Source organism: Streptomyces sp. NBC_01320, from assembly GCF_035974375.1.
Classification (GTDB): domain Bacteria; phylum Actinomycetota; class Actinomycetes; order Streptomycetales; family Streptomycetaceae; genus Streptomyces; species Streptomyces yanii.
Genome location: NZ_CP108390.1, coordinates 10,139,313 through 10,254,655, shown reverse-complemented (window position 1 = coordinate 10,254,655; position 115,343 = coordinate 10,139,313). Strand labels below are relative to the sequence as shown.

The window sequence follows — 115,343 nt, the reverse complement described above, 5'->3', positions numbered from 1 at the left end:
TGCCGCCGGCCTTGAAGGTCTGCCCCTCGGCGCCGGTGATCTGGCCCGACTGCAGGGCGATGGCGGTGCGGGCGGCGAGCTCACCGAGCTTGTTCGGGTCCCACAGCTCGAAGGCGTCGACGGTGCCGTTCTTGACGTAGGCACGCATGTCGTTGGGGGTGCCCAGGCCGGTCAGCTTGACCTTCCCCTTGTACTTGGAGCCGGACAGGTACTGAGCGGCGGCCTTGATGCCAACGGTGGTCGGGGAGATGATCCCCTTCAGGTCGGGGTACTCCTGAAGCAGGCCCTGGGTCTGCTGGAAGGACTTCTGGGCGTCGTCGTCGCCGTAGGCGACCTTGACGAGCTTGATGTCCTTGTACTCGGGCTTCTTCAGTTCCTCCTTCATGAAGTCGATCCAGGTGTTCTGGTTGGTGGCGGTCTGGGCGGCGGACAGGATCGCGATCTCGCCCTTGCCCCCGATCTGCTTCGCCATCTGCTGGACCTGGGTACGGCCGAGGTCCTCCGCGGAGGCCTGGGAGACGAAGACCTGGCGGCAGTCGGTCTTGGTGTCGGAGTCGTAGGTGACGACGCTGACGCCGTTCTTCATCGCCTGCTTCAGCGCGGTGCACAGGGCACCGGGGTCCTGGGCGGACACCGCGATGGCGTTCACCTGCTGCTGGGTCAGGGTGTTGACGTAGGAGACCTGACCGGAGGTGTCGGTGCCGCTGCTGGTGCCGACCTCCTGGTAGGTCGAACCGAGCTCCTCGACGGCCTTCTTGCCGGCCGTGTCGGCGATGGTGAAGTACGGGTTGTTGACCTGCTTGGGCAGGAAGGCGATCTTCAGGCCCTTCTTGGTTTCCGCGTTGGCGTCGGCCTTTCCGGTCACGGCGGAACCGGACTTCTTGTCCGTGTCGTTCTTGGTGGTGCCGCCGCAGGCGGTGGCGCCCAGGGCGAGAACGGTGGCGGTGGCGACGGCGAGGGTGAGTCGACGGGTTCTGACGGTGGCGAGAGACATGAGGGTCCTATCGTTGCGAAGTACGGATTTGTACGGGGTGTTGCCTGGTTCGGGGCGCGGCGGACGGTGCCGCTCCGCCTCCCCGCAGGGGCTGCGGACGGTGTCGGCGTCCCTTCAGGAGGTGGCGGCCGGCGGTCTCAGGGGAACCGCGGTCGCCTTTCTGCGAGCCCTGCTCTGGGCGATCTGCCGGCCGACGCGCGGGGCGAGGACGGAGACCACCAGCAGGACACCGGTGACGACGATCTGGGACTGGGCGGAGACGTTGAGCAGGCTCATCACGTTCTGCAGGGTGCCGAGCAGGAACACACCGGCGATCGCGCCGCCGAGGGTGCCCTTGCCGCCGTCGAAGTCGATGCCGCCGAGCAGGACCGCGGCGATGACGGAGAGTTCGAGGCCGGTGGCGTTGTCGTAGCGGGCGCTGGCGTAGTGCAGGGCCCAGAAGACACCGGTGAGCGCGGAGAGCAGACCGGTGGTGACGAACATGGACAGTTTCAGGCGCTTGACGCGGATGCCGGCGAACCGGGCCGCCTCCTCGGAGGCGCCGATCGCGAACAGCGAACGCCCGACGGGGGTGGCGTGCAGGACGACCACCGCGATGGCCAGCAGCACCAGGAACGGCAGTGCGGCGTACGGGATGAAGGTGTCGCCGATGCGGCCCGCGCCGAAGTCCAGGTACTGGGTGGGGAAGTCGGTGACCGAGTCGGAGCCGAGGATGATCTGGGCGATGCCCCGGTAGGCGGCCATGGTGCCGATGGTGACGGCGAGGGAGGGCAGGCCGAGGCGGGTGACGAGCAGTCCGTTGATCAGACCGCAGACCACACCGAGCAGCAGGCACAGCGGGATGATCGTCTCGATGCTCATGCCCTCGTTCCACAGAGCACCCATCACCGCTCCCGACAGGCCTGCCGTGGAGCCCACCGAAAGGTCGACCTCACCGGAGACCACCAGCAGCGTCATGGGCAGCGCGATCAGGGCGATCGGCAGGGTGTTGCCGATCAGGAACGAGACGTTGAGCGCGTTGCCGAAGTTGTCGACGAACGAGAAGGAGCACAGCAGCAGCACGACGAACAGGGCGCCCACCGCGGTGTCCCAGCGCACCGCGCCGCCGAGGCCGCGCCGGGCCGTAGCCTTCGTAATGGTGTCAGTCATGGCGGGCACTCCTCATCTGTGCGGCCTTCTTGCGCAGCACTGCGGCGACCCGCAGGGCCAGGATCCGGTCGACGGCGATGGCGAGCAGCAGCAGGATGCCGTTGATCGCGGTGACCCAGACCGAGCTGACGCCGATCGCGGGGAGCACGCTGTTGATGGAGGTGAGCAGGACGGCCCCGAGCGCCGCTCCGTAGACGCTTCCGGAGCCGCCGGTGAAGGCGACGCCGCCGACCACGACGGCGCTGACGACGGTGAGTTCGTAGCCGTTGCCGGTGGCGGAGTCGACGTTGCCGAAGCGGGCGAGGTAGAGAGCGCCGGCGAGTCCGGCGAGGGCGCCGCACAGGACGTACGCGGTCATGATGCGGCCCCGGACCGGGACACCCGCGAGACGGGCCGCCTCGGGGCTGGAGCCCAGGGCGTACAGGTCGCGTCCGCTGCGGTAGCTGCGCAGGTAGTAGCCGACCGCGAGGAGTACGACGAGGGCGAGCAGGGCGAGGTAGGGAACCGCCCAGATGCCGTCGTGGCCGAAGCCGACGAAGCCTTCGGGCAGCGCGTCCGCGGTGATCTGACGGGAGCCGACCCAGATGGAGTCGATGCCGCGGATGATGTAGAGGGTGCCGAGGGTGACGACGAGGGCGGGCACCTTGCCGAGGCTGACCAGGGCGCCGTTGAGAAGCCCGAAGAGCGCTCCGAGCGCGACTGCGAGCAGTGCCGCGAGCAGCGGGCTGCCCCCGCCGTTCAGGTAGTTGCCGGCGGCGAAGGCGGAGATGCCGAGCACCGAGCCGACCGACAGGTCGACGTTCCGGGTGATCACCACGACGGCCTGGCCGGTGGCGACGAGGGCCAGGATGGTCGCGTTGAGCAGCAGGTCCTTGATGCCCTGCTCGGACAGGAACTCGCCGTTGTAGATCTGGGTGGCGCCGAGCATCACCACGAGCACGGCGAGGACTGCCAGTTCGCGCGCCTTGAACATCTTGTCGATGAGGGTGCGCGCGCCGGCGGCCCGGGATGCGGGTGCGCTCCGCACCGGTTCGGCGGTCGTGGTCATGCCGCGTCCCTTCCTCGGGCTGCGCGGCCGGTGGCCGCCGCCATCACGGTCTCCTCGGTCGCCTCCGCGCGCGGTATCTCCGCGGCGAGGCGGCCCTCGTGCATCACCAGGACCCGGTCGGCCATGCCGAGGATCTCCGGCAGGTCGGAGGAGATCATCAGCACCGCGACGCCCTCGGCGGCGAGCGAGGACAGCAGCCGGTGCACCTCGGCCTTGGTGCCGACGTCGATGCCGCGGGTCGGCTCGTCCACGATCAGCACCTGGGGCGCGGTCGCCAGCCACTTGGCCAGGACGACCTTCTGCTGGTTGCCGCCCGACAAGGTGCCGACGACGTCGGCCAGTCGGGCGTACTTCACCTGGAGCTTCACGGCCCAGTCGACGGCGCGGTCGCGCTCGGCCCGGCGGTTCATCAGGCCGGCGCGGGTGGTTTCGGCGAAGCCCGTGAGCCCGATGTTGCGTTCGATGGACATGTCCATCACCAGGCCTTGGGCGCGGCGGTCCTCCGGGACGAGGGCGAGGCCCGCGGCCATGGCCAGGCTCGGAGCACCCGGCTTGAGCTTCCGGCCGAGCACCTCGACCTCGCCGCCGTCCCAGCGGTCGACGCCGAACACGGCCCGCGCCACCTCGCTGCGGCCCGCCCCCACCAGTCCGGCCAGGCCCACGATCTCGCCGCGCCGCACCTCGAAGGACACATCGGTGAAGACGCCCTCACGGGTGAGCCGGCGCACCGTGAGCGCCGGCTCGCCGGTCTCGGTCTCCTGCTTGGGGTACAGCTCGTCGAGGTCGCGGCCGACCATGCGGCGCACCAGGTCGTCCTCGGTGAGTCCGGCCAGCGGCTCGCTGCTGATCCAGGTGCCGTCGCGCAGGGTGGTCACCCGCTGGCACAGCTCGAAGATCTCCTCCAGGCGGTGCGAGATGAACAGCACGGCGGCGCCCTGCTCGCGCAACGTCCTGACGACGCCGAAGAGGCGGGACACCTCGCTGCCGGTGAGGGCGGCGGTCGGCTCGTCCATGATCAGCACGCGGGCGTCGAAGGAGAGCGCCTTGGCGATCTCGACGAGCTGCTGGTCGGCGATGGACAGTCCGCGGGCGGGCTGTTCCGGGTCGAGGTCGACTCCGAGGCGGGCGAAGAGGTCGGCGGCGGCCTGCTTCACCGCGCGGTGGTCGACCCGGCCGAAGGAGCGGGTCGGCTGGCGGCCCACGAAGATGTTTTCGGCGACCGAGAGGTCGGGGAAGAGCGTCGGCTCCTGGTAGATCACGGCGACGCCCGCGTCACGGGCGTCGGCCGGGCCGTGGAACTCCACCGGTGATCCGTCGAGCAGCACCGTACCGGTGTCGGGCCGGTGCACACCGGCCAGGGCCTTGATCAGGGTCGACTTGCCCGCACCGTTCTCGCCGGCGAGGGCGTGGGCCTCTCCGGCGTACAGCCGCAGGGAGACTCCGCGCAGGGCCCGGACGGCACCGAAGGACTTGCTCACCTCCTCCAGCGCGAGGACCGGAGTGGCATCCGGTTCGGGTTGCGTCATGTGTCTCTCCATGGGGGTCAGGGTCGGCCAGGGGATCTGTGCACGCCGAACCGTGCCGATGCGATCACCCGGCATGAAATGTTTCAGTGAGGTTGCCCGGAAGCTAGCCCTGCCCGCCCCTCAGGTCAAGAGGTCGACTTCGACGCAACGGGGCGAAACAGGAGAAGGGCAAGCAAGTCCACCGGTCAATCCCCCATGACCTGTACGGAATAAAGCCTGCCTGCGGGCCGCGGAAGACCAATAACACGATTACGTAACGCGGCCGCCTTCAGCGGAGACCCTTGACGCCCACGAAACTCGGGGCTAACTTTCCCGTGTAATGAATCGATTCACACATTTGTGTGTCTGCCGGCCCAGTTCCGGGCTGTCGCGCTTCCCGAGGTGAACATGACTGACATCGCTGCCGTGAAGGCCGCACTCGCCGGACAGCGGATCGAGACGCCGTCCTGGGGCTACGGCAACTCCGGTACCCGCTTCAAGGTTTTCGCCCAGGCAGGAGTGCCACGCACCCCGTGGGAGAAGCTGGACGACGCGGCGAAGGTCCACGAGTTCACCGGGGCCGCGCCGGCCGTCGCGCTGCACATCCCCTGGGACAGAGTCGACGACTACGCGGCACTCGCCTCGTACGCCAAGGAGCGCGGCCTGAAGCTGGGCACCATCAACTCCAACACCTTCCAGGACGACGACTACAAGCTGGGCAGTGTCTGCCATCCGGACGCCACCGTCCGCCGCAAGGCCCTGGACCACCTCCTCGAATGCGTCGACATCATGGATGCGACCGGTTCGAAGGACCTCAAGCTGTGGTTCGCCGATGGCACCAACTATCCCGGCCAGGACGACGTCCGCGAGCGCCAGGACCGGCTCGCCGAGGGCCTGGCGAAGGTGTATGAGCGACTCGGCGACGACCAGCGGCTGCTGCTGGAGTACAAGTTCTTCGAGCCCGCCTTCTACACGACCGACGTGCCGGACTGGGGCACGGCCTACGCCCACTGCCTCAAGCTGGGCGACAGGGCTCAGGTCGTCGTCGACACCGGGCACCACGCCCCGGGCACCAACATCGAGTTCATCGTCGCCACCCTGCTGCGTGAGGGGAAGCTCGGCGCCTTCGACTTCAACTCCCGCTTCTACGCGGACGACGACCTGATGGCCGGCGCCGCCGACCCCTTCCAGCTGTTCCGGATCATGTACGAGGTGATCCGCGGCGGCGGCTTCACCCCGGACGTCGCCTTCATGCTCGACCAGTGCCACAACATCGAGGCCAAGATCCCGGCGATCATCCGTTCGGTGATGAACGTCCAGGAGGCTACGGCCAAGGCGCTACTCGTCGACCGTGCGGCGCTGACGGCCGCCCAGCGCTCGGGCGACGTGCTCACCGCGAACGCCGTGCTGATGGACGCCTACAACACGGACGTACGTCCGCTGCTGGGCGAGGTGCGCGAGGAGCTGGGCCTGGACGCGGACCCGGTCGCCGCGTACCACCGTTCCGGGTGGGCGGCGAAGATCGCCGAGGAGCGGGTCGGCGGGCAGCAGGCCGGCTGGGGCGCGTGAGCGCCGCGGCGGATTCGGCCGGGCCGCCACGGGACCGCGAGCGTGCGGCGGTCCCGCCGAAACGGCACGGATTCGCCGCACGGCCGCCCGCCAAGGCGGCACGGTTCCCCGCGCCCCGACGGAGCCGCACGGCCGGCGCCGCGGTTCCCCGCGCCCTTCGGGGCTTCCGAGCACAAGCAGACACTCTCTCTTAAGGACTAGGAACATGGCTCCCCATCCCGAAGCCGCGGCCCTGCTGGCCCGGTCCCGCCGGCTCGGCGCCGACCCCCGCAACACCAACTACGCGGGCGGCAACACCTCCGCGAAGGGCACCGAGACCGACCCGGTGACCGGCGGCGACGTCGAACTCATGTGGGTCAAGGGGTCGGGCGGCGACCTCGGCACCCTGACCGAGGCCGGTCTGGCCGTGCTGCGCCTGGACCGGCTGCGCGCCCTCACCGACGTCTACCCCGGTGTGGAGCGCGAGGACGAGATGGTCGCCGCGTTCGACTACTGCGCGCACGGCAAGGGCGGCGCCGTCCCTTCCATCGACACCGCGATGCACGGCCTGGTGGACGCGCCCCACGTCGACCACCTGCACCCCGACTCCGGTATCGCACTGGCCTGCGCCGCCGACGGCGAGAAGCTGACCGCCGAGTGCTTCGGCGACCGTGTGGTGTGGGTGCCCTGGCGCCGCCCCGGTTTCCAGCTCGGCCTGGACATCGCGGCGGTCAAGGAGGCCAACCCGCAGGCGATCGGCTGCATCCTGGGCGGCCACGGCATCACCGCCTGGGGTGCCACGGCCGAGGAATGCGAGCGCAACTCGCTGCACATCATCCGCACCGCCGAAACCTTCCTCTCCGAGCACGGCAGGGCCGAGCCGTTCGGGCCGGTCGTCGAGGGATACGAGGCCCTGTCCGAGACGGACCGCCGGGAAAGGGCCGCGGCCCTGGCACCGTACATCCGGGCTCTCGCATCTCAGGACCGCCCGCAGGTCGGCCATTTCACCGACTCCGACGTCGTCCTCGACTTCCTCGCCCGCACCGAGCACCCCCGGCTCGCGGCGCTGGGCACCTCCTGCCCGGACCACTTCCTGCGTACGAAGGTCCGCCCGCTCGTCCTCGACCTGCCACCGGCGACGCCCCTGGACGAGGCGGCCGCCCGTCTGAAGGAACTGCACGCCGCCTACCGCGAGGAGTACGCCGCCTACTACCAGCGCCACGCGGAGCCCGACTCCCCCGCGATGCGCGGCGCCGACCCGGCGATCGTGCTCGTCCCCGGCGTCGGCATGTTCTCCTTCGGCAAGGACAAGCAGACCGCGCGCGTGGCCGGCGAGTTCTACGTCAACGCGATCAATGTGATGCGCGGAGCCGAGGCCGTCTCCACGTACGCGCCGATCGAGGAATCGGAGAAGTTCCGCATCGAGTACTGGGCCCTGGAGGAGGCCAAACTCCAGCGGATGCCGAAGCCCAAGCCGCTCGCCACACGTGTCGCGCTGGTGACAGGCGCGGGCAGCGGCATCGGCAGGGCGATCGCCCGCCGACTGGCCGCCGAGGGCGCCTGCGTCGTGATCGCGGACCTCGACGCGACGAACGCGCAGGCGGTCGCGGACGAGCTGGGCGGCCCCGACAGGGCCGTCGCGGTCACCGTCGACGTCACCTCCGAGGAACAGATCACCGACGCGTTCAAGGCAGCCGTACTGGCCTTCGGCGGCGTCGACCTGGTGGTCAACAACGCGGGCATCTCCATCTCCAAGCCCCTGCTGGACACCACCGCGAAGGACTGGGACCTCCAGCACGACATCATGGCCCGCGGCTCCTTCCTCGTCTCCCGCGAGGCGGCCCGCGTGATGATCCAGCAGGAACTGGGTGGCGACATCGTCTACATCGCCTCCAAGAACGCGGTCTTCGCCGGCCCCAACAACATCGCCTACTCCGCCACCAAGGCCGACCAGGCCCACCAGGTACGGCTCCTGGCGGCCGAGTTGGGCGAGCACGGCATCCGCGTCAACGGCGTCAACCCGGACGGCGTGGTCCGCGGCTCCGGGATCTTCGCCGGCGGCTGGGGCGCGCAGCGCGCGGCGACCTACGGCATCGAGGAGGAGAAGCTCGGCGAGTTCTACGCCCAGCGCACCCTGCTCAAGCGCGAGGTGCTCCCCGAGCACGTTGCGAACGCGGTGTTCGCGCTGACCGGCGGGGACCTCACACACACCACCGGCCTCCACGTCCCGGTCGACGCCGGCGTCGCCGCCGCCTTCCTGCGATAACGCAACCGCTGTCACCGGGCCGGGCACACCGCGCCCGGCCCGGTGACAGCCCGCCGACCCCGCCGGCGCCGGCCCCGCACCGTCGGCCCCGGCTTCCCCCGCCCGGGGAACGTCCGGACGGTTCACCACCGCACAGGCCGTCCGGACGTCCCCGCGCGCCCACGCCCACGGGTCCGAGGACAGCAAGGGCCCCACGCGCCCGGTTCCCCGCCGGTGCGGCCAGGCCACGTCACGCCGCTCCGGCCCCCGCCCTCCCCCATCGACACCACCGCACGCCCCGCGGAGGAGCCACCTCATGACCACCACCCCATCCCCCTCCGCGTCACCCGCCCTGTTCGCCGCGGCCGACCTGGGGGCCACCAGTGGACGAGTCGTCCTCGGCGAGGTCGCGCCGGACCGCCTCGTCCTCACCGAGCTGCACCGGTTCGCCAACACACCGGTGCGGGTGTCCGACGGGCTGCACTGGGACGTACTCGCCCTCTTCCAGGGGGTCCTCGACGGGCTGCGCCAGGCCGCCCGCAGTACCGACGGTCGGATCGCCTCCGTCGGGGTGGACAGCTGGGCGGTGGACTACGGGCTGCTGGACCGTGACGGCGCGCTGCTCGGGCACCCCTTCCACTACCGCGACAGCCGCACCGACGGTGCCGCCGACACCGTGTTCTCCCGGATCGACGCCCAGGAGCTGTACCGGATCACGGGCCTTCAGCACCTGTCCTTCAACACCGTCTTCCAGCTCGCCTCCGCGGCCGGCACCGCCCAGATGGACGCCGCCCGCACCCTGCTGCTCGTCCCCGACCTGTTCATCCACTGGCTGACCGGAACCGTCGGCGCCGAGGAGACCAACGCCTCCACCACCGCACTCTTCGACGCCCGCACCGGCACCTGGCGCCCCGACCTCCTCGACCGGCTCTCCCTCGCCCCCGGCCTGCTGCCGCCGCTGCGCGCACCCGGTGACTCCGCGGGCACCCTGCTGCCGCACGTCGCCGCGTACACCGGGCTCGGCACCAGCACCCCGGTGACCACGGTCGCCTCCCACGACACCGCCTCCGCCGTCGTCGCGGTACCGGCCGCCGACCCCCGTTTCGCATACATCTCTTGCGGCACCTGGTCCTTGGCGGGACTGGAGCTGAACGCCCCCATCCTGAGCGAGGAGTCCCGGAAGGCCGGCTTCACCAACGAGCGCGGCGTCGACGGCACCATCCGCTACCTGCGCAACATCATGGGCATGTGGCTCCTGGAGGAGTGCCGCCGCACCTGGGCGGCGCAGGGTTTGCCGAACGGGCTGCCCGAGCTGCTCGCCGAGGCCGACCGGGCCCGGCCGTTCGTCTCGGTGGTCGACCCGGACGCGCCGGAGTTCCTCGCCCCCGGTGACATGCCGGAGCAGATCCGCGCCTACTGCCGCCGCACCGGGCAGCCTGTCCCCGACAGCCAGGGCGCCCTGGTGCGCTGCATCGTGGAGAGCCTGGCGCTGGCCCACCGCCGGGTCCTGCGGCAGGCCGCGCGGCTCGCCGACCACGACATCACCCAGGTCCATCTGGTGGGCGGCGGCTCGCGCAACGAGCTGCTGTGCAGGCTGACCGCCGACGCCTGCGGGCTGCCGGTGGTGGCGGGCCCCGCCGAAGCCACCGCGCTCGGCAACGTGCTCGTCCAGGCCAGGGCCGCCGGTCTGGTCGGCGACCTCTCTTCGATGCGCCGACTGGTCGCGGACACCCAGCAGTTGCGCCACTACCCGCCCGGCGGCGACCCTGCCACCTGGGACGCGGCCGAGGCCCGTCTCGCGCCGGCCGGAGAGGACCTGTGATACGTGTCGCCTCTTCGCCACCTGTGTGAACGACGCCGTCTCCCGGCCACGGTCGTCGCCACCGTGAAGCTCCTCGAAACCGGCCGGAGTGCGGTCGATCGCCGCACCGCCCACCGCCGTCACAGGGCCGTCCTCCGGCCGGACGGCAGCAGACAGGAGTCCGGCGGACCGTGGGAGCGTCGAAGCCGGCCGGCAGACCGCTGAGCGTGGCCGGCGAGTTGCGGGTCAACGTGGTCCGGAAGATGGTCACGCCCCCCGTTTGACCCGGACCTAGCCAATCGCCGGGTGGGCGAAGAAGCGCCCCATCAAGCTGCTGAGCCGATGCAGCCCTATTTCGATTGCACATCCGAGTCGGGCCCCGGAGCATGGGTCGACTCCAAGCGATTTCGCTATCGATAGGCATATATAAGTGACTCTGCACGACGAGCAACGCCAGACCCTCACCGGCCCCGATGGGCTGCCGGTTCTGACCTACATCCAAGGCACTCGCGACGGTCATCCCTGGGCCGACCTCGCCGAGGTGGTTGGCCCCGATCCTGTGCCGTCCATCCTCACCAGCATGTCCGGGTGGGCCGTGTCAGGATCCGTGGAACTCGGCGAACAGCTGATGCAGCACGGCGCACGCGTCATGCGACACGCCCACAGCATGCACTTTGACTTGATCTCCGGCCCTTCCCCGTCTGAGTGGTCGACCATCAACCTGCCCGACGGACTCCACATCGCTCCCTGCGACCGCCCGGCCCGTGACCTGTTCCCGGCGTGGCGGGCTGCCTTCTCTCCCGAACATCCGGATCACTCGCACGGAAGCGACGAGCAAGCCCTGGGCACACAGCTGGCCCCGCTGCTGACCGGCGAAGTACTGGGCCCGGTCATGCCCTGCAGCACACTGGCGATAGATGAAGCAGACCGCGTGATCGCCGGAGTCATCATTACGGACCGTGACGGCCTTCCGTGGATCGCGACCGTCTTCCGCCGGCCAGATCCCCGCTATGCCGGTCTTGGCTCCGTGCTTCTGCGCCGGATGCTGGCAGACGCCGCGTCCTGCGGTCTCACAGAGATGGCGCTGGTGGTGAGTGACGGCAATCGCGCCCGTCATCTTTACGAGAAGCTCGGATTCGAGCTCACCAGCACTTCCCTGACCGTCCTCGTCCCCTGACCCTGAGGTCTGGGCTCCACGTCGCGTTCAGGATGTCACCACCAGAGGAGGGGCCTGGCGTTGGTGCGGACGAGGCCGGCCATTGCTCGGCAGTCGCGCGGGTCAGGGCGGGATGGACGAGAAACTTGGCTGCGTCCAGGATCGGGGTGTCCACGTCGAGGCGCTTGGCGAGGTCGAGCTGCGACCGATCGCGGTGCGGCCGCCGTCGGTCACGGCGTGGACCTGCTTCGAGTGTGAGTAGTTGAGGTACAGAAAGTAGCGCCGAGATTGATCACCGGAACTACACAGCCGGCTGTCCCGGTGGGGAGCTTCAGGGAAAGGCCGTTGAGCGGGGCCGCCGTGACGGCCCCGCTCGCGGGCAAACACCTCGCCCTCCTGGAGCTCCTCGCGGAATGTCAGCGGTCACGTAATTGAACTGCTCAGCCAAAGGCCGCCCTCGCGTAAGGCGGCTGCCAGAACGGGTGATCAAGTACGAGGAATCGTTCGACCTCCGAGATTAAAGATCAAGTTAGTATGGCGGAAGCCGATGTACAGGGCACCGGGTACCCGCCGCGCGTACCACCGCCCCGAACGGGCCCCCGCCCACAGGCGCCCCCATGCCGGAAACCCCGGCCCGATTCCGACGGGCCGGGGTTTCCATGTCATGCAGACCCTGCTCTACCACCTGTGGAGGTGGTCCCTCACCACTCCTTGTCGAAGTGGTCCCGGACCACCCGGAAACTGCCCACGACACCGTTCTTGACGAACACGCCGCCACGGATGTGCTGACGGGTGAAGACACCGTTGCTGGTGCTCCAGGGACCGACCGTCGCAACCGGGGAACCGTTGTCGCAGGTCGCCCCACGGAAGAACTCAACGGTCCGACGGCTGTCGTTACGGACGTTGAAGCTCCGGGCACCCAGACCGCTCACCACCGTGATGCAGCCATCCTCACCACGAGCCGAGTACGACCGCTCGTTGATGAAGATCCGGCCCTCCTCCTTGTGGCGGAAACCACCACGCTCGTTGCCGCCGCCGTAGCCGCCGCCGCCGTAGCCGCCCTCGTTCCCCTTGCCCTCGTTCCCCTTCCCGCTCCCGTTCCCGTAACCGTTCCCGTTCCCGTAACCGTTCCCGTTCTCGTTTCCGTTCCTGTTCCCGTTCCCGTTTCCGTTTCCGTTCCTGTTCCCGTTCCCGTTTCCGTTCCCGTTTCCGTTCCCGTTCCCGTTCCCGTTCCCGTTTCCGTTCCCGTTTCCGCCGTCAGCCAGCGGAGCAGCCTGCTGAACTGCCGGGGCGGACCCGGTAGCCGAGGCATACGTAATGCCGGTAGTAGCCAGAACCGCTGCGCCTACTACGGCAGCGGTTACAGCGACTGTACGCGTGGTCATGTCACTTCTTCCTGTCTCAGAGACGCCGGCTGGGCAGCCGACCTGAGACGAACGTACTTATCGCTTCATTACCTGTCATATCGGGACAGATCCACGGCGTGACACCACAGGGCCGACCGGGTGTACGCACCCCACCCACCACACACTCCACGACTACCTGACGGACCATCAAATAATAAGCAGGTAAGCCCTCCTGGCACAGGATTAGCCCTTCCGGGCGACACGCACCCACCCCCTCACCCTCTCGGCAGCACCCCACCCCAACCCACCACCCCCCATCAGCACCCAAAGACCACACCCCACCACCACCCTGAACAACCATCACCCAGCGCCCCATCGCCCCACCCATCACCATCCCCGCCACAGCCAACACACCCTCACCACCCCAGCCCGGCCGCACCCGCACCCGCACCCGCACCCGGACCCGCACCCGCACCAACCGACACCACAGCGGCGTACGCCCCCACCCCCTCGGTGTCCAGCCACACGGCCATATCCGCCATAGCGGCGTCCGCCAACAGCTCCCGAAGGGGTGGCCGAGACTCCGGGGGAAGTCGCCGTCGCCTCCCCATTCCCGCCATGCGCCACTTGGGCCGTCCTCTCCCACGCAGCGGTCAACGAAGTTTCAGCACCTCCGGCCACCCATGCATAAGCGGCGCTCACGCAATCAAGCGGCGGCGGCCTTGCCGACTGCCACTGGGAGGCGAGTTGTCCGTTGATGGGCCGTGGGCATGTCGCCGCGGATTGTGCCGGACGGGCCGCGGGAGTGGACCGAGCCGCTGCTCCGGAAGCGGAGCACAGGTTTCGCCACCCGGACCGGTCTGGGACTTCGGGCCGCCGAGGCCGTGCCACCGCAGAAGCCCGTGAGAAGATCCCTTCACAGTGTGCGCTGATACCGACCGCGGAAGGTGACGATGTACGCGATATCCCTGGGCGACGACGGCGCCGAGGTGCGCCCGCTCGAGCCGTGGCGGGCCGAGGAGTTCCTGGCCCACATCGGCCGAGGACGGGAGTTCATCGGGCAGCACAACGCGCTGCCCGACGTCGTCACTGACCTGGAGTCGAGCCGGGTGTTCCTCCAGGCGTACGCAGACAAGACCGCGGCCGACGCCGGCCGGCTCTACGGCATCTGGACGGACGACAAACTGGTCGGCGCGGTCCTCTTCCGGACCATGGACGTCAAGCAGGGCACGGCCGAGGCAGGCTGCTGGCTGGAGCCGTCGGCGGTAGGCAAGGGCCTGGTGACCCGGGCCGCGCGCGTGATCATCGATTGGGCGATCGAGGAACGGGGCATCCACCGCGTGGACTGGTGGGTCTCGGCAGCGAATGAGGCCAGCATCGCTGTGGCCAGGCGGCTCGGGATGACCAAAGACGGTGTACTGCGGGAGAGCTACCTTCACCGGGGCAAGCGGCACGACGAGGAGGTCTGGTCGGTCCTTGCGCCGGAATGGCAGGCCGGCAAGCAGGCGTCTTGAGCTCCTAAGCATTGTGGGACGCAGGCGTTGCAGGCCGATGGTCGCACAACCTGGGGTGAGGAAGGCCTGATTGGATGTCGGCACCGGCCGCCCAGCAGATACGAAGGCCGCGGACCCGGTGCACGGAGTCGACCAAGCTGGGAAGCGACAAGCCCCCGTCGATCGTGACAGCATCCGAAGAGTGAGGCCCTCCCCTCCGGATTCATTCACAGATCCGGGATGAGCCCGGAGGCGATCTTGCTGCCCCTCCACACGAAGGTTGCTGGTCCGGTCATGCCGGCCAAGCACGTCGCGCCGATGACGCCGAGGACAGGGTCGCTTGTCGTGCGCCCCGGGGTAACCGCCCTGCAGCCGGATCCCGGTTTCCTCGCAGCTGCGGCAACCAACAACTCGGGGAACTCGGTCGCCCGGTCACCTACAGTGGAACTCGCACCGCTGCGCTGAACGCCATCTCACCCGGCACCATCGACACCGGCGCGTGGGCCGGGCCGAAGGGCTCCTTCCTGGCCACCGCGCAGACCGCCGTCTTCGCCATGACCAGCACCTTCACGACCAGCATGGATCCGGCGGTCGACGGCGGACAACCTCCGATCCTGCCGTTCCGGACGTCGCACATCCCCTCGGCTCAACTCCGGACACGGAATGAGCTCGAACGGCTACTCCTCGCGTTCGTACTCAGCCTGCGCCCGCTTCTTGTCGAGTTCATCCTGGGCGGCGCGGTAAATGTCGCTGACGACCTTGCGGACAGCCTGCGCATCGGCCCCAGGCGAGGCGTCCCGGATGCGGTCGGCCCACTCGTCTACGCCATGCAGATTTTCCGATTTCTCACTCATATGACATTTGTACCCTTTTGAGGCTTCACTTGTCTCCTCTACCGCTAGGAGCGTGTCCCGGTAACGGGCAATCGGCTGGTGATCGTGACGGTGAGATCGGTGGTTGCTCGCTGGGTGCCTGCTGAGGCGGGTGGCCTGGTTATGTCGGCTTGGGGATCGGCCTGAAGGGGGCCGTTGACCGGGCTGGTCAGCTGATCGCCGCGGCGAGTCCTGCGGTTCCGGCGTGTCGGAAGATCTTGCGGAGGTTGTGGCAGGCGGCCAACAGTCGCCACTCGCCGCGGGCTCCGTCCTCACCGCGCAGGAGGAGTTGGCGGCCGTTCTGGCAGGTCATGATCTGGCCGAAGACGGGTTCGACGATGGCTTTGCGGCGGCTGTAGGCGGCCTTGCCGGGCTTGGTCCGCAGTTTGCGGGCCATGCGCTCCTTGAGGGTGGCGCTGGCAGGGATGCGTCCGCGGGGCGCGGGCGGGACCTGTTCGTCGTGGCCGAGTCGGCCGGTGGCCATGAACGTGTCGGTGCCGCAGGCGAGTTGGCGCTCTTGGGCGGCTTCCAGGTTGGTTTCGGAGCAGTAGCCGGCGTCGACGAGGGCCTGCTTGGGGTGGACGCCGGTGTTCTGCGCGGACTGGTCGAGCATCGGGGTGTAGTTCAGCGCGTCCGAGGCGTTGGTAGTGATGTCGGCGGCCGTGATGACCTGGTGCTTTTCATCGACGACAGCTTGGGCGTTGTAGGCCTGGATGTAGGCGCCGTCGCTGTTCTTCATGATCCGCGAGTCGGGGTCGGTGAAGTTGGCCTGGGCCTTGGGCTTGGGCCGGACCTTCGCGGCGGCCTTCTGCCCGGCGTCGGTGACGGCCCGTTCGTCGCTGGTCCCGGCGCGCTCCTGACGGCGGCGTTCCTTGTCCTCGGCGTGGCGGCGGGCCTTGTCGGCAGCCTCGGCCTCGATCTGCGCGCGGGCGGCCTGCAGCCTGGCCAGGCGCTTCTCACGCCGGTCCAGCTCGGCAGGCAGGTCGGCCTCTTTGCCGTCCACGCCGAACCGGGCATCTTCGGTGGTATCGACTGCTTCGGCGTCGTCCAGCAGGGACCGGGCCGCGGCCTCCAGGGCGGCGATCTCGGCTTCGATCTGCTCTTCCTTGCCGATCAGGCGGCCGTAGCTCATCGCCTTGTGTTTGGAGGCGCTGGCCTCCAGCTTGGTGCCGTCCAGCGCGACGCGGCCCATCTTGACCATGTCCAGCTTCCGCGCCAGGTGCAGCGACTGCAGGAACAGGCCGGCGAGCGCGTCCAGGTGGCGGCGGCGGAACCGGGCGATCGAGCGGAAGTCCGGAGTCTGGTCGGCGGCCAGGAACCGGAACGCGACGTCATCGACACACTTACGCGTGATCGCCCGCGAGGAGCGCACCCCGGTGGTGTAGCCGTAGATCAGCAGCCGCACCATCAGCCGCGGGTCGTAGGGCGGGTAGCCGCGCTTTTCGGTGTAGTCGGCCAGGATCGGCGACAGGTCGAGCACCTCGTCGACCAGGTCGGCGACGAACCGGGCCAGGTGGTCCTCCGGCAGCCAGTCCTCCAGCGACGGCGGCAGCAGCAGGACCTGGTGCGGGTCGAACGCCCGGAACGTCTTGTCCACCGCCGCGGGACGACCCTGCGGCTGCTTCTTCTCACCCGGCTCGATCTCGAACAGCCCATCCCGATCACGCATACCGTGATCATCCCGCACGAATGATCACGAACCGCAGGCGGGGTGCGGGTTACTGGGACACGCTCCTAGGTGAAGCGGCAGTGGAGACCGCCTACAGACCGCGGCGGCGTAGGTGACAGCGGCCTGGCGGGCAATCGCGCTGGAACAGCTGCGGCGGATGCGAGCCGGGCCGGAACAGCACCAGCCCGCCCCGATCGGTGTCGCCTGTGGTGATCGGGGCTGCGGCTGTTCGTCCGGCCGGCCCAGGCACCTCCGCCCCGATATCGGCATGTCACAGGCGGTCGCGGCCCGAGCCCGCAGAGTCCCCAGGACCTGTTCAGCCGGCCGCAGAGTCCTCTTTTGCTCGTGCCGGGCGCTGGTTTTGCTCGTGCCGGGCGCTGGCTAACGACCTGATCCACTCTCTATCGTGCGACCAGGTCGCAAGCGGCAGGAATCGCTGCCACCGCCTCGATCAGCCCGCTCCGGAGCTTCGTGGGAAGCGTGTAGCCGCCCCGGTAGCCCTTCATCGTCCTGACTCAACTTCCGTCATCGCGTTGCTGTGAGTGATATGCGTCAGGAGACCGGCGGGACCGAGGACAAATATCAGATGTAGACGATGGGGCAGCCACGCCGGATCGAATGCTGGGCAGCGCGCAGGAACAGTGCGACGTAGAAGGCTGTGTCCAGGTCATCGCCCCACGGTCCCCGTCGAACGGCGGCCAGTTCCTTCGCTGCTCCGTCCATGAACCACGTGGTCAGGTCGAGGTTGTCGCACATCGCCGGGGTCTCGGCTGGCAGGTCGACAGCCGCCGCCAACTTCTCCGCGATTGCCAGCGCCTGAGGAGCACCGACGACCATGGTCGAATCGGTGTAACCGGAGTTGATGGGCAACCAGATCTCCTCGTCGAGGGACAGGGGCACGAGCACCGTCCAGCCGCAGGCGGTCTCCACTTCCTCCCGTGACAGGTGCGCCTGACACAGAGCGGCCGGCCGGAACCGTCACAGTCCAGCGCCCGGTGTCCGACGCCATGTCACGATGACTACGACGCGACGCTGCCGTCTGCCGGCACCATGCGTGTTGTGGGCGTAGGTGTGGCTGTGCGGTTCCGGGGGTGCGCCGAGGGATACCCCCGCATGCCGGAAACCCCGGCCCGATTCCGACGGGCCGGGGTTTCCATGTCATGCAGACCCTGCTCTACCACCGGTCGTAGTGGTCTCCTACCACTCCCTGTCGTAGTGGTCCCGGACGACCCGGAAGCTGCCCACGACACCGTTCTTGACGAACACGCCGCCACGGATGTGGTGACGGGTGAAGACACCGTTGCTGGTGCTCCAGGGACCGACCGTCGCAACCGGGGAACCGTTGTCGCAGGTTGCCCCACGGAAGAACTCAACGGTGCGGCGGCTGTCGTTACGGACGTTGAAGCTCCGGGCGCCCAGACCGCTGACCACCGTGATGCAGCCGTCCTCACCGCGAGCCGAGTAGGAGCGCTCGTTGATGAAGATCCGGCCCTCCTCCTTGTGGCGGAAACCACCACGCTCGTTGCCGCCACGCTCGTTGCCGCCACGGTTGCCGCCACCGTAGCCGCCCTCGTTCCCCTTGCCACCGTTGCCCCCGTTGCCACCGCCTTCACCACCGAGCGGAGCCGCGTCGGGGGCGACCTGCTGAGCAGCCGGGGCGGCTTGCTGGACGGACGGGGCAGCGGCCGGGGTGGATCCGGCGGCCGAAGCATAGGTGATGCCGGTAGTGGCGATGACCGCGGCGCCCACTGCGGCGGCGGTCACGGCGACGGTACGCGTCTTCATGTCACTTCTCCCTTGTCTCTGAGGGTCGGCCGGGCAACCGGCCTGTGACGAACGTACTTATGGCGCCTTTAACTGGCATCTCGGACGTATCACCAGAGGGCCGACCGGGTGTACGCACGCCCCGCGCCGCGCATCGATCAGCACATGACATACCGTCAATACATATGAAAGTAAGCTTATTTGGCACACGATTAGGCCTTCTGGGCGACTTGATGACGCCCGATCACCCTGTCGGCAGCATGTCGCCCGGCCCCGCACACCGAAAAACCTCACCCCACCGCCCTGAACAGCCGTCACCGGCACCCACCCCACCACCTCGACCGACCACAACGACCGACCACACCGTTCCTGGGCAGTGAGCAGGAGTGAGTCCTGGCTCACCGGCACGCCCCGAACGGTCTTGGGCGCACTGGTCCTCCGCTTTCGCGTCCCGGGCGGCGACGCATATCCCGTATGCGCTCCGTTCCAGGTGGGCGGAATCCCTACGACCTGGCCATATGGGTGTGGCCAGAGGCGACGGGGAGGCCCCGAACCATCTCGCTGGTGACACGGGGGCCCCGACTGCTGACACCACACCCGGCGTCCCAGATCGCACCGAGAACGTTACGCACACCCCGCCGGGCATACCCGCAGCTCATCGCGCCGTTCACCCAATCGTGTCCATGTTCGCCAAAACGATGTGCCGGCCCAACAGTTGTGAACCCCTCTCGCGGACCAAGACGGCGTCGGCATGCCATGGACGTCCTGCGATCGCCACCATGGCCCAGGCCATCGATCGAAAGTCACTGGCCCGGAATGAAGGCGCAGCTCAGCCGGGCCATCGGCCAAGCGCGTGACGGATCCATCGCTCGTAAGAGGTCACGTCGCTTCGAGCGCGCGTGTCCCTTACATCCCCTCTGCTGCAATGTGCTAGATAACTGCAGTAATCCGGTGCCCCACGCCGGACCCGCGGGACGGCCCTGATACCACGCCGATGGTGTCAGGGCCGTCGACGTTCGGTGAGGTCCCGACAAGGTGGCGTGGTCGAACCGGATGACGGCGCTGCTTGAACGCAACGGATGGACTTCGCCACGGAAGCCGGACAGCCTCGCGACGGACAAGACCTACAGCAACGGAACCCTGCCGCGAGTACCTGCGACGCCGTGGCATCCGGCACACCATCCCCGAGAAGACCGACAGCCAGGCCGCCCGTCTGCGCAAGGGATCGCATGGCGGACGCCCACGGGGCTCCGACAAGGCGCGGTACAAGAAGCGCCACACCGTCGAGCGCGCGATGAACAAGGTGAAGCATTCGAGGGCAGCCCCTCGCGCTGGGCTCCGTGCGCTGTTTCGTGCTATCCGCCGGTCCGTTGCACGTTGATGACGAGCAGGGCGATGTCGTCGTTGCGGGGTGCGCACTGCGTGGCGTAGTGGACGAGATTGTCGGCGAGGGTCTCCGCCGTCTCACCCGGGGCTCGTGCGAGACGCTCGGCGAGGCCGGCGATGGCGTCCTCGATGTCCATGCCGGGGGCTTCGACGAGTCCGTCGGTATAGAGAGCAAGCACGGTGCCCGGAGGCAAGGCGATCTCGGTGGTCGTGTAGTCGGCGGTCGGATCGATGCCGAGCACGAGACCGGGCGGCAGGTCGAGGACTTCGGTGTATCCGTCGGGGTGACGCAGGAGCGGTGGAGGGTGGCCGGCGGTGGCCAGGCGGGCACGGTGGTGTGCCAGGTCGAGGTGGATGTAGAGGCAGCTGGTGAAGAGGCCCGGGTCGAGGTCGATGAGCAGGTGGTTGGTGCGGGCGAGGACTTCGCCGGGGGATACGCCGGCGGTGGCGTGGACTGCGGTTCGGACCTGGCCCATGAGGGCGGCGGCATTGACGTTGTGGCCTTGGACGTCGCCGATGGCGGCGGCGGCGTTCGTGTCGTCGAGGCGGATGAGGTCGTAGAAGTCGCCGCCGATGTCCACGCCGTGGGTGGTCGGGAGATAGCGGGCGGCCAGCTCAAGACCGGGAATCTGGGGCAGGGCGTGGGGCAGCAGCGCGGCCTGCAGACTGTGGGCGAGTTGGTATTGGGCGTCGTAGAGGCGGGCGCGTTCCAGGGCTTGGGCGATCAGCCCGGCAATCGAGGTGAGGATGGCACGTTCTTCTGTGGCGAAGGGGTGGGGCCGGTCGTAGGCGAGCACCATCGAGCCGACCGTGCGGCCGGAGGCAGTAAGGGGCAGGAACGCCCAGGCCGCCATGTCGTCCTGGAGGACGGCGGGGGGATAGGCGCGTTTCAGGTCCGCGAAGGTGGCGAAGAAGGCAGGAACGCCGGTGGCCAGGACGCGCGCGGCGGGGGTGTGTGAGGTCAGGGGGGCGGCGTCGAAGCGGTCCATGAGTTCGGTGGTGTAGCCGCGATGGCTGACGATCCGCAGGCGGCCTTCCTCCGCGGTCATCAGGGCGAGGGCCTGGATACCGAAGGCGGGCATGATCTGGCGGGGGACCCGGTCGACCACGTCCTGCACGCCGACGGCTTCGGTGAGCGTGGCGGCCAGGTGCAGCAGGTGGTAGGCCTCCCCTGCCCGGCTTGGCGTGGTCGGCGACGTGGCGGGCTGCGCCTCTGGAGTGTCCTCGGCATGGGCCGTGGGGGCGGGAGTGATACGGACACTGATACCGGAGGCATCCGGATGGAGCTGGAAGGACAACCAGCGATCCGGCGGGCGCCGGGCGGTGAAGGACGTGGTTTGGCGGCTGACCACCGCAGATCGGTAACAGTCTTCGAAGACTGGGTCATCCAGCCAGGGCAGCGCTTCCGAGAGGAGCGCGCCCAGCAGGTCGGGAATGTCCGCTCCGACCAGTTCTGCAGCGGCAGTGGTGATGAAGGAGATCCGGCCTTCCAGGTCCAGCGCGCAGCAGCCCCCGGGCAGGCGCTCGGCAAAGTCGACCGCGGCCATTGCCTCGCCCGGACACGGAGTGTAGGAGCGGTACGCCGACAGCACCCGCGGCTCGGATCCGGGCAGCACCGGGTGGTCGCTGTCGGCGGCCTGCTGCAGGAGCAGCCCGGTGTGGCGGCAGAAGACGTCGATCGCATGACGCTCGTGCTCGGACAGCTGCGGCGGATGCGAACCGGGCCAGAGCAGCACCAGCCCGCCCCGATCGGTGTCGCCTGTGGTGATCGGGGCTGCAGCTGCCGCAAAGTGGTAGGGCACCACGAGCGCGGGCCTCGGGTAGCGGCGTGCCATCTCTTCACGGCTACCGACCCACACCACGCGTCGCTCGCGTACGGCCTCGGCCACCGGAATCGGGGCTGCCAGCGCCACCTGTGCCCATGGTGCGACGATCTGCGGCGGAACCCCCGTCAGCAATGCCATCCGCAGTACCGTCTCGCCCGACGGCAGCAGGTACATCACGCCCACAGACGCACCGGTCTCATGCACGACCCGGATCAGAGCGGGGTCCAGCAACTCCAGGCCTGAACCCGCTGCGGGGGTGAACGCCGCCTCCCGCACGCTCTCACCCTCCCTCGGCGACACCGGACCGGGGTCCCCTCACGCGCCCGAAGCGATTCCGGGCGGCTTCAGCTCTGATGCCGAGGCCGGCGGCGCTCCTTGACCGGCCGACCCCGGCCCGCCCGTCGGCCTGCACTGCCCCGCGTACCAGGAGCCCGGTCGGTCCAGGTATCACCGGCACAGTGGCGCAGTGGCAGTCTCCCGCTGGGGGAAGGTCACTCGCCTGCTGCGCAGGGGCCTGTACCCGTTCCAGCTGCTCTGCACCGACGAGCAGCATCGCCTGCCGAGCCCCTGCGCTCTCCCTCCGACGGCGCCGGGCCCGCCAGGCCACCTGCCGATGTACCGGATGGCAAGAACGCCGGCCACGACCTGCCGGTGCCGGCGATGGCATGTGGCACCAGCCGAACCGAACGTCGCGCATATATGGACAATACGCCCGCCGTGTCGTAGGGGCATTCGATGTCGGCACATCACGGACGGTCGTAGCCCGAGCACGCAGGCCCCCAGGATCTGCTCAGCCGTCCGCAGAGGGCTCTCCTGCCGCACCTGCCGACACCCCACCCCATGGCAGCCCTACGACACCACCCGACAAAGCCCTGCCAAGGGCTGTCCCGCAGCCCCTGGCAGAACAGCGCTCGGCGCCGGATGCGGTACATCGCAAGGCGGAGGGGCGTCCGCATACGAGATGTATTCGGACGTTCCGACAACGCGGCGAGGTGCCGTAGCTGTCGTCGCGCGCCCGTCAGGGACTACGGGACGGCCCGCAGGTGCCGGCCATGCTCGTCATGCGTGGAGGCGACAACGGAGTGCCACGTTCGGATATGACAACCACGACTCGACCTCGGCAGGATTCTATGAGCGAGTCGACTCGTAGTCGGGAAGTACGGCCGGGGTGGTCCGGGTTGCCGGGCGCATGGTCAGGATCAGTACGGCCAGCCCGGCGAAGATGACCGCCGCGACGACGCCCGTCACGTGCAGGCCGACGGTGAACGCCTCCCGCGCGGTGTGCAGCAGTTCCGTGCCCTGACCGGCGGGAAGGCGCTCGCCGGCGGCGACCGCGCCGGCCAGCGAGTCGGATGTGCCGTCCATCCGGCTGCGGTAGACCACCGCGGCCACCACACCGAGCAGCGCGAAGCCGAGAGAACCGCCGAAGTAGTTGCCGGTCTCCGACATCGACGCCGCCGAGCCGGCGCGCTCCGGCGGTACGGACCCGACGACCAGCCCGGTGCCCAGCGCGAACAGCGGGCCGGTGCCCAGCGCCAGTACGGCGATGCCGATCATCACCAGCGGCAGGGCGCTCGCACCGCCGACACCGACGCCGACCAGCAGCAGGCTGCCCAGCGCCGACCCCACCAGCCCGCCGGCGATCGCGGTCGTCTGCTTCATCCGCCGGCCCAGCGCCGGCGCGGCCATGGTGCCGACCGCCACGCCCAGGCCCATGGGGGCGAACAGCACCGCCGACGCGAACGGCGAGTGGCCCAGCACGCTCTGCAGGTACTGGGTCACCAGCAGGCCCGTACCGGCCATGGCGACGCCAGCAAAGACCAGCGCGACGAGTACGGCCGTGAACGGGCGGTTGCGGAGCAGTCGCAGGTCAAGCAGCGGCGTCTCCAGCCGCAGTTGTCGGCGTACGAACAGGAATCCGATGGCTGCGCCGACGACGAGGGCCACCGCCGAACGGGCCGGCTCGCTCTCGACGGTCAACTGCTTGATGCCGTAGACCATCAAAAGTACTGCCACGAGCGACAGACCGACGCCGGCCAGGTCCAGCCGGCCGGCCCGGTCGCTGCGGTACTCCGGCAGTAGGACCGGCCCGGCGAGCAGCAACAACGCCATCGCCGGCACAGCGACCAGGAACACCGACCCCCACCAGAAGTGCTGGAGCAGGAATCCGGCGAGTACGGGTCCGAGCGCGCCGCCGGTGAACTGGCAGGTCGCCCAGATCGCGATGGCCTGCCCGCGCTGCCGTTCGTCGCGGAACATGTTGGTGATCAAGGCAAGTGTGGACGGCGCCAGGGTCGCGCCGGCGACGCCCAGCAGCGCTCGGGCGACAATCAGTGTGAGCGGGTCGGCCGCGAAGGCGGCCACGACCGACAGCACCGCGAACGCCGCTCCGCCGATCATCAGCAGCCGTCGACGGCCGATCCGGTCGCCGAGCGTACCCATCGTGATGACCATGCCGGCCACCATGAATCCGTAGCTGTCACTGATCCACAGCTGCTGGACGTTGGTGGCCCCCAGGTCGGCGCTCAGCCGTGGGAGCGCGAGGAGCAAAGCCGTCATGTCCATCGCGACGAGCAATGTCGGCAGCATGAGGACGACCAGTCCCAGCCACGCCCGGTTGACTCGCATATCCGAACTCCCTGTTCTCTCGACGTTTCGCCGGTTGGTCGGAGCGGTCGAGAGCTTCTTGACATCAGTACGGACGGAAATCTCTCGCGTCTGCCACGGTGGGGCGTCACCGGAATTGACGACCTCGCGGTCCGGGCGATGCGACGGCGAAAAACTCATGCGAACGTTCGGGCGCGGGATGTCAAGACGACGGCGGCGGCTCCGACCAACCGGTCGAAGGGCCCAGCCGGGGCCCGCGAACCACGAGGAGTACAAGATGAAGTTCCTGATCAGCCTGCATATCAACCCGGCCGTACTGGAAGCGCTGACCGACGAGGAGAAGGCGGCGATCGGCAACGGCCACGGCAGGTTCATCGAGGCGGTGAAGAAGTCCGGCGAGCTGATCACCACGCAGGCGCTGGTCGATCCGTCACAGGCCGCTGTGGTGTCCGTACGCAACGGCCAGCCGGTGGTGACCGACGGACCTTTCCTGGAGTCCAAGGAGTATCTGGGCGGCTTCTACCTGATCGACTGCGAGAACAAGGAGCGGGCGATCGAACTGGCATCGCAGATCCCGGACACCACGATCGAGGGTCTCGGGGTCGAGGTGCGGCAGGTGATGTTCGCTGACGGACAATTGGAGGCATGACAGCACGAGCCATCGAGGACCTGCTGCGTGAGTTCACGCCGCAGGTCCTTGGCGCATTGGTACGTCGGCACGGCCAGTTCGAAGGCTGCGAGGACGCCGTACAGGAAGCCGTCCTCGCCGCCGCCGTGCAGTGGCCGGCCGAGGGAGTGCCGAACAACCCGCGCGGCTGGCTGGTGACTGTCGCGTCCCGGCGGCTCATCGACCAGATGCGCAGTGACCACGCGCGCCGCGAGCGGGAGTCGGCGACGGCCACCGAGGTGGTGCCCGAGGACGTACCGGACACCGACGACACGCTCGTCCTGCTGCTCCTGTGCTGCCATCCGACGCTGACCGCGGCCTCCCAGACCGCCCTGACGCTACGGGCGGTCGGCGGCCTGACCACTGCCGAGATCGCCCGCGCATTCCTGGTGCCGGAGGCCACGATGGCGGCCAGGATCAGCCGGGCCAAGCAGCGCATCAAGGCCGCCGGGAGCTCGTTCAGCCTGCCGGACGGCGCGGAGCGCGAGGAGCGGCTACGGGTCGTCCTGCATGTGCTCTACCTGATCTTCAACGAGGGCTACACCGCCTCCTCGGGCAGCGAGCTGCACCGCGCCGACCTCGCGCACGAGGCGATCCGGCTGGCCAGGATGGTGCACACGCAGCTGCCCGAGGACGGCGAGGTGACCGGGCTGCTCGCGCTGATGCTGCTGACCCACGCCCGCCGGGAGGCACGTACGACCGCGGCCGGCGACCTGGTGCCGCTGGACGAACAGGACCGTACGCAGTGGGACCGCGGGCTGATCGACGAGGGCACCGAGCTGGTCAAGACGTCGCTGGCCGGCCCGGCGCTGGGTCCTTACCAACTGCAGGCCGCCATCGCCGCCACGCACGCCGACGCGGCCACGGCCGAGGAGACCAACTGGCCGCAGGTGCACACCCTTTACTTGATCCTGGAACGGATCGCGCCCAACCCGATGGTCACCCTCAACCGGGCGATCGCGCTCGCCGAGACCGAGGGCCCGCCGGCCGGGCTGGCCCTGCTGTCCACATTGGACAGGGACGAGCGGATGGCCGGGCACCACCGGCTGCTGTCCGTGCGGGCGCATCTGCTGGAAAAGTCCGGCGACACGGCCGGGGCGTACGAGCACTACCGGCGGGCCGCGAAGTCCACCGCCAGCATCGCCGAGCAACGCTACCTGGAGTCCCGGGCCAGCCGGGTAAGAGCATAGATTCTGCCCCCGTCCCTCCCGGACAGTCATCGCCTCAGCTCTGGCGCGCCTGTCTGATACCTGGCGGCCGCCGGCTGTCCTCCTCAGCTTCCGGCTTGGTTACCCGGACAGCTTGCGTTGCCGCCGACGACAACGCTTACTGCATCGCCAGAAACCTGACACCGCATTTCCGCTGGAGAGTCCGGTTCGACCGGCGGGACCGGGCGTCACGGCACATCGCCGCGTACAGATCGACCTCGGCCACGGGTGAAGCCATCGCAGGAACAGCCCGGCGATGGCAGGCACCTCCGGTCAGAGCCTTGAGAACGGCCGGGGTCGCTGCTCGCCTCACTTGCTTGGTCCTTGAAGTGTGTGGGGAGGGTGGGAAACGGAGAGCGATCCTTGATCACCTCCGGGTAGGTTTCGGCCATGACTGGTGAATGGCGTACGGATCGGATCGGGGCTGCTCTTCGTGGCGAGAACCCGACAGTACTGCGGCGGCTGGAGTCGGGTTTCGGAGTGATCGGTGATGTTCAGTTCCTGCCGGGTTACTCGGTCCTCCTTGTGGATGAACCGAACGTTCAACGGCTGTCCGACCTGCCGAAGGCCAAGCGGTTGTCATTCTTGTCCGACATGGACCAACTGGGCGAAGCGGTTGAACGGGCATGCCGACGGCTGGACCCGGCCTTCCGGCGGGTCAATCTGGAGATCCTGGGAAACACGGACCCCTTCTTGCATGCACATGTCTGGCCACGGTTCGAGTGGGAACCGGCCGATCTGGTGGGTGCGCCGGTGTGGCTCTATCCGCGTGACCGGTGGCACGACGAGCAGTTCAGGCTCGGTCCGCAGCACGCTCTGTTGCGGGATGCGATCGGCAGCGAGCTTGACCGGTTGCGCTCGACGGCCTGAAGGTGTGGGCGGTCCGGCCATCAGGGCGGCGAACCCGGTGATCGGCGAGGGGCAGCCTATGCCCATGGGAGTCGCCTCAGCGCGGTGATGTCGGTGACGCGGTTGGTGATCGTGGGGTGGGCGGCTTCCTGTGTCGCAAGGAGAGCGACGAGCGTCACCGGCTGATCGCAGTACGGGCGGTTCCGTACAACCGTCGATGCCGGCAGATCGATGCCGTCAGGAGGCCCTCCATCGCGGTCCGACGCCCCGGCAACACCCCCTACGGACGACGGCCCCGAATCCGGGCTCGGATCTGCCGGTGTCGGCCGGTAGGTGGACGATGGACACACTGAAAGCTATGCACGGGAGCCAGGGCGGCGAGGCGGTTCGCGCGGGCGGTGTGACGGACCTCTGAGGGGAAGGAGGGTCCGGCCGTGACTGAGGCCGACGGCCTGCTGGGCGACGCTGCGCCGGGGGCGGCCGATCCTTCGGCCGCTCCGGGCGGGCTGCTCGATGTGCTGGGTGTGGCCGCGGTGGTCCTGAACGCCGAGGGCCGGATCGCTCTGTGGAGCCCCCAGGCCGAGGAACTGTTCGGCTACACCGCCGGGGAGGCACTGGGCCGCAGCGCGATCTACCTGCTCATCGAGGAACAGCATCGGGAGCAGGTGATGTCCCTGTTCGCGCAGGTGATGGCGGGCTGCGGGGCCTGGGCCGGGGTATTCCCGGTGCGCCACAAGGACGGCAGCACCCGACTGGCCGAATTCCGCAACATGCGTCTCGAGGACGAGCACGGCCACCTCTACGCGCTGGGCATCGCTTCCGACCACGCCACGCTGCAACGGGTGGAGCGTGATCTGGCCTTGTCCATGCGATTGGTGTCGCAATCCCCGATGGGCCTTGCGGTCATGGACACCGACCTGCGGTACGTGCTGGTCAACCCGGCGCTGGAGCGCATCAACGGCCTGCCCGCCGAGCAGCACCTGGGCCGACGCGTCGGCGAGGTGCTGTCGTTCCTGGACGCCGACGCCACCGAATCGGCGATGCGGCGCGTGCTTGCGGACGGCGTGCCTCGGCTGAACCAGTTCACCACCGGCCGCACCGCGGCCGACCCTGACACGGAGCACGCCTGGCGTGTGTCGTTCTACCGGCTGGAGGACGCGTCCGGGCAGGTGATCGGACTGGCCACCTCGGTCGTGGACGTCACCGAGCAGCTGCAGGCAGCTGCCGCCGCCGTCCGGACCCGGCGGCGCCTGGCCCTGATCGCCGACGCGTCCGCGCGGATCGGCACCTCCTTCGACCTCGAGGTCACCGCCCGGGAGCTGGCCGACATCGTCGTGCCGGAGTTCGCCGACATAGTCGCCGTCGACGTCCTCGACTCCGTACTGGGGGGCACGCAACCCCACGACGACGGCGACACGGCGTCGTTCCGTGCGCTCGCGGTGAAGACCGCCTACCCCACGCCGGCAGTCCGTGCCGCCGACCCGGTCGGCGAGCTGGCGAGTTACGACGCCACGCGGCTGGTCACCCAGAGCGCGAGATCCGCCCGCCCCGTCCTGGTGTCCCGCGTGCGGGAGAGCGACCTTGCCCGCATCGCCCGCGACGCGAAGGCCGCCACCCTGCTGAAGGAGGCGGGACTGCACTCCTACCTCGCGGTGCCGCTGATCGCCCGCGGTGAGGTCCTCGGCGTGCTGGACCTCAAACGCGCCCGCAATCAGCAGCCCTTCGACCACGACGACCAGGTCCTCGCTGTCGAACTCGCCGCCCGCGCGGCGGTATCCATCGACAACGCCCGCTGGTACCAGCGTCAACGCCGCGCGGTGCTCACCCTGCAGCGCCACCTGCTGCCCTCCGAGCCCGCCCCCAGGCCCGGGCTGGAGATCGCCTACCGGTACCAACCCGCTGCGGCGGCCGACGAGGCCGGCGGGGACTGGTTCGACGTCATCCCACTGCCCGGTGAGCAGACCGCGCTGGTGGTCGGCGATGTGATGGGCAGCGGCATCAACGCGGCCGCGACCATGGGCCAGCTGCGCATCGCCGCTCGCACCCTCGCCGCACTCGGGCTGGAACCCGATGCTGTCCTCACTCAACTCGACGACATCGCCGTGGGTCTGGACGGCGCCATGGCCACCTGCGTCTTCGCCGTCTACGACCCGCACCTCCTGCGTTGCCGCATGGCGACTGCCGGCCATCTGCCTCCCGTGCTGACCCGGTCGGGTCAGGTACCGGAATTGCTCGGCCTGCCCACCGGAGCCCCTCTGGGTGTCGGCGGCGTTCCCTTCGAGACGATCGAGTTCCATCTGGGTATCAGCGACGAACTGGTCCTCTACACCGACGGGCTGGTCGAGACCCGCGACCAGGACATCGATGCCCGCCTCCAGGCGCTCACCGACCTGCTCAGCAACCCCCGCCGTCCTCTGGAAGAGACCTGCGACCTCCTGCTGGGCGCGCTGCGCCACCGGGACGACCACGACGACGTAGCCCTGCTCATCGCCCGGACCCGGCATATGCAGTCCGGACACGAGCGATGAAGCCACGGCGCGGCGTCCTGACGGAACCGTACGGCGACAGGTGGCCGACGCGGGAGCCGTGCCAGCCTCCGATGTCGAGGGTCATCAGGCCGGCGTCGGGGGGCAGGATCGGTCTCGCTCGGTCGGGTCATCAAGGCATCATGGAGGTCATGAGGGCTTCCCCTTCGGACGCGGCGAGTGCGGTCTGAGGCCCCACTCGGTCTCCGCGCTCACGGTCAGATGGCGTTGCTTCGAAGCTTCAGCGCAGGGCCGCGTTGACAGCGGTTGGCAGTCGACGTATCCCGGAATCTGAGGGTGAAAGGCACGTTCGAGGCCGAAACCGGCCGGTGCGGTTGCCGACCGCGATTCGCCGGGCCCGGACGCCGCGCCCCAGGTGCCGCGGAGCAGCCCCGACACCTGCCCGGCGGAGAGCATGGAGAAGGAGCGGGATCATGGCACGCTCGATCGGTATCGACCTCGGTACGACGAACTCTGTCGTCAGCGTTCTGGAGGGCGGTGAACCGGCTGTGATCCCGAACGCCGAGGGCGCCCGGACAACCCCGTCCGTTGTGGCATTCGCCAAGGGCGGCAACGTGCTGGTCGGCGAGGTCGCCAAGAGGCAGGCGGTGACCAATGTGGAGCGCACCGCCCGGTCGGTGAAGCGGCACATGGGTGAGGCGGCCTGGCGGTTCCCGGACTCCGGCAGCGTGGACGGGAAGCGCTACACCGCGCAGGAGATCTCCGCGCGGGTCCTGCAGAAGCTCAAGCGCGATGCGGAGGCCTATCTGGGTGAGGACGTGAGCGACGCCGTGGTCACGGTGCCCGCGTACTTCAACGACTCGCAGCGCACCGCCACGAAGGAGGCCGGGGAGATCGCCGGTCTGACGGTACTGCGGATCGTGAACGAACCGACCGCTGCGGCCCTGGCGTACGGCCTGGACAAGGAGAGCGAACAGACGATCCTCGTCTTCGACCTCGGCGGTGGCACGTTCGACGTGTCCCTCCTGGACATCGGCGAGGGCGTCGTAGAGGTGAAGTCCACCAACGGCGACACCCACCTGGGCGGCGACGACTGGGACCAGAGGATCGTCGACCACCTGGTGAAACAGTTTAAGAACAACTACGGGGTCGACCTCGCCAAGGACAAAATGGCCGTTCAGAGGCTGCGCGAGGCCTCGGAGAAGGCGAAGATAGAACTGTCCGCGGCAACCGAGACGACCATTAATCTTCCCTACATCAGCGCCTCCGCCGAGGGCCCGCTGCACCTCGACGAGAAGCTCACGCGTGCCCAGTTCCAGCAGCTCACCGCGGACCTCCTGGAGCGCTGCAAGAACCCGTTCCATCAGGCCGTGAAGGACGCGGGGATCAAGGTCTCCGGCATCGACCACGTCATTCTGGTCGGCGGCTCCACCCGGATGCCCGCCGTCACGGGACTGGTGGAGGAGCTGACGGGCAAGGACCCGCACAAGGGTGTGAACCCGGACGAGGTCGTCGCGATCGGCGCAGCCCTGCAAGCCGGTGTCCTGAAGGGCGAGGTCAAGGACGTCCTGCTGCTGGACGTCACCCCGCTGTCCCTGGGTATCGAGACCAAGGGCGGCATCATGACCAAACTGATCGAACGCAACACCACGATCCCGACCAAACGCTCGGAGATCTTCACCACGGCCGAGGACAACCAGCCGTCCGTCCAGATCCAGGCCTACCAGGGCGAACGCGAGATCGCGGCCTACAACAAGAAGCTCGGCGTGTTCGACCTGACCGGCCTGCCCCCGGCCCCGCGCGGCCTCCCACAGATCGAGGTCACCTTCGACATCGATGCCAACGGCATCATGCACGTCGGCGCGAAGGACCTCGGCACCGGCAGGGAACAGAAGATGACCATCACCGGTGGTTCCGCGCTGCCCAAGGACGACATCGAGCGGATGATGCGCGATGCCGAGGCCCACGCGGAGGAGGACCGCCGCCAGAAGGAGGCCGCCGACACCCGTAACAGCGCCGAACACCTCGTGTACACCACCGAGAAGCTCCTGGCCGAGAACACTGACAAGATCCCCGCGGACGTCAAGACGGACGTCGAGAACGCGCTGGCCGACGTCAAGGAGAAACTCAAGGGCGACGACACCGCCGCCCTTCGCTCCGCCGTGGAACGAGCAGCCACCGCTACTCAGAAGATCGGCACCGCCCTCTACTCGCAGGCCCGGACGGATCAGCCCCCCGGTCCTGCTGCCGACGCCGGACAGGGCGGCGAGGAGGACGTCGTGGACGCGGAGATCGTGGACGACGACACCGCGAAGGGAGGCACGTGATGAAGCAGCCGGCCCAGCCCCCGCGTCCGGATCTCCCACCCCCCGTGGTCATCCGCGACCGCAGGAGCATCGATCCCATCGCTCTCCGGCCCCGCCGACCTGAAGGTCAGGAGGCCACACCGTCGGCGCACACGGCGGCGACGGCCGGCCCGCCGACTGCCGGCAGCCGTGCCGCCCACAGTCCGTCCGGCCCCGAGCAACGCATCCGGCAACTGGAGGCGGACCTGGCCGAGCGCACCGAGGACCTGCAGCGAGTCAAGGCGGAGTACGACAACTACCGCAAACGTGTACGGAGGGACCGCCTCGCGATCCGGGAGGCGGCCGTCGCCAATGTCCTTGCCGGGCTGCTGCCCGTCCTGGACGCCATCCACCGGGCCCGCGCACAGGGCCACGTCACCGGTGGCTTCCACCAAGTCGCCGGGATTCTGGAGTCCCACCTCGCCGCGCTGGGCCTGCACAGCGTGGGCGAGGCAGGCGAACCATTCGACCCCCACATCCACGAAGCCCTCACCTCCACCACCGCCTCCGGCACCACCGGCGCGACCCGCATCGAGGTGCTGCGCCCCGGCTACCGGGTCGGCGCCCACCTGATGCGCGCGGCACAGGTGGCCGTAGCCGAGCGGCCGGCCCCGAGCCCGCCCCCGCCCCGCTGACCTACGGCGGGGCACAAGCGGCCGCACCGCGGCACGTGACCGGCCTACCGGTGGCGAGCCGACGGCTGCCGCTGTCGGCGGAAAGGAACACTCACCGGCTGCCGAACTGTCCGACCCCTGTCATAGCTCCCACTCCGCGTCGACGTAGCCCATCGTCCGGTTCATGGCGATGGCATTCGCTCGGGAACGCCGGGCTGCATGTCGGGCTCTGCCGAGCGGTCGGCGCGGAGGCGGGCAAGCGGGGCTGCCACCTCCCGGATGACCCCCCGGTCGGAGGGCCGGTGGGGGCAGGACATAGCGTGTGCGGTGGAGAGTACTAAGCCAAGCCTTACTTTCACTGCTCTCTGCCCGCGTTCAACCGCCCCATGGAACGAAGGAACAACAACCCCATGACACGCCCTGTCCGCGTCGCCATTGTCGGAGCCGGCCCCGCCGGTATCTACGCAGCCGACGCGCTGCTGAAATCCGAGTGCGCACTGGACCCGGGTGTATCGATCGACCTGTTCGAGCGCATGCCCGCCCCCTTCGGTCTGATCCGATACGGAGTGGCCCCTGACCACCCCCGGATCAAGGGCATCGTCACCGCGCTGCACCAGGTACTGGACAAGCCGCAGCTGCGGCTGTTCGGCAACGTCGACTACCCCCATGACATCGGCCTCGACGAACTGCGCTCCTTCTACGACGCGGTGATCTTCTCCACCGGCGCCGAAGCGGACCGCCCCCTCGACATACCGGGGATCGACCTCGACGGCTCCTACGGTGCGGCCGACTTCGTCTCCTGGTACGACGGGCACCCCGAGGTGCCGCGCACCTGGCCGCTCACGGCCGAGAAGGTCGCCGTTCTCGGGGTGGGCAATGTGGCCCTGGACGTGGCGCGCATGCTCGCCAAGACCGCGGACGAGCTGCTGTCCACGGAGATCCCGGCGAACGTGTACGAAGGCCTCAAGGCGAACAAGGCGCTGGAGGTGCACGTCTTCGGGCGGCGCGGTCCGGCGCAGGCCAAGTTCTCACCGATGGAGCTGCGGGAGCTGGACCACTCCCCCAACATCGAGGTCATCGTCAACCCCGAGGACATCGAGTACGACGCGGGATCGGTCGAGACCCGGCGGGGAAACAAGCAGGCGAACATGGTTGCCTCCACCCTGGAGAACTGGGCCATCCGGGACGTGGGCGACCGGCCCCACAAGCTGTTTCTGCACTTCTTCGAGTCCCCGGTCGAGGTTCTCGGGGACGACGGCAGCGTCGTCGGCCTGCGGACGGAGCGGACGGAGCTGGACGGCACCGGCAACGTCCGCGGCACGGGACGATTCACCGACTGGGATGTCCAGAGCGTCTACCGGGCGGTCGGGTACTACTCGGACGAACTGCCGAAGCTTCCGTTCGACCCCACCTCCGGCACTGTCCCTCATGTCGCCGGACGGGTTGTCGAGGGTGCGGAGCCGATGCCCTCGGTGTACGTCACCGGGTGGATCAAGCGGGGTCCGATCGGCCTGATCGGCCACACCAAGGGCGACGCCAACGAAACGGTCGCCTGTCTGCTGGAGGACCGGGCCGCGGGCCTGTTGCCGGCCCCGACGCAGCCTGATCCGGACGCGGTCGTCGCCTTCCTCGAGGCGCGCGGTGTCCGCTACACCACACGTGAAGGCTGGCACCGCCTGGACGCTCACGAGCAGGCTCTCGGTGCGGAACAGGGCCGTGAGCGCATCAAGGTCGTGGAGCGCGGCGCCATGCTGGAGGCGTCCGGCGCCTGACCGTACGGCTGCGCCGCCGGTGGTCCCCTCGGCGGGGACCACCGGCGGCGCAGCGCGTTGCGCAGAGTGCTGGGCGGGTGGGCCGGCCTGGGGGCGTTGAAGGCTGTCGTGAACGGTGCAACGATTCCGGGGAACCGCTCGTCCGCCCTTGGAGGGAACGCCTCGATGGATGACCAGCTCCGCCCCACGGCCGCGACGGTCTTCGACGCTCTCGGCGCCGACTACGAGCGAGCCTTCGCCGGCTCGGCGGCGCACCGGGCCTCGCTGCAACGCCTACTGACCCGACTCGCCCCGCACAGCCGGATCCTGGACGTGGGCAGCGGAACAGGCCGGCCGACCGCACAGAGCCTGGCCGACGCCGGTCATGACGTGTTGGGGGTCGATGTCTCGCCGGTGATGGTGGACCTCGCGGCCCGGCAGGTGCCTGGAGCGACCTTCCAGTGCGCCGACATCCGTGAACTGGCGCTGGAGGAGGAGAGTTTCGACGCGGTCTGTGTCTATTTCTCGCTCCTGCAGATGTCGCGAGAGGAACAGTCACGGCTGCTGCGGCGGCTCGGGCGGTCGCTGAGGCACGGAGGGCACCTGGTCGTGGCGACGGTGCCGCTGGATGTGGAGGATGTCGGCGCCGTATTCATGGGCCAGAAGGTGCACGTGACGAGCTTCGGCGCCGATGAGTTCACCTCGGTGGTGACCGGGGCAGGTCTGGCGGTCCAGTGGGAACAGAACAGTGTGTTCACCCCGTCCCACCCTGAGGCGGTACCCGAGCCGCACCTCTTCCTGCACTGCGTGCGCCTCTGACGCACGGGAATGATCGACGGATGCTGGCCCGCGTAGGGGCGGTGGCCCTCCGGCGCGGCGCGCCGAAGGACGTGGGCGGACGGCACCATGTCGAGTGAGGCGTCGACGGGGACCTGAGACGATGACCTACGGGGTGAGTCGGACGGGTCGCCCCTATCGCTCAACCCGCCTTCTGCGAAGGTGCGGCATAGCCCTTCCCGGGAAACCCGAGCTGCTGTCCGCTGCCCAGGTCCGCGGTTGTCCGAAGCACCGCAAGAGCCCTGCCGGTCCGCGGCTGCGACAGCAACGGACCGGCAGGACCAAGGCAACGATCTACGGATTCTTGTGGCGCTCCGGGTTCCGGGCGTCGAAGACTACGATCTTCCGGTCGAAGTCCGCGTAGAACGTGGCCGCGTAGCGGTCATCGGTGACGTCGACCGTAAAGTCCTCGCTCGTCTGCCAGTCGGCGCCCTTCGGCACCTCGGGCCGGATATCCGACAGCACCACTGGCGTACCTGGTTCGGACTTCCATGCGTAGTCCCGCCGCAGTCTCGCGGCGTCACCGTCTCTGAGATGGACCACTCCGGAGACCTGGAAGTCCGAGGGGCCGGGCACCACCGACCGGGCGTCGCCGAGAATCTCTCCCTTCCACACCACCGCCTCGAAGTCACCCAGTTCGGGGAAGCACTCGCCGACAAGTTTCTTGTCCCGCCGGATGCCTTGGTCGGATTTCCCGGCGGCATCGACGCGTGGAGCGCCCGTGCCTGCGGATTCTGCCTGCTGAAGCTCACCGCCGCAGCTGGTCAACAGGCCGCAGACGGCCAGAGCGGCAACCGCCGCAACAGCGCGCCCGGCCCGCCGGTCAACTGCGCCGCCCCGCGGCCCGGCTACTCGCCTACCTGTAAACATCGTTCCCTTCCGTGGTGCTGCCCGCCTGCCCGACCGTCCACGTCACGTTGCGCGTGAATGTAACGCGCACCAGGAATGGCTTGGCGCAGCCCAGCGTCGCGAAGCGGCGTTGACATTGTCCGGGACCCCGGCACGCCCTCCGTGTATCCGCCGCTCGACGCCTGAGCCCACTACCACGCCCGGCCCCGTACCGCTTTCGGGTGCGCGCGCCCAGATCCGGTCGGCCCCGGGAGCTTCCTCATCGGGCGCTCGGACGCGGAATTCGAGTGTGACTCAATTGTTCACCGTACAAGGGATCTTGACGCTCCTTCCGTTCGGTGGGGAGCATGAGGGCTCGCACACGATCAGCAGACGAACGGGGTGGGGCATGTCGAGGATGACACGACGGATTGCGGGCCTGGCGCTCGCGGCAACGGCATCGATGGGTATGGCGACCGCGGTGGCGAGCCCGGCAGAGGCGGCGAGCGGGACGTACATCGCCACGTACCGGTTCCTGTCCGACTGCCAGAACACCGGCGCGATGTACGTGCACTACGACGGTGCGAGCTCGTACAGCTGTACCGGCAACTACGCGGTGGGGTATTCGCTGTACGTGCAGTACATCGTCTGAGCCGGCGTGAACGGGTCCCGCCCTTCAGCGAGGGGCCGGACCCCGAACGTTCTTCCTGGGCCGTCCGAGCCCTTCCGGACAGGGAACCCGGCCAACAATGTGCCACTGGGGACTGCGATCATGTGAAGGTGCGATCGCTGACCGAATTGACCCATGTGAACGATCCCGCCTGGCCGGTCCTCCAGGAATTGTTCCGTTCCAGTCCGTCACGGCCGGAGGTGCTGTCGGCCGACCCGGATCGCAGTCTTGCGGGCCTTGAGCAGCTGCAGGTGACGACGCGGTCCTTCCTCGGATCCATGGTGGTGAACTGCGGCGGGCTGCTGCTGGACGGTGGATGGCTGCGGGTCTTCGGCGGGGTCGGGTCGCGCCGGATGCCCGGCCTGGCAGAGGTCAATGGCTTTCCACCGGCGGTCGATCCCGCCTGGCGCCCTGCCGGAGGCCTTGTCGTGGCCCACGACATCCTGGGCGGAGTCTTCGTACTGAACAGCTCCGACGCCGCCGACCTCGGGCGTCCGGGTGAGCCGGGGCAAATGATCTACTTCGCCCCGGACACGATGGAATGGGAACCTCTGGAGGCCGGGTATGCGGCCTGGCTGGAATGGCTGCTCTCGGGAGCTCTCGATCAGTTCTACGAGGGCCTGCGCTGGCCCGGCTGGCGCGAGGAGATCATGGGTCTTCCATCGACCGTGGGCATGACGGTCTACCCCTTCCTCTGGTCGGCTGAAGCGCAGAACGATCTCGCGGCAACCCACCGCAAGCCGGTGCCCATGTCCGAGTTGCTCGGCCTCAGTAAGGAATTCGGTCTCCAGCTGGGATCCGGCGACCCCGGTTTTCTCGGCAACCCCGGGACTGCGGACGTGTGAGGCAGGCGCAGAGGTCGTGTCGCTGCGGATGCAGCTCACACGCTTCGCGAGTGTGGCACCCACTCACGTGAGGGTACGAGCGGCACGCAACCGGCCGACCCGACGGGTTGACCGGTCGACCGGGTGCAGGGCGCGGCGGCACCCTACCCACGGCGTGGCCGGCGCCCCACCTCTTCCGGCTGTCCCCAGCGCGGTCTCCCAGGGAGGCAAAGCGACTCCACGCGGCCGCTCGTGGACCGCGCGGTGAATCCCTGGACCATGCCGGTGCCCACGGCCCTCTGCGCGGGCACCGCATCGGTTCAGCGGCCGCCGGAGACCCTCAGCACCGTACCGGTGGTGTAGGAGGCATCGGCCGACAGCAGCCACGCGATGGCGGCGGCGATCTCGTCCGGTTCGCCGGGCCTGCCGAGCGGGATCTGCGAGGCGGACTTCGCGGGCCGGTCGGGGTCCCCCATCTCGGCATGCATCTCGGTGTTCGTGATGCCGGGGGCGACGGCGTTCACCCTGACACCCATCGGGCCGAGTTCCTTGGACAGGCCGACAGTCAGTGCATCGGTGGCCGCCTTTGTCGCCGCGTAGTGCACATAGTCGCCGGGGCTGCCGAGGGTCGCGGCCGCGGAGGAGACGTTCACGATGGCGCCGGAGCCCAGCGCCGCCATGTCGCGTGCAGCCCTGCGGCAACAGAGCAGGTAACCGAGGAGGTTGACCTCGACCACGCGTCGCAGATCTGCGGTGCGGGCGTCCGAGAGCCGTCCCAGCGGGCCCGTCACACCGGCGTTGTTGACCAGCCCGGTCACCGCGCCGAGTTCGGCCGTCGCCGTGTCGAACAACCGCTCGACGTCGGACTCTTCGGACGTGTCGACCTGAACGGTCACACAGCGTCCTCCCGCCGCGCGCACCGCGTCCGCGGTCTCCTTGGCGGCCGTCGCGTTCTTGACGTATCCCAACACCAGATCGTGCCCGTCAGCTGCCAAGCGGAGGCACGTGGCGGCGCCGATACCCCGGCTTCCCCCCGTGACGATGGTGACCGAACGTGACATGCGCTGCCTCCCGTGGCTTCTGATGCGATGGTGACGACGCAGCAAGTCGTACCTCAGCGCCGCCCTGCCACCAAAACCGTGCCGCACCGGGCGTAGTTTCGGGCATGGTGCTGGGACGGCCGGATGCGACATGACGCGATGCACGACGCGGAGCACGGACGGTACGACCGCGCGGTGACGCCTTGGAAGCGGGAGCACCGGCGTGAAGCCGCTCCGGGTTGGGCCCACGTGGGGGCCGGCCGCGCACGGGCTGCGCACGACGGACCGGCGGCCCGGATTCGGCAAGGACCACGTCATCGTGGTGCCGAAGCACCATGTGCGCTCACTTCTCGAACTCGACGCTGCCCTGGCCGCCCACCTGCTGGAAGTCGTCCGGACCGCCGCCCGCGACGTCGTCGCCCGGCATGGGGGCTGCCAGGTGCTGACCACGCTCGGCGATGAGCAGCGCAACCGGCACCTGCACCTTCACATCGCTGCCGGGGACGGTGTCGCCCGGTTCGTCTCCCCGGACTGACGGACCGCACGGGCTGAGCGAAGTCCCGTGGACAGGGCCATCAGCACTGGGGACAGGGACAGACCGCCGGCGGTCAACAGCAGACCGGTGTCAGTCCCCACCGGCCTGACGGAATGCCGCCGAGCAGTGAACCGTGGGACGATGCCGGTGTGCTGACGGGGGTACTGGACGCGATCGATGCCGTGGACTGGGCCGCCGTGCCGGGCCGCGCAGGGTGGTACCGGCCGGGCGACGCCGCGTCCGGGCTGCGCGATCTCGCGTCCGCCGCAGGGCTGGTGGCCGTGGCGGAAGCGGCATCGCGGCTCGCGGGCGGCGGCCTGGTGCACGGCCACAGCGGGGCCGTGTTCCCTGCGGCCGTGATCGCGGCGCCGATCCTCCTGGACATCGTGGAGGCCGGGCACCCGTCGGCCGGACGGGCGGCGCTGGGTCTGCTCGACGAGGCCCTGTCGTCGTACCCGTTCGCCGGGGACACCCGGATCGGCACACCGTACGGCGCGGCAGTCCCGGTCTGCTGTGCACTCGCCGACCACATCCGTGCGCGGCGCGAGCTGCTCGCCGGTCACGGCAGGGCCGGCACGTCGTTGCTCGCCGACGCGGCCGGGCACTGGCGCTTCGTCATCGACGACTGTGTCGGGGCGGGCAGCGACACGTCGGCCTTCGGGGTGTTGGCGGGCACCGTTCCGGACGGCTCCCACCCCGCCGAACTGCACACCGCCGACGGTGTCACCGGTCTCGATGCGGTCCGGGTCGAATATCCGCCCGTGAACGCGAGCTGCGAGGCGTGTCTGCGTGTCGTCGGTGTCCCGCCCGGGGCGCTGCCGGCGGACGCGGTGGTGTTTCCCGCCGTGTGCGGCGAGCGGGAGCACTGACGAAACGCACCTGCTCAGGCCGGAAGGTGTACGAATCGGACGGTGAGCGCGAGGGTCGCCGGTCCCTTGATCATTCCGCCCTTGTTCCAGGTGAGCCCGAAATCGGCACGGTCGACGTCGATCTCGGCGGTCAGGGTGATCGCCGTCGCGGTGGACTCGGTGGTGCGGGCCGAGAAGGCGAGCGGCCGGGTCGTGCCGTGGACGGTGAGCCGTCCGGCCACCTCCACGTTGCCGCGGGCATCGGGGGTGGCGCTGTCGGCGGTGAAGACGAGCGTCGGGTAGCGGTCCGTGTCGAAGAAGTCGGCCGAGCGCAGATGGGCATCACGCTTCGCGTGGCCGGTGTCGAGGGAGGTCGCGTCGAGGGTGACGGAGCCATGCGCGGAGCCGTCGGCGCCGACCTCGCCCTCGCCGGTGACGCCGGTGAAAGCGCCCTTGACGTTGACGAGACCCCACATCGTCTTGTGTCGCAGCGCGACGGTGGTCGCGTCCTGGTCCAGGGTCCAGCTGCCGGTGGCGGCCGATTCGGTCGAGGGGGTGGTCTCGGCGGGATTGGTCATGAGATCAGAGCTCTCCAGATAGGTGGCGGCGTTGCTCTTGATTGAAGAGTAAACCTAACGCTGGCAATTAGGTAGCCAGTGAGATATTAGCGCGTTGACGTACTCTTGCAGAGATCACTGCACGTCGGAAGGGTGGGGGACCGGACCCATGGCAGACACCACACCGGCTGAAAAGACGGACGGCTGCCCCAGGGCCGAAGACGCAGCACTACTGCTGCAGTGGAACACCCTGCACAGCGGGCTGCGACGGCTGGGCGATCAGCTGCTGGAGGACGTGGAACGGGCCTCACACTCCGCCTCCTCGTCGGTCCAGGTGCTCTGGTACCTGCTGACGGTGCCTGACCATGCCGCGCCGATGAATCAGCTGTCCCAGCTGATGGGGTTCTCCACCGCCGGTACCACCAAGGTGGTCGACCGGCTGAGCGAGGCGGGCCTGGTGGAGCGAAGGCCCTCCCGGGCCGACCGCCGGGTGACGTACGCCGCCCTCACGCCTGCGGGCCTGGCAGCGGCAGCCGAGGCCTCCACGGCCCTGGCGGCGGCCCTGCGGCGCCGGATGGCGGCGGCCGGGATCAGCGAGGGCCGCTTCGCCGCCATGGCCGGCGACATCGCCCTGCTCGATCCGGCTCCCGGGCCGTGCACGGCGCGGCCGCACACGGAACACCAGGACACGGGGATCAGCGGCGTCGTCTGAGGACCTGGGCCACGCAGGTCACCAGGTCACTCGAACGGCCGGGTGACTTCCCGGGAGGCCGAACAGTCCTCCGCACAGCCGGTCCGAACCGCCCCGATCCGACTGGACACTCGTCGTTCGGCGCCGCCTCAGGCCCCCGTCACCCCGTCCAGCCGCTCCCGCACCAGATCGGCGTGGCCGATGTGGCGCGCGTACTCCCCGATCATGTGGACGTGCACGAGGCGCAGCGAGAAGACCTCGCCGCCGTGGACAAAAGTGTCGTCGAGCGATGCGTCGGCAATGACGGCGTCCGCCAGTCGGCACTCTTCAACCAGGCGCGCATAGTCGTCGGCGGCGCACGCCGCGTCCAAGTCCTCGAAGTCCGCGTCCTTGCCCCTGGAGGGGTCGTACATCGGGTCGAGCGACTGGCCGGCGAAACGCTCCCGGAACCAGGTGCGTTCGACCTTGGCCATATGGCGAAGCAGCCCGAGAAGGGTGAGGTTGGACGGCGGTACGGTCTGTTCGGCAAGCTGCTCACCGGTCAGGCCGGCGCACTTCTGCAGCAGGGTGCTGCGGAACCATGCGAGATATCCCGTGAGCATCTCCCGCTCACCGGCGACGAGGGATCCCGGCTTGCGCGTTGCGTCTGGCGCTGTCCATGTCATCGAACGATCATGCCTGTCGGCCCGCGGATCCTGCCAGGGCTTTCAGGGGGTTTGATACTGGTGAGCTCGCGTATTCACGTGTCACCAGTTCTGGCGCTTGGGAGACGGGGTAGTGACCGTGCGCGTTTGTCGGGGAGGCAACGGATTGAGTGCTGTCAGGCCGCAGGAGCCTGACAGCGATGCAGCACGGAGCCTGGTGGAGCTTGTTGTAGGCGGTTTCGTCGAGTTCTCGCAGGCCAGGCGTTGGGCGAGGTTCGACGAATCCTTCAAGCATGAATCCGGCAGCCGGCAGCTCGTTGAGGAACGTTTCCAGCGGCATACGTTGGCAGTTAATTGCCAACGGCTTCTCCGCATCGTGCATGCGCAGTTCGCCCCGGTCGCCCAATCGCTCCCGCGCGTGACTCAGGAGCGTTGCGCTCCCGTCGATTCCGACAATCTCGGCACCACCCGCCAGGAGTTCGGCCGCGTAGTGCCGGCCCCGCAGCCCACATCGAGAATCTTCAGCCCGGCAACGTCGCCCGCCGGCGCGAGCATCGCGGGCCGGTCGGTGTGCGCGGGGCGATTCGTGAACGGTTCATGCATACCGCGCCCGCGGCCCTCGACGTCGACGTCGACACACCCGTCCCGTCGTCTCCGCCCGCGTGAACCACGAGCCGGCGTTGCGCGAGTACATCGCCGACCCGGTGCGCCAGTCACTGGAACCGGGGTCCGCCTGCCCGGACAGCGGGAAGCGGACCGATCTCACGCCAGCGCAGCCGCCTTGCGCAGCAGTACCGACCGCTCGCGGACGTTGCTGCACAGCCGGGCGGCGAGCTCCAGCTCGCCCCGTGCCTCAGCGGTCCGGCCGAGCCGGACGAGTAGCTCGCCGCGCACGCTCGGGAGCAGGTACGACCCCGACAGGCGGCCGGAGGCGACCAGCTCGTCCACAATGGACAGCGCCCGCTGTGGTCCATTCGCCATCGCGACAGCGACGGCCCGGTTGAGCTCGACCACGGGTGACGGAGCCACACGGCCGAGCGCCTCATAGAGGAGCACGACACGCTCCCAGTCGGTCTCCGGCACCGAGGATGCCGACGCGTGGCAGGCGGCTATCGCTGCCTGCAGCCCGTAAGGTCCAAGGCCGCGCCCGACAGCCGACGCTCGGCCGATCGCGGCCAGACCGCGACGGATCGCCGACTGGTCCCACAGGCGCCGATCCTGATCGTCCAGGAGCACAGCCTCGCCATCGGGCCCGGTGCGGGCGGGAAAGCGCGCGGCCGTGAGCTCGAACAGGGCAAGCAGCCCGTGCACCTCCGGCTCATCGGGCAGCAAGGCGGCCAGCATCCGGGCCAGCCGGATCGCCTCGTACGCGAGATCGGGACGAAGCAGGCAGTCACCCGTCGTCGCCGTCGAGCCCTCCGCGAAGATCACGTACAGCACGCTCAGGAGACCGCCGAGCCGCTCGCGCCGTTCCTCGGACGGCGGTAGCTCGAACGGCACTCCCGCCGCGGCGATCGTCTTCTTCGCCCGCGTGATCCGTGCCTGGACCGTCGGCACGGGCACAAGGAACGCCCGGGCGATTTCCTCGCTCGCCAGGCCGCCGACCACACGCAGTGTCAGGGCCACACGGGCCTCCGGCGAGAGCACCGGATGGCAGGCCACGAGCATCAGCGCGAGGACGTCGTCGTCGACCCGGTCGGGATCCCACGGCAGGTCGTCCGACCGACCCCTGGGGGCCGCCGCGCCCGAGCTCGCCTCACCCTCGGCTAGCTGGCCGGCGAGCGTGGCGTACCGCTCGTCGAGTGCCGACCGGCGGCGGAAGCTGTCGATGGCGCGCCTCCGCGCGGTCGCGAGCAGCCAGTTCACCGGATTCGCTGGCTCACCGTCGCGCGCCCAGGTGACGAGCGCCTCCGCCACCGCCTCCTGCGCGACGTCCTCGGCGAGCTCGAAGTCCCCGGTGAAGCGGGTCAGCGCACCGATGATCCGTGCGGACTCGATCCTCCAGACGGCCTCGACGGTCCGCCGGGCCGACTCGGTGCTCAGCGGGCCACCGGTGGCCGCGCGTGTCAGAGCTGGCCGGTCCGCTCGCGCCACGCCCGCTCCTTGATGATCCACTCGTTGTCCTGCGGGAACTCGTCGATGCCCGGCACGCGGCGGATCTCGCACTTCGATCCGGCAATCGCCGGGAGTCGCTTGGCCCACTCGACCGCCTCCTCCTTCGAAGCCACGTCGATCACGTAGAAGCCGCCGAACAGTTCCTTCGTCTCGCCGTACGGACCGTCGGTGACCACCGGCGTCTCGCCGCTGAAGTCGAGCACCACGCCCTGGGCCGGGTCATCCAGGCCCTCGGCGGCGACGAGCACGCCGGCCCGGATCATCTCCTCGTTGAAGCGACCCACCGCCTCGAGCATCTGCTCGAAGGGCGTCTCCATCATCTTCGCAACGGATTCGTCCGTGCCTCGCATGATCAGCATGTACTTCGCCATCTTCGATCTCCTTGTTATCGGGGCGCCTCTCGACCCTCTCACTCCAAGGTCGAACGAGGCAGCCGCAGATCGACACGGCAGAAGAACGCGGACCATTCTTTTCACCCCGACTTGGGGTTGGGGTCTCTCAAACGAGCTGTAACCAAGGTGGTTGGGTTTACTGACGGGCTGCGGAGAGGCGGCCGTCGAAGGTGATGTCGAGGGCGTTGAGTGCGGTCTTCCAGCACATGGTCCAGCGGGCTCGGCCCTTGCCGGTGGGGTCCAGGGACATGATGGCCATGTAGACGCATTTGAGTGCGGCCTGCTCGTTGGGGAAGTGTCCGCGGGCCTCGTCGATCAGTTGGTCGTCCAACCCCTTCGCCGGCTGCGGCTCAGCCGCCTCGACGGACTCGGCCTCAGTCACGTTGTCACTGGCCGTCGATGCGTCTTCCTTGACCAGGAGTTACACCGAAGGATTTACGGTCCCGTATCTGGCTGCACAGCTCCTGACCGTCATCCGTCCCTCCCTCCAAGGGCCAGGAGAATGGGCATATACAGTGACAGGCACTCACATTCTGGTGAGGAATACAGCCCCCCGGTCAACGTCCCCTACCAGTCTCACCCCCTTTCACCACTCGTCCGTGCTGTCCGAGGACCAGTCGGTCGTGGCGGAGGTGGTGATGTTCGTGGCCACGCCCACCACCAGGAAGAGGATCAGCAGGGCCTTCCCCGCTCCGGTCATGATCAGCGGCCGGGTGGCGGAACGGGGCTGCTGCTCGGGTACGAACAGGACCTCGTCGCCGAAGAATCCCTTGGGGTAGGCCGGAGTGAGCATCATGAAGTAGGCGTAGAAGCGCATTTCGTAACGGAGTGTCGCGGCCGAGGCCTCGAAGAGGGGCCGGGGCATGCGCCCCAGGATCAGTGTGATCAGCCACCAGATGAAGGACAGCGCCCACCAGCCGGAAGTGGCCAGCCCCTGTACGACCGCTGCCGGAATCATCAGGATCAGGCGGAAGAAGACAGCCAGCCGGTTGAGTTCCGTCGGCCGGAGCTCGATCTGGACCGGATAGTCCGGCGGCGGCGTCAAGGCGAACGGCGGATAGCGGTCGATCAGCAGCATCGCACTCGCGCCGACCCGCGTCTGGTAGCCGAGATATCCGGCGAGAAAGCGGAAGACCGGTTCGGGCAGCCGCCCCAGGACCAGGGCGGCGAACCAGCCCGCGATGGTGGTGAAGAAGGCCGCGATGTAGAGGAAGAACAACACGATGAAGTGCGGGATCAGCAGGAGCAGCCGCACCAGCACCGTGAGCCGGCGCTGCCTCGCCGGCTCGACGAGGTCGAGCACAGGGAGCCACTCCCCCACGTCCGCTCCCCTGGGGCCCGTCCATCGGGCGTCAGCCATGTCGCTCCTCCTCGGCGGATGGTGCGTACGCCATCGGCACCTACGACGTCACCCCACGCTCGGCCCGCCGGTGGGGGCCCGCAATCGGCCACGGGCCGATCGGGTGTCCGAACGGGCCGCGCCGGACCGGGCGGGACCCGGCCATCGGTCGTCCCCCGATGACCGGGTCCGTCGTCATGCGGTCACGTCACGCCAGGAGGTCGGCGTACGTCCGTACAGGCGATCGCCGACCGGAACGCCAACACCGTCCGTATCCCCCTGAATGAGGAGTGCCGGCTCGGCACGGCCAACGTCGACCCGCAGTACGCGGGAGACGCCTACATCAGCGCCGTGAAGGAACTGGTCGAACGGGTCGAGGACCACGGCATGACGCCCCTCGTGGAACTGCACTGGACCTGGGGCCAGTACACCGGCAACTCGGCGGGCTGCTCCGACGTGCACGCCAGCTGCCAGAAGCCGATGCCGGACGCCCAGTACACCCCGGCCTTCTGGTCGTCTGTCGCCTCGACCTTCAAGGACGACCGGGCCGTCGCGTTCGACCTGTTCAACGAGCCGTATCCGGACCGCGCCACCTCGACCGTCGACCAGGCCTGGACAACCTCGACACCCACGGCATCGCCTCACTGTACGAGGCATTCGAACCAGAAGAGGCCTTCGCCCTGGCCCAACGCCTCGAGATCCACCACACACCCAAACACGGGTCATGGCTCAACATCGCCGAGATCGAACTCTCCGCGCTGACCCGGCAATGCCTCGACCGCCGGATCAGCAACCTCGACAACCTCAACACCGAACTCTCAGCCTGGCAGAACGCCACCAACACCGACCAACGTCACGTGGACTGGCAGTTCGGCCGGGTCCGGGCGCTCCCCCGCCCGGGCCCGGCTCACCGATCACCGGTCACGGGTCAGCAGCCGGCCGAACAGGGCGCGTCCGGAGGCAACCAGCCCGGACGCGCTTCGGCCGGTCGCGGCCCCGCTCCGGGTCTTGGGCTTGGACTTCGGCTTCGGCTTCGGCTTCGGCTTCGGCTTGGACTTGGACTTGGACTTGGACGTGGAGGTCAGCTTCGACTTGGATTTGGGCGTCGGCTTGGACGTGGACTTCGGCTCGGATCTCGACGCAGGCTTCCGCTTGGACCTCGGCTGGGTACCAGGCTTAGCCTTCGGCTCCGCAGCCGCCTCCGCCCTGGTCGTTCCGTTCGCCAGCACGTGATAGCGATGGCTGATCCGCCGCCCCACCAGCAGATATCCGAGCAGCGCACCGCTCGTATTGAGGATCACGTCATCGATGTCGAAGGCGCGCCCGGTGACCAGGGCGCCCTGGACGAGTTCGATCACCACCATCACCGTCACCGTCAGCATGACCATGCGCAGCATCCGGAGCCGGCGCGGCACAAGAATCGGCAGCAGGATGCCGAACGGGACGCCCAGCAGCAGGTTTCCGCCGGCCTGCTTGCAGGCCGCGAGGAAGGTGTAGTCCTCGGCGTACTGCCGCAGCGATCTTCCCGGCCGAAGGTTGGACCGGACGAGGTCCTCCGACGCCGATGACGGGGTCAGCGTCACCTTCGCCAGAGCGAAGGAGAAGGCGGTCAGGGCCACGAGGGCAGCCACCAGCACGAGTGCACGCAGCAGCGTGGCTCCCCACACCCTCCGTCGCCGCTCTGTACGGTTCACCTCTGCAGTCATGGCACCCGGATGCCCTCATCGACCACAACCACACCTGGGGAACGGCCTTCCATGCCCCAGCGGGCCAGCAAAGGACGGGGCAGGATCGCTTGACGATCCGCTGTCCCTGTCGGACCCCGAACGGCCGGACTCCGTACCGTTCCTGGGCAGTGGGCAGGAGTGCGTCCTGTCTCGCCGGCACGCCCCGAACGGTCTTGGGCGCGCTGGCCCTCCGCTTTCGCGTCCTGGGCGGCGACGCATATCCCGTACCGCCCTCCGCCGGCTGACGGGTCCCGGCCGGTTCGAGGCGGTTACGGCGCAGCGTGGCCACCCATTCGTCGTCCACGCCGAGCCGGTGGCCGCTCAGCCGCGTACGGAGCGTGGGCTGCGGCGGGATCCGCCAGGAAGAAGCGCATGACGCCGACGGCGCCCTGCTATCCGCCGACGTCGCGGAAGTTGTGGAATCACGCGACGTGTATGTGTCTGTTCACACCACCCAACCCTAGGGTGTCAGGCGTGTCCACTCCCACTGTGCCCATCGGCCGGCCCAGCACGGGCTCCGTGCGCGATCCGCGAAGCGAATGGGTCCTGATACTGCTCTCCGCCGCGTCCGGGGCGGCGGATGCGTTCGCCTTCATCTGCGTCGGCCAGGTCTTCGCCGGGGTGATGACGGGCAATCTGGTGCTGCTGGGTGTTTCCGCCGCCGGTGCCGGGGAGGACGGGGTGGCGCTGCGTGTCGTGACCGCGCTCGTCGCGTATGGCTGCGGGGTCACGTGCGGTGCGTGGATGAGTGAGCGGCTGCGGTACCGGCTGTCGGTGATATTGCTGGTCGAGGTGGCGCTGCTCGCGGCCGGAGCCGTGGTGTGGGGGCTCGACCTGGTCACGTCCGACAGGGACCGGTTGGGGCTGCTGGCGATCATTGCCCTGGCGATGGGGATTCAGGGCCGTATCCGCCCGACGCCGACCAATTACTTCACCGGCACGCTGACATCCCTCGTCAGCCGCGTGGCGCTGGGTGCGTTGCGCGAGGGGGACGGCTGGGTGATCGGCCGACTTCTCGCCGTCGTGGCGGGTGCGGCGGTCACGGCGTTGGCGGTACGGCTCTGGCCGGCCGCCGCAGCCATGGTCGCGGCGGTGCCGGCGGCAGGTGCGTTGCTGGTCGAAGTGGTGCCGGGGCGCGCGTCACGGAAGTGAGGGGCGGGCGGACAGAGAGAGGCCCCGGCCGGATCGGGGGAATCCAGCCGGGGCAGTTTGGGGGTGGGCGCTGTGCGCGTCATCCACATATAGGTGAACGATAAACCATCGAATTCCGTTCCCTCGAATCCGTACCGCCCACTGTGACGCGACACACGAGCCTCAGCGTCCGACGGGCGCCGTGGTCCCGTAGCGGCGCCGGAACTGCTCGATCCGGCCCGCCGTGTCCAGCACGCGATGAGTGCCGGTGTAGAAGGGGTGGCTCGCCGACGAGGTCTCCACATCGATGACCGGGTAGCTGGCGCCGTCCTCCCACTCCACGCGCCGGTCGGAGTCGGCGGTCGAGCGGGTCAGGAAAGCGACCCCCGCGGCGCGGTCACGGAAGACGACCGGACGGGAGACGGGGTGGATGCGGGGCTTCATGCGCGTTCCTTCCTTGCTGCTGAGAGGAGGGCCTGCTACTGGCGGTCGGGCTCGACGGGTCAGCGCTCCTCGCGGAAGAGGACGTGCTGCCCTGCGGCGGGGTCGTACTTGCGCAGCACCAGCCGGTCGGGGCTGTTGCGGCGGTTCTTGCGGGTCACATAGGTCTGCCCGGTACCGGCCGTCGACCTCAGAGTGACGACGGGGCGGGTTTCACTGCGTGCCATGGGCACCTCCGGTCGTTTCCGCCGACCCCAATTCCAAGCTTGTGGGAATGGGTGTCGTTTTCGTTCTGCTGCTGTAACGCGGGTGGGTCCGGTGACATTCCCGCCCCGGACACCGGCGCGCAGCGATCAGGGTCAGGTGCGGCGCCGGTCTTGAATGTCGGGTACCGCAATCCCGCAGACACCCCCGACGAACCCGAGAAGATCCACCGTGCGCACCCCTCGCCCAGGCATCAGCCTCCCCACCTTCGGCCCGCACGCGGGCCCGGAAGCCGTGGCCACCGTCGCGAGCGCCGCCGAGGGGCTCGGCTTCCACAGCGTGTCCGTCGCCGCGCGGATATTCGCACGGCAGGCTCGATGTCGGCCTCGGCCAGGGGTGGCTGCGAACCTCGCACCGGAGGCGCAGGGTCAGGTGTTGCAGGAGGTGGCGGCGCCCCATCGGTCGCCCTTCGCGGACGGCGCCACGAAGAGCGACGACGCTCGTTGATCACTGTGCCCAGCACAGCAACGACTGCCGGAGGAACGACACCCATGCGCTTCAAGAACACCCTGACGACCGCGGCCGCCACGGCGTTGATCGCTGCGGCCACGCTGACCGCGGCGGGCCCGGCGGCCGCCGCGGGTGACACCGCGCCCGCCTGTATCGCGCGTGAGGTCGTCAAGCAGAACAAGACGGCCCGGACGACCAACAACTGCGGAAAGAACATGCACATCCAGCTGGTCATCAACAACGGTCCGGACAAGCAGTGCTGGACCACGTTCCCGGGCGAGACCCTGGAATGGAAGTGGAAGGTCGGCTCGTACGGGCGCATCGCCGTCTGTTAGCCGAGGCCACCATCGGCTCCCGGAGCCCCTGCACGTCAACAGGGGCTCCTCGCATATGCCCGGACCGGGTGCGGCACGACCCGCGGGACCCGGCGCACTCCGGCGCGCGCGGCGCCGCACACGCCGGATGACTTGCATCAACACTCTTCGACAGCAAGGCTGTTCGGAAAATCCGCCACCCAGGCAGCCTATGGCATATGTCAGATGCAACTACGTATCGAGTGTTGCCAAATCGCTTACGGGCTTCCTCAGCCTGTGCCACAGTCGTCATCGGTCACCTTTCAGACCTGGTCGTGCCGTGCCTGTATCGGAGTACGAGATGCCGCCCCATCTGTCCGCGGACCGCCCCGCCCCGCAGCCGCCCGAACGCGATGCCGTCGATGTGCTGATCGACCGGACCCTTCGGCTGCGCGGCGACATGGACGCGGTGCGGCGCGACGCCGTCCTGATCGACGAGGACGATCCGCAACTGCGCTGGCAGCGTGCGCTCTGCGAACTGGCTGTCCATCACCTCGACGATCTCGGCGCGCATCTGGGACAACTGAAGGAAGGTCTGCCGCCGGGGGATGCGGAGCAGTTCGCCGAGGAGTCGGAGCCCGCCCAGGAGAAGCCGTTCGACGAGCCGCAGCCCGGTTCACTGCTCAGCCGTGTGGGCAGCGCCGAGTGGAATCTGCTGACCGACGAGGTCAGCTGGTCGGAGGAGCTCTTCCAGATCTTCGGCCGGTCCCCACAGGCGGGACCACTGTCGCTGGACGAGCTTCCGTCCGTGCTGTTTCCCGAGGATCAGCCGTTGCTCACCTCTCTGGTGACGGCCTGTCTGGTCGACGGGAAACCGATAGACGGCGAGTTCCGCATTCTGCGGGCCGACGGACGGATGCACACCCTGCACATGATGGGCGAGCCCGTCCTCGACGCGGACGGCTGCACCGCCTCCATGTGGGCGGTTCTGCGCGATGTGAGCGAACTGCGCCGCAGCCAGCGCGTGGTGGGCCGGACCCGTGAGTCGATCCGGCGCCAGCAGCACATGGCGCAGACCGAACGACGGATGGCGGTCGAGCTGCAGGAGACCGTGCTGCCCCCGTGGCGCGGCTCGCTGCGCCTGCCGCAACAGGGACCCGGCGCACTGGATGTCGCGGCGCACTATCTGCCTTCGGACTCCAGCGCCCTGATCGGCGGCGACTGGTACGACGCACTGGAGCTGCCCGACGGCAGAACGCTCCTCACGGTCGGCGATCTGACCGGTCATGGCATCCCCGCCACCACAGCCATGGCGATGCTGCTGGGCGCACTGCGCGGCATGGCCGTCGCCGGCATCGAGCCGGGCGCTCTGATGGGCCATCTCAACCAGTTACTCCAATCGTCGGCCCAGCCCGCTCTCGGCAGCGCGGTGTGCTGCCGTTTCGACCCGGCGACCGGCACTCTCGCCTGGTCGCAGGCCGGCCACCCCGCACCACTGCTCTTCCGCAACGGAGCGGGACGCCCGCTGCCCCCGCCGGACGGGGTCCTGCTCGGTGCCGCGTCCGGGGTCGCGTACGAGCAGGACGAAGTGCACCTGCTGCCCGGTGATGTGCTCGTTCTGCACACCGACGGACTGACCCGCCGCAGTGACCGGGGTGCGGGCCCGGAGGCACTGCCCGGTCTCGCACCGCGCTTCGCCGAGGCCCATACGGCACAGGAGTGCGTACGTATCGTCGTCGAGGAGTTCGGCGTGACCGAGCGCCTGGACGACGCATGCGTGCTGGTCGCCCGCATCGGGGCGTGAACGCCCGGTAGGCCGCCGGAGCACGACAGCAGCGCGAATCACAGCACGGCACAGGAACGCAGACGGACGAGCCCCCTACGCATGCCGTGCTCGGCGGTGGGTTGTCGGCGCCCCTCCTCTTCGCGGCGTCGGCCGATCAGATCTCCGAACGCCTGGGTCGCTTGATGATCGAACTCTGCGGCAAGGCAAGCTCGATCTCCTCGCGCAGGTCCTGGATCTTCGCGTATCCCGCGAACTGACCGGTGAGCCGGTACATTTCGCGCAGTCGGTCCCAGGTGCGGTGCGAGGAGGTCTCTCCCATCGACACCAGGGCAAGCCGTGCGTAACGGTCGGCCTGCTCCGGGTCGTCGGCGATGAAGCACGCCGAGGCGAGCGAGATGTAGTCGAAGATCTTGGAGCGCTGGCGCCCGTTGACGCGCAGCTCCAGTGCCTGCTTGGCATGGCGCTGGGCTGTGATCGCCGCGGCCGGCTCGTGCTCGGCGAGCGTACGGAACGCCAACGCCTGCATGCCGTGCAGATCCGCCTCGTCGAACATCTGCATCCAACTGGGCGGCGGCACATCTCCCTTGTCCGATACGAAGAGGTCCTCGGCCTGGCCGAGTGTACGGCGCATGGCCTGCCCGCGGCCCATGGATGCCTGTGCCCACGCCTCGATGGTGTGCAGCATCGCCTGGGTGCGTGGCAGCACCATGTCCCCTGAGCCGGACTTGGCCAGCTTCATCAGGTCCAGGGCGTCGTCGGGACGGCCCAGGTGGACCATCTGACGGGCCGCCCGGGAGAGCGCCTCGCCCGCGCGCGGGCGGTCGCCTCCCTCGCGCGCCGCATGGGCGGCGATCACGAAGTACTTCTGGGCGGTGGGTTCCAGACCGATGTCGTGGGACATCCACCCCGCGAGAACAGCGAGGTTGGCGGCGACGCCCCAGAGGCGGCGCTGCAGATGGTCGGGGTGGTGGTAGGCGAGCATGCCGCCCACCTCGTTGAGCTGGCCCACGACGGCCTTGCGCTGGAGTCCGCCGCCCCGGGACGCGTCCCAGGCGCGGAACACCTCGACGGACCGCTCCAGCGCCTCGATCTCCTCCGATCCGATGGGGGCGGCCTCGTACCGGTCGAAACCGGCCTGGTCCACGTGGAAGGGATCGTCGATCCGTGGAGCATCGGCCGCCAGAACGGGGTCGGTGTGCAGCCAGTCGTGCATGGGGCCGGTGATGGTTGATCCTGCGGCGAGCGCGGCGCCCGCGCTCACCAAGCCGCGTCGGTTGAGCATGAGGTCCATTCCCGTGAATTCGGTGAGGACCGCTGCCGTCCGTTCGGGCGCCCACGGCAGTCCGTCGGGATTGTCCTGCGTCCCGACCTCTCGCCGCTTCCCCACACGCCCGCGCCGACCGAACCCGAGGTCCTCGATGGTCACGACACGACCGAGCCGCTCGGTGAACAGGGCAGCCAGCACTTCGGGCACGGGATCGCGTGGGGATTCCCCCATGTCGATCCAACGCCTCACCCGCGAGGTGTCGGTGGCCAGCTGCGGGTGGCCCATGGCCGCCGCCTGCCGGTTCACCATTCTCGCGAGTTCGCCCTTGGACCAGCCGGCAAGGCCGAACAGGTCAGACAGGCGGGTGTTGGGTTGTCCGGTCACGTCAAGCCCCCAGGTTCTCGGCTGTGTTGACACTAACCCTCTGTCAGATGCGTTGCGACTATTCGCCAGGGTTCGCCAGGGTCCGCCAGATGGTCCGCAACCCGCGATCCGGTGTCAGGTAGGAAAGCGCCACCCCGTCCGGCAGCCCTAGGTACTCCCCAGGGTGCCGAACGGCCGCCGGCCGGGGCGGTGCACGCAACTTGTCGGCGCACGAAGGGATCTGTCTCGCCCATGTACACAGCATCGTCCTCCGTGTCCGCCCCGCCCCGGCCGCTGCGTCCGCTGGGGGCGGGCGGCGGACCGTACCTCGACCGCCGCGCCGCACCGCCGGCTCCCGGCACGGTCCGGCCCCGGAGGCCGGCGGTACCGGGTGCCGGCCCCCTCAGCGGGCGGCTGGACCTGTCCGGCCCGCAGGGTGCACAGCTGAGGATGGCGATCGCCTCCGTGCACCGGATCTGCCCGGAGTTCAATCCGGTCCAGGTGCTGCGACGCAGCGGGCGTTCGGTTCTCATCGTCGGCACGACCGGGCGCACGACGGCGGTCGCCAAGTGTTTACTGGACCACTCCCCCGCTTGGTCCGAGCGGTTCCGCCACGAGATAGCGGCATACCGGGCGTTCGTCCGGCACCGCCCGCCGGTCCGGGTACCGCGGCTCATCGCGGCGGATCCCGAGAACTGCACCCTGGTCATCGAGCGGATGCCGGGACGGGTGGCGGCGCTGATGAGGCACCCGACGGAGGCTCCGCCCCGCGCCGATGTGCGGGCCGCGCTAGGCGCGATCAGCCGGGTCAACGCGTGGCGACCGGCCACTGGGCTCTTCGACGCCCCGCTGGACTACGCATCCCGCATCGCGCGCTACCACGAGCTGGGGCTCTTCACCGACCGTGATCTGGGTGACCTGCAGAAGCTGCTGCACGGTCTGGCGCATGCGGGCGGCCGCCAGGGCACGGGGCAGTTCTGCCACGGTGACGCCCTGCTCTCCAACATCCTGCTGTCGCCCACGGGTCCGGTCCTAGTGGACTGGGAGCACGCGGGCTGGTATCTGCCGGGGTACGACCTGGCAACGCTGTGGACGGTGCTGGGTGACGCGCCGGTGGCGCGGCGGCAGATCAGCCAGCTGGCGCAGGCAGCAGGGCCTGCGGCGCGGGATGCGTTCCTGGTGAACCTGATGCTCGTACTGACACGGGAGATCCGTACGTACGAGACGGCGGTGCAGCGGGCCATGCGGGAGGGCGTGGCCACGGTCGGGATTCAGGACCGGCCTGGTGCGCTGCCGTCGGGCGAGGAGCAGCGGCTGCTGCTGCGTCGGCTGCATGACGACTGCGCGATGGCCCGGCGGGCGGTGCGTGCCGCGGTCGGCACTCGCTGACGCTGCGCTCTCCGGGAAAGACCTGCCGCGGGTCCGATGCCGACACATCGGGCCCGCGGCACACTGTTGTGCGTGCTGTGCTCTGTCGGACGGGGCGGAGGGTCAGGGGCTCCTGAAGTCGACCGCGTCCACGTCGAAGGAGTTGTTCTGCGGCGAGGTGAAGACGAGGTACAGCTTGTGGGTGCCCTTCAGTTCCTGGACGGGTACGGCCGGGGTGGGCCGATAGGTGTCCCAGCCGCCGGTATTGGGAACCGGAGTGGTGGCGAGCAGCGTGCCGTCGGGAGCGTCCGCGCGCAGTTCGATCGCGCCGACCCCGTACGGTGAGGACAACTGGTAGCTGACGGAGCCGATGCCCTCGACGCTCATCGGGTCGAAAGCGACCCAGTCGCCGTGGGAGATGTCCCCGATGCGTTTGCCGTTCTCGGCGCCTTCCTGGGAGACGATCCGGGTGCCGGACTGGGCGTCGTAGTACTCCGCCTGCTTGTGCTTGGGCTGGAGCACGGCGCGACCGTAGCCGGTGAGGGCTGAGACGCCGTCGCCGCCCCGGTCGGTGTATTTGGCGTTGAGCACGTAGGTGAGGTCGGCGCCCTCCGGGTGGCCGCCCAGGTCGCCGGTGTCCACGGTGCCTTCGCAACCGGGGAGGTCGGTGGTGGGATGCTCGTGGTCGTCGTGTCCCAGGGCCGGGTTGACGGTGACCTTGGAACAGTCGACCGGGCCGTCTTCGGGATCCGTGACGGTGACCTTGTACGGGATCTTGTCGCCGAACTCGATGAGTTTTCCGCTGACCGGGAAGTCGATGGTCACCTTGGGGGCGGTATTCCCGGCGGTGACAGGGATGTTGGCGTAGCCGGACTTGCCGGTGGAGTCGGTGACCTTGAGCTGGGCGACGAAGTCGCCCTTGGCCGTGTAGGTGTGGCTGGGGTCGGCTTCGGTGGAGTCGTACGTGCCGTCGCCGTCGAAGTCCCAGGCGTAGCTGAGTGCGTCACCGTCGGGGTCGTTGCTGCCCTTACTGGAGAAGTCGACCTTCAGCGGGACGGGGCCGTCGGTGGCGGAGGCGGAGGCCTTGGCGACCGGGATGCGCTTCCCCTGCGCGTAGTCGATCCGGTAGAGCCCGGAGTCGTTGTTGCCGCCGCCGAAGGAGCTGCCCCATTCGAGGACGTACAGCGATCCGTCGGGGCCGAACGTCATGTCCATCGGCTTGTTGAATTTCTGCGAGGAGAGGAAGTCATTGATCTTCAGGAGCTTCTGGTCCTGGTCGAAGCGGACTTCCTTGACGTAGTTGCGCGACCACTCGTAGAAGAAGCTCGCGCCCTCGAAGTAGGCGGGGAACTTCGTGGTGGACGGGTTCTTGCGGTCGTAGTGGTAGACGGGCCCGCTCATCGGGGCCGAGCCGCCGCTGCCGACCTCGGGGAACTCCTTCGACGTTCCGTAGCCGTACCAGATCTCCGGCTGCTGGATCGGCGGCAGTTCGGTCAGACCGGTGTTGTTCGGCGAGGGGTTGACCGGTGCGGCGCAGTCGAACTTGGCGCCGACCTCCTTGGTGTCCGGGTTGTACGGGGCGTACGCCTGGTTGTTGCCGTGACAGAACGGCCAGCCGAAGTTTCCGGCCTTCTTGATCACGTTGTACTCGACGAGGCCCTCGGGTCCGCGGTCGGTGGTCGGCAGGCCGCGGTCGGGCCCGTAGTCGGAGGCATGGACGTAGCCGGTCTTCGGGTCGACGGTGAAGCGGAACGGATTACGGAAGCCCATGGCGTAGATCTCGGGGCGGGTCTTCGCGGTCCCCTCGGCGAAGAGGTTGCCCTTGGGAATGGTGTAACCGCCGGAGTCCTTCGGTTTGATCCGCAGGATCTTGCCGCGCAGGTCGTTGGTGTTGCCCGCGGTCCGGGCGGCGTCGAGCATCTGCTTGCCCTCGCGCCAGTCGAGTGGCGCGTACCCCTGCCAGTTCGGGTCGAGGTTGGGCGGGGTGTCGTCGCCGACTCCGAGATAGAGGGTGCGGTTCGGGCCGAATTCGACGGCGCCACCGGTGTGTCCGGGTTCGGGGAAGGTGCGGTCGCGGTAGGCGGGGACGTCGAGGAGCTTCTTCTCGCTCGCGAGGTCGAGGGTGTTGCCCTTGACCGTGAAACGGGAGAGCCGGTTGACGTCGTCGGACGCGCCGGCGGGGGCGTAGTAGAGGTAGATCCAGTGGTTGTCCTTGAAGGACGGGTCGAGCTCCATGCCGACCAGACCGTCCTCACCGCCGGTGTAGACGTCGAGCTTGCCGGCCGTGCTGGTGGCGTGGGTAGCCGGGTCGTAGATGTTCACCTCGCCGCTGCGCTGGATGTAGAAGACACGGCCGTCCTTGGCGACGTCGAGCTCCATCGGGTCGGCGGTGTTGTCGTCGAGGGTGACCTTCTCGTAGCCGCTCCAGACGGTACCGCCGCAGTCGCCGGGCTTGTGGCCCGCGGCCCATTCGATGCCGCCGAGAACGTGGCTGCGGAACGCGGGTTCGCTGTAGGCGGGGGCGTCGTGGCCCATGGCTGTGGCCCAGACCCTGCCGCCCTCGGTGTTGCGGCACCAGGAGATGGGGTGGTCGGCGCCCATGGCGGAACCGCCGGGGTTGTACGTGGTCTCGTCGGCGGTGACGAGGACGTGGACGTCACCCCGGGGGTTCTTGTCGAAGTTGTACCACTCCTCGGGGCGCTCCCAGCGTTCCGGGAGTCCGGCGGTGGAGGGGTGGACGCGGTCGGCGACCTTGGCGGTGCCCTGGAGGACGCCGGGCGAGTGGGCGGGCATGTGGACGCCGCCGTTGATGGCCTGGTCCCACCAGGGGAATTCGGACTCGATCCCCATGTCGAGGGTGTTGTGGATGGCGACGACACCGCCACCGCCCCGCACGTACGTCTGCATCGCCTGGCGCTGGGCGCCGGTGTCCCAGACCATGCCGGAGTTCTGCAGCATGACGATCGCGTCGAAGCCCTTGAGCTTCGCGTCGTCGAAGACCGTGGGGTCGGCGCTCTCGACGAGGTCGAAGTTGTTGGCGGCGGCCTCCTCCTTGAGCATCTTGACGCCGGCCGGGATAGAGGCGTGCACATAGCCGACGGCGCGGGTGAAGAGCAGGACGCGGAAGGCGGGGCCCTTGGCCGCGGTGGCGGCTTGGGCGGTCGCGGGCAGTGCGGTCAGCGCGAGCAGGAGTGCGCTCACTAATGCGATGACCGCCCTTCGTATGTCACGAGCATGACAGTTCACGGGCTGGCTCACGGATTGTGTCCTTTCTGGTGTCGGGATCCGTAAGGGACTTGAGGGGAAATCAGCGGGGGGCGGGGATGGTGGCGAGGGTCCGGCGCAGGAAGGCCAGTCCCTCGGTGGCGATGGCGTCCTGCGTGTCGGCGAGCGGCCGCCAGACGGAGGCGGCGATCGCGATGGCGTCGTTGTGCGCGGTGAACGACTCGATGCAGAGTGGCCCCCGGTAGCCGCTCGTGGTGAGTGCGGCGAGAAAGCCGGGCCAGTCGAGGGAGTCGGCACCGGGCGTGCCACGGTCGTTCGCGCACACCTGAACGTGGACGATGCGCCCCGCCGCGCGGCGTACGGCATCGGGCAGGGAGCGTTCTTCGATGTTCTGGTGGTAGGTGTCGAGCGCCAGGCCGATGGTGTCCTCGGGGAGTCCGGCCAGGGCGTCGAGGGTCTGGCGGACGGTGTTGAGGAGGCTGGTCTCGTAGCGGTTGAGCGGCTCGACCGCGATCCGTACGCCCGCGGCCCGCGCATGGTCGACGACGGGTGCGAGGTTCTCGCGCAACTCCGCGTAGGCCGCCGCCCGTTCGCGGCGGTCCATCCGCCAGGTGCGGCCGACCGCGGTGTAGATGGGTCCGGCCACCGTGGGGGCGGACAGGGCATGGGCGGCGTCGACGCAGCGGCGCAGATAGTCCTGGGTGACCGCGACGGTCTGTGGGTCGGTACGCACCAGATTGCGGTCCGGTGGCATGACGGCGACGACCGCGGCCGGGGCGAGCCCCGAGGCCTCGAGGAGCTTGCTGACGGCCGCGGGTTCCCAGTCGCGTTCGTTCTCCATCGGGATCTCGACGCAGTCGAAGCCCCACGTCGAGAGGAGCGGCAGGACGTCGCCCAGTGCTTCGTACGTCACCGGGGAGTGCCAGATCCATGGGTTGGCCCCGAGCGGCAGGGCGGCGCTCACTCCTTGCCTCCCCACTTCTTCGGGAACCCGGGGAGCTTCTCACAGCCGCACATCGCGTAGTGCAGCGGCGGCATGCCGGGCTTGAGGTACTGGTCGAGGGTGTCCTGGGTGACGGTGGGCTGCGGGAGCTTCCACTCCCTGGGGACCTGCTGTCCGCCGAGGATCCTCAGCGCCGCGATGACAGGGGTGCGCCACTGGAAGGTGGGGTACGACGGGGCAATGGCCGTGAGCTTCTTCTCCTTCCACGCCTGGAGGAAGTCCTGCTGGTCCTCGCCGGTGATCGGCGGCACGTCCTTGCCCGCGTCCTCGAACGCCTCGACGGCGGCGACGGCCGTCGCACCGGAGTCCATCCACACACCGTCGATGTCGCCGTTGCGGGTCAGTGCGTCGCTGACGATCGACTTGGTTCTGGCCGGGTCGCCATCGGTGAACTTCACGTCCACCACGTCCAGTCCGCTCTTGTCGAAGGCGACCTTCGCGGCCGACCACCGGGTCTCCAGAACGTCGACGCCCGGCGAGATCCGCAGGGCGAGGATCTTCCCCTTCGGCTTGACCTTCTCGACGAGGAAGTCGGCGGCGACCGCGCCGTACCCGTAACCGCCGATGGGGTTGATGAACGTGACGGCGCAGTCGGTCTCGACGCCCCGGTCGAAGACGATGACGGGCACCTTGGCGCAGGCCTGCTCGACGGCCGGGGTCAGGGTGGCGGTCGTGTTCGGGGAGACGATCAGGGCGTCGCAACCCTTGCCGGTGAGTTCCTGGATGTCGGAGATCTGTTTGTCGTCCTTGCCCTGGGCGTCCAGGACGGTGAACTCGCTGATCTCCTTGTGGAGGGCGACCTCGGCCTGCATGTTCTTCAGGCCGACCTGGCGCCAGGGGTTGAAGACGCCCGCGTTGGAGAAGCAGAGGTGGACGGAGCCGGGGCTCTTCTTCTTGTACTGCGTCGTGTCGATGAGCTCCGGGCCGAGCATCTGCTCCCACGGCTTGTCCGCAGGGCCCTGTGGGGTCTCGTCGGCGAGGGCGAGCTGTCGTTCGTACTCGGCCCGGTCGAAGAACTTCGACTGCTTTCCGGTGCCCGATCCGGTGCCGTCGGTGCTGCCGGAGGCGGTGGGTGCGCCCGGCGGTGCATCGCTCGTGCAGCCGGCGAGCAGTGCCGCGCCGAACAGAACGGTGACGGGCACGAGTGCGTGTCGGGCCATGCGCGTACTCATAATCGTTTCACTCCCGAGGGGTGGGTACGGCGACGGCGCAGCCGGGACCAGTCGGCGGCGCCGAGGGAGACGGCGGCGATGACGACGACCCCTTGCACGGTCGATTCCAGGGCTCCGGAGACGCCCTGCAGGTTGAGCAGGGTGAACAGCGCCTGGAGTGAGAGCGCTCCGGCCATCGCGCCGATGACGGAGCCGCGCCCGCCGCCGAGCACGACGCCGCCGAGGACTACCGCGGTGATCGCCTCGAACTCGTAGCCGCGGCCCGCCTGCGCGGAGACTCCGGAGAAGCCGCCGACGAGGACGGCTGCTAGCGCGGCCGCGGTGCCGGAGAGGACGAAGGCGATGGTGCGGGCGCGGGCGACCCGGACTCCGGCGAGCGCGGCGGCGCGTTCGCTGTCGCCGGTCGCGAGGAGGGTACGGCCGAAGTCGGAACGCATCAGCCGTACGGCGAGGGCTCCCACGGCGAGACAGGCGAGGACGGCCCAGGGCAGCCAGCCGAACACGGCTGCGCGGCCGAGCCGGCGGAACTCGGCGGGCAGCATGCCGTGGGGGGATCCGCCGGTCCAGAAGAAGACGGCGCCTTCGAGGATCAGCATCATGCCGAGCGTGGCGATGAACGACGGCACGCGCAGGAGCGTGGTGATCAGTCCGCTGACCAGACCGGCGAGGGCTCCGGCGAGCAGCAGGACGGCGGTGACGAGCAGCCAGGGGGCGTCGGGGAACGAGCCGTACAGTTCGGCGGCGACGACCACTCCCGCGGTGACGATCGCCCCGACGGAGAGGTCGAACTCGCCGCAGACGATGACCAGGTACTGGCCGGCGGCCAGGATGACGAGGGGGGCTGCGCGTCTGACGAAGGCGAGGAGGCGATCGGGTTCGTAGAAGCCCGGGTCGGTCAGGGCGAGGGCGCCGAGGAGCACGAGGAGCAGCGCGTAGACGGGGGCGCCGGTGCCCAGGGAGCGGACGGTGCGACGGCCGAGCGAGGCGGTTGCGGTGGTCATGCGGTCCTCCCCTGCGGGGTGCGGCGGCCTCGGGCGTAGACGGCGACGGCCGCGATGATGACGACGCCCCGGACCACGTTCTTGAAGAAGGGGTCGACGCCTAGCTGGTTGAAGACGTTGTCGAGTACGGACAGGACGAGGACGCCGCCGAGGGTCCCGGTCACTCCCCCGCGGCCACCGGCGAGTGCGGTGCCGCCGAGAACGACGGCGGCGATCGACTCCAGGTCGTAGCGGGCCTCCGTGCCGGCCCACGGGGCTCCGGCGCCGAGCCGGGCGGCGAGGAAGAGGGCGGCGGCGCCGACGCACAGGGAACAGAGGATGTGGGCGAGGACGACCGTGCGCCGGGTGCGGACACCGGAGAGGCGCGCCGCGTGCTCGTCGCCGCCGGTCGCGTACATGTGATGGCCGGGCCTGGTGCGGCGGGTGATCAGCCAGACGACGGCGGCGACGGCCAGCAGCAGGAATACGGAGACGGGGACCGGGCCCATCCGGTCGTAGCCAAGGTGCTGGAAAGAGGCGGGGACCTTGCCCGCCGGGCCCGTGTAGTTGTCCTCGATCCAGCCGCGCAGGATGAACGCGGTTCCGAGGGTGGCGATGAAGGCGTTGACCTTCAGACCGGTGACGATCAAGCCGTTGACGAGACCGGCAGTGGCGGAGAGCGCGAGGACGGCCAGGACTGCGAGGAGGACGCTGCCGCTCTCCATCGTCTCGGCGGCCACGAGCGTGCCCAGGCTGATCAGATACGCCACGGACAGATCGAGTGATCCGGTGAGGATGACGACGGTCTGTCCTGCGGCGACGAGGCCGAGGGCAACACAGTTCTGCAGGATCGCGACGACGGTGGTGACGGTGAGGAAGTCCCCACCGCGGGCGGCGACGACGATCCAGCCGAGGACGGTGACGGCGAGCGCCGCGAGCCAGACACCGGTGACGGGGCCGGTGACGTGCGGCAGGGCCGGCCGCCGGGTCCGCGGGCGGGAGACGGGTTCCCGTACGTCGGGGCGCAGGGCGGTCATGCGGCCCCCTTCCGCGCTTCGGCGCCGCCGGTGGCGACCCGCATGATGGTCTCCTCCGTCGCTCCGGCGGGGAGTTCGCCCGCGAGGCTCCCCTCGGACATGACGAGGATGCGGTCGCTCATTCCGATCAGCTCGGGCAGTTCGGAGGAGATGATCAGTACGGCGAGACCCTCGCGTGCCAGTTCCCGTACCAGGGTGTGGATGGCCGCTTTGGCGCCGACGTCGACACCACGGGTGGGTTCGTCGAACAGCAGGACCTGGGGGCGGGCGGCGAGCCACTTGGCGATGACGACCTTCTGCTGGTTGCCGCCGGAGAGGTACTGGGCCTGCTGGTCCTCGCCGTCGGCCCGCAGGCGTACGCGCTCCAGCAGAGCAGTCACCTCACGGGCCGCCGGCGGCCTGGAACGGGCGGGCACCGCCCGGGTGACGAGCAGGGCGTTGTCGCGCACCGACTGGCGCAGCGCCAGGCCCTCGGTCTTGCGGTCCTCGGTGACCAGGGCGATCCCGGCCCGAATGGCGTCCCTCGGGCGGGCCGGGCGCAGGGGCCGGCCTCCGACGGTCATGGCGCCGGTGGTGAAAGGGGCGGCGCCGAACAGGGCGCGAGCGAGGGCGGTGCGGCCGGAGCCCTGGAGCCCGGCGACGCCGACGACCTCGCCGGCCCGCAGCGTCAGATCGATGCCGGAGATACGGGCGTTGCCGCCGCCGCGTACGGTGAGCCGCTGCTCGCCCAGTTCCTCGGGCCGGGCGCGGGGCGGGTAGTAGGCGCCCAGTTCCCTGCCGACCATGGCGCGTACGACGGTGTCGGCGTCCGTGTCGCGGGTGGTGAGGGTGGTGACGCGGCGGCCGTCCTTGAGGACGGTGATGCGCTGCGAGAGGTCGAAGACCTCGCGGAGCCGGTGCGAGATGTAGAGGATGCCGAGCCCGCGGGCGGCCAGGCGGCGGACCAGGGCGGCGAGTTGTCCGGTCTCGTGGTCGGCAAGCGGGGCGGTGGGTTCGTCCATGACCAGGATGCGGACCTCGGAGGCGAGTGCCTTGACGATCTCGACGGTCTGCCGGCGGGCGACCGACAGCTCGTGGACGGGGGTCCGCGGGCTGATGCCGGTCGCGCCGATCCGGTCGAGGAGTTCGGCGGTGCGCCGTTCCATGGCCCGGCAGTCGACGAGTCCGTACCGGGTGGGTTCCCGGCCGAGGAAGACGTTCTCGGCGACGGTGCGGTGGGCCAGGAGCGCGAACTCCTGGTGGATGATGCCGATTCCGGCTGCCTGGGCCTGGGCCGGGTGGCTGAAGGAGTGCTCGGTGCCGTCGATCGTGAGGGTCCCGGCGTCGGGTAAGTGCTCACCCGCGAGGATCTTCATCAGGGTCGACTTCCCCGCTCCGTTCTCGCCCACCAGGGCGTGCACTTCTCCGGCTTCGAGGCTGAGCTCCACGTCGTGGAGCACACGCACCCCGAGAAAGCTCTTGGACACGCCCTGCATCGTCAGCATCACCGGCTCCTCGGTCAGTGGTCTGTTGAGCAGAGTCGTGACGGGACTTTGAACTGTCAAGGGTTCATGCATCGTTGCTCTTTGCCCAATTGGCGCAGACTTTTGCCGATGACCGAACACCAACTGCCTTGTGAGCAGCGGAAGTCGTCCTTAGGGTGACTGCCATGTCTTTGCAGTCGGATCGCCTGTCCGCCATCTCCTCGCACTCACCCGGCGAGGTGCTCGCGCTGATCAGTTCGGGGGCCGTGGCAACGCGCGCCGACATCGCCCGGATCACCGGGCTGGCACGTTCGACGGTCTCTCAGCGAGTGGACGCGCTCATCGCGCACGGATTCGTGGACGAGGACGCGGACGGCGCCTCGACCGGGGGGCGCCCTCCTCGCCGGCTGGCGCTGCGGACCCGTGAGCATGCGGTGGCCGGGGTGGACCTGGGAGCCTCCCACTGCAGGGTGGCCCTGCTGGACATCGGCGGTGCGACGCTCGCGACGCAGGAGAATCCCCTGGCGATCGGGGACGGCCCCGACTCCGTACTGCGCCATGTCGAACGGACCGTGCACGGGCTCCTCGAGGAAGCGGGCCGGACGCGCGGGGCGCTCAAGGCCATCGGGGTCGGGGTTCCGGGCCCGGTGGAGTTCTCCACCGGCCGTCCGGTCGATCCGCCGATCATGCCGGGCTGGCACCAGTACCCGATCCCGGAATTCTTCGCCGCCCGGTTCGGGGTACGGGCACTCGTCGACAACGATGTGAACGTCATGGCCCTGGCGGAGCAGCGCCGCGCCTTCCCCGACTGCCGCTACCTGCTGTACATCAAGGTCGGCACGGGCATCGGCTGCGGGATCGTGGCCGACGGCCAGCTGCATCGGGGGGCGCAGGGCTGCGCGGGCGACATCGGCCACATCCGCGTCGCGGAGCTCGACGAGCTGTGCCGGTGCGGCAATTCGGGCTGCCTGGAGGCGGTGGCGGGCGGTGCGTCACTGGCGGCGAAGCTGGCCGGTCTTGGGCTGGACGCGACATCGGGCAGCGATGTGGTGCGGCTGGTGAAGTCCGGGAACCGCGAGGCGGTGCTGATGGTGCGCGAGGCGGGCCGGGCTGTCGGGGAGGTCCTCGCGGGGCTGGTGAACTTCTTCAACCCGGACACGGTGGTGATGGGCGGTGCGCTGGCCGCCGTACACGATCAACTGCTCGCCGGCGTAAGGGAAGCCGTGTACCGGCGCTCACATCCCCTGGCCACGCAGCTGCTGCGGATCGAGCCGAGCCGTACGGGGGAGAACGCGGCGGCGGTGGGGGCGGGGATCCTGGCGATCGAGCACGCGTTGTCACCGGGGCAGGTGGACCGGGAGGTAGCGGGGGGACGGAGGTAGGAGGCGAGGCCCGCTGCGCGGGGCCTGCTCCCCTACCCGCCGCTTTCCGAAACCGGAGCGCTGCCCCGGGCCCGTTCCTCAAACGCAGGACGGGATCGGTTTTCCGCCTGCATGGATAATCAAGCCGAACCGGCAGAATCCCGCCCATTCGGCGAATGAGGTGCGTGGGTGCGGGAGCGGAGCCCGCAGGGCACCCGCCCCCGCCCTCGGCCCTCACCGCACCCGTACCACATCCACATCGGACGTCTTCACGAAGGCCACCCGGTGCCCGATCTGCACCGTCACATACTTCTGCTGGCCCTGGAAGTAGGAGTGGTCCAGCGGGTACGACGCATCGATCGTCGGGGCGTAGTAGAAGCCGGTCGGCGCCTCACCCCCGCCGGGATACGACTGCCCGGCCTTGATCGTGTACGGCAGCGCCGCCCCGACCCGCTTGTCCGCGAAGTCCGCGGGGTACTCGGACTTCTCCGGGTAGGCCACCCCGTACACCGGCACCTCGGTCCGGCCCTCCTTGGGCCGTACGACGTAGCCGACGGTCGGGACGGTGGTCCGGGTGTGCGCCGGGGTCTGGAACCAGGCCTTCTTGCCGTACCACCAGATCGCCGTCCAACCGGGCGCATGGTCCGCGACGACCGCCTGATGGGTCGCGCTGATCTTGCTGCCCCAGTCGGCCGCGCAGTTCGTACCGGGCGAGCCGTCGGTGTGCAGTCCGGGGTCCGAGAAGAGCGGTGCGTCGGTGGAGGGTTCGGTGTGGAGCGGGACGGCACTGCTGCCCTGGACCGGCAGATCGACGCCCTTTTCGCAGTCGCGGAAGGCCTGCTGGTTGTCCTTGAACCGGGGGCTGACGGTGACGAGCGGACTGCTCTTCGGGGCGCTCGGAACGGTCGTCGGTTTGCCGAGCAGCGCCATGAAGCGGTTCCAGTCCCAGTAGGGACCCGGGTCCCAGTGCATGTTCTTGGTACCGGCCGCACTGGTGGGCGGGACGCCGTCGTGGCCGATGATGTGCTGCCGGTCGAGTGGGATGTCGTACTTGTCGGCGAGGTAACGCACCAGCTTCGCCGTCGAGTTGTACATCTCGGGGGTGTACGACGTGGCGCCCTCGACGGCGATCCCCTCCTGCTCGATGCCGATGGAGTGGGTGTTGACGTACCAGTTGCCCGCCTGCCAGGCGACGTCCTTGTCCTTGACCATCTGGGTGACATGACCGTCGCCCGAGCGCACCACGTAGTGGGCGGAGGTCTGCTTCAGCGGGTTCTGGAAGATCTTCAGGGTGGTGTCGAAGTCTTCCTCGGTGTCATGCAGAACAATGAATTTGATCTTGTTGCTGTGCGGCCGGTCCGCGGTATCGTAGTTGCCGTACGTCTCCTTGTCGGCCGGATCGCCGGTCTGCTGGTAGGCCGCCGGGACCCAGTCGCAGTCGAGGTCGCGCGGACACTCGGGCCGCACCCCGTCCGCGCCGGCCTGCGCCGCGGGGGTGAGCAGCGCGAGACTCAGGGCGCCGACGGTGGTCAGGGCGAGCGTGAGTCTGGTCCTCTGCTTGGACGTCATGACAACCCTTCTTGGAGCTGCGCGCATGGAAAGTCGTGCGTGGTCCAATCTCACTGTTCCGCTATGGGCGCACACTCTGTGACCTGAGGTGATGGCGCGTCAAGAGCACATCGGGGGTTGCCGGTCGAGCCACTGGACCAGACCACTGGCAGGGTCTCTGACCTGCGACGGGAAAGAGGCAACGGGTTTCTGGCGGTGGGCCGTTACCTGGGTTTTACGCAAGCGGCGGCCAGACGCCGGAGCGTGTCACCCTCTCCCGCCAGGACGCACCTTTTGTGCGACTAATTCCGGGTGTGCGTGCCCCGGACGGCCCAGGGGTAGTGCTCGCGCGGACACGACAGGTACGACGCGCGACCTCGCGCGGAGACTCCCGGAAAGGCCGGACGCACATGGCTCAGCCCTTCACCCTGCCGGACTTCTACGTTCCGTATCCGGCGCGGCTCAACTCCCATGTCGAGGAGGCCCGACAGCACACCAGGACCTGGGCGCGCAGCATAGGGATGCTGGAGGGGTCCGGCATCTGGGAGGAGAAGGACCTCGACTCCCATGACTACGCGCTCCTCTGCGCGTACACCCATCCCGACTGCTCGGCAGAGACCCTGTCCCTGGTCACCGACTGGTACGTGTGGGTGTTCTTCTTCGACGACCACTTCCTGGAGCTGTTCAAGCGCACCCCGGACCGGGAGGGCGGAAAGAAGTATCTGGACCGGCTGCCCGCCTTCATGCCGATGGAGCGTGGGGCGCGGACACCGGAGCCGACGAATCCGGTCGAGGCGGGGCTGGCCGACCTGTGGGCGCGGACGGTGCCGGGCATGTCCGACGCCTGGCGGGCCCGGTTCACGGAGGCGACAAAGAATCTGCTCTACGAGTCGCTGTGGGAGCTCGCCAATATCAACGAGGGGCGCATCGCCAATCCCGTCGAGTACATCGAGATGCGTCGCAAGGTGGGCGGAGCCCCCTGGTCGGCGGGTCTGGTGGAGTACGCGGCGGGCGCAGAGGTGCCCGAGTCGGTGGCCGACGAGCGGGCACTGCGGGTGCTGCGGGATGCCTTCTCCGACGGAGTGCATCTGCGCAACGACCTCTTCTCGTACCAGCGGGAGGTCGAGGACGAGGGCGAGAACAGCAACGGTGTGCTGGTACTGGAGACGTTCCTGGGCTGCTCCACGCAGGAGGCGGCCGAGGCGGTCAACGACCTGCTGACCTCGCGGCTCCAGCAGTTCGAGAACACCGCACTCACGGAACTCGGGCCGCTGTGCACGGAGAAGGGGCTCGATCCGGCACAGACCGCCGCGGTGCTCGCGTATGTCAAGGGGTTGCAGGACTGGCAGTCAGGCGGCCATGAGTGGCACATGCGTTCCAGCCGCTACATGAACGACGGCGGGGCCGGTGAGGCCGCCCTCGGCTTCGGCATGTCCGCGGCGTCGATCCGGTTCACTCCGCGTTCGGAGTCGGCGCGGCTGCGCACCCACACCCATGTGCCTTACCAGCGCGTCGGTCCGTCACTGCTGCCCGATTTCGATCTGCCGTTCGGCACGACGCTCAACCCGCATCTGGACGGGGCCCGGGTCCGGCTCGTCGACTGGTCGCGCCGGATGGGGATCCTGGAGGCACAGCCGGGCGTGCCGGGCTCGCACATCTGGGACGAGGAGCGGCTCGTCGCGATCGATCTGCCGCTCTGCGCGGCGGGTCTGCATCCGGACGCGACGCCCGACGAGCTGGACCTCTCCTCGCAGTGGCTGACCTGGGGGACGTACGGCGACGACTGGTTCCCGGTGGTGCACGGGCGGCCCCGTGACCTGGCCGGGGCGCGGGTGGCACATGAACGGTTGTCGCTGTTCATGCCGTTGGACGGTTCCGCGGTGCCGGAGCCGGTGAACGCTCTGGAGCGAGGCCTCGCCGATCTCTGGGAGCGGACCTCGGCCCCGATGGACGACAGCGGGCGACGTGCGTTCCGTACGGCCATCGAGTCGATGACGGCCGGCTGGCTGTGGGAGCTGGCCAATCAGGCACAGAACCGGATCCCGGATCCGGTGGACTACATCGAGATGCGGCGGCTGACGTTCGGTTCGGATCTCACGATGAGTCTGTGCCGGCTCGGTCACGGCAGGAAGGTGCCGGAGGCGATCTACCGGAGCGGCCCGCTGCGCTCCCTGGAGAACGCTGCGGCGGACTACGCGATGCTGCTCAACGACCTGTTCTCGTACCAGAAGGAGATCGAGTACGAGGGTGAGGTGCACAACGGCGTCCTGGTCGTGCAGAACTTCTTCGGCGTCGACTATCCGACCGGGGTGGCGATCGTGCACGACCTGATGAACTCGCGGCTCCGCCAGTTCCTCCATGTCGCCGAGCAGGAACTCCCCCTCCTGTATGACGACTTCGGGCTCAGCGCCGAGGCGAGGGAGATCCTGGCGGGCTATGTCCAGGAGCTCGAGCACTGGATCGCGGGCATCCTGATCTGGCACCGGGACTGCCGGCGCTACCGTGAGGAGGATCTGCGGCGCGGTACCGGCGCCCCGTGGCACCTCAGTGGTCCCACGGGGCTCGGTATCTCGGCGGCGCGGGTGACCGCGCTGTTCGCTCAGCCCTCGGCGACCAGCGTGTAGCGGCCGCCCGCACGGGCCTTGAAGACCTTCTTGCCGCTCGCGAACAGTGAGCCGCGGACGGTCACTTCGCGGCTGCGGCTCGCCGTGATCACCACGCGGCGGGCCTGCCTCGCGGACCATTCGATGTCGACGGTGAAGCCGCCGCGGGCGCGCAGTCCCCGGACAGAGCCCTCCGGCCAGGCCGCCGGGAGGGCGGGGAGAATCTCGACCACGCCGTACTGGCTCTGCAGCAGCATCTCGGCGATGCCGGAGGTGGCGCCGAAGTTGCCGTCGATCTGGAACGGCGGGTGCGTGTCCCAGAGGTTGGGGAGGGTGGAGCTCTTCAGCTGTTCCGAGAGCATCTTGTGGGAGTGGTTACCGTCACGCAGCCGCGCCCAGAAGTTGATCTTCCATGCTTTGGACCAGCCGGTGCCGCCGTCACCGCGCGCCGCCAGGGAGACCTTGGCGGCCTCGGCCCACTTGGTGCCGGGTTCGATCTGCCGCCCCGGGTGCAGAGCAAACAGGTGCGAGACGTGGCGATGGTCGTCGACCGGGTCGTCGCGGTCGGTCTTCCACTCCTGGAGCTGTCCCCAGGAGCCGATCCGCAGCCCGGGGTCGAGCCGGTCGAGGGCGGTTTCCAGGCGGCTGCGGAAGGCGGGCGCGTCGCCGAGCGTGCGGGCGGCCTCCAGGGTGTTGGTGAGCAGGTCGTGGACGATCTGCTGGGACATCGCGGCGCCCGAGGTGAAGTCGCCGTGCTCGGGAGAGTAGCTGGGGGTGACGATCAGCAGTCCGTCGCGCGGGTCGGTGCGCAGATTGGCCAGCCAGAACTCGGCGGCCTCCTTCATCGCCGGATAGGCGGTGGAACGCAGATAGTCGGTGGAGCCGCTGAACCGGTAGTGCTCGTACATCTGCTGGGTGAGCCAGGCAGCTGCCTCGGGGAACCAGAAGGCGGTGGACCAGTCGTGGACGCCGGTGAAGCCGTACGGGTTGGTCTCGTTGTGCACCACCCAGCCGGCCGTCCCGAACATCTCCTTCGCCGTTCTCCGCCCGGGGGCGCGCATCGCCTTGATGTAGCGGTCGTACGGTGCGGTGGTCTCGGCGAGGTTGGTGACCTCGGCGAGCCAGTAGTTCATCTGCAGGTTGATGTTGCTGTGGTAGTCGGCGGACCACGGCGGGGTGGTGGAGTTGTTCCAGACGCCCTGGAGGTTGGCGGGCAGCGAGCCGGCGCGGGACGAGGCGATCAGCAAGTAGCGGCCGTACTGGAAGAAGAGCGCTTCCAGCGCCCGGTCGGTGGGGCTCGTGCCATCGGTGTACTGGGCACGCAGCTGGTCGGTAGGCAGATCGGGGAGTTGCTGGCCGATGTCGAGGGCGACCCGGTCGAAGAGCGCGCCGTGGTCGCGCACATGGGCGTCGCGGAGCTTTTCGTACGGCCTGTCGGCCGCGCTGTCCACGGTGCGGGTGACCGCCCTGTGCGGGTCGTCGCCGCGGTAGGCGGGGTAGCTGTCGGCGTAGTCGGTGCCTGCGGCGAGGACGAACCAGGCGCTGTCGGCGCCGGTGACGGTCAGCGTGCCACCGGCTCCGGCAGTGACGGTGCCGCCGCTGGTACGGACCCTGACCTGGGCCTCGAAGCGCAGCCCGTTGTCCTGGAGCGCGCCCCTTACGGTGAGCCGGTCCCCGGCGGCGGTGGTCGTGAAGTCGCCGCGCGGCGAGGTGTAGCGCAGCGTGAAGGTGACCTGTCCCGGGCGGTCCGCGGCGAGGCGGCCGACGATGACCTTGCCGGGGTGGGAGACGAAGAACTCCCTGGTGTGGCGGGCGTCCTGGTGGGTGTACGCGACGGTGGCGAGCGCGGTCCGAAGGTCGAGGGCGCGGCGGTAGGTGGCGTCGGGGGCGGCCGGGGCGTTCAGCAGATCCAGCAGCAGGTCGCCGAAGACCTGGTAGGCGCCGTAGCCGCGGCGCGCCTGGCCGAGCTCATCGGCGACGGAGTCCGGGTCGAGCGAACCTTCGCTGTCGAGGCGCTGCTGCACTCCGGCGAGGGCGCCGGGTCTGGGGGTGGTCCAGTTGCCGAAGTCGTATCCCTGGGCGGAGCCGGGGCCTCCGGTCCAGAGCGTCTTCTCGTTGAACGTGAGCCGTTCGGTGGCGAGCGTGCCGTAGACGCTCGCGCCGAGGGCTCCGCCGCCGATGGGTAGCGATTCACGCTCCCAGCCCGCGGCCGGTGCGCGGTACCAGAGCACCGGATCCACCAATGTCTTGAATCCCTCCGGCTCCTGCGATCCTCGCGATTCATCGGAGGTACTGTCAGCCGCGGCCGTTCCAGCAAGGGCTGGAACTCCCAGTGCCAGAGCGCTTGTTACACCGACAGCTGTCTTGACGGTCGTACGACGCGTAATCCCAGATGTCATGCCGCTCGACGCTAAAGGTCCGATGACTACTAGGACAAGACGCATGCCGAAGCAGCCTCTTGGACAGAGGTTGCGAATACTTGGACAGAAGTGACCCCATGGCCGCCCGATCTGCACGGACGGCCCTTGCGAGATGCCGGGGTCGGAGAAGCAGGGACGTTTCAGCCCTGCTGGAACAGCTCGGCCGGGAGCGGCTTCAGCAGGGTGTACAGATCATCGGTGATCGGCCGGTCCCAGCTGGCGATGGTGACGAGCACCCCATCGCTGCGGTCGAACTGGACGCAGGAGATCCGGGTCTCGGAGAGCTTGACGCGCCGGACGATCAGCAGATTGTCGCCCTGCATCACGGGCATGTCATCGGTGCCGGTCACCTCGACCGGCTCGTCGTTCTCCAGCGCCAGCAGCAGCTGCGCCACCTCGAAGGGGACCTGGCCCTCCTCGGTCTCGCGGGCGGGCGAGCCCTCCGGGAGATTGCCGATGATCATCGCGGGTCCGCGGCCGCCGAACAGGTCGTACCGCAGGAAGACGCCCTGACAGGTCCCGTCGGGGGCGGGCAGCAGACCGGCGCCGAGATTTCCGGGCCAGTCGCCCGGGTCCATGGCCAGGACGTCGAAATCCGGGCCCGCGGGTGTGGCGGCGCTACGGCGGCGGAGGAAGGACATGCAGACATGTTACGTGTCCCGGCTCACCTTGCGGAGCCGGGACCGGAGACCCTCCCGTCGGACTCCGCGGCGAGGGCCTGCAGCACACTCACCGCCTCGGTGCCACGCGCGTGGGGAACGAACAGGTGGTCGTGGTGGTAGCCCGCCACCACATTGCAGCTGACCTCCGCGTCCGTGAGGGCGAGCGCCACGGCTGCGGTGAGTCCGACTGCGTCCAGGGCGGAGTGGACGCGAAGGGTGATCCAGGCCGCCACATAGTCGTAGGCAAGCCCTGCGGCCAGGGCTTCCGATTCCGCGATCACGAGGGTGAGCCCTTCTGGCTCGGCGACCGTCACCACGGGAGTGACTCCGGCGGGGACTGCGCCGCCGGCCACCGTGGTGAAGACGTACCGGCCGGGATTCAGCTCCGGCCGCAGGCCGCTCAGCAGGGTTCGAAGATCACGCTCGCCAGTCATGATCACCACGCTACTGCGCCACCTGGGAGAGCGGGGTGCGGTGCCGCCGCTCGGGCCGGCGGACCACCCGGGCGCGATTGCCGCAGGACGGTGTTGCACCACTCCTGGCGGGGTGCTCCTTGACGAAGCAGCGGACGCACGTGGGGCCTGGCAGGCGCGCAGAGCGGCACGGTCCGGTCCGGCGAGGACGCCGACCGCGGCGCGGGCCAGGGTAGCGGGCAGGGCGTCCCCCCGCGGCGTACCCCCGGTCGGGTGGCCCGGAGGCGAGGTGCGGCCGCCGTCCGGCCACTCCAGGTACGGGACGGCCGGGGCGGCATCGGCCGCGGCGTTGAGCCGGTCGAATGCCCCCGGCACGGGCATCGGGCTGCGCGCGTCGGCGGGGCTCGGCACGTCGGGGCGGAGGCACTCGAAGAGCGCCCGGACGGCGGCGCGCAGGGACCGTACGGCCAGGGTCGCCTCGTCGGCCGTCCAGCCCTCACCTGCCCGGGCGAGCCCGAGCAGGTCGGGCCGCTCGCGCACCCAGGCGGTCAGCCCCGCGGCGGTGTCGAGGTCGTCGGCGACGCCGCGTCGTCCGTCGTGACGGATGGTGAGGGCGAGGCCGAGTGCGAGCCGGATTCGGACATGGGCTCGTGACTCCGGCCCACCGTGGGCCCAGCGGGGCGGCCCTCGCGTGAGGCCGGACGTCAGGTGAGGTCGAACTCGCCGTCGCGGGCGTTCACCACGAAGGCCCGCCATTCGGCCGGGGTGAAGATCAGCGAAGGGCTGCCGGGTCTGCCGGCGTTGCGCATCGCGATGAATCCCTCGACGAAGGCGATCTGGACATCCCCGGCCCCCTGAGTACCCGGCTGCCAGTTCGCGTTGCTGAGATCGAGGTCCGGCTTGTCCCAGCCGGCAAAGGGCTGCTGGGTGGTGGTGCTCTCCGCCACGTCGGCTCCTCCCGCTCGTCGTCCCGGCCAAAGCCTAGCCACCGTCGGCGGTCCCGGACAGGCCGCGGCCAAGGGTGGTTCGGCCGGTCCGGGACGGCAGCCGGGTCAGCCGGTGGGCGGTTCCGCTCCGACCAGCCACATGGAGAAGAACTGCGCACCGCCGCCGTAGGCGTGGCCGAGCGCCTTGTGGGCGTCCGGCACCTGGTGTTCGCCCGCCTGCCCGCGTACCTGTAGGGCTGCCTCGGCGAAGCGGATCATGCCGGAGGCACCGATGGGGTTGGTGGAGAGCACTCCGCCCGAGGGGTTCACCGGCAGATCGCCGTCGAGTTCGGTGACGCCGGACTCGGTGAGCTTCCAGCCCTCCCCCTCGTCGGCGAAGCCGAGGTTCTCCAGCCACATCGGCTCGTACCAGGAGAACGGGACGTACATCTCGACGGCGTCGATCTCCCTGCGCGGGTCAGCGATCCCGGCCTGACGGTACACATCGGCGGCGCAGTCCTTGCCCGCTTGCGGTGACACGAAGTCCTTGCCCGCGAAGAGGGTCGGTTCGCTGCGCATCGCCCCGCCGTGCACCCAGGCGGGCGGATGCGGTGAACGGTCCGCGCCGGCCCGGTCGGTGAGAATCATCGCGCACGCGCCGTCCGAGGACGGGCAGGTCTCGGAGTAGCGGATCGGATCCCAGAGCATCGGTGCCGCCTGGACCTTCTCCAGAGTGATGTCCGGGTCGTGGATGTGCGCGTACGGGTTCTTCAGCGCGTTGCGCCGGTCCTTGTACGCGACGAGCGAGCCGACGGTGTCGGGCGCTCCCGTGCGACGCATGTACGCGCGCACGTGCGGGGCGAAGAAGCCGCCCGCCCCCGCGAGCAACGGCTGCTGGAACGGGATGGGCAGCGACAGACCCCACATGGCGTTGGACTCGGACTGCTTCTCGAAGGCCAGGGTGAGGACGGTGCGATGCACGCGTGCGGAGACCAGATTCGCGGCGACGAGTGCGGTGGAGCCGCCGACCGAGCCCGCGGTGTGCACCCGCAGCATCGGTTTGCCGACCGCACCGAGGGCGTCGGCCAGATAGAGCTCCGGCATCATCAGGCCCTCGAAGAAGTCCGGCGCCTTGCCGATCACGACGGCGTCGATGTCCGCCCAGGTCAGTGCGGCGTCCTGCAGGGCGCGGACGGCGGCCTCGCGGACCAGACCGGCAATGGAGACGTCCCGGCGGGCGGCGACATGCTTGGTCTGGCCGATGCCGACGACGGCCACGGGCTCCTTAGGCATGAGCTGCCTCCCCTTCGAGGACGGCGACCAGATTCTGTTGCAGGCAGGGCCCGGAGGTGGCATGAGCGAGCGCCCGGTCCGACTCGCCGCGCTGGATGCGGGCCGCGGCCTCGCCGAGCCGGATCAGCCCGGCAGCCATGACGGGGTTGGCCGCGAGCGCCCCGCCGGAAGGGTTGACGCTGACGCCGGCGTCGAGTCCGAGCGCCCTGCGCAGCACGACCTCCTGCGACGTGAACGGGGCGTGCAGCTCCACGGTGTCCACGGGTCCTTCGAAGGCCCCCGCGCGTTCGGCGGCGAGGCGGGTGGACGGCGAGTCGGTCAAGTCGCGCACCCCGAGACTGTGGGCCTCGATGCGGTGGTCGATGCCCCGGATCCAGGCGGGGCGGGTGCACAGGGCGCGTGCGGTGTCACCGGCGGCGAGGATCACGGCGGCGGCGCCGTCGCCGACCGGCGGGCAGTCGCCGGTGCGGAGCGGCTGTACGAGGTAGTCACCGGCCGGGACCGAACCCGAGAGCTGCGCGCGCGGGTTGTCCGCGGCGGCGGCGCGGCTGCGGTGGGCGATCGCGGCGAGGGCGGCCTCGTCGGTGTGGCCCGCGTCGATCAGCGCCTGGGCCTGGAGTGCGGCGAGGGCGATGGAGTCGGGCCAGAGCGGGCCGACGTAATACGGGTCGAGCTGACGGGTGAGGACGTCGCGCACTTCGCCGGGAGAGGACTTCCCGTACGCGTAGACGAGAGCGGTGTCGGCCTCGCCGGTCTGGAGTTTCACCCATGCCTCGTACAGCGCCCAGGCACCGTCCATCTCCACATGGGACTCGGAGATCGGCGGGTGGGCGCCGACGCCGTCGAGCGCCATGGTGAAGGAGAAGGCTCGGCCGGCGAGGTAGTCGCTGGATCCCGAGCAGGTGAACCCGATGTCGCTCGCCTTCAGACCGGTGGCGTCGAGGACCTGGTGGAGGACCGGCATCAGCAGGTCGACTTCGGAGAGTTCGTCGGTGCGCCGCAGATGATCCGTCTGCGCGAAAGCGACGATCGCTACGTCCCGCATCTACAGCAGCTCCTTGTACACGTCGTAGTCGGCGTCCGGCTCTCCGGTGGGCCGGTAGTGGTCGGGGTGGCGGCCCTCCCCGGTCCAGACGGGTTCGACCCGCAGCCCCATACGCACCTGGTCGTACGGGATGCCGCCGATCCGTCCGTGCAGGGCGAGGTCGGCGCCGTCGAGCGCGATGTGGGCGTAGACGTACGGCACTTCGATGTCGAGGTTCTTCGCCTTGATGTTGACGATGCAGTAGGTGGTGACGGTGCCGCGCGGGCCGACCTCGACCTGTTCGGCGGTGGCGACGCCGCAGGTGGGGCAGGCGCCGCGGGGCGGGACATACACCTTGCGGCAGGACGGGCAGCGCTCGCCGACGGTGCGTTGCTCGGAGAGGGCTTTGAGGTACGCGCTCTGGGCGCGGCCGGGGGTGTACGTGTAGTCGAGGCGGGCCGGGGTGACGATGCCGGTGACAGGATCCGCGAACTCACCGTTGTGCGGGGATGGTTGACCGACCTCGCCCTCGTACGGTTCGAAGCAGGCGATGTCCGTGATGGCGCCGGTACGCTCCGGGGACCAGCGGATGCGGACGCGCATGCCGGTGTGCACTGCTCCGGGTCCCGGTGCGTCGAGGACGTGGAGCAGTGCGGTGTCGGCCCCGTCCAGCTTGACCAGTACCCAGGCGAACGGGGTGGCGAGGGGCTGGTCGCGGCGTGGGGCGGGGTTCCAGGCCCAGGTGGTGACGGTGCCGGTGGTGGCGACCTCGGTCAGTTCGCGGAGTTCCTCGGCGGTGACGGGGTCGTACTCGACGGGTGGGACGAGGACTTTTCCGTCGGCGGTCCGCACGCCGAGGACGGTCCTCTCGCGCAGCCCGGTGAGGAAGGCGCTCTGGACGGGGCCGAGGGAGCGGGTGAAGGGGAACTCGACCACCAGCGGTGCGCTGAGGACGTCGGGCACGGTTGTCTCCTTGGCTCAGGCGCGCCGGTACACGGGCGGGCGCTTCTCGGTGAAGGCGCGGGCGCCTTCCTTGGCGTCGGCGGTGGCGAAGACCGGCCAGCCGCGCTTCAGTTCGGCGGCGAGGCCCTCGGTCTCGGTCATCTCGGCGGTCTCGTACATGGAGGCCTTGACGGCCTCGACGGCGAGCGGGCCACAGGCATTGATCCGCTCGGCGACGTCGAGGGCCTGCTCCAGTGCGGTGCCGTCGGGGACGACTCGGCCGATGAGCCCGATACGGGCGGCTTCGTCGGCGCTGTACGGGCGTCCGGTGAGAAGCATTTCGAGGGCGTGGGTACGGGGGATCTGGCGCGGCAGCCGGACCGTCGAGCCGCCGATGGGGAAGAGTCCGCGCTTGACCTCGAAGAGTCCGAAGGTGGCACTCGCGCCGGCGATGCGGATGTCCGTGCCCTGCAGGATCTCGGTGCCGCCGGCCACGCAGTGACCCTCGACTGCGGCGATGACCGGTTTGCGGGGGCGGTGGTGACGCAGCATCGCCTTCCAGTGCAGATCGGGGTCGGCCGTCATCCGGTCCCGGTACTGCTCGCCCTCCATCCCCTTGCCCGCCAGGGCCTTGAGGTCCATGCCGGCGCAGAACGTGCCGCCCGCGCCGGTAAGGACTACCGAGCGGATGCCGTCGTCCTCGTCGGCGGACAGCCAGCCGTCGTACAGCCCGACCAGCATCGCCAGCGAGAGCGCGTTCTTCGCCGCCGGCCTGTTCAGGGTGAGCACCAGCGTGGCGCCTTCGCGCCGCACGGTGAGGTGTTCCGTACCACCCATTGCCTGCCTCCCGTCTCCAGATCTAGAACAGGTTGCAGTAGGTCGGGGTCCAGTTCAATAGTTTCCTGACAGTCAGTCAGATTTCTTCCACGGCACCTCTTCCCAGTTGTGCCGGTCGGCGTTCTAATGACCGCCGAGCCACTCAGCGCCCCGGGGTCAGGAGGAACGGTGAAGTACAACCTTGCCGACCTGTTCGAGTCGGTCGTCGACGCGGTCCCGGATCGCGAGGCGCTAGTCCACCTCGACCACCCCGGTACGGGTGCGGAGCGCCGGCTCACCTACGCGGAGCTGGACACCGCCGCCAACCGGATCGCCCACCACCTGATCGACGCGGGCCTCACGCCGGGAGAGCACCTCGGCCTCCACCTCTACAACGGCATCGAGTACCTCCAGACCGTACTGGCCTGCCTCAAGGCGCGGCTGGTGCCGGTCAATGTCAACTACCGTTACGTGGAAGAGGAATTGATATACCTCTACCGCGATGCGGATCTGGCGGCACTGGTCTTCGACACCGAGTTCGACGAGCGGGTCGCGGCCGCCGCACCGAAGGCCCGCAAGCTCCGTCACCTCGTACGGGTGGGCACGCCCGTGGCGGGCGCCCCCGGTCCGGATGCCGTGGCGTTCGCCGACGCCGAGGCGGCCGGGAATCCCGGGCGCGGCTTCGCCCCACGCTCGGCCGACGACCAGTTCATCATCTACACCGGTGGGACCACGGGTATGCCCAAGGGCGTGATGTGGCGCCAGGAAGACCTCTTCTTCTCCGGCCTCGGCGGCGGCGCCCCGACCGGTGAACCGGTGAAGACGCCGCAGGAGCTGGCCGAGCGGGTGGCCGCGGGCGGTGACGGCATCACGTTCTTCCCCACTCCCCCGCTGATGCACGGCACCTCGACGCTCACCGCGTTCATCGGGTTCAACTTCGGGCAGCGGGTCGTCATCCACCGCAAGTTCGTCCCCGAGGAGGTGCTCCGGACGATCGAGAAGGAGAAGGTCACCAGCGTGTCGCTGGTCGGCGACGCGATGCTGCGGCCGCTGATCGACGCACTGAAGGGACCACTGAAGGGCACCGACTGTTCGTCCATGTTCTCCGTCTCCAGCTCCGGCGCGATCATGTCGGACTCGGTGCGCGCAGAGTTCCAGTCGCTGGTGCCCACCGTGATGCTGCTGAACAACTTCGGATCGTCCGAGTCCGGCTTCAACGGCACGGCGACGGCCGACTCCGGTCCGGAGAACGGCTTCCGCCTCCAGGTCAACTCCCGCACCGCGGTAGTCGATCCGTCGACATACGAACCGGTGGCTCCCGGCGAGGCAGGGCGGATCGCCCAACGGGGACACGTGCCGCTCGGCTACTACAACGACCCGAAGAAGACCGCGGAGACGTTCTTCCGCAAGGGCGAGGAGCGGTGGGTGCTGCTCGGCGACATGGCGACCGTCGACGAGGACGGCATCGTCACCGTCCTCGGACGCGGCTCCCAGTGCATCAACACCGGGGGCGAGAAGGTGTACCCGGAGGAGGTCGAACAGGCGCTCAAGTCCCATCCGGACGTGTACGACGCACTGGTGGCGGGTGTGCCCGACGCCCGGTGGGGCAACCGCGTGGCGGCGGTCGTGCAGTTGCGGGAAGGGGCGGCCGAGCCCTCGCTCGACGACGTCCAGGCGCACTGCCGGACCCGTCTCGCCGGTTACAAGATCCCCCGGCAGCTGGTGATCGCCCCGCAGATCCAGCGCTCACCGAGCGGCAAGGCCGACTACCGGTGGGCCCGCTCCGTCGTGGCGCCCGGCAGCGGGGCTCAGGGCTGAGACGCGCCGAGTCACCCGAATGCGCCATACCGCGAGCACCCCCCGGACGTGCGACGCGGCCGTCCGGTCGTAAGCCATTCGGGCACGGGATACGCTCGTCCGCTCACCCTGCGTGGCAGTGGGCGGCGATCGCCCATAGCTTCGGCTCATGAGGAAAAGCCACATCACCAACCTCGTGTGCATGGCAGTCGTCTCGGCCACCGCGGTGGCCTGCGCCGAACCGTCCGTCTCCGCCGCCACTCCGGCTGTGCGCACGGTCCATCCGGGCCAGTCGATCCAGGCCGCCGTCGACGCCGCCCGAACGGGTGACACCATCGTCGTCGAGCCCGGCACCTACCACGAGAGCGTACTGATCAAGAAGCAGGGGCTGACCCTGCGAGGCACCGGGGCCAAGACCGTCATCAAGCCGGCCTCGACCGGGACCAAGACCGGCAACGCCTGTGCGAAAGCCGGCAGCGGCGTCTGCGTACTGGGCACATCCGGTCACACCGTCGACGGTGTGAGCATCCGCTCCCTCACCGTCTCCGGATTCAAGAAGAACGGCATCTGGGCTTCCTGGACCGACGGTCTGAAGGTCCGGCAGGTGACCTCCGACACCAACGGCGTCTGGGGCATCGCCCAGGAGAGGTCGACCCGCTCCGAGCTCCGGAGCAACACCGCCCATGGCAACGGCGACGCCGGCATCTTCGTCGCGAACACCGTGGCCGAAGAGGGTGGAGCCACCGACACCCACGGGACGCAGCTCCGCGGCAACACGCTGACGAACAACCGGATCGGCATCACCGCCCGCCGGGTCCGCAACCTCACCGTCCGGGACAACACCGCCACCGGCAATTGCAGCGGCATGTTCGTCGTCGGCGACGAGGGCAAGCCGCAGGCCGGGGTGATGACCATCCACAACAACCGGATCACCGACAACAACAAGTTCTGCGCGGCGACCCCCCGGCTCCCCGCCATTCAGGGCTCCGGCATCGTCCTCACCGGCACCGTGGACACCAAGGTGCGCGACAACACGATCCGGAACAACGTCGGCGCCACCCCGCTCTCCGGCGGCCTCGTGCTGTTCAAGAGCTTCGTGGGCGCCCACAACACCGGCAACACCATCAGCCGCAATGTGGTGCTGGGCAACCGGCCCGCGGACCTGGCCAACCAGGAAGCCGGACGGAACAACACCTTCGTCGGCAACACATGCGCGACGTCCGCACCGACTGGCATGTGCTGACCGCGACCCCCGCACGAGAAGAAGCGAGACGGTATGACCACCGTGAGCACCACCACCCCCATCCCCACCACTCCTCTGCACACCCCGCAGCCGGGAATGCGGCTGCGCGAGATCGTCTTCGGCGCGGCCTGCGCCGCGGCCGTGCGCGCGGCGGCCCGGCTTGGTGTCGCCGACGCGCTCGGTGAGACGCCGGCCACCGCAGCCGAGCTCGCGGCGGAGGTGAACGCGGAGCCGGCGCCGCTGCGCCGGCTGCTGCGCGCCCTGTCCTGCTACGGAATCTTCGCCGAGACCGCCGACGGAAGCTTCGTCCACACCGACATGTCCCGGCTGCTGCGCGAGGACGACCCGAACAGCCTGCGGTACATCTCCCTGTGGTGCACCGAGCCCTGGACCTGGGAGGTCTGGCCGCGGCTGGACGACGCGGTGCGCTCCGGCACGAGCGTCTTCCCCGACGTGTTTGGGAAGGGGTTCTTCGACTACCTCCACGAGGACGCGCACGAGTCGGCGCAGATCTTCAACCGGGCCATGACCACCTCCAGCATGCAGTCCGCGCTGGATGTCGCCGAACTCCTCGACCTCGCCGGGGTGTCCGAGGTCGCCGACATCGGTGGCGGTCAGGGGCACGTGCTCGCCAGCCTGTTGGAGAAGCACCCGAAGGTCCGCGGCACGCTGATGGATCTGCCCGGCGTGGTCGCGCGCGCCGATGCCCGGCTGCGGGACGGCGGAGCGCTCGCCGGACGGACCAGCATCGTCGCCGGGGACTGCCGCGAGGCGATCCCGGTCGAGGCGGATCTCTACATCATCAAGAACATCCTGGAATGGGACGACGAGAGCACGCGCAGGACCCTGCGCAATGTCATGGCATCGGCCCGCCCGGGTGCCCGGGTCGTGATCATCGAGAACCTGGTCGACGACACCCCGTCGATGCGGTTCACCACCGCCATGGACCTGCTGCTGCTCCTCAATGTCGGTGGTGCGAAGCACACCAAGGAGAGCCTGATCGGGCGGATGGAGGAAGCGGGGCTGATCGTCGACGACATCAGCCCGGTCAACGGATATCTGCACGCGTTCGAGTGCATCGTGCCCAGCTGAACCGTTTCGCCTCACGGAATCGCCCCGGGTCCGGCTCTGAAGCCGGACCCGGGGCGATCGTTGGTGTGCCTCAGTCGCTGGAGTCGCGCTCCCACCGGTAGAACTCATGGGCCATCGCGTCCTTCGGACCACGCCAGGTCTGGGGGTCGTACGGACTGATGAAGGCGGTGAGCTTCTCGCTGAGGTCCTGGAACTCCGGGTGCTGGTGCACCTTGGCGATCTCCGGACCCGGCGGGCGGTCGGATTCGATCAGGTGCAGATAGACGTCGCCGAACTGGAACAGCTTGCGCCGGTTGACTCCGACGAGGTGCGGCAGTTCGCCGCCGTCGGAGGCGGCGAACAGTTCGGCGATGTCCGGCGCCGACTCCGGCGCCATCCGGGCGACGATCAGAGCGTGATGCATGGGCAGGATGCCTTTCTGATACCAGGCCGGCCACCCCGCCGGGGCGGCGGGGTGGCCGGCCACGGGCGGGCAGGGGGTCAGCGGGCGTTGACCGGGGCGGTACGGCGCTCGCGGTCGCGCTGCTCGATCTTGTCCCGGATGAGTTCCATCTGGACACGCGAGTTCCGGTTGATGTTCTCGGTCATCCACGCGTCGTCCACGGGTGCGTCGGGCCGCATTGCGAAGTCCTGCGCCCAGTGGAGCTTCGTGCCGCCGGGTACCTCCGAGTACTCCCAGCGGATGTTCATGTGCTGGAACGGGCCCGGCTCGACGCGGCGCGCGACGACCTTGCGGCCGGCGCGGTCGACGGTGCGCTCGGAGACCCAGCTCCACACCTTGCCGTTCTCGTCGGGGTGCATGGTCAGACGGAACTTCGTCCTGTCGCCGTCCCGTTCGATGACCTCGACGGCCGCGTACTCACTGAAGAGCCGCGGCCAGTTCTCCAGATCGTTCGTCACGTCCCAGACCAGGTCGAGAGGGGCGGCGATGGTGATCTCGTTCTCGGTGCGTCCGGACACTTCAGGCTCCTGTCATAAGGGTGTGGTTGACGAGGTCGAGGAATTCACGGGGCGTCTTGCACCGGTCGGCGTCAGCCGGGAGCGGCCTGCCGTGCCGGTTCTCCAGCACGCCCACGATGCCGAGGAGGCCGAGGGAGTCCAGGCCGTACTCGTCGAAGCCGGACGCGGGTCGGCTCTCCATCTCCTGCGGGTCGACGCTGACTCCCGCGCCCTTCTTCATCAGCGCAGCCAGCTCCTGGTAGGTCAGTGGATCGTTCATGAGGGCTTCTCCTTCTCACGCGTGGATAGCGGTGGGGCGCCGCAGCACGATGGCCGCGTTCGAACCCATGAGGCCGCGGCTCAGCACGAGCGCCGTCCGCAGTTCGGCGGGGCGTGCCCGGCCGGTGACCACATCGATTTCGTGACACACGTCGACGACGTTCGGGGTCGGAGGTATCAGGCCGTTCTCCATGGCCAGTACGGCGGCCGCCGCGTCCAGCACCGGTGCCCCGCAGTAGGCGCGGCCGATACCGGTCTTGGGCGCCGTCACGGGTACCCGCTTGCCGTGCCCGCCGAGCGCGTCGGCGATGGCCAGTGCTTCGGCGCGGTCGGCGGAGGGTACGCCGAGGGCGTCGGCGAAGACCACATCGATCTCCTCCGGCGCACAGTCGGCCTCCCGCAGGGCACCGCTGATCGCCCGGGCGAGCCCCTCCCGGGACTCCTCCCACCGGGACGCCCCGGTGAACGTCGCGGAGTGGCCGGCCAGTTCGGCCCTGACCCGAGCCCCGCGGCGGTTCGCCGCGGCCTCCTCCTCGACCACGAACATGGCACCGCCCTCCGCGGGTACGAAGCCGCACGCGTCCGCAGTGAAGGGGCGGTAGGCCCGGGCGGGGTCGTCGCAGACGCTGAGGTCCTCGTACCCGAGCTGGCAGACGACCGAGTACGGGGCCAGAGGTGCCTCGGCGGCGCCGACGACCACTGCGTCGGCACCGCCGCGGATGGACCGTGCGGCATGCGCCAATGCGTCCAGACCGCCCGCTTCGTCGCTGGCCACGACGGCGCACGGCCCCTTGAATCCGCCCCGGATGGAGATCTGGCCGGTGCTTGCCGCGTAGAACCAGGCGATGGACTGGTAGGGGCCGACGTAATTGGATCCCTGTCCCCACAGCCGCTGCAGCTCGCGCTGGCCGAACTCGCCGCCGCCGGAGCCGGCAGCGGTCACCACTCCCACGGCGAACGGGTCGCCCTCGTAGTCGGCCCGGCCGATCCGGGCGTCATCGAGGGCGAGATCCGCTGCGGCCATCGCGAAGTGCGTGAACCGGTCGGTCTGCACGAGGTAGCGTTCCTCGATCAGGTCCACCGGGTCGAAGCCCCTGACCTCGCCTGCGACCCGCAGCGGCAGGTGCTCGCACCCTTCGCGGGTGACGTGGTCGAGGACGCTCATCCCTTCGTGCGTCCTCTTCCAGAACGACTCGGTGGTCGTGCCGTTGGGGGCGACGACACCGATGCCGGTGACGACGGTGCGCCGGGCCTTTCGGGTGCTCATGGTGTCCTCCCACCTGTTCTGGTCAGGGCCACGGCGGACTGGAATCCACCGAATCCACTGCCGACCGACAGGACGCTGCGCAGCTTTCGGGGCCGTGCGTCACGCGGCACGTAGTCGAGGTCGCACTCCGGGTCCGGGGTTTCGTAGTTCGCCGTCGGCGGCACTGTCTGGTTGACCAGGGACAGCACGCAGGCGGCGATCTCGATGGCGCCGATGGCGCCGAGCGAGTGACCGACCATGGACTTGATGGAGCTCATGGGCACCTCGTAGGCGTGCGCGCCCAGGGCCCTCTTCACTGCCGCCGTCTCGTGACGGTCGTTCTGCTTGGTGCCGGATCCGTGCGCGTTGACGTAGTCGATCTGTGAGCCGTCTATCCGGGCATGACCGAGGGCCCGGTTGATGGCCTCGGCCATCTCCAGTCCCTCGGGGGTCAGCCCGGTCATGTGATAGGCGTTGCCGAAGGTGGCATAGCCGGCGATCTCGCAGTACACGGTGGCACCGCGGGCGCGGGCATGTTCCAGCTCCTCCAGGACGAGTACGGCTCCGCCCTCGCCCATGACGAAGCCGTCCCGGCGGGCGTCGAACGGCCGGGAGGCGTGCTCCGGGTCGTCGTTGTTCGGGGAGGTCGCCTTGATCGCGTCGAAGCAGGCCACCGTGATCGGGGTGATCGGCGAGTCGGACGCCCCGGCGATGCAGACGTCGACCCGCCCCTCCTCGATGGAGTGAAACGCGTACCCGATCGCGTCGAGGCCGGAGGTGCAGCCCGTCGAGACGGTCTGCACCGGGCCGTGCGCGCCGACCTGCTCGGCGACAGCCGAGGCGAGGGAACTGGGTGAGAAGGCCCGCTCCAGATGGCGGCCGGCCGGGCGGTGGTCGACGTCCCAGCGGGCGCCGCTGCCACTGACGGCGACGTAGTCGTGCTCGAGTCGGGTGGTGCCGCCGACCGCGGTGCCGAGCGACACCCCGATGCGCCATGGGTCCACCTTCTCCGGGTCGAGCCCCGCGTCGCCGAGGGCTTCCCTGGCGGCGACGAGCGCGAACTGGACGTACCGGTCCGAGCGGGCGATCTCGTCCTCGTCGAGGCCGTGGGCCGCGGGGTCGAAGTCGCACTCGGCGGCGATCCGGGAGCGGAATCCCACCGGGTCGAACAGGGTGATGCCGCGCGTCGCGGTGCGTCCGTTGGCGAGGAGGTCCCAGAAGGCCCGCGCGCCGATTCCGCCCGGGGCGACGACACCGACTCCGGTGACCGCCACGCGCCGGGTCATGAAGCCGCCTCGGTTCGTTCTGGCGGCGCGGCCCGGTCGGCGGTCTCGGTGTCGACGTGACCGAGTTCCGGACGCGGGGCGAGCGGACCGAGGTGGAAGACCATGCGCGCTTCCACGTCGCCCACATTACGGAACCGGTGACGTACATACGGAGGGATCAGCAGGCCCTGGTCGGGCCGCATGGTATGCGGTTCCCCGTCCAGGTCCACCTCCAGGAGACCGTTCACGACGTACACGAACTCCTCCGAGTACGGGTGGTAGTGCTCGCCGATGCGGTCGCCGGGCTGCACGATGGCCAGCCCCATGAAGCCGCTGGTGGCACCCACCGCGGTCGGCGTGAGCATGGCGCGAAGGTCGCCTCCGCGCCTGCGGTTGGGCTGGGTCTCACTGAGGTCCACGATGCGTGGCCGGTGCGTGGTCATGACTGCTTTCCTCCTGGCGCAGTGCGCGTGGTGTTGACGGGTTGAGCGAGAACCCCCCAGGGTGCTGACGCGCGGTTCAGGAATCCGCGGCCCGCCGATCGGTGATCAGGGTCATCTCGGACTTCTTGAGGAAGCGCGAGATCTCCTGGCCGTTGGTCGGCGCGGGGTTGACGCCGCCGTCGAGGAGTCGTCCGAGCCTGGCCACCTTGGCGGGGTCGTCGATGCCCAGCGCCTGAGCGGGCTGCGCGTCCAGCGGGCCGACCAGTTCGAGGAGCCGCACGACGATGTCGTCGCGCTGGAAGATGGTGCTGCTGTCGATCGGGCTGTTCCGGTCCTCGGCCGCCTCCTCGTCGTTGCCGGCGAGCAGCCGGGCGAGCGCCATGCCGCACCCCTCCTTGGCCTGGTAGAACAGCGCGTGCCGGCGGATGTCCGCGGGGTTCTGCCGACCGGCGGTGACATGGTGGACCGTGGGCAGAGCCGCCCGGGTGAAGAACACCCGGGCGGAATTCTCGTCGCTGAGGTCCCGGTCCTGCTCCAGGTACGGGTTGATGGCCTCCTCGACGGCCCTGACCTCGGGCTGACGGGACACGTGGCGCAGCGCCGCAAGGAGGTCCCCCTCGACCTCGACGGCCCGGACGACCCGGTTTCCGTGCATGAAGAGCGAGGTACGGCGCAACCGGGTGTGCTCGTCGACCCGCGCCTTCGGGGAATCGTAGTCGGCGAGGATCTTCGCGACGACGTCCTCGCTGCCGGGCTTCACGGTGAAGGTGAGGGCGTGGCGGACCACGCCGTCGCCCAGCCGGGGGGCGGACTGCAGGTTGCCCTTGGCGGCCTCGGGGGTGCCCTCGAAGGCGCTCCCGGTTTCCCGCAGCACGGAGAAGCGCAGCGACCGGGTGTCGCGTACGCAGCTGTGCAGGGGCTGCACCGTCTGGACGTGCTCCTCGCTGTTGACCCAGGCGAGGAAGGGCGGTGCGCTCTCCCATTCACTGGTGATGAGCCACTGCGAGGGGTTCTCGATCGACTGGCACAGCTGGTCGCTGATGTGCCCGGGCACGGATGCCACCTGATTGCGCAGGTGCTCGTACGCCTCGAGGAATTGGTTCTGGGCTCCGTCGTGCAGATCCAGCAGCAGAACGACCCGCAGCCTGGAGCCGTCGAAGGCGGACTGCGAGATCCGTTCCGAAAGGGTGGTCATGTGTCGTTCTCCTTCGAGACGGCGTGGCGTCCACCTGGATGGCAGGCCGTCGGTTGTCCAATGGAATCGGAGCAGGGAATCTCCCGGCGGATGCGTACCGTCCGCCCCCGCACCGCGGGCTGCGTCTCCGTGACCGATCGTGAAACGCTGGTCCGGCCGACGCGAGATTTATGAACCGTTCAGGTGAGCAGCCGCCCCTGAGCCGTCCGAACGGCTCCCACAAGGGCATGAACAATGCATCTGTACGGCGTCGGAGCTGGAGCAACTGATGAACGAGAACGTCGACCTTCGTGTACCCGTCCTCATCGTGGGCGGCTCCCTGGTGGGTCTGTCCGCATCACTTTTCCTCGGCCGGCTCGGCATCGAGCATCTGCTGGTCGAGAAGCACCCGGCCACTTCCACGCACCCGCGTGGTCGCGGCAACAACGTACGGACCATGGAGGTGTTCCGCACGGCGGGAGCCGAACAGCGGATCCGGGAGGCCGCTTCGGTGCTCGCGGAAAATCACGGGATCCTCCAGGCGGGTTCGCTGACCGGCGACGACCAGGAGTGGCTGTTCAAGGAGATCGACCCGGGCGGCGGGCTGGCGCGGTTCAGCCCGAGCGGCTGGTGCCTGTGCAGCCAGAACGATCTGGAGCCGGTGCTGCTGGCGCAGGCCCGTGAGCAGGGCGGCGACATCCGGTTCTCCACCGAGATGATGACGTTCGACCCGGATGGCTCAGGGGTGGACGCCGCACTGAAGAACCGGGAGACCGGTGAGCACATCAGCGTCCGTGCGGACTACCTGATCGCGGCCGACGGTCCGCGCAGCCCCATCCGGGAGCAGCTGCGGATCGGTCAGTCGGGACCCGGCGACCTGTTCCACAACGTGAGCATCACCTTCCGCTCGCGGAAGCTCGCCGACGTGGTGGGCGACCGGCGTTTCATCGTGTGCTACCTGACCAACCCCGCGGCGGACGGTGCTCTGTTGCCGGTGGACAACGAGAAGGAGTGGGTGTTCCACGCGCCGTGGCAGCCCGAACGGGGCGAGACGCTGGAGGACTTCACCGACGAGCGGTGCGCGGAGCACATCCGCCGGGCGACCGGTGCACCGGACATCGACGTGGAGATCACCGGGAAGGCCCCGTGGCACGCCGCGGAGCGGGTCGCCGAACGGTACGGCCGCGACAGAGTCTTCCTCGCCGGGGACTCCGCCCATGAGATGTCGCCGACCGGGGCGTTCGGCTCCAACACCGGTATCCAGGACGCGCACAACCTCGCCTGGAAGCTCGCCGCCGTGCTGCGCGGTGAGGCCGGTCCGGGGCTGCTGAACACCTACGAGGCGGAACGGCTGCCCGTGGCGCGGGCAACGAGCGAGCGGGCCTCGTCCCGTTCCGCGGAGCACAGCCACCCCGGATTTGCCCCGGCTCCCGGTGTGGGCGGCGGGAAGAAGGGCGGCCTGCTGCCGGTGGCGCTGGGCTACCGCTATGTCCGTGGCGCCGTGGTGGGTGTCGACGCCGAACAGCCGGTGGTGCCGCAAGGGCTGCGGCTGAACGGCGACCCCGGCTCCCGGGCACCACACCTGTGGGTCCGTCAGGCGGGTGAGCGCAAGTCGACACTGGACCTGTACGAGCGGTCGTTCGTGCTGCTGAGCGACGGCGCGGATGTCGCGTGGCGCCGTGCGGCCGCGCGCGTGGCCGACCGGCTTTCGGTGCGGCTCGACGCGTTCGGCATCGGCGCCGGCTCCGACCTGGAGCCGGAGAACGGGGCGGACTGGGCACAGGCGCACGGTACGAGTGCCAAGGGTGCGGTGCTGGTGCGCCCCGACGCCTTCGTGGCCTGGCGGTCGGAAGGTTCGGTCACCGACCCTGAGACGACGTTGTACGACGTACTGTCCTCCCTGCTCAGCCGAGGCTGAAGCCGCCGGCGAACGGTTCATCGATGTCTCGGTCCATGCCGAACGACCGCAGCGCCGCAAGGAACTCTGCCGGCCGGGCGGTGTGGACGAGATGTCCGGCGTCGATGGTGACCAGCCGGCAGTCGGGGATCTGCCGGGCCATCCGGGCAAGTTGGTCCTGTGCGAGGTGGCTTTCGGGACCCCCGCCGATGATGAGGGTCGGGGCGGCTATCTCGCCGAGGCGCTCGCGGGCCGCCGGGTCCGGGTCGTTCAGCTGGGCATCGATCGACGGGACGACCGGCCAGTCGAAGTCGAGTTCCGTGTCGGGACGTTGGGCGGGCGGGCGCGGCGTATCGAGCGGGATGAGCGACGGGGCCTCCTCGAGGACGAGCCTGCCGATCAGCGCTGGTTCCCGTTCGGCGAGCAGGAACGCGGCGACGCCGCCCATCGAGTGTCCGACGACGGTGGCGCCGGACAGATTGCGGGCCTCCAGGAAGGCGTGCAGGTCGTCGCGGAACAGCTCGAATGAGTAGCGGCCGGTCCAGTCACTGAGGCCGTGGCCACGGAAGTCGAGCGCGTACACCCGGTGGTCGGCTGCGAGTTGTTCCGCGATCTCCTTCCAGGTGCGGCTGGACCCGCAGCGCCCGTGGACAAGGACGACGGGCGGAGCGGACGGCTCACCCCACACCCGGTAGGCAAGGCGAATGCCTCCTGCCTGGACGCTGCGCACCCCTGGGTCGAGGAAGGCGCTGACGGTGCGGACGAAGGCGCCCGGGTCGTCGATCCACGGGTAGTGCCCGGCGCCGCGCTGCACGGCGAACTCGGCGTTCGGGAACAGCGCGGCCAGTTCGGCGGCGCGGTCCGGGGTGGGTCCTCCGTCGTACTCCCCCGCGAGGACGAGCACGGGCGCCGTGACGCCTCGCAGGGCGGCGACGGTGCCGACCGGGTCGAACGCACCGTCCTGGTAATAGGCCTTAGCTGCATCGGAGTTGGCCTGATCGGGTGCTGCGGCGGCGTGCGCCCGCGCGGCGGCGTCCCACCGTCCGTACGTGAACGGCTCGATCGCGGGCCACGCGTCACCGAGGGAACGCCGCCCCGCCCACATGGACTCCAGCGCGTCCCGGCCCTCCGCGAACCACGGTTCGTCACGGCGCAGTTCGGAGGCCTCCCGCCAGTCCTCGTCGGTGACGGTGATACCGGCGGCGCGGGTGCCGGGGGTGACGAGGGTGAGCGTGCGCAGCCGCTTCGGGTGCCGGGCGGCGTAGAGCGCGGCCAGGTTGGCGGATGCGGAATGGGCGAGCAGATCGATGCGTTCGTCCCCCAAGTGGGCGCGCAGTGCCTCCACGTCGTCGACGAGCCGGTCGCAGCGGTAGGTCGATGGGTCGTCCGGAACGGCGGAGTCCCCGGTGCCTCGCAGATCGAGCAGCACCAGTTGGCGGTGGGCGGCGAGTCCGCCCAGGTCGCCGAGATAGGCGCTGGCCCGCATCGGCCCGCCGGGCACACAGATCAGCGGCTCGCCCTCCCCCAGCAGGTGGTAGGCGATCCCGGTCCCGTCGTATGCGTGGAAGGTCGGCATGTACGCCATCCAAACAGGACACCTGCCGTGATGCAGCTGTGTTCGGTATGAGCGTATCCAGGATGTGGGACGACTCCTGGGCGGAATCCCGGGCGGTGCCGCGGTCCGCCACGAGGCGGGGTCACCGGTCCACGCGTAACCGGAGGACCGGAGGGGCTGGGCACGAATGCGTCGGCCCCTCTTGCCATGCTGCGGGACATCCTGAATTACTACTCCCGTAACGATCGACCGAATGATCGGTCGTCCACTCGGGAGAGGAACATCCGGATGACGGCTCTGCTGGATGCGGCGGAGCGGCTCGGCCGCCCGGAGCTGCAGGCGCTGCAGCTGGAGCGGCTGCGCGCCACGCTGCAGCACGCGTACGACCATGTCGGCTTCTACCGAGCGGCGTTCGACAAGGCGGGGCTGCGCCCGGACGACTGCCGTTCGCTCGCCGACCTGGCCCGGTTCCCCTTCACGACGAAGGCGGACCTGCGGGACAACTACCCGTTCGGCATGTTCGCCGTGCCGGAGGACCAGGTGCGGCGCATCCATGCGTCCAGCGGGACGACCGGCCGTCCCACCGTGGTCGGCTACACGCAGCGGGACCTGGACACCTGGGCGGACGTGGTCGCCCGCTCCATCCGGGCCGCGGGCGGCCGTCCGGGACAGAAGGTCCACGTGGCGTACGGGTACGGCCTGTTCACCGGCGGTCTCGGCGCGCACTACGGGGCGGAACGGCTCGGCTGCACGGTCATCCCGGCATCCGGTGGCATGACGTCGCGCCAGGTGCAGCTGATCCAGGACTTCCGGCCCGACATCATCATGATCACACCCTCGTACATGCTGACGCTGCTCGACGAGTTCGAGCGCCAGGGCGTCGATCCGCGTACCACCTCGCTCAAGGTCGGCATATTCGGCGCCGAGCCGTGGACACAGGAGATGCGCCGGGAGATCGAGGAGCGGTTCGCGATCGACGCGGTCGACATCTACGGGCTGTCGGAGGTGATCGGCCCAGGGGTCGCCCAGGAGTGCGTGGAGACGAAGGACGGGCTGCACATCTGGGAGGACCACTTCTATCCGGAGGTCGTCGACCCGTTCACCGGTGAGGTACTGCCGGAGGGCGAGGACGGTGAGCTGGTCTTCACGTCGCTGACCAAGGAAGCCATGCCGGTGATCCGGTACCGGACCCGGGATCTGACCAGGTTGCTGCCCGGCACGGCCCGGGCCTTCCGGCGGATGGAGAAGGTCACCGGGCGGAGCGACGATCTGGTGATCCTGCGCGGGGTGAACCTCTTCCCGACCCAGATCGAGGAGATCGTGCTGCGTACGCCGGGCGTGGCACCGCACTTCCAGCTGCGGCTGACCCGCGAGGGTCGTCTCGACGCGCTGACGGTACGGGCGGAGGCGCGGGCGGAATCGACACCGGACCAGCGGGCACATGCTGCGCGGGCGATCGCGGCGGCGGTCAAGGACGGTATTGGGGTGTCGGTCGGGGTCGAGATCGTCGATCCCGAGACGCTGGAGCGGTCGGTCGGCAAGTTCAAGCGGATCGTGGACGACCGCGGCGAGCGCTGAGGCACCGGGACGGCGGTGCCCACTTCTGCCGTGTGTTCGCGGGGAGCCGGGCCGTCACGTCGAGTCGTCCGGCGCCCCGCCGGTCCGGTCACCGCCCCTCGGGCCGGTCACCCGTCCTCGCCGCCGTCGCGAGCACCGCGTGGTTCCTGGCGTCCGCTCGGACCGCCGCGATGACGGGGTCCGTCTCGACATCCGCTGCGGTGCGATCGTCGCTGAGGGCCCTTCTTCCGGAAGGGCCCTCAGGGGGTCACGGCTGCGCGAACCGGTCCCTGAGCTCGCGCTTGAGGATCTTTCCGCTCGCGTTGCGGGGGAGCTCGTCCACGAAGAGGATCTTCTTCGGGGCCTTGAAGTGCGCGAGCCGTTCCCGTACATGGTCGAGAAGCTGCTGCTCGGTGGCGTCCTCGCGCAGCACGACGACGGCGGTGACGGCCTCGATCCAGCGTTCGTCGGGCAGCCCCACGACGGCTGTCTCGGCGACGGCGGGGTGGGTGTAGAGGGCGTCCTCGACCTGGCGGGAGGCGACCAGGACACCGCCGGAGTTGATGACGTCCTTCACGCGGTCGACGACCGTGAAGAAGCCCTCCGGGTCACGGACGGCGAGGTCGCCGGAGCGGAACCAGCCGTCGCGGAACGCCTCGGCGGTCTCCTCGGGCTTGTTCCAGTAGCCCTTGCACAGCTGCGGTGACCGGTAGACGACTTCGCCCGCCGTGCCGTCAGGGACCTCCTTGCCGTGCTCGTCGGCAACCCGCGCTTCGACAAAGAGCACCGGCCGGCCGCAGGAGTCCATCCGGCCCTCGTGCTCCGCGGGTCCGAGAACAGTGGCGAGCGGACCGATCTCGCTCTGTCCGAAGCAGTTGTAGAAGGCCAGCGCGGGCAACCGCTCGCGGAGCCGTTCCAGTACCGGGACCGGCATGACCGACGCGCCGTAGTACGCCTTGCGCAGCCCGCCGAGCTCACGGGTCGCGAACTCCGGGTGGTTGGCGAGCCCGATCCAGACGGTGGGCGGCGCGAACAGGCTGTCCGCCTGCCCGGCCTCGACGAGGTCGAAGATCCGGCCCGCTTCGGGCGCGTCGAGGATGGTGTTCTCCGCCCCGACCGCGAGGTAGGGCAGCAGGAACACATGCATCTGCGCGGAGTGGTAGAGCGGCAGCGAGTGGGCGGGCCGGTCGGTGGGGCGCAGGTCGAGGGCGGTGATCGCGCTGACGTACTCGTGGACGAGGGCGCCGTGCGTCATCATCGCGCCCTTGGGCAGCGCGGTGGTACCCGAGGTGTACAGCAGCTGCACGAGGTCATCGGCGGCGGGTTCGCGCTCGGGGGTGAAGGGGCGCGGGGTGGCGAGCGCGTCGAGCAGGGAGTCCGGTGCGTCGCGCAGCGGCCGTACGGCGAATCCGGCCGGAATGCGGTCGCTGAGTGCCGTGTCGGTGAGGACGAGGGCGCTGCCCGACTGCTCCAGGATGTAGGTCAGGTCGTCACCGGTGAGGTTCTGGTTGACCGGCACATGGACCAGCCCGGCGCGGGCGCAGGCGAGATACGCGATCAGGTACGCGTCGGAGTTGTGCGCGTAGGAAGCGACCCGGTCGCCGGGGTGCAGGCCGTGGTCGGCGAGGAGGACGGCCGCCGCGGTGCTGACTGCCGTGTCCAGCGTCCGGTAGGTCCAGGACCGGTCGGCGTACCGCACGGCGGTGCGCTCGGGGGTGCGCCGTGCGCTGCGGGTCACGACGCCGTCGACTGTGGAGCTGCGTACACCTGTCATGGCGTGATCCTGGGCGGCCGGGACCGGGTGGTCAAGGGTCTGATATCTGCACCGCTGTTGACAGCGGTACGCGCGTGCTGGCTGAGTTGCGCGTGGCGTCTCGGAACATCCGAGCAACCGCCTTTCTCACCCGCGCAGTTGGGAGGACCCTTGCCCCTCCGTAACCGTCTGAGACTTCTCGCGGTGTCCGGTCTCGCACTGTTCACCGTATCGGCGTCCGTGCCTGCGGCCGTGGCCGACGCCTCGCACACCCGGCATCCGTCGGGCGGCGGTCTGTCCGCCGTGATCCGCTACACCGAGTACGGCATTCCGCACATCGTGGCGAAGGACTACGCGGATCTCGGGTTCGGCAACGGGTGGGCGCAGGCCGCCGACCAGGTGTGCACGCTCGCCGACGGCTTTGTGACGCTGCGCGGCGAGCGGTCGCGGTACTTCGGTCCGGACGCGGCTCCGGACGGTTCGCTGTCCTCCGCGACGAGCAATCTCTCCAGCGATCTCTACTTCCGCGGGGTCCAGGACAGCGGCACCGTGGAGAAGCTGCTGACAGTGCCCGCCCCGGAGGGGCAGAGCTCTGACGTGAAGGAGCTGGAGCGCGGCTGGGCGGCGGGCTACAACGCCTGGCTGAAGCAGAACCGGATCAGCGATCCGGCCTGCCGGGGAGCCGACTGGGTGCGGCCGGTGACGATGCTGGATGTCGCGACCCGCGCCTTCGCGCTGTCCGTGCTGGGCGGTCAGGGCCGCGGGATCGACGGCATCACGGCGGCGCAGCCGCCCACGGGCGCACCGGCGTCGCCCGGTGTTCCACCGGCTGAGGCGGCGAAGGCGGCGCAGCGGCTGCTGTCCACGCAGAACGCCGACATGGGCTCCAACGCGGTCGCGTTCCGGGGCAGCACGACGGCGAACGGGCGAGGGCTGCTGCTCGGCAATCCGCACTACCCGTGGCAGGGCGGGCGGCGGTTCTGGCAGTCGCAGCAGACCATCCCGGGGGAGCTGAACGTGGCGGGCGGTTCGCTGCTCGGCTCGGCGACCGTGTCGATCGGGCACAACGCGAACATCGCCTGGAGCCACACGGTCGCCACGGGTGTCACCCTCAATCTGCATCAGCTGACCCTCGATCCGGCCGATCCGACCGCGTATCTGGTGGAGGGCAAGCCGGAGCGCATGGCGAAGCGCACGGTCTCGGTCGGGGTGAAGGGCGGCGCCCCGGTGACCCGGACCCAGTGGTGGACCCGGTACGGTCCGGTCGTCACCTCCCTCGGTGCCGGGCTGCCGCTGCCCTGGACGGCGACGACCGCGTATGCGTTGAACGACCCGAACGCCACGAACCTGCGGTCCGCGGACACGGGTCTCGGGTTCAGCAAGGCACGCAGCACCGCGGACATCCAGGCCTCGTTGCGGCGTACCCAAGGGCTGCCCTGGGTGAACACCGTCGCCGCCGATTCCGCGGGCCATTCGTTCTTCTCGCAGTCGCAGGTGCTGCCGCGGATCACGGACGATCTCGCGCAGCGGTGCTCCACCCCGCTCGGCAGAGCGACGTATCCGTCGTCGGGGCTCGCTGTGCTGGACGGTTCGAGGAGCGACTGCGCGCTCGGTTCGGACCCGGACGCGGTGCAGCCGGGCATCTTCGGGCCGGGCCGGATGCCGACCGTCAAGGATGCTCCGTACGTCGAGAACTCCAACGACAGCGCCTGGCTGACCAACGCCGACGCACCGCTGACCGGCTACGAACGGGTCTTCGGCACCATCGGTACGCCTCGCTCGATGCGGACCCGCGGCGCGATCGAGGATGTGTCGGCGATGGCGGCGAAAGGCCGCCTGACAGTCGGCGACCTGCAGGAACAGCAGTACGCGAACCGCGCCCCTGCCGGTGATCGGGCAGCGACCGACCTGGCGCGCGCCTGTGCGGCGCTGCCCGGCGGCACCGCAGCCGGCAGCGACGGCAGGGCGGTCGATGTGTCGGCGGCGTGCGACGTGCTTGCACGCTGGGATCGGAAGTTCGACACCGGCAGCCGGGGGGCACTTCTCTTCGACCGGTTCTGGCGCAGGGCCACAGCGGTGCCGGCGGCCGAGCTCTGGAAGGTGCCCTTCTCCCCCACCGACCCGGTCGGTACCCCGCACACGCTGAACACCGCGGCGCCGCGCGTCACCACGGCGCTCGCCGATGCGGTGGCCGACCTGCGGGCGGCCGGGATCGCTCCGGACGCGCCGCTGGGTGCGAACCAGGTGGTCGTGCGGAACGGGAAGCGCATCCCGGTCGGCGGTGGTACGGAGGCCCTCGGTGTCTGGAACAAGACCGAACCGGTGTGGGACGCCGCGGCCGGCGGGTACACGGAGGTCTCGGTCGGCTCCAGCTACATCCAGGCGGTCGGCTGGGACGGCTCCTCGTGCCCGGTGGCCCGCACCCTGCTCACGTATTCCCAGTCCTCGAACCCGAACTCACCGCACTACAGCGACCAGACCGAGCTCTTCTCGGGTGAGCGCTGGGTGACATCCCGGTTCTGCGAGAAGGACATCGCGCGCTCGCCGGCGCTGCGGGTGGTGCGGGTGCACGAGCACCGGTAACACGCGCCGCAGGCACATCGGCCCCTGACCGCTTCCGGGCGGTCAGGGGCCGCTCGCTGCCGACGGTCAGGGGCCGGTCATCGCATGCGGTCAGGGGCTGATCGCGAGGACGACGAACGCTGCGAAGATCGCCAGGTGGACGCCACCTTGGAGCAACGTGGCCCGTCCCGGTACGACGGTCAGCGCACCGACCACCACGGTCAGCGCGAGCAGCACCATATGGGTGGCGCCGAGGCCGAGATGAAGCGGTCCGGACAGCCAGATGGAGGCCAGGGCGATGGCCGGGATGGTCAGCCCGATGCTGGCCATGGCCGACCCGAGGGCAAGGTTGAGGCTGGTCTGCACGCGTTCGCGGTGGGCGGCCCGGACTGCGGCGAGGGTCTCGGGCAGCAGCACCAGCAGGGCGATGACAACACCGACCACCGCCTGCGGCAGCCCGGCGGCCTCCACGCCGGACTCGATGGTCGGCGAGACGGACTTGGCGTCGCCGACGACGGCGACCAGCGCGATCAGCAGCATGGCGACGCTGAGTGCGGTGGCGCCCCGGCCGGGCAGCGCCGCTTGCTGCTCGTCCTCCTTGAGCCGGCCGTCCTGGGTGAGCGGCAGGAAGTACTCGCGGTGCCGGACGGTCTGTACGGCGACGAACAGCCCGTACAGGAGGAGGGACGCGACGGCGGCGAACGTGAGCTGTGCGGTGGAGAACTCGGGGCCAGGTCTGCCGATGGTGAAGGTCGGCAACACCAGACTGAGGGTGGCGAGGGTGGCGACGGTGGCGAGGGCGGCGCCGGAACCTTCGGCGTTGAACACAGCGACGCGGGAACGCACCGCGCCCACCAGCAGGGACAGTCCGACGATGCCGTTGCAGGTGATCATCACGGCGGCGAAGACGGTGTCGCGGGCGAGCGCGGACGTCTTGGGGCCCCCGTCCACCATCAGGGTGACGATCAGAGCCACCTCGATGACGGTCACGGCGACGGCCAGGACGAGCGAGCCGAACGGTTCGCCGACCCGGTGGGCGATCACCTCGGCATGGTGGACGGCGGCGAGCACGGCGCCCGCGAGACAGAGCGCGACGACGGCGACGGCGAAGGGCGGCAGCACCCGCCCCCAACTGAACAGCAGCGCCAGCGCCGCGACGATCGGCACGACCACGGTCCACTGGGTAGCCAGGGACCGGACCGTCGCGCTCGTTTTCATGAGCCACACGCTGCCAGAGGTGGCCGGAGCGCGCTCGGCGGACGGTGCGGGGCCGCCGACGTTCAGACCCTGTTCATGAAGGCTGGTCCGGGGGCTTGATCCGTCGGAATGATCGGGGCCGCGACGCCGCGACGCCTACTGCCGGGCACTCTTACGGTGACACCAGACAGTTACTCCCTACGGCGCCACGGCCGCATCTGACCGACTCCGATGAGGACCAGCCCGGAGAGTGTAAGAGCGTTCGCACCGAAGAAGCGCACCTCCCATGACGGGATCGGCGCGATTCCAAAGTAGAACAAGCCCTGCATCACACAGGGCACGCCCACCAGCAGCGCTCCGAGTCCGTAGACCGAAGGCCGGGTGACTCGGTGGCCGACCCAGGGCAGCGTCCAACCCGTGCGTATCGATGCCGTGCCCAAGGCGATCAGCAGCAATCCCCCGAGCATTCCAGCTCCGATGAACCATGCCATGAGCCCCTCCTGCTGACCACAGGCGTCCGTCTCCCGTACACGAACAGCCCCACACCGCCGATCATCCAAGCAAATCGAGGCGACGACCAGCCCTTCACATACGCTCTAAGCCTTTGTGTGGCGCGGCTCGTAGAGTCCCAGCTCACTACCGCCCGGCAGCCGGATCCCGGTCTTGAGTCCCCATCCGGCGTCGGTGACCGCGGCGCACTCGACCCCCTTCGCCGAGAGCTCATCGACCGTCGCTTGGACGTCATCACACATCAGGAACAACTCGTGTGACGATCCATCGGCGGGATGGACTGCTACCTCGGCTGGAGGCAGTTTGAAGATGAGCCAGCCCTCACCGGCATCGATGTGCGAAAACCCCAGAACATCCCTGAAGAAGGCGCGATCCGCCTCAGCGTCCTGGCTGTAGATGATGACGTGCGCGCCGTTGATCACGGCTGAACGGTACCCGACGCCGGGAAGAGAGCCCGGCAGTGACGCCGTCGTCCGAGGCGACTACCGCCACAGAAGTCGTGGCGACCCGAGGATGATCGAAGACAGGGGCCTGGGGGCCGGGTGCACCACGTGCGCGGATCGAAGGCGCCCACGGGGCCGATGCCGGCCACGGCGGTGACCAGCGCCTTGCGGCCGGTCAGTAACAACGGGCCGCGGCGGCCGAATGGTGCCGGACTCCCCGTGAATCCAGTCCGTCGCCACACCCTCGGCGTCCGCCGGACGCCACACCTCGGATCATGCAGCCGTCCAGACCTCACGGCCGGAGTTCGAAGTCACCTGCTTCAGAGGGCCCCGTGGTGCCCCTCCCAGTACGGGTCGCGAAGTCGCCGCTTGTACAGCTTGCCGTTGGGGTCGCGCGGCATCGTGTCGATGAAGTCGACGCTCTTGGGGCGTTTGTACCCGGCGAGCCGCTCGGCGCAGTGGGTGATGATCTCGGCGGCCAACCCGTCGCCCGGGGGGTGTCCTTCGGCCGGTTCGAGGACCGCCTTGACCTCCTCACCCCAGTCGGCGTGCGGGATGCCGAAGACGGCGGCATCGGCGACCGCGGGGTGGCTGAGGAGCGCGGCCTCGATCTCGGCGGGGTAGATGTTCACCCCTCCCGAGATGATCATGTCGATCTTGCGGTCGCGGAGGAAGAGATAGCCGTCCTCGTCGAGGACGCCCAGATCGCCGACGGTGAAGAAGTCTCCGATGCGGTTCTTCTCCGTCTTGGTCCGGTCCTTGTGGTAGCTGAAGCCGCCGGTGCTCATCTTCATGTAGACGGTGCCGAGCTCGCCGGGCGGGAGGCGGTTGCCGTCGTCGTCGAAGACGGCGAGTTCACTGATCGGCCAGGCCTTCCCGACCGTGCCGGGCTTCTTCAGCCAGTCCTCGGCGGTGGCGAACGCGCCGCCGCCCTCGCTGGCCGCGTAGTACTCCTCGACGCACCGGCCCCACCAGTCGATCATGGCGCGTTTGACGTGGTCGGGGCAGGGGGCCGCGCCATGGATGGCATGCCGCATCGTGGTGACGTCATACCGCTCCTTCACCGTGTCGGGCAGGGCGAGGAGGCGGTGGAACTGGGTGGGGACCATGTGCGTGTGGGTGCAGCGGTGCGCGTCGATGACCCGCAGCATCTCCTGCGGCGCCCACTTGTCCATCAGAACGAGGCGGTGCCCGATGTGCAGGGCGGCGCCCGCGAACTGGAGCACGGCGGTGTGGTAGAGCGGCGAGCAGACCAGATGGACGTTGTCGTCGAACGGCTTGATGCCGAAGATGCCGAGGAAGCCGCCGAGATGGCTCTCCTCGGGGAGCTTGCCGGAGAGCGGGCGGCGGATGCCGCGTGGGCGTCCTGTGGTGCCCGAGGTGTAGTTCATGACCCAGCCGAGGCTTCGGTCCTCGGGCGGTGCGTCGGACTGTTCCGCGAGCAGTTCCGCGTACGGGCGGAAGCCGTCGACCGCGCCGACGGCGTAGCGGCGGCTCACGGGCAGTTCCGCCTCGTCGGCGGCGGAGGTCGCCGCGGCGGTGTACCGCTCGTGCGCGATCAGCACCTTGGAGCCGGAGTCGGAGACGATCCAGGCGATCTCGGGGCCGACGAGGTGGTGGTTGACGGGGACGAGATAGAACCCCGCCTGGGAGGCGGCGAGGTACGCGGTGAAGAACTCGACGCCGTTGGGGAGTATGACGGCGAACGCGTCGCCCTGCCGGAGACCGGCCGCGCGCAGCCCGTGGACCAGGCGGTTGGCCGCGGCGTGCAGCCGGCCCGCGGTCCAGGTCTCGCCGTCGGGGGCGACGAGGATCGTACGGCAGGGGTCGGCGATGGCCTGGGCCCAGAAGCCGTTGGGCGGCAGGTTCATGCGGCGCTCCGTCCGGCGATGCGGTTGATCCGGTCCACGGCGCGTTCGAAGCCGCGGGTCAGGTCGTCGAAGACGGCCTGCACGCTGCGTTCGGTGTTCATCCTTCCGACGATCTGGCCGACGGGGGTGCCCAGCAGTGCGCCGGTCTCGTACTTCTGGATACGGGAGACGGCCTCGGCGACCAGCAGTCCCTGCAGCGGCATGGGCAGGGGGCCGGGGCCGGACGGGTCGTCCCAGGCGTCGGTCCATTCGGTACGGAGCTGGCGTGCGGGTTTGCCGGTGAGGGCGCGCGAGCGGACGGTGTCGCCGGAGCCCGCGGCAAGGAGTTTGCGGGTCAGTGCACGGGAGTGGAGGTCGGCCTCCTCGGTGGTCAGCCAGAGCGAGCCGAGCCAGACGCCCTGGGCGCCGAGGGCGAGCCCGGCGGCGATCTGCTGTCCGCTGCCGATGCCTCCGGCGGCGAGGACGGGGAGGGGTCCCACGGCGTCGACGACGTCGGGGACGAGGACCATGGAGGCGATCTCTCCGGTGTGACCGCCCGCTTCGTACCCCTGGGCGACGACGATGTCGATGCCCGCGTCGGCGTGGTGCCGGGCGTGCTTGGCGCTTCCGGCGAGGGCGGCCACGAGGACGTTCCGGTCGTGGGCACGTTGCACGACGTCCGCGGGGGGCGAGCCGAGGGCGTTGGCGAGGAGCCTGATGGGGTAGTCGAAGGCGACGTCGAGCTGGTTGCGGGCGACCTCCTCCATCCACCCGGTGATGCGCCAGCCGGATGCCTCGCCCTCGGCGAGTTCGGGGACGCCGTACTTGGCGAGGGTGTCCTGGACGAACTGGCGGTGTCCGGCCGGGATCATCGCCTCCACATCGGCCTCCGTCACCCCTTCCACCTTCTTCGCCGGCATGACGACGTCGAGGCCGTACGGCTTGCCGTCGGTGTGCTCCTGCATCCAGTCGAGGTCACGTGCCAGGTCGTCGGGGGCTGTGTAGCGCACCGCGCCGAGTACGCCGAATCCGCCGGCCCGGGTGATCGCCGCGGCCACCGCTGGGAAGGGCGTGAAGCCGAAGATGGCGTGCTCGACTCCCAGTTTCTTGCTCAGCTCCGTCTCCATGGGCGGCAGGATGCCGCAGTCGGACATCCGAAGGAAGAGATTTTCTGATGCAGTGTCAGATTCTTGGTGGCGCCGGGGGCCTCCGGGACGGCAGGGGTGACAGTAATCTCTGCGGCGGCAGGAAGTTTCATCGTAGGACTGAATGACGAAAGTTACTTTCAACCGGTAGGAAGGGGTTCCGGATGACCGAGGACGCGACCGGCAGAGGGATCAGCCGACGCAGGCTGAGCGGTGGGATGCTCGCACTGGGCGGAGCACTCGCCCTGGCACCGATTCCTTTCGCGGAGACGGCGTCGGCCATGGAATCGGGGGCTGGAACGTCGGGGGCGTCGGGAGCAAGCGCCGTGGACGCTTCGGATGTGGCTGCCGGCGGGCGGCCGACGCTGCGGCGCGGTTCCGCCGCCCGCGCCGGGCTGTTGCAGGGACCACTGGACCAACTGGTCACAGAGGCGGAACGGTTCCTCTCCGCTTCCCCCAAACATCCGTGGTACGCGGGCGCGGTGCTGCTCGCCGGACGCGGAGGCACGGTGGCTCTGCACCGGCCGATCGGCAAGGCGGTGCGGTACGCGGCGTACGACGACAAGACCGACACCGGAGTGGAGTTCCCGGCCGACCAGCAGATCGCGATGGCCGAGGACACGGTCTTCGACCTGGCGTCGGTGTCGAAGCTGTTCACCTCGATCCTGGCCGTGCAGCAGATCGAGCGCGGGGCACTGGAACTGGAGGCGAAGGTCGCCTCGTATCTGCCCGACTTCGCGGGAGGCGGCAAACAGGGCATCACGATCCGTCAGCTGCTCACGCACACCTCGGGGTTCCGCGCCTGGATCCCGCTCTACAAGGAGCCGACCCGGGAGGGGAAGCTGCGGCTGCTGTGGAACGAGGTCCCGGCCAATCCGCCGGGCACGGTGTATCTCTACTCCGACCTCAATCTCATCTCGCTGCAACTGGTCCTGGAGAAGATCACCGGACGCACCCAGGATGTGCTGCTCCGCGAGGAGATCACCGCGCCGCTCGGGATGCACCGCACTCGTTACAACCCGCCCGCCGCCTGGAAGCCGAAGATCGCCGCCACCGAGGACGCCCGGCTGCCCTGGTCCGGCCTGAACCGCGGGCTGGTCTGGGGCGAGGTGCACGACGAGAACGCGTACAGTCTGGACGGGGTGGCGGGCCACGCCGGAGTGTTCTCCTGCGCCTGGGACCTCGCGGTCCTCGCCCGTACGCTGCTCAACGGCGGCGTCTACGGACGCGCGAGGATCCTCGCCCAGGATTCGGTGGACCTCCTGTTCACCGACTTCAACACCGCGTTCCCCGGAGATGCCCATGGGCTCGGCTTCGAGCTCTACCAGCACTGGTACATGGGGGCGATGGCCACCCCGAGCACAGCGGGACACACCGGCTTCACCGGGACGAGCCTGGTCCTCGATCCGACGACCGACTCGTTCCTGATCGTGCTCGGCAACTCCGTTCATCCGGTTCGCACATGGCGCTCCGGCAGTGCACCTCGGGTCGCCACCGCGAACCAGATGGCGCGGGCGGTGGCGGTGCACCCCGCCCGGGGCCGTACCGCCTGGTTCTCCGGCATGGCGAGCGCCGCCTCCGCCACGCTCGCACTGCCCGCTCTGCGTCCGGCGTCCTTGCGTGCCGCGCTGAGTTGCGCGGTGTGGTGGGACACCGAGCCGGGCTCCGACTACCTCTTCCTGGAGGCCTCGTCGGACGCCGGGGCGACCTGGCAGCCGGTGCCCTTCACCACCACAGCGACGACGTCCGGCTCCCACCGGGCGGAGCCGGAACCGCATCCGGCGGGCTCCGTCTCCGGCTGGTCGGGCCGGGTCTGGCACCGTCTCGACGCGGACCTGGCCGCCTGGCGGGGCAAGGAGGTGCGGCTGCGGTGGCGGTACACCACCGATCAGCTGTACGTCGGGCGCGGGGTGTACGTGGACGGTATCCGGGTCGAGGACGACGGCCGGACCGTCTTCGACGACGGCAGGTCGGGCGACGTCGGGCGCATCGAGGCGAACGGGTGGACGGTGTCCGCCGACTGAGAGCGGCTGCTGCCGGCCGGTTCGGACCGGCCGGCAGCCGCTGGTTCGACGGGTTGGTTGCGGGTCAGGACGCCGGTACGAGCAGATGGACGGCGAGCGCTGTGATCAGCACGGAGGACGCCAGGGCGGTGACGAGCCGCCCCCGGCCGCCGGTCAGTACGCGACCGAGCAGCGCTCCCCCGCCGGCCAGCAGCAACTGCCAGCCGGCTGACGCGGCGAACGCGGCGAGGACGAACACGGACTGTTCCAGTCGGTCCGGGGCGGCGGCGGTCGCCCGGCTGCCCAGCACCAACGCCGTGAAGTAGACGACGGTGGTGGGGTTCAGCAGGGTCATCCCCGTCAGCCCCAGATAGGCGCGCGCGGGGCTGAGCGGGGTCCGGTCGGACCCGGACACCGAATGCCGCTTGCGGTACTGGCCGATCGCGATAGTGACGCTCCGTAACGCCAGGACGACGAGCACCAGGGCCGAGGCCCAGCGCAGCGGCAGGGCGACCGGCTCGATGACACCGGTGAGTGAGGAGCCTCCGACGACCGCGATCAGCGCATAGAGGCCGTCGGCCGTCGCGACTCCGAGCGCGGCGGCGACGCCGGTTTTGAGGGAGGTCCGTGCGGTGAGAGCCACCAGATAGGTCGCGACCGCTCCGACCGGCATGGCAATGCCGAAGCCGGCCAGCAGCCCCGCGACCAGGGCAGCGCTCACGCGGGGAGAAGAATCGGCCCCCGTGGTCGGCCGGACTGCTGCTGGCCCCGCACCGGTCGAGTGGCAGGGGTCGTCGGCGTGAGGGCGGTGATCGAGTTCATGAGCAGATGGTCGGGCCGTGCGGGAGCGGGAGCAACACATTTCTTTTTCGGGTGTGCGGCCGCATCGGCATGGGGACTTCGTGCTGCGATCCGTTGGGCCGCTACCGAGCCGCTACGCTCCTCGGTCATGACCGAACCCACCTACGTACGTACCACCCGGGCGTCCTACGACACCGTCGCGGCCGACTACGCCGAGCTCCTGAGAACGGAACTCGGACACAGGCCGCTGGACCGGGCGATGCTCGCCGCGTTCGTCGAACTCGTACAGGCCTCCGATGCCGGACCGGTCGCCGACATCGGCTGCGGGCCCGGGCGGGTGACGGGACATCTGCAGTCCCTGGGACTGACCGCACGCGGCATCGACCTGTCGCCCGAGATGGTCGCGGTGGCCCGTAAGACGTACCCGGACCTGCGTTTCGACGTGGGTTCGATGAATGCCCTCGACCTGGACGACGGCAGTCTCGGCGGCATCGTCGCCTGGTACTCCATCATCCACACCCCGCCCGAGCTGTTGCCCGAGGTGTTCGCCGAATTCCACCGGGTGCTGGCCCCGGGCGGCCATTTGCTGCTGGCCTTCAAGGCCGGGAACGAGATCCGGCATCTGGACCACGCGTACGGCCATGCACTGGCGCTCGACGTCTACTGGCTGGAACCCGAGCGTGTGGCCGAGCTCCTGAATCGGGCCGGACTCCTCGTGGACGCCAGGCTCGTGCGCGAGGCCGGCTGGAAGGACGCAGGCCCCCAGGCGTTCCTCATGGTCCGCAAACCGGCGCATCCGTAGTCGTTGCCCGGCCCGTCCCCATGTCCAACGGGGGCCACGGGGACAGGCCCGCCCTCTCTGGGCCGGCGAAGAGTCTCAGCAGCACATGGTTGCAGCCCGGCAGCAGTCAATGCGGGCCACGCCACGTGGTGTTCCACCGCAGCGACGAGAAGAGCGGGAAGTCGGCCGTCCTGCGGCTGCCCTCGGTGGACCGGCCGATCCAGACCTCCGCTCCCTCGCCGTCCGCGGTACAGGCGCCGGACGGTTGCTCCGAAAACTGGGGACCACCAGCGCCTCGTGATCCAGCTCCTGGCCCGGAAATGACCTGTGACTATTTGTCATTTCCCGGCCGCCTCCGGGGCCTCCGGCTTGGAGTCGACCGGCTGGATCCCGGCCTGCCGGGCGACGTTCTCGCTGTGCTCCAGGTGGACACGCCCCTGCTCGCCGAGCTGTGCGAGCACGCCCGCGAGAACCGTCTCGACCGTGGCCAGCGTCGGCACCATGCTGTCGTACGGCGACGGCTCCGCAACCCGGCTGGGCAGGACGACATCGGCGAGATGGGTCACCGGCGACAGCCAGGCATCGGTGAAGAGGACGATCTTGCTGCCGCACTGCCTGGCCATCTCCGTGATGACGATCTTGTCCGGTTCGTAGCGGCGGTAGTCGAACACCACGAGGACGTCCTGCCTGCCCAGCCCCGCGAGCACCGCGGTCCTCTCCACGTCCCGGTCCGGCAGGATCACCACTTCACCCCGCAACTGCATCAGATGCAGGCCGAGATACTGCGCCAGCAGGTGGGTGAACCGGCCTCCGACGAGGACGATCCGACGTTTGGGGTGGCTGAGCAGTGCCACTGCGGCCTCCACGTCGTGCGGGGGAAGCTCGCGCAGGGTACGGGCCACCTCGGCACTGAAGACGTCCTGGCCACTGCCGGCACGCGCCGTTCCGGAGCCGTCGTCCTCCTGCACCAGGGGCGGGGTGGTGCCGTACCCGCGGGTGCTGTACAGAGCCAGCGGCGAGGCGCTGCGCTCGTCGAGCTCTTCCCGCAGGGCCGCCTGGAAGTCGGGGAAACCCTTGTAGCCGAGCCTGTTCACGAATCGGATCACCGTGGGGGCGCTCACGCCGGCCCGTTCGGCGAGCGTTGCCACGGTCTCGAAGCCTGCCGACGGATAGCCCGCGAGCAGCACCCGGGCAACTTTGCGTTCGGCGGGACTGAGATCACCGATGCGATGCCGGATCTCTTCGGCAAGTGAGGACATGGGCCGGGCCACCTTTCCAAAGGGGTTCAGATTACGCGGCGCCCGGCCCCGAGCTGTGTCCGCACGGACGACGGGCCGCGTCCGGGGCGCCGGTCAGTGGCCTCCGGCGTCGCCGAGTGCCACGATCAGGGCTGCCAGCAGAGCCACACGGCGCGGAACGGTCGTGACGTCGAGCCACTCGTCCGGGCCGTGGTCGCCGCCGCCGACCGGACCGAGGCCGTCGAGGGTGGGGACACCGGCTCCGGCGATGGTGTTGGCGTCGCCGACGCCGCCGGTCGCTGCGGCACCCAGGTCGATGGCGAGTTCCCTCCCGGCCTCCAGGGCATGGGTGAGCATGGCGCGGGCCGCTGGGGTGTCCTCCATCGCCGGAATCGCTTCGGTCTGCCGGACGGTGGCGGTGGCGCCGGGTACGGAAAGATTCGCGGCGGCCGCCTCGATCGCCTGACGGGCGTGCCGGATGCCAGCATCCGTCGACGACCTTACCTCCACATGAAGCTCCGCCTCGGGACAGACGATGTTGATGCGGCTGCCCGCCCTCATCATGCCCACGTTGACGGTGACGTCACCCCAGCGCCCGTTCATCTGCTGGCATTCGATGAGGAGATGTGCGGCGGCCAGTGCGGCGTTCGCTCCGCGCTCCGGTTCAATTCCGGCATGCGCGGCCCGCCCCGTCACGGTGATCACGAGGTCCGCCACGCCCTTGCGGGCGACGACGAGGTCGCCGTTCTCCCGGGCGCATTCCAGACCCAGCGCGTAGTGGATGCCATGGCTGAGGGACACGGTCACCGGACGGCTGGCCGGGGAACCGACCTCCTCGTCGGGGGTGGCCAGGAAGACGAGCTCGGCGAAGTCCAGCATCCCTCGGCGCAGCAGGAGTTCCACGGCGGTGAGCCCGGCCAGGAGTCCTCCCTTGTCGTCGCTGACCCCGGGACCGTGGGCGAGTGGCCCGCTTCGGCGGAAGGGCCGGTCCGCCGCGGTTCCGTCGTCGAACACGGTGTCCATGTGTCCGGCGAGCAGGATGCACTTTCCGCCACGCTCCACGGGCAGTTGTCCGCGCAGCCGGCCCACGACCAGGTCACCGAAACGGGTGTCGCGGCCTTCGGCGGTGACGGGGACACGGTCCACCGCGAAGCCCAGGGACGTCAGGCGCCGCACGGTCCATGCCGCGACCTGATTGACTCCGTCGGGGCTGTACGAGCCGGAGTCGATGGAGACGAGGTGCTCCAGCTCCGCCAGATAGCGGTCGTGCAGGGCGACGGCGCCGGGGAGCAGCAGGGCCGCGGTGCGTGCCGCTGTGCCCTGCTGCCGCACGGGGGTGCTCACAGGACCTTCGACAGGAAGGCGCGGGTGCGTTCCTGCCGCGGGTCGCCGAGTACCTGCCGCGGGGCGCCCGCTTCGACCACGACGCCACCGTCCATGAAGACGGCCGTGTCCGCGACTTCGCGGGCGAACCCGATTTCGTGGGTGACGACCACCATCGTCATTCCTTCCGCCGCCAGTTGGCGCATGACGTCGAGAACTTCTCCGACCAGCTCCGGGTCCAGGGCGGACGTCGGTTCGTCGAAAAGTATCAGCTTGGGTTTCATCGCCAGGGCCCGTGCGATGGCAACACGCTGCTGCTGGCCGCCGGACAGCTGGGCAGGGTATCGGTCGGCGCGATCGGCGAGGCCGACGCGGTCCAGCAGGCGCAGGGCGTCCTCGCGGGCCTCGGCCCTGGTGGCGCCCGCGACCTTCACGGGTGCCTCCATGACGTTCTGCACCGCCGTCATGTGGGGGAAGAGATTGAACCGCTGGAACACCATCCCGATGTCCCGGCGGCTGCGGGCGATCTCGCGCTCCTTCAGCTCGTGGAGCCGGTTGCCCTGCTGCCGGTAGCCCACCGGCGCACCGTCGACGGACAGCCTGCCCCCGTCGAGCTTCTCCAGGTGGTTGATGCAGCGCAGGAACGTGGACTTCCCGGAGCCGGAGGGGCCCAGCAGGCAGCAGACCTGGCCGCGTCCCACCGTCAGGTCGATGCCCTGGAGCACGGCGACCTTCCCGAAGTGTTTGCGCACGCCCTCGGCGTGCACCATCGGCGTCTCCACTGTCTTCATCCCTTCGATCCGGTCGGTGCGGGGGTGGTACGGGACAGGCTCAGCCGGGCTCCGGCGACGAGGCGTTGCAGCGGGCCGACGGCAGCTGCGGGGGCCATGCCGCGCCCGTACCTGCGTTCCAGCCAGGACTGCGGCAGGCTCAGGGCCGTGACGAGTATCAGGTACCAGATGGAGGCGACGACGAGCATGGGGATGACCTGGTAGTTCTGCGCGTACACGTCCTGGATGTTGGACATCAGGTCGTGGGCGGAGATCACCGAGACCAGCGCGGTCATCTTGAGCATGTTGATGGTCTCGTTGCCCAGTGGCGGGATGATGACCCGCATGGCTTGGGGCAGCACGATGCGCCGGGTGGTGAGGGACGGGCTCATGCCGAGCGAGTGCGCGGCCTCCGTCTGCCCCGGGTCGACGGACTGGATGCCGGCGCGGACGATCTCGCTCGCGTACGCCGCCTCGTTCAGCCCCAGCGCCAGGAGCGCGGCGACCGTGGGCGTGAGCAGGGCGTTGGTGTCGGCCTGCAGCAACGTGATGTGGGTGAACGGGATGCCGATCAGCACCTGTTGGTAGAGCGCGCCCGCGTATCCCCAGAAAATGATCTGGACGAGAAGGGGCGTGGAGCGGAAGACCCAGACGAAGGCGGTTCCCAGGGCGCGGAGTACGGGGTTGGACGACAGCCGCATCACCGCGACGAGGACGCCGAGGCCGAGCCCGATCGCCATGGCGGCCGCGGTGAGCCACAAGGTGGTGACCAGTCCGCTGAAGACGAGGTCGGCGAAGACGTAGCGTCCGACGATGTCCCAGTGCAGATTCTTGTTGCCGGCCAGGGAGCCGATGAGGCCGATGAGGGCGGTGACGGCTGCCGCTGCGGCCAGCCACCGGCCCCAGTGCCGGACCGGCACGGCGGTCAGGGTGTCCGGGGCGGGCGCGGTCGGTGCGGGAACGCTCTTCATGGTCCCGGCGGGGGTCATGGCTGTCATGTCAGGACACCGCCGCGTTCTTGGTGGCTTCGTTCACCGCGATGGACGCGACACCGTACTTGGCGCAGATCTTGCGGAGCGTCCCGTCGTCGATGAGCGCCTGCACGGCTTTCTGGATGGCGTCGGTGAGCCCGGGCAGGCGTTTGGTGACGCCGATCCCGTTGGGGGTGGCCTCGTAGCCGCCGGCCGCCGCAGGGTCATTGACGACTGCGAAGGCCCGGCCGCCGTCGGCAGTCTTGGCGGTCCAGCCCGCGGCCGGCTTGGTCAGCAGGTCGGCTGCTACTTTCCTTGACCGCAGGGCGAGTTGCGCGTCTGAATCCTTCGGGAATGTCTGGATGGAGATGGGGCCCTTGCCCGCCTTCGCACACGCGGGCTGGTGGGCCTTGAGTACGTCGAGCTGATGGGTGGCGACCTCCGCACCGACCTTCCTGCCGCACAGGTCGTCGAGTCGGGAGATGTGGTCCGGGTTCCCCTTCGTGACGAGGATGCCCGAGCCGGACACGGAGTAGTCCACGAAGTCCAGGACCTGCTGGCGCTCCTTGGTGTCGGTCATGGCCGACATGACCGCGTCGAACTTGCCGGCCTGAATGGCCGGAACGATGCCGTCGAACTTCTGGGCGGTGAAGGCGAATCGCACCCCCAGTTTGGCTCCGAGCGCCTGCCCCAGGTCGTAGTCGAGGCCGGTGAGCTCGGGCTTGCCCTCGGTCACGAACATCACGAACGGCGCGTACGGGACGTCGGTGGCGACTCTGACCGTGCCGGCGGACCTGACGTCGGCAGGAAGCGCGGCATGGAGCTTCGCATCCCTGGTGATGTGCACACCGGCGACGGTGGCGTCGACCGCGGGAGCGGCGGCCTCGCTGTCGGTGCTGCCGCTGCCGCACGCGGACACGGTCATGGCCGATGTGATCAACAATGCACCTGCCGCAACGGCGCGGCGGATCGGGTGAGTGTGCAACACGGACCCCTCTCGCGGAACTGTCGTGCGGTTGGAATTCACCGCCGACGGACTTCCCGCACGTTACACACGACGCAGGATCGCGCTCTACTGTAACGTCTATTACATGTCGGTAACGGCGCATCGCGAGGCGACGCACTCACTGATCCGCAGATGTCCCCCGGTCAGGGCAGCCTCGTGAACGGCCGACTCAGAGCTGCTCGCGTTTCAGTTCGCGGCAACATCAGTCGATCTGTAACAGACACCGCCCGCAACGCCAGGCCGTCGACCGCGGCAGCCGACGGCCCACCCGCCCGCGCGGGCGGGGCCGGCGGCGCGGGCGCGGGCGTGAGGGAACCCGCCCACCCGCAACGGACCGGCCCCCTGGAGGACCGTCGCCGAGCGGGAAGCGAAAGTGGGAACCCAGCGCATCCAACACCGTTCGGGATGCGCCCAGCACGCAACAGTGGGTCCACCACTCACTCACGCACACTGGTGAGGAACGGTGAACCCAGTCAACTTCTCGGCCGTAAACGACTCCGTTGGGAAATCCGCAAACCGGTTGCGTGTCCGTGGTTTTAAGCGGCGAGTTCGAGGCGGGCCAGGTGGGAGGTTCTGGTCTTGCGGAGTGGGGTGCCGGTGAGCCAGGCGTCGAGGCGGATGATGTTGATCGCGGTGGCGGCGAGGACGTTGCCGAGGTGGGTTTTGGGTAGTCCGGTGTAGCGGGTGCGGCGGATGCCGGTGCGGCGGACGGCTTGCGAGATGGTGCCTTCCACTCCGGCTCGTGTGTCATAGCGTTGTTTCCACGCGTCGGTTTGCTGCTCTGCGCGTCGTTGTTCGAGGATCTGCTGCTGTTCTCGGGGCAGCAGGGTCAGGCTGCGGCCCCACTTGCCGTTGGCTGCCTTGGTGCACCTCGGTCTCAGAGGGCATGGGTCGCAGTCGGTGAGTGCGAAGTGCACGCGGACGAGCGGGGTTCCGCTGGCTTTGCGTTGTTCGGACCAGCTGACGCTGGCTGCTCCCCGGGGGCAGATGACCTTCCTGGCCTCCCAGTTCGTGTGGAAGGCGGCCTGGGTCAGGTCCGGTGTCTGCGCATCGCGCCCGCTGTGGTGGGTGTCCAGGCCGACCGGCCCGAGCAGTTCGATGCCATGCTTCCTGCGGGCGGCCAGGATGTGGGCGGCGGTGACGTAGCCGGCGTCCACGTCGTGCTCCTCGGGCAGCAGTTCACGTGCGGCCATGCCCTGGTGGACCACCTCGGTGACCTCGGTGTCGGCGACGGTGGCGTCCGTAGTGACGACATGGGTGATCAGGTGCGGGGCGTTGGGCTCGCAGGTCTCGCTCAGGTGAGTCTTGTAGCCGCACCAGCCTGAGCCCCGCTTGACGCTGTAGCGGGCTTCGGGGTCATAGGGCGAGGACAGTCGGCGTCTGCCCGGCGGGAGGTCTTTGCCCTCCCGCCAGCGCACCCCCTCACCATCGCGGTGGTACTGCTCCACCCAGGCCCGGCGCAGGACCTGGACGGCGGGGATCTCCCGCAGCCAGCGCGGGGCCTCGGGCGCGTGGACGGCCCCCAGGATGGTGAAGCCGTCACGGCCTACCTGCTCGGCCCACTCCTGGCGCACATTGTCGCCCTTGGGGAAGCGGTAGGAGTCGATCCGGGCCCCGTAGCGTTTCACCCACTCGGCGGTCACAAGCGGGGACAGCCAGTGCGGAGCGGCTGCGGCCAGCGCCTCCAGAGCCGCCCGCAGCGTTTCGCCGACGAACTCCATCCGGTTCAGCGTCCGCACGGCCGCGAGGACATGGGTGGAGTCGGTACGCTGACGCCCCCCGGAACGCAGCAGCCCGAGGCCGGAGATCCGATCCAGGACCAGGTCAAGGACCTTCTCCTCCAAGCCGTGCTCGATCAGCCGGGCGCGGAAGTCGCTGAGGACAGAGAAGTCGAACCCCGGGTCGTCCAGTTCCAGGCCGAGGAGAAACTTCCAGTCCATCCGGGCCCGCACCTGGTCAGCGGCTTGCCGGTCGGTGTGGCCCTCGGCGTACTGCAGCACCGACACCAGCGCCAGTGCTCCCGGTGACACCGCCGGACGTCCCCGCGTTGCGAACGCCTCAGCAAAGGATTCGTCCTCGAACAGCGGGCCAAGCACTTCGCGCACCCGGACAGCCAGCGTCCCCTTCGGAAACGACGCCCGCACGACCCGAGCAGTCAGCTCCGGCACCCCACGGTCGTCCCGAAACTCCAGCGACACCCAGCCCCCTCGCTCCGACGAACAGAACGATCATGCCAACCCCGGCAAGCCAACGAAGCCGGTTTGCGGATTTCCCAACGGAGTCGTAAACGACCGAGCTTGTTGGCTCGGTCGTCTACGCCTTGTCGCGCTCCCGACTGCCCCCTACGACAGGGCGGTCACGGGTCGCATCCACCAGCCAGGGAGGTCAAGCCCTTTGTGGTACGGGTCCGTTGACGAGAACCCACGCCGAGCGTGCACGGTTGCGCACGTTGACCCCGGCGACGTGATCGGCGGGGCCGGCGAGCCCGCACCGACGACAGGAGAAGGCGTCCCGGGTGGGACGGTTGTGCCTCGCTGTGTGTCCGCAACGCGGACACATCTGCGAGGTGTAGCGGGCGTCCACCGCGATCACCGGCACCCCGGCCCGCCGGGCCTTGTACCGCAGGTGTTCTTCGAGCTGGTGGAACGGCCAGGAGGAGAGCGTGGCCCGCTGGTCGCGGGAAGGCCGTACCCGGTCACGGATGCCGCTCAGTTCTTCGAGGGCGATCCCGCGTCCGGTGCGTTGTGCGACGGCCACGATCTCCTTGCTGATCCTGTGATTGATGTGCGCGGCATGCCGGGACTCACGCTTGACCCGCCGCTTGGCGCGCCGGGTGGCAGAGCGGGTCTGCTTCGCCTGGAGCTCGGCGCGCTTGCGGGCGTGCCAGCGCCGGTACCGGCCAAGACGGCGGCCCTGGTAGTTGTCCCCGTCGGACGTAGTGGCAAGGTTGGCAATGCCCCGGTCCACGCCGATCCAGTCCAACGGGTCGGTGTTGAGCGGCGCTTCGGGGACCTCGCACACCGCGATGAGGAACCACTTCCCGTCACGGTGGACGAGATCCGACTCGCCTCGCCGGTACTTCGCCAGCATCGCCAACTGGCCGGGGTGCCCGGTGTACCGGATGCCCTTGATCCGCCCGCCCACGGTCCAGATGCTGACGGTCTGCGCGTCGTGCTGCCACGACAGGATCCGGTCGTCATACGGCTGAGCCGCATCGGGACGGAAGACAACCGGCTTCGACTCCGCACGCCTGCGCCGCCTCGATCCCTCGGGGCCGAGGTTCCCGGCCCGGATGTTCGCACGCAACGTCGCGTAGGCGTCAACAACCTTCTTCACCGTGCGGACAGCCGGTTGGGCAGCGAGCCCGAACTCGGCCTTCACACGAGCGTAGACCAGCTTCTGCAACGCGTTGCGGGACGTGGTGCCCGTCTCGTAAGCCACCACCGATACGGCATCGGCCGCCCGATTGCACGCAGGCAGGGTCACAGCCAAAACCGCCGCCGCCTCGGGCGACGGCAGCAGCTTCACCTGCACCACAATCTTCACCCCTCCAACCTAACCCCGACCACTGACATTGATACTCGTAAGTGGGTTCCGGTGGTCGTGGCTCCACCACTGACTGACGCCCTGCTGGGCTGTCCTCCGGTTGTTCTGTCCGGCTGCCGGGACCCGTTCTTCATGGCTCCGGCCAGGTGGAACATGACCTGATAGGAGCTTGGTCAGAAGCCCCCTCAATGTCCTGTCTGCCCCACCCGGCCGGGCGCCACCTCCGGCTAGGAAGGCACCTTCAGCATGACAGCAGCGGGCATGACGGACACAGCGCACGAGACCGTGTACGGAGGAGTCGACTCCCACAAGGACACGATCCACGTGGCGGTCGTCACCGACCACGGTGGCCACGTCACCGACGCCGAGTTCCCGACCACGACCGCCGGCTTCGCCGCGGCGATCGCGTTCCTCAACGCACACGGCACCGTGACCGCCGTCGGAGTGGAGGGAACCTCCTCCTACGGCCTCGGATTCACCCGTGCCGCCCGCCACGCGGGCCTGGCAGTGGTGGAGGTCAACCGGCCCGACAAGGCCGAACGCCGCCGGATCGGCAAGTCCGATCCGATCGACGCCTACGCGGCCGCCCGCGCCGCCCTGTCCGGACGGGCGGCAGCCGCGCCGAAGGATGACACCGTCAGCGGCATACGCGCCCTCCACAACGCAGCCCGGTCCGCGATCAAGGCCCGCACCGCCACCCTGAACCAGATCGGCCACATCCTCATCACCGCCCCGGACGGCATCCGCGCCAAGTACCGTGCCCTGCACGGCAAGACGCAGATCAACGCCCTCGCCCGCCTGCGTCCCACCGGCGACCAGCTGCATGTCGCCGTCCTGACCGCACTGAAGAGCCTCGCCCAGCGCGTCCAGGCCCTCACCACCGAGCACGACGCACTCACCGCGGCACTGGACGCCGCCGTCACCGAGCAGAATCCGGGCCTGCGCGCCGCCTACGGCGTCGGCCCCGACACCGCCGCCCAGCTCCTTGTCACAGCCGGCGGAAACCCTGAACGCCTGCGCACCGAGGCATCCTTCGCAGCCCTGTGCGGCGCCGCCCCCGTACCCGCCTCCAGCGGCAAAACCAACCGCCACCGTCTCTCCCGGGGCGGCGACCGCGCCGCCAACGCCGCTCTCTACCGGATAGCCCTCGTACGGATGGCCAGCGATGGCCGCACCCGCGACTACGTGACCAGGCAGACCGAAGCCGGACGGACCAAGAAAGAGATCATCCGACTCCTCAAACGCGCGATCGCCCGGGAAGTCTTCCGCTGCCTCACCACAGCGGTGGCCGTCCCCGCCATCGCCGACCTGCGACCCGCGCGCCAGGCCA

The 115,343-nt window shown here is 69.2% G+C and carries 94 protein-coding genes and 4 pseudogenes (2 of these 98 cut by a window edge); 35 read left to right on the top strand and 63 right to left on the bottom strand.

Going from position 1 to position 115,343, the window contains the following annotated elements:
* From rhaS to OG395_RS46540, 4 genes are all read right to left on the bottom strand, one after another.
* Positions 1 to 994 carry the 5' portion of a rhamnose ABC transporter substrate-binding protein gene (rhaS, locus tag OG395_RS46555; RefSeq protein ID WP_327248321.1) on the bottom strand. The gene continues 92 nt to the left of window position 1, outside the view, so 994 of the gene's 1,086 nt are visible here — the first part of the coding sequence; it begins with the start codon at positions 992 to 994; the stop codon falls past the left edge of the window.
* A 114-nt stretch (positions 995 to 1,108) separates the two neighbouring features.
* Positions 1,109 to 2,143 (bottom strand): ABC transporter permease, encoded by a 1,035-nt coding sequence (locus tag OG395_RS46550; RefSeq protein WP_327248320.1) that lies wholly within the window; start codon positions 2,141 to 2,143, stop codon positions 1,109 to 1,111.
* Positions 2,136 to 3,191, bottom strand: coding sequence for an ABC transporter permease (locus OG395_RS46545; protein WP_327248319.1), 1,056 nt, complete (start codon positions 3,189 to 3,191; stop codon positions 2,136 to 2,138). The genes OG395_RS46550 and OG395_RS46545 overlap by 8 nt, the downstream gene beginning before the upstream one ends.
* Positions 3,188 to 4,717, bottom strand: coding sequence for a sugar ABC transporter ATP-binding protein (locus tag OG395_RS46540; RefSeq protein WP_327248318.1), 1,530 nt, complete (start codon positions 4,715 to 4,717; stop codon positions 3,188 to 3,190). Before OG395_RS46540 ends, OG395_RS46545 begins: the two co-directional genes overlap by 4 nt.
* Before the next feature lie 387 nt (positions 4,718 to 5,104).
* Between OG395_RS46540 and rhaI the strand changes: the two genes are divergently transcribed.
* The 4 genes from rhaI to OG395_RS46515 all read left to right on the top strand — a co-directional run bounded on the left by rhaI (position 5,105) and on the right by OG395_RS46515 (position 11,467).
* Positions 5,105 to 6,265, top strand: coding sequence for an L-rhamnose isomerase (gene rhaI / locus OG395_RS46535; protein WP_327248317.1), 1,161 nt, complete (start codon positions 5,105 to 5,107; stop codon positions 6,263 to 6,265).
* 205 nt (positions 6,266 to 6,470) lie between these two features.
* Positions 6,471 to 8,510 (top strand): bifunctional aldolase/short-chain dehydrogenase, encoded by a 2,040-nt coding sequence (locus OG395_RS46530; RefSeq protein ID WP_327248316.1) that lies wholly within the window; start codon positions 6,471 to 6,473, stop codon positions 8,508 to 8,510.
* Positions 8,511 to 8,805: 295 nt separating this feature from the next.
* Positions 8,806 to 10,311, top strand: coding sequence for a rhamnulokinase (locus OG395_RS46525; protein WP_327248315.1), 1,506 nt, complete (start codon positions 8,806 to 8,808; stop codon positions 10,309 to 10,311).
* 409 nt (positions 10,312 to 10,720) lie between these two features.
* Complete coding sequence (locus tag OG395_RS46515) at positions 10,721 to 11,467, top strand: GNAT family N-acetyltransferase (RefSeq protein WP_327248314.1); 747 nt, start codon at positions 10,721 to 10,723, stop codon at positions 11,465 to 11,467.
* Positions 11,468 to 12,147: 680 nt separating this feature from the next.
* On the opposite strand, the gene OG395_RS46510 is transcribed toward OG395_RS46515, so the two are convergent.
* Both OG395_RS46510 and OG395_RS46505 read right to left on the bottom strand, forming a co-directional pair.
* The gene (locus tag OG395_RS46510; protein ID WP_327248313.1) at positions 12,148 to 12,831 is read right to left on the bottom strand and encodes a hypothetical protein; all 684 of its coding nucleotides are present in this window, start codon (positions 12,829 to 12,831) and stop codon (positions 12,148 to 12,150) included.
* A 377-nt stretch (positions 12,832 to 13,208) separates the two neighbouring features.
* Positions 13,209 to 13,334 (bottom strand): hypothetical protein, encoded by a 126-nt coding sequence (locus OG395_RS46505; protein WP_327248312.1) that lies wholly within the window; start codon positions 13,332 to 13,334, stop codon positions 13,209 to 13,211.
* A 411-nt stretch (positions 13,335 to 13,745) separates the two neighbouring features.
* Here OG395_RS46505 and OG395_RS46500 point away from each other — a divergent pair, with 411 nt between their 5' ends.
* On the top strand, positions 13,746 to 14,306 hold the full coding sequence (locus OG395_RS46500; RefSeq protein ID WP_327248311.1) for a GNAT family N-acetyltransferase: 561 nt from the start codon (positions 13,746 to 13,748) through the stop codon (positions 14,304 to 14,306).
* Between the two features lie 415 nt (positions 14,307 to 14,721).
* Here OG395_RS46500 and OG395_RS46495 read toward each other — a convergent pair whose 3' ends face one another.
* From OG395_RS46495 to OG395_RS46465, 7 genes are all read right to left on the bottom strand, one after another.
* Positions 14,722 to 14,865 (bottom strand): hypothetical protein, encoded by a 144-nt coding sequence (locus OG395_RS46495; RefSeq protein WP_327248310.1) that lies wholly within the window; start codon positions 14,863 to 14,865, stop codon positions 14,722 to 14,724.
* A 97-nt stretch (positions 14,866 to 14,962) separates the two neighbouring features.
* The gene (locus OG395_RS46490; RefSeq protein ID WP_327248309.1) at positions 14,963 to 15,139 is read right to left on the bottom strand and encodes a hypothetical protein; all 177 of its coding nucleotides are present in this window, start codon (positions 15,137 to 15,139) and stop codon (positions 14,963 to 14,965) included.
* Between the two features lie 187 nt (positions 15,140 to 15,326).
* Entirely contained in the window at positions 15,327 to 16,754 is a 1,428-nt protein-coding gene (locus OG395_RS46485; protein WP_442818744.1) for an IS1182 family transposase, read from the bottom strand.
* 654 nt (positions 16,755 to 17,408) lie between these two features.
* The gene (locus tag OG395_RS46480) at positions 17,409 to 17,756 is read right to left on the bottom strand and encodes a hypothetical protein (protein WP_327248308.1); all 348 of its coding nucleotides are present in this window, start codon (positions 17,754 to 17,756) and stop codon (positions 17,409 to 17,411) included.
* A gap of 267 nt (positions 17,757 to 18,023) precedes the next feature.
* Positions 18,024 to 18,611 carry a hypothetical protein gene (locus OG395_RS46475; RefSeq protein ID WP_327241430.1) on the bottom strand — a complete coding sequence of 196 codons (588 nt, stop codon included), beginning with the start codon at positions 18,609 to 18,611 and terminating at the stop codon, positions 18,024 to 18,026.
* 1,334 nt (positions 18,612 to 19,945) lie between these two features.
* Positions 19,946 to 22,102, bottom strand: a complete 2,157-nt coding sequence (locus OG395_RS46470; RefSeq protein WP_327248307.1) for a SpoIIE family protein phosphatase — start codon at positions 22,100 to 22,102, stop codon at positions 19,946 to 19,948.
* 828 nt (positions 22,103 to 22,930) lie between these two features.
* Complete coding sequence (locus OG395_RS46465) at positions 22,931 to 24,430, bottom strand: MFS transporter (RefSeq protein ID WP_327248306.1); 1,500 nt, start codon at positions 24,428 to 24,430, stop codon at positions 22,931 to 22,933.
* A 256-nt stretch (positions 24,431 to 24,686) separates the two neighbouring features.
* Here OG395_RS46465 and OG395_RS46460 point away from each other — a divergent pair, with 256 nt between their 5' ends.
* The 8 genes from OG395_RS46460 to OG395_RS46425 all read left to right on the top strand — a co-directional run bounded on the left by OG395_RS46460 (position 24,687) and on the right by OG395_RS46425 (position 35,148).
* The gene (locus OG395_RS46460) at positions 24,687 to 25,058 is read left to right on the top strand and encodes a YciI family protein (RefSeq protein ID WP_327248305.1); all 372 of its coding nucleotides are present in this window, start codon (positions 24,687 to 24,689) and stop codon (positions 25,056 to 25,058) included.
* Positions 25,055 to 26,266, top strand: coding sequence for an RNA polymerase sigma factor (locus OG395_RS46455; RefSeq protein WP_327248304.1), 1,212 nt, complete (start codon positions 25,055 to 25,057; stop codon positions 26,264 to 26,266). The genes OG395_RS46460 and OG395_RS46455 overlap by 4 nt, the downstream gene beginning before the upstream one ends.
* A 408-nt stretch (positions 26,267 to 26,674) precedes the next feature.
* Positions 26,675 to 27,154, top strand: coding sequence for an HIT family protein (locus OG395_RS46450; RefSeq protein WP_327248303.1), 480 nt, complete (start codon positions 26,675 to 26,677; stop codon positions 27,152 to 27,154).
* Positions 27,155 to 27,567: 413 nt separating this feature from the next.
* Positions 27,568 to 29,661 carry a SpoIIE family protein phosphatase gene (locus OG395_RS46445; protein ID WP_442818680.1) on the top strand — a complete coding sequence of 698 codons (2,094 nt, stop codon included), beginning with the start codon at positions 27,568 to 27,570 and terminating at the stop codon, positions 29,659 to 29,661.
* 431 nt (positions 29,662 to 30,092) lie between these two features.
* Positions 30,093 to 31,946 (top strand): molecular chaperone DnaK, encoded by a 1,854-nt coding sequence (gene dnaK / locus OG395_RS46440; RefSeq protein ID WP_327248302.1) that lies wholly within the window; start codon positions 30,093 to 30,095, stop codon positions 31,944 to 31,946.
* Positions 31,946 to 32,599 (top strand): nucleotide exchange factor GrpE, encoded by a 654-nt coding sequence (gene grpE, locus OG395_RS46435; protein WP_327248301.1) that lies wholly within the window; start codon positions 31,946 to 31,948, stop codon positions 32,597 to 32,599. The genes dnaK and grpE overlap by 1 nt, the downstream gene beginning before the upstream one ends.
* A 389-nt stretch (positions 32,600 to 32,988) precedes the next feature.
* Entirely contained in the window at positions 32,989 to 34,350 is a 1,362-nt protein-coding gene (locus OG395_RS46430; RefSeq protein ID WP_327248300.1) for an FAD-dependent oxidoreductase, read from the top strand.
* 165 nt (positions 34,351 to 34,515) lie between these two features.
* Complete coding sequence (locus tag OG395_RS46425) at positions 34,516 to 35,148, top strand: class I SAM-dependent methyltransferase (RefSeq protein WP_327248299.1); 633 nt, start codon at positions 34,516 to 34,518, stop codon at positions 35,146 to 35,148.
* A gap of 312 nt (positions 35,149 to 35,460) precedes the next feature.
* Here the strand turns inward: OG395_RS46425 and OG395_RS46420 are convergent, their stop codons facing one another.
* Positions 35,461 to 35,934, bottom strand: coding sequence for a hypothetical protein (locus OG395_RS46420; RefSeq protein WP_327248298.1), 474 nt, complete (start codon positions 35,932 to 35,934; stop codon positions 35,461 to 35,463).
* A 478-nt stretch (positions 35,935 to 36,412) separates the two neighbouring features.
* Between OG395_RS46420 and OG395_RS46415 the strand changes: the two genes are divergently transcribed.
* Positions 36,413 to 36,646 (top strand): hypothetical protein, encoded by a 234-nt coding sequence (locus OG395_RS46415; RefSeq protein ID WP_327248297.1) that lies wholly within the window; start codon positions 36,413 to 36,415, stop codon positions 36,644 to 36,646.
* Between the two features lie 128 nt (positions 36,647 to 36,774).
* The gene (locus tag OG395_RS46410) at positions 36,775 to 37,509 is read left to right on the top strand and encodes a DUF2625 family protein (protein WP_327248296.1); all 735 of its coding nucleotides are present in this window, start codon (positions 36,775 to 36,777) and stop codon (positions 37,507 to 37,509) included.
* Positions 37,510 to 37,808: 299 nt separating this feature from the next.
* On the opposite strand, the gene OG395_RS46405 is transcribed toward OG395_RS46410, so the two are convergent.
* Positions 37,809 to 38,549, bottom strand: coding sequence for an SDR family oxidoreductase (locus tag OG395_RS46405; RefSeq protein ID WP_327248295.1), 741 nt, complete (start codon positions 38,547 to 38,549; stop codon positions 37,809 to 37,811).
* 202 nt (positions 38,550 to 38,751) lie between these two features.
* Between OG395_RS46405 and OG395_RS46400 the strand changes: the two genes are divergently transcribed.
* Positions 38,752 to 39,063, top strand: coding sequence for an HIT domain-containing protein (locus tag OG395_RS46400; RefSeq protein ID WP_327248294.1), 312 nt, complete (start codon positions 38,752 to 38,754; stop codon positions 39,061 to 39,063).
* Between the two features lie 149 nt (positions 39,064 to 39,212).
* The gene (locus tag OG395_RS46395; protein WP_327248293.1) at positions 39,213 to 39,932 is read left to right on the top strand and encodes a hypothetical protein; all 720 of its coding nucleotides are present in this window, start codon (positions 39,213 to 39,215) and stop codon (positions 39,930 to 39,932) included.
* Positions 39,933 to 39,946: 14 nt separating this feature from the next.
* Here the strand turns inward: OG395_RS46395 and OG395_RS46390 are convergent, their stop codons facing one another.
* A complete protein-coding gene (locus OG395_RS46390; RefSeq protein ID WP_327248292.1) occupies positions 39,947 to 40,489 on the bottom strand; it encodes a YceI family protein in 543 nt (180 codons plus the stop codon).
* Positions 40,490 to 40,637: 148 nt separating this feature from the next.
* On the opposite strand from OG395_RS46390, the gene OG395_RS46385 reads away from it, so the two are divergent.
* Positions 40,638 to 41,180, top strand: a complete 543-nt coding sequence (locus OG395_RS46385) for a MarR family winged helix-turn-helix transcriptional regulator (RefSeq protein ID WP_327248291.1) — start codon at positions 40,638 to 40,640, stop codon at positions 41,178 to 41,180.
* Between the two features lie 128 nt (positions 41,181 to 41,308).
* On the opposite strand, the gene OG395_RS46380 is transcribed toward OG395_RS46385, so the two are convergent.
* The 5 genes and pseudogenes from OG395_RS46380 to OG395_RS46360 all read right to left on the bottom strand — a co-directional run bounded on the left by OG395_RS46380 (position 41,309) and on the right by OG395_RS46360 (position 45,670).
* Positions 41,309 to 41,824, bottom strand: a complete 516-nt coding sequence (locus OG395_RS46380) for a DinB family protein (protein WP_327248290.1) — start codon at positions 41,822 to 41,824, stop codon at positions 41,309 to 41,311.
* Between the two features lie 741 nt (positions 41,825 to 42,565).
* Complete coding sequence (locus OG395_RS46375) at positions 42,566 to 43,897, bottom strand: RNA polymerase sigma factor (RefSeq protein ID WP_327248289.1); 1,332 nt, start codon at positions 43,895 to 43,897, stop codon at positions 42,566 to 42,568.
* Positions 43,870 to 44,289: a YciI family protein gene (locus tag OG395_RS46370; protein ID WP_327248288.1), complete on the bottom strand. Its 420-nt coding sequence runs from the start codon at positions 44,287 to 44,289 to the stop codon at positions 43,870 to 43,872. Before OG395_RS46370 ends, OG395_RS46375 begins: the two co-directional genes overlap by 28 nt.
* A 157-nt stretch (positions 44,290 to 44,446) precedes the next feature.
* Positions 44,447 to 44,617: pseudogene (locus tag OG395_RS46365) on the bottom strand (IS256 family transposase); the annotation flags it as partial.
* Between the two features lie 279 nt (positions 44,618 to 44,896).
* Positions 44,897 to 45,670, bottom strand: a complete 774-nt coding sequence (locus tag OG395_RS46360; protein ID WP_327248287.1) for a DUF4389 domain-containing protein — start codon at positions 45,668 to 45,670, stop codon at positions 44,897 to 44,899.
* 210 nt (positions 45,671 to 45,880) lie between these two features.
* Between OG395_RS46360 and OG395_RS46355 the strand changes: the two are divergent.
* Positions 45,881 to 46,264, top strand: a pseudogene (locus OG395_RS46355) (cellulase family glycosylhydrolase); the annotation flags it as partial.
* Positions 46,264 to 46,521: pseudogene (locus OG395_RS46350) on the top strand (transposase); the annotation flags it as partial. The pseudogenes OG395_RS46355 and OG395_RS46350, both read left to right, overlap by 1 nt.
* A 42-nt stretch (positions 46,522 to 46,563) precedes the next feature.
* On the opposite strand, the gene OG395_RS46345 reads toward OG395_RS46350, so the two are convergent.
* Positions 46,564 to 47,355: a VanZ family protein gene (locus OG395_RS46345; RefSeq protein ID WP_442818679.1), complete on the bottom strand. Its 792-nt coding sequence runs from the start codon at positions 47,353 to 47,355 to the stop codon at positions 46,564 to 46,566.
* Between the two features lie 495 nt (positions 47,356 to 47,850).
* Here OG395_RS46345 and OG395_RS46340 point away from each other — a divergent pair, with 495 nt between their 5' ends.
* The gene (locus OG395_RS46340; RefSeq protein ID WP_327248285.1) at positions 47,851 to 48,528 is read left to right on the top strand and encodes a YoaK family protein; all 678 of its coding nucleotides are present in this window, start codon (positions 47,851 to 47,853) and stop codon (positions 48,526 to 48,528) included.
* A gap of 162 nt (positions 48,529 to 48,690) precedes the next feature.
* Here OG395_RS46340 and OG395_RS46335 read toward each other — a convergent pair whose 3' ends face one another.
* Together OG395_RS46335 and rpmG are read right to left on the bottom strand one after the other, a co-directional pair.
* On the bottom strand, positions 48,691 to 48,951 hold the full coding sequence (locus tag OG395_RS46335) for a type B 50S ribosomal protein L31 (protein WP_327248284.1): 261 nt from the start codon (positions 48,949 to 48,951) through the stop codon (positions 48,691 to 48,693).
* 59 nt (positions 48,952 to 49,010) lie between these two features.
* Positions 49,011 to 49,175, bottom strand: coding sequence for a 50S ribosomal protein L33 (gene rpmG / locus OG395_RS46330; protein ID WP_327248283.1), 165 nt, complete (start codon positions 49,173 to 49,175; stop codon positions 49,011 to 49,013).
* 528 nt (positions 49,176 to 49,703) lie between these two features.
* Between rpmG and OG395_RS46325 the strand changes: the two genes are divergently transcribed.
* Complete coding sequence (locus OG395_RS46325) at positions 49,704 to 49,997, top strand: hypothetical protein (protein ID WP_327248282.1); 294 nt, start codon at positions 49,704 to 49,706, stop codon at positions 49,995 to 49,997.
* A 319-nt stretch (positions 49,998 to 50,316) separates the two neighbouring features.
* Positions 50,317 to 51,759: a PP2C family protein-serine/threonine phosphatase gene (locus OG395_RS46320; protein ID WP_327249680.1), complete on the top strand. Its 1,443-nt coding sequence runs from the start codon at positions 50,317 to 50,319 to the stop codon at positions 51,757 to 51,759.
* A gap of 136 nt (positions 51,760 to 51,895) precedes the next feature.
* Here OG395_RS46320 and OG395_RS46315 read toward each other — a convergent pair whose 3' ends face one another.
* Positions 51,896 to 53,392 carry a DNA-binding protein NsdB gene (locus OG395_RS46315; protein ID WP_327248281.1) on the bottom strand — a complete coding sequence of 499 codons (1,497 nt, stop codon included), beginning with the start codon at positions 53,390 to 53,392 and terminating at the stop codon, positions 51,896 to 51,898.
* Positions 53,393 to 53,623: 231 nt separating this feature from the next.
* On the opposite strand from OG395_RS46315, the gene OG395_RS46310 reads away from it, so the two are divergent.
* Complete coding sequence (locus OG395_RS46310) at positions 53,624 to 54,760, top strand: aminoglycoside phosphotransferase family protein (RefSeq protein WP_327248280.1); 1,137 nt, start codon at positions 53,624 to 53,626, stop codon at positions 54,758 to 54,760.
* A 102-nt stretch (positions 54,761 to 54,862) separates the two neighbouring features.
* Here OG395_RS46310 and OG395_RS46305 read toward each other — a convergent pair whose 3' ends face one another.
* From OG395_RS46305 to OG395_RS46280, 6 genes are all read right to left on the bottom strand, one after another.
* Entirely contained in the window at positions 54,863 to 57,940 is a 3,078-nt protein-coding gene (locus tag OG395_RS46305) for a ThuA domain-containing protein (protein WP_442818678.1), read from the bottom strand.
* Positions 57,941 to 58,046: 106 nt separating this feature from the next.
* Complete coding sequence (locus OG395_RS46300) at positions 58,047 to 58,928, bottom strand: sugar phosphate isomerase/epimerase family protein (RefSeq protein WP_327248279.1); 882 nt, start codon at positions 58,926 to 58,928, stop codon at positions 58,047 to 58,049.
* Positions 58,925 to 60,127: an ABC transporter substrate-binding protein gene (locus OG395_RS46295; RefSeq protein ID WP_327248278.1), complete on the bottom strand. Its 1,203-nt coding sequence runs from the start codon at positions 60,125 to 60,127 to the stop codon at positions 58,925 to 58,927. Before OG395_RS46295 ends, OG395_RS46300 begins: the two co-directional genes overlap by 4 nt.
* Before the next feature lie 8 nt (positions 60,128 to 60,135).
* Positions 60,136 to 61,140 carry an ABC transporter permease gene (locus OG395_RS46290; RefSeq protein ID WP_327248277.1) on the bottom strand — a complete coding sequence of 335 codons (1,005 nt, stop codon included), beginning with the start codon at positions 61,138 to 61,140 and terminating at the stop codon, positions 60,136 to 60,138.
* A complete protein-coding gene (locus tag OG395_RS46285; protein WP_327248276.1) occupies positions 61,137 to 62,156 on the bottom strand; it encodes an ABC transporter permease in 1,020 nt (339 codons plus the stop codon). Before OG395_RS46285 ends, OG395_RS46290 begins: the two co-directional genes overlap by 4 nt.
* Positions 62,153 to 63,640 carry a sugar ABC transporter ATP-binding protein gene (locus tag OG395_RS46280; RefSeq protein WP_327248275.1) on the bottom strand — a complete coding sequence of 496 codons (1,488 nt, stop codon included), beginning with the start codon at positions 63,638 to 63,640 and terminating at the stop codon, positions 62,153 to 62,155. The genes OG395_RS46285 and OG395_RS46280 overlap by 4 nt, the downstream gene beginning before the upstream one ends.
* 164 nt (positions 63,641 to 63,804) lie before the next feature.
* Between OG395_RS46280 and OG395_RS46275 the strand changes: the two genes are divergently transcribed.
* Entirely contained in the window at positions 63,805 to 65,001 is a 1,197-nt protein-coding gene (locus tag OG395_RS46275) for an ROK family transcriptional regulator (protein WP_327248274.1), read from the top strand.
* 213 nt (positions 65,002 to 65,214) lie between these two features.
* Here OG395_RS46275 and OG395_RS46270 read toward each other — a convergent pair whose 3' ends face one another.
* Positions 65,215 to 66,549, bottom strand: coding sequence for an N-acetylmuramoyl-L-alanine amidase (locus OG395_RS46270; protein WP_327248273.1), 1,335 nt, complete (start codon positions 66,547 to 66,549; stop codon positions 65,215 to 65,217).
* A 389-nt stretch (positions 66,550 to 66,938) separates the two neighbouring features.
* Between OG395_RS46270 and OG395_RS46265 the strand changes: the two genes are divergently transcribed.
* The gene (locus OG395_RS46265) at positions 66,939 to 69,152 is read left to right on the top strand and encodes a terpene synthase family protein (protein ID WP_327248272.1); all 2,214 of its coding nucleotides are present in this window, start codon (positions 66,939 to 66,941) and stop codon (positions 69,150 to 69,152) included.
* Here OG395_RS46265 and OG395_RS46260 read toward each other — a convergent pair.
* The 9 genes and pseudogenes from OG395_RS46260 to OG395_RS46220 all read right to left on the bottom strand — a co-directional run bounded on the left by OG395_RS46260 (position 69,128) and on the right by OG395_RS46220 (position 77,648).
* Positions 69,128 to 71,362 carry a glycoside hydrolase family 95 protein gene (locus tag OG395_RS46260; RefSeq protein ID WP_327249678.1) on the bottom strand — a complete coding sequence of 745 codons (2,235 nt, stop codon included), beginning with the start codon at positions 71,360 to 71,362 and terminating at the stop codon, positions 69,128 to 69,130. The genes OG395_RS46265 and OG395_RS46260 overlap by 25 nt on opposite strands.
* A gap of 329 nt (positions 71,363 to 71,691) precedes the next feature.
* Complete coding sequence (locus OG395_RS46255; RefSeq protein ID WP_327248271.1) at positions 71,692 to 72,192, bottom strand: hypothetical protein; 501 nt, start codon at positions 72,190 to 72,192, stop codon at positions 71,692 to 71,694.
* A 23-nt stretch (positions 72,193 to 72,215) separates the two neighbouring features.
* Entirely contained in the window at positions 72,216 to 72,647 is a 432-nt protein-coding gene (locus tag OG395_RS46250; protein ID WP_266989613.1) for an ACT domain-containing protein, read from the bottom strand.
* Positions 72,648 to 72,881: 234 nt separating this feature from the next.
* Positions 72,882 to 73,382 (bottom strand): annotated as a pseudogene (locus OG395_RS46245) (ABATE domain-containing protein); the annotation flags it as partial.
* Positions 73,331 to 73,573 (bottom strand): DUF397 domain-containing protein, encoded by a 243-nt coding sequence (locus OG395_RS46240; protein WP_266989605.1) that lies wholly within the window; start codon positions 73,571 to 73,573, stop codon positions 73,331 to 73,333. The pseudogene OG395_RS46245 and the gene OG395_RS46240, both read right to left, overlap by 52 nt.
* A gap of 105 nt (positions 73,574 to 73,678) precedes the next feature.
* Positions 73,679 to 74,845: a thiolase domain-containing protein gene (locus tag OG395_RS46235; protein WP_327248270.1), complete on the bottom strand. Its 1,167-nt coding sequence runs from the start codon at positions 74,843 to 74,845 to the stop codon at positions 73,679 to 73,681.
* On the bottom strand, positions 74,838 to 75,890 hold the full coding sequence (locus OG395_RS46230; RefSeq protein ID WP_327248269.1) for a thiolase domain-containing protein: 1,053 nt from the start codon (positions 75,888 to 75,890) through the stop codon (positions 74,838 to 74,840). Before OG395_RS46230 ends, OG395_RS46235 begins: the two co-directional genes overlap by 8 nt.
* Positions 75,891 to 76,832 (bottom strand): Zn-ribbon domain-containing OB-fold protein, encoded by a 942-nt coding sequence (locus OG395_RS46225; protein WP_327248268.1) that lies wholly within the window; start codon positions 76,830 to 76,832, stop codon positions 75,891 to 75,893.
* A gap of 15 nt (positions 76,833 to 76,847) precedes the next feature.
* Positions 76,848 to 77,648 carry a crotonase/enoyl-CoA hydratase family protein gene (locus tag OG395_RS46220; protein WP_327248267.1) on the bottom strand — a complete coding sequence of 267 codons (801 nt, stop codon included), beginning with the start codon at positions 77,646 to 77,648 and terminating at the stop codon, positions 76,848 to 76,850.
* 168 nt (positions 77,649 to 77,816) lie between these two features.
* On the opposite strand from OG395_RS46220, the gene OG395_RS46215 reads away from it, so the two are divergent.
* From OG395_RS46215 to OG395_RS46205, 3 genes are all read left to right on the top strand, one after another.
* Positions 77,817 to 79,445, top strand: a complete 1,629-nt coding sequence (locus OG395_RS46215) for an acyl-CoA synthetase (protein ID WP_327248266.1) — start codon at positions 77,817 to 77,819, stop codon at positions 79,443 to 79,445.
* 148 nt (positions 79,446 to 79,593) lie between these two features.
* Entirely contained in the window at positions 79,594 to 80,667 is a 1,074-nt protein-coding gene (locus tag OG395_RS46210; protein WP_266989593.1) for a right-handed parallel beta-helix repeat-containing protein, read from the top strand.
* A gap of 33 nt (positions 80,668 to 80,700) precedes the next feature.
* Positions 80,701 to 81,759 carry a methyltransferase gene (locus OG395_RS46205; protein WP_327248265.1) on the top strand — a complete coding sequence of 353 codons (1,059 nt, stop codon included), beginning with the start codon at positions 80,701 to 80,703 and terminating at the stop codon, positions 81,757 to 81,759.
* A gap of 70 nt (positions 81,760 to 81,829) precedes the next feature.
* Here the strand turns inward: OG395_RS46205 and OG395_RS46200 are convergent, their stop codons facing one another.
* The 7 genes from OG395_RS46200 to OG395_RS46170 form a co-directional block, all read right to left on the bottom strand.
* Positions 81,830 to 82,162, bottom strand: coding sequence for a TcmI family type II polyketide cyclase (locus OG395_RS46200; RefSeq protein ID WP_327248264.1), 333 nt, complete (start codon positions 82,160 to 82,162; stop codon positions 81,830 to 81,832).
* Positions 82,163 to 82,239: 77 nt separating this feature from the next.
* On the bottom strand, positions 82,240 to 82,719 hold the full coding sequence (locus OG395_RS46195; RefSeq protein ID WP_327248263.1) for an SRPBCC family protein: 480 nt from the start codon (positions 82,717 to 82,719) through the stop codon (positions 82,240 to 82,242).
* Position 82,720: 1 nt separating this feature from the next.
* A complete protein-coding gene (locus OG395_RS46190; protein ID WP_266989585.1) occupies positions 82,721 to 82,978 on the bottom strand; it encodes an acyl carrier protein in 258 nt (85 codons plus the stop codon).
* A gap of 15 nt (positions 82,979 to 82,993) precedes the next feature.
* A complete protein-coding gene (locus tag OG395_RS46185; RefSeq protein WP_327248262.1) occupies positions 82,994 to 84,244 on the bottom strand; it encodes a beta-ketoacyl synthase N-terminal-like domain-containing protein in 1,251 nt (416 codons plus the stop codon).
* Positions 84,241 to 85,509, bottom strand: coding sequence for a beta-ketoacyl-[acyl-carrier-protein] synthase family protein (locus tag OG395_RS46180; RefSeq protein WP_327248261.1), 1,269 nt, complete (start codon positions 85,507 to 85,509; stop codon positions 84,241 to 84,243). The genes OG395_RS46185 and OG395_RS46180 overlap by 4 nt, the downstream gene beginning before the upstream one ends.
* Positions 85,506 to 85,931 (bottom strand): cupin domain-containing protein, encoded by a 426-nt coding sequence (locus OG395_RS46175; protein ID WP_327248260.1) that lies wholly within the window; start codon positions 85,929 to 85,931, stop codon positions 85,506 to 85,508. Before OG395_RS46175 ends, OG395_RS46180 begins: the two co-directional genes overlap by 4 nt.
* Positions 85,932 to 86,007: 76 nt before the next feature.
* Positions 86,008 to 87,126 carry a SchA/CurD-like domain-containing protein gene (locus OG395_RS46170; protein ID WP_327248259.1) on the bottom strand — a complete coding sequence of 373 codons (1,119 nt, stop codon included), beginning with the start codon at positions 87,124 to 87,126 and terminating at the stop codon, positions 86,008 to 86,010.
* Positions 87,127 to 87,394: 268 nt separating this feature from the next.
* On the opposite strand from OG395_RS46170, the gene OG395_RS46165 reads away from it, so the two are divergent.
* The gene (locus tag OG395_RS46165) at positions 87,395 to 89,023 is read left to right on the top strand and encodes an FAD-dependent oxidoreductase (RefSeq protein ID WP_327248258.1); all 1,629 of its coding nucleotides are present in this window, start codon (positions 87,395 to 87,397) and stop codon (positions 89,021 to 89,023) included.
* Here OG395_RS46165 and OG395_RS46160 read toward each other — a convergent pair.
* Positions 89,010 to 90,578 carry an alpha/beta fold hydrolase gene (locus OG395_RS46160; RefSeq protein WP_327249677.1) on the bottom strand — a complete coding sequence of 523 codons (1,569 nt, stop codon included), beginning with the start codon at positions 90,576 to 90,578 and terminating at the stop codon, positions 89,010 to 89,012. The genes OG395_RS46165 and OG395_RS46160 overlap by 14 nt on opposite strands.
* Positions 90,579 to 90,845: 267 nt before the next feature.
* On the opposite strand from OG395_RS46160, the gene paaK reads away from it, so the two are divergent.
* Positions 90,846 to 92,135, top strand: a complete 1,290-nt coding sequence (gene paaK, locus OG395_RS46155) for a phenylacetate--CoA ligase PaaK (RefSeq protein ID WP_327248257.1) — start codon at positions 90,846 to 90,848, stop codon at positions 92,133 to 92,135.
* 247 nt (positions 92,136 to 92,382) lie between these two features.
* Here paaK and OG395_RS46150 read toward each other — a convergent pair whose 3' ends face one another.
* Entirely contained in the window at positions 92,383 to 93,888 is a 1,506-nt protein-coding gene (locus tag OG395_RS46150; protein WP_327248256.1) for an acyl-CoA synthetase, read from the bottom strand.
* A 150-nt stretch (positions 93,889 to 94,038) separates the two neighbouring features.
* On the opposite strand from OG395_RS46150, the gene OG395_RS46145 reads away from it, so the two are divergent.
* Positions 94,039 to 96,450, top strand: coding sequence for an acylase (locus OG395_RS46145; protein WP_327248255.1), 2,412 nt, complete (start codon positions 94,039 to 94,041; stop codon positions 96,448 to 96,450).
* 90 nt (positions 96,451 to 96,540) lie between these two features.
* On the opposite strand, the gene OG395_RS46140 is transcribed toward OG395_RS46145, so the two are convergent.
* The 5 genes from OG395_RS46140 to OG395_RS46120 form a co-directional block, all read right to left on the bottom strand.
* Positions 96,541 to 97,647: a calcium:proton antiporter gene (locus OG395_RS46140; protein WP_327248254.1), complete on the bottom strand. Its 1,107-nt coding sequence runs from the start codon at positions 97,645 to 97,647 to the stop codon at positions 96,541 to 96,543.
* Positions 97,648 to 97,817: 170 nt separating this feature from the next.
* Positions 97,818 to 98,117 (bottom strand): hypothetical protein, encoded by a 300-nt coding sequence (locus tag OG395_RS46135; RefSeq protein WP_327248253.1) that lies wholly within the window; start codon positions 98,115 to 98,117, stop codon positions 97,818 to 97,820.
* 105 nt (positions 98,118 to 98,222) lie between these two features.
* Positions 98,223 to 98,558: a VOC family protein gene (locus OG395_RS46130; RefSeq protein ID WP_327248252.1), complete on the bottom strand. Its 336-nt coding sequence runs from the start codon at positions 98,556 to 98,558 to the stop codon at positions 98,223 to 98,225.
* A 341-nt stretch (positions 98,559 to 98,899) separates the two neighbouring features.
* The gene (locus OG395_RS46125; protein ID WP_327248251.1) at positions 98,900 to 100,450 is read right to left on the bottom strand and encodes an acyl-CoA synthetase; all 1,551 of its coding nucleotides are present in this window, start codon (positions 100,448 to 100,450) and stop codon (positions 98,900 to 98,902) included.
* Positions 100,447 to 101,556 carry an NAD(P)H-dependent flavin oxidoreductase gene (locus OG395_RS46120; RefSeq protein ID WP_327248250.1) on the bottom strand — a complete coding sequence of 370 codons (1,110 nt, stop codon included), beginning with the start codon at positions 101,554 to 101,556 and terminating at the stop codon, positions 100,447 to 100,449. The genes OG395_RS46125 and OG395_RS46120 overlap by 4 nt, the downstream gene beginning before the upstream one ends.
* A 182-nt stretch (positions 101,557 to 101,738) precedes the next feature.
* Between OG395_RS46120 and OG395_RS46115 the strand changes: the two genes are divergently transcribed.
* Positions 101,739 to 103,598, top strand: a complete 1,860-nt coding sequence (locus OG395_RS46115) for a serine hydrolase (RefSeq protein WP_327248249.1) — start codon at positions 101,739 to 101,741, stop codon at positions 103,596 to 103,598.
* Positions 103,599 to 103,662: 64 nt separating this feature from the next.
* On the opposite strand, the gene OG395_RS46110 is transcribed toward OG395_RS46115, so the two are convergent.
* Positions 103,663 to 104,298, bottom strand: coding sequence for a LysE/ArgO family amino acid transporter (locus OG395_RS46110; RefSeq protein ID WP_327248248.1), 636 nt, complete (start codon positions 104,296 to 104,298; stop codon positions 103,663 to 103,665).
* Positions 104,299 to 104,526: 228 nt separating this feature from the next.
* Between OG395_RS46110 and OG395_RS46105 the strand changes: the two genes are divergently transcribed.
* Positions 104,527 to 105,180 carry a class I SAM-dependent DNA methyltransferase gene (locus tag OG395_RS46105; protein ID WP_327248247.1) on the top strand — a complete coding sequence of 218 codons (654 nt, stop codon included), beginning with the start codon at positions 104,527 to 104,529 and terminating at the stop codon, positions 105,178 to 105,180.
* A gap of 317 nt (positions 105,181 to 105,497) precedes the next feature.
* On the opposite strand, the gene OG395_RS46100 is transcribed toward OG395_RS46105, so the two are convergent.
* The 7 genes from OG395_RS46100 to OG395_RS46070 form a co-directional block, all read right to left on the bottom strand.
* The gene (locus OG395_RS46100) at positions 105,498 to 106,418 is read right to left on the bottom strand and encodes a MurR/RpiR family transcriptional regulator (RefSeq protein WP_327248246.1); all 921 of its coding nucleotides are present in this window, start codon (positions 106,416 to 106,418) and stop codon (positions 105,498 to 105,500) included.
* A gap of 93 nt (positions 106,419 to 106,511) precedes the next feature.
* Positions 106,512 to 107,741, bottom strand: a complete 1,230-nt coding sequence (locus OG395_RS46095; protein ID WP_327248245.1) for a M20/M25/M40 family metallo-hydrolase — start codon at positions 107,739 to 107,741, stop codon at positions 106,512 to 106,514.
* Positions 107,738 to 108,490 carry an amino acid ABC transporter ATP-binding protein gene (locus OG395_RS46090; protein ID WP_327249676.1) on the bottom strand — a complete coding sequence of 251 codons (753 nt, stop codon included), beginning with the start codon at positions 108,488 to 108,490 and terminating at the stop codon, positions 107,738 to 107,740. The genes OG395_RS46095 and OG395_RS46090 overlap by 4 nt, the downstream gene beginning before the upstream one ends.
* Positions 108,491 to 108,507: 17 nt before the next feature.
* Positions 108,508 to 109,488: an amino acid ABC transporter permease gene (locus tag OG395_RS46085; protein ID WP_327248244.1), complete on the bottom strand. Its 981-nt coding sequence runs from the start codon at positions 109,486 to 109,488 to the stop codon at positions 108,508 to 108,510.
* A gap of 1 nt (position 109,489) precedes the next feature.
* Complete coding sequence (locus OG395_RS46080; protein ID WP_327248243.1) at positions 109,490 to 110,386, bottom strand: ABC transporter substrate-binding protein; 897 nt, start codon at positions 110,384 to 110,386, stop codon at positions 109,490 to 109,492.
* A gap of 617 nt (positions 110,387 to 111,003) precedes the next feature.
* The gene (locus tag OG395_RS46075; protein ID WP_327248242.1) at positions 111,004 to 112,665 is read right to left on the bottom strand and encodes an IS1182 family transposase; all 1,662 of its coding nucleotides are present in this window, start codon (positions 112,663 to 112,665) and stop codon (positions 111,004 to 111,006) included.
* A gap of 187 nt (positions 112,666 to 112,852) precedes the next feature.
* Positions 112,853 to 114,013 (bottom strand): RNA-guided endonuclease InsQ/TnpB family protein, encoded by a 1,161-nt coding sequence (locus tag OG395_RS46070; protein WP_327248241.1) that lies wholly within the window; start codon positions 114,011 to 114,013, stop codon positions 112,853 to 112,855.
* A 261-nt stretch (positions 114,014 to 114,274) separates the two neighbouring features.
* On the opposite strand from OG395_RS46070, the gene OG395_RS46065 reads away from it, so the two are divergent.
* Positions 114,275 to 115,343, top strand: partial view of an IS110 family transposase gene (locus OG395_RS46065; RefSeq protein ID WP_327243526.1) — the 5' portion only. Its footprint extends 131 nt past the window's final position; 1,069 of the gene's 1,200 nt are visible here — the first part of the coding sequence; its start codon is at positions 114,275 to 114,277; the stop codon falls past the right edge of the window.

What these genes read in the sequence shown, in the direction of transcription:
- OG395_RS46140 (WP_327248254.1), bottom strand. Translation starts at nt 97,647, where the DNA reads ATGAAAACGAGCGCGACGGTCCGGTCCCTGGCTACCCAGTGGACCGTG.
- OG395_RS46405 (WP_327248295.1), bottom strand. Translation starts at nt 38,549, where the DNA reads ATGTCACGTTCGGTCACCATCGTCACGGGGGGAAGCCGGGGTATCGGC.
- OG395_RS46415 (WP_327248297.1), top strand. Translation starts at nt 36,413, where the DNA reads ATGACACGACGGATTGCGGGCCTGGCGCTCGCGGCAACGGCATCGATG.
- OG395_RS46475 (WP_327241430.1), bottom strand. Translation starts at nt 18,611, where the DNA reads ATGAAGACGCGTACCGTCGCCGTGACCGCCGCCGCAGTGGGCGCCGCG.
- OG395_RS46180 (WP_327248261.1), bottom strand. Translation starts at nt 85,509, where the DNA reads ATGACCCGGCGCGTGGCGGTCACCGGAGTCGGTGTCGTCGCCCCGGGC.
- OG395_RS46250 (WP_266989613.1), bottom strand. Translation starts at nt 72,647, where the DNA reads ATGACTGGCGAGCGTGATCTTCGAACCCTGCTGAGCGGCCTGCGGCCG.
- OG395_RS46185 (WP_327248262.1), bottom strand. Translation starts at nt 84,244, where the DNA reads ATGAGCACCCGAAAGGCCCGGCGCACCGTCGTCACCGGCATCGGTGTC.
- OG395_RS46220 (WP_327248267.1), bottom strand. Translation starts at nt 77,648, where the DNA reads ATGGGTGGTACGGAACACCTCACCGTGCGGCGCGAAGGCGCCACGCTG.
- OG395_RS46490 (WP_327248309.1), bottom strand. Translation starts at nt 15,139, where the DNA reads ATGAGTGAGAAATCGGAAAATCTGCATGGCGTAGACGAGTGGGCCGAC.
- OG395_RS46115 (WP_327248249.1), top strand. Translation starts at nt 101,739, where the DNA reads ATGACCGAGGACGCGACCGGCAGAGGGATCAGCCGACGCAGGCTGAGC.
- OG395_RS46135 (WP_327248253.1), bottom strand. Translation starts at nt 98,117, where the DNA reads ATGGCATGGTTCATCGGAGCTGGAATGCTCGGGGGATTGCTGCTGATC.
- OG395_RS46080 (WP_327248243.1), bottom strand. Translation starts at nt 110,386, where the DNA reads ATGACCGTGTCCGCGTGCGGCAGCGGCAGCACCGACAGCGAGGCCGCC.
- OG395_RS46360 (WP_327248287.1), bottom strand. Translation starts at nt 45,670, where the DNA reads ATGGCTGACGCCCGATGGACGGGCCCCAGGGGAGCGGACGTGGGGGAG.
- dnaK (WP_327248302.1), top strand. Translation starts at nt 30,093, where the DNA reads ATGGCACGCTCGATCGGTATCGACCTCGGTACGACGAACTCTGTCGTC.
- OG395_RS46335 (WP_327248284.1), bottom strand. Translation starts at nt 48,951, where the DNA reads ATGAAGCCCCGCATCCACCCCGTCTCCCGTCCGGTCGTCTTCCGTGAC.
- grpE (WP_327248301.1), top strand. Translation starts at nt 31,946, where the DNA reads ATGAAGCAGCCGGCCCAGCCCCCGCGTCCGGATCTCCCACCCCCCGTG.
- OG395_RS46455 (WP_327248304.1), top strand. Translation starts at nt 25,055, where the DNA reads ATGACAGCACGAGCCATCGAGGACCTGCTGCGTGAGTTCACGCCGCAG.
- OG395_RS46370 (WP_327248288.1), bottom strand. Translation starts at nt 44,289, where the DNA reads ATGGCGAAGTACATGCTGATCATGCGAGGCACGGACGAATCCGTTGCG.
- OG395_RS46205 (WP_327248265.1), top strand. Translation starts at nt 80,701, where the DNA reads ATGACCACCGTGAGCACCACCACCCCCATCCCCACCACTCCTCTGCAC.
- OG395_RS46295 (WP_327248278.1), bottom strand. Translation starts at nt 60,127, where the DNA reads ATGGCCCGACACGCACTCGTGCCCGTCACCGTTCTGTTCGGCGCGGCA.
- OG395_RS46310 (WP_327248280.1), top strand. Translation starts at nt 53,624, where the DNA reads ATGTACACAGCATCGTCCTCCGTGTCCGCCCCGCCCCGGCCGCTGCGT.
- OG395_RS46100 (WP_327248246.1), bottom strand. Translation starts at nt 106,418, where the DNA reads ATGTCCTCACTTGCCGAAGAGATCCGGCATCGCATCGGTGATCTCAGT.
- OG395_RS46550 (WP_327248320.1), bottom strand. Translation starts at nt 2,143, where the DNA reads ATGACTGACACCATTACGAAGGCTACGGCCCGGCGCGGCCTCGGCGGC.
- OG395_RS46235 (WP_327248270.1), bottom strand. Translation starts at nt 74,845, where the DNA reads ATGCCTAAGGAGCCCGTGGCCGTCGTCGGCATCGGCCAGACCAAGCAT.
- OG395_RS46230 (WP_327248269.1), bottom strand. Translation starts at nt 75,890, where the DNA reads ATGCGGGACGTAGCGATCGTCGCTTTCGCGCAGACGGATCATCTGCGG.
- OG395_RS46125 (WP_327248251.1), bottom strand. Translation starts at nt 100,450, where the DNA reads ATGAACCTGCCGCCCAACGGCTTCTGGGCCCAGGCCATCGCCGACCCC.
- OG395_RS46280 (WP_327248275.1), bottom strand. Translation starts at nt 63,640, where the DNA reads ATGCTGACGATGCAGGGCGTGTCCAAGAGCTTTCTCGGGGTGCGTGTG.
- OG395_RS46430 (WP_327248300.1), top strand. Translation starts at nt 32,989, where the DNA reads ATGACACGCCCTGTCCGCGTCGCCATTGTCGGAGCCGGCCCCGCCGGT.
- OG395_RS46265 (WP_327248272.1), top strand. Translation starts at nt 66,939, where the DNA reads ATGGCTCAGCCCTTCACCCTGCCGGACTTCTACGTTCCGTATCCGGCG.
- OG395_RS46090 (WP_327249676.1), bottom strand. Translation starts at nt 108,490, where the DNA reads ATGGTGCACGCCGAGGGCGTGCGCAAACACTTCGGGAAGGTCGCCGTG.
- OG395_RS46290 (WP_327248277.1), bottom strand. Translation starts at nt 61,140, where the DNA reads ATGACCACCGCAACCGCCTCGCTCGGCCGTCGCACCGTCCGCTCCCTG.
- OG395_RS46285 (WP_327248276.1), bottom strand. Translation starts at nt 62,156, where the DNA reads ATGACCGCCCTGCGCCCCGACGTACGGGAACCCGTCTCCCGCCCGCGG.
- paaK (WP_327248257.1), top strand. Translation starts at nt 90,846, where the DNA reads ATGACGGCTCTGCTGGATGCGGCGGAGCGGCTCGGCCGCCCGGAGCTG.
- OG395_RS46200 (WP_327248264.1), bottom strand. Translation starts at nt 82,162, where the DNA reads ATGCATCACGCTCTGATCGTCGCCCGGATGGCGCCGGAGTCGGCGCCG.
- OG395_RS46150 (WP_327248256.1), bottom strand. Translation starts at nt 93,888, where the DNA reads ATGACAGGTGTACGCAGCTCCACAGTCGACGGCGTCGTGACCCGCAGC.
- OG395_RS46500 (WP_327248311.1), top strand. Translation starts at nt 13,746, where the DNA reads ATGTACGCGATATCCCTGGGCGACGACGGCGCCGAGGTGCGCCCGCTC.
- OG395_RS46275 (WP_327248274.1), top strand. Translation starts at nt 63,805, where the DNA reads ATGTCTTTGCAGTCGGATCGCCTGTCCGCCATCTCCTCGCACTCACCC.
- OG395_RS46460 (WP_327248305.1), top strand. Translation starts at nt 24,687, where the DNA reads ATGAAGTTCCTGATCAGCCTGCATATCAACCCGGCCGTACTGGAAGCG.
- OG395_RS46465 (WP_327248306.1), bottom strand. Translation starts at nt 24,430, where the DNA reads ATGCGAGTCAACCGGGCGTGGCTGGGACTGGTCGTCCTCATGCTGCCG.
- OG395_RS46425 (WP_327248299.1), top strand. Translation starts at nt 34,516, where the DNA reads ATGGATGACCAGCTCCGCCCCACGGCCGCGACGGTCTTCGACGCTCTC.
- OG395_RS46545 (WP_327248319.1), bottom strand. Translation starts at nt 3,191, where the DNA reads ATGACCACGACCGCCGAACCGGTGCGGAGCGCACCCGCATCCCGGGCC.
- OG395_RS46510 (WP_327248313.1), bottom strand. Translation starts at nt 12,831, where the DNA reads ATGACCACGCGTACAGTCGCTGTAACCGCTGCCGTAGTAGGCGCAGCG.
- OG395_RS46210 (WP_266989593.1), top strand. Translation starts at nt 79,594, where the DNA reads ATGAGGAAAAGCCACATCACCAACCTCGTGTGCATGGCAGTCGTCTCG.
- OG395_RS46325 (WP_327248282.1), top strand. Translation starts at nt 49,704, where the DNA reads ATGCGCTTCAAGAACACCCTGACGACCGCGGCCGCCACGGCGTTGATC.
- OG395_RS46345 (WP_442818679.1), bottom strand. Translation starts at nt 47,355, where the DNA reads ATGACTGCAGAGGTGAACCGTACAGAGCGGCGACGGAGGGTGTGGGGA.
- OG395_RS46385 (WP_327248291.1), top strand. Translation starts at nt 40,638, where the DNA reads ATGGCAGACACCACACCGGCTGAAAAGACGGACGGCTGCCCCAGGGCC.
- rpmG (WP_327248283.1), bottom strand. Translation starts at nt 49,175, where the DNA reads ATGGCACGCAGTGAAACCCGCCCCGTCGTCACTCTGAGGTCGACGGCC.
- OG395_RS46255 (WP_327248271.1), bottom strand. Translation starts at nt 72,192, where the DNA reads ATGTCCTTCCTCCGCCGCCGTAGCGCCGCCACACCCGCGGGCCCGGAT.
- OG395_RS46190 (WP_266989585.1), bottom strand. Translation starts at nt 82,978, where the DNA reads ATGAACGATCCACTGACCTACCAGGAGCTGGCTGCGCTGATGAAGAAG.
- OG395_RS46170 (WP_327248259.1), bottom strand. Translation starts at nt 87,126, where the DNA reads ATGACCACCCTTTCGGAACGGATCTCGCAGTCCGCCTTCGACGGCTCC.
- OG395_RS46530 (WP_327248316.1), top strand. Translation starts at nt 6,471, where the DNA reads ATGGCTCCCCATCCCGAAGCCGCGGCCCTGCTGGCCCGGTCCCGCCGG.
- rhaI (WP_327248317.1), top strand. Translation starts at nt 5,105, where the DNA reads ATGACTGACATCGCTGCCGTGAAGGCCGCACTCGCCGGACAGCGGATC.
- OG395_RS46380 (WP_327248290.1), bottom strand. Translation starts at nt 41,824, where the DNA reads ATGACATGGACAGCGCCAGACGCAACGCGCAAGCCGGGATCCCTCGTC.
- OG395_RS46390 (WP_327248292.1), bottom strand. Translation starts at nt 40,489, where the DNA reads ATGACCAATCCCGCCGAGACCACCCCCTCGACCGAATCGGCCGCCACC.
- OG395_RS46505 (WP_327248312.1), bottom strand. Translation starts at nt 13,334, where the DNA reads ATGGCGGATATGGCCGTGTGGCTGGACACCGAGGGGGTGGGGGCGTAC.
- OG395_RS46450 (WP_327248303.1), top strand. Translation starts at nt 26,675, where the DNA reads ATGACTGGTGAATGGCGTACGGATCGGATCGGGGCTGCTCTTCGTGGC.
- OG395_RS46540 (WP_327248318.1), bottom strand. Translation starts at nt 4,717, where the DNA reads ATGACGCAACCCGAACCGGATGCCACTCCGGTCCTCGCGCTGGAGGAG.
- OG395_RS46175 (WP_327248260.1), bottom strand. Translation starts at nt 85,931, where the DNA reads ATGACCACGCACCGGCCACGCATCGTGGACCTCAGTGAGACCCAGCCC.
- OG395_RS46120 (WP_327248250.1), bottom strand. Translation starts at nt 101,556, where the DNA reads ATGGAGACGGAGCTGAGCAAGAAACTGGGAGTCGAGCACGCCATCTTC.
- OG395_RS46105 (WP_327248247.1), top strand. Translation starts at nt 104,527, where the DNA reads ATGACCGAACCCACCTACGTACGTACCACCCGGGCGTCCTACGACACC.
- OG395_RS46085 (WP_327248244.1), bottom strand. Translation starts at nt 109,488, where the DNA reads ATGACAGCCATGACCCCCGCCGGGACCATGAAGAGCGTTCCCGCACCG.
- OG395_RS46270 (WP_327248273.1), bottom strand. Translation starts at nt 66,549, where the DNA reads ATGACGTCCAAGCAGAGGACCAGACTCACGCTCGCCCTGACCACCGTC.
- OG395_RS46320 (WP_327249680.1), top strand. Translation starts at nt 50,317, where the DNA reads ATGCCGCCCCATCTGTCCGCGGACCGCCCCGCCCCGCAGCCGCCCGAA.
- OG395_RS46525 (WP_327248315.1), top strand. Translation starts at nt 8,806, where the DNA reads ATGACCACCACCCCATCCCCCTCCGCGTCACCCGCCCTGTTCGCCGCG.
- OG395_RS46160 (WP_327249677.1), bottom strand. Translation starts at nt 90,578, where the DNA reads ATGCCGACCTTCCACGCATACGACGGGACCGGGATCGCCTACCACCTG.
- OG395_RS46495 (WP_327248310.1), bottom strand. Translation starts at nt 14,865, where the DNA reads ATGCTGGTCGTGAAGGTGCTGGTCATGGCGAAGACGGCGGTCTGCGCG.
- OG395_RS46165 (WP_327248258.1), top strand. Translation starts at nt 87,395, where the DNA reads ATGAACGAGAACGTCGACCTTCGTGTACCCGTCCTCATCGTGGGCGGC.